Below are 115,343 nucleotides of genomic sequence, written 5' to 3'. Positions count from 1 at the left end.
AGGTGAAACCCAGATTACTGACCAACTGACCGGTTTCGGCCAGTGGGAATACAACGTCCAGGCAAACAACTCCGAAGGTTCTGACGCACAAGACGGCAACAAAACCCGTCTGGGCTTCGCTGGTCTGAAATTCGGCGACTACGGCTCCTTCGACTACGGCCGTAACTATGGCCTGGTGTACGACGCACTGGCCTGGACCGACATGCTGCCGGAATTCGGCGGTGACTCCGGTTACTCCGACGGCTTCCTGAGCGGCCGTTCTACCGGCGTAGCGACCTACCGTAACCACAACTTCTTCGGCCTGGTTGACGGCTGGGACTTCGGCGTACAGTACCAGGGCAAAAACGACCGTGAAGACATCCGTCGTGCTAACGGTGACGGCTGGGCGATCTCTACCTCTTACACCAGCGAAATTGGTGTAGGCATCGTCGGTGCATACGGCGAATCTGACCGTACTGAAAGCCAGAACGCACCGGGCGTGCTGGGTAACGGCGATAAAGCACAGAGCTGGGCAACCGCGCTGAAATATGACGCCAACAACGTCTACCTGGCTGCAATGTACGGTGAAACCCGTAACGCCACCCCGTTCACTCAACAAGTGGCTAACAACACCGGCGGCACCACCGGCGTGACCGGCTTTGCTAACAAAGCTCAGAACTTCGAAATGGTTGCACAGTACCAGTTCGACTTCGGTCTGCGTCCGTCCCTGGCGTACGTGCAGTCCAAAGGTAAAGACATCGAAGGCTTCGGCGACGTTGACCTGATCAAATACTTCGATGTGGGCGCGACCTACTACTTCAACAAAAACATGTCCACCTACGTTGATTACAAAATCAACCAGCTGGATGACGACAATGCACTGGGCATCAACAACGACGACACCGTGGCTGTTGGTCTGGTTTACCAGTTCTAATCGTGCTGCTGCCTGACGTTAGTCAGGCGTGCTGAAGGCAGGGCTCAGGCCCTGCCTTTTCTTTTCCCCTCTCCTGCCTGCTGCGCGCCTCCCCGCCCCTGTTCCCCGGCCTTGCCCTGTTCACAGATCGCGTTCTTTTTGCCGCAAACGGTTGGCAAAGCGGAAACATGGCGTTAACCTGAGGCTTCTGCCCGCTTATCACCAAGCCATGGATATTTCTGACATGTTTGAGAAAATCACCGCTGCCCCGGCCGACCCGATTCTGGGACTGGGCGATCTGTTTCGTGCTGATGACCGTCTGACCAAAATTAACCTGGGGATCGGCGTCTATAAAGATGAAACCGGCCAAACCCCGGTTCTGACCAGTGTGAAAAAAGCCGAGCAATTTCTGCTGGAAAATGAGACGACCAAAAACTACCTGAGCATCGACGGCATCCCGGCGTTCGCCAGCTGCACCCAGGCCCTGCTGTTCGGCAGCGACAGCGCAATTATCGCTGACCGCCGCGCCCGCACCGCCCAGACGCCGGGCGGCACCGGCGCCCTGCGCGTGGCCGCTGACTTCCTGGCGACCCAGACCACGGTCAAACGTGTCTGGATCAGCAACCCGACCTGGCCGAACCATAATAATGTGTTTGGCTCTGCCGGCCTGGAGGTGGTGAATTACGATTACTACGATGCAGAAAACCATACCCTGGACTTCGACGGTATGCTGGCGAGCCTGAATGGCGCGCAAGCCGGTGACGTGGTGCTGTTCCACGGCTGCTGCCACAACCCGACCGGCATCGACCCGACCCCGGCTCAGTGGCAACAGCTGGCGGATCTCTCCCGCAGCAAAGGCTGGCTGCCGCTGTTTGACTTCGCCTATCAGGGCTTTGCCAATGGCCTGGAAGAGGATGCCCAGGGCCTGCGTATTTTTGCCGCTCGGCATGCTGAGCTGATTGTGGCCAGCTCCTACTCCAAAAACTTCGGCCTGTATAACGAGCGTGTCGGTGCCTGTACGCTGGTCGCGGCGGATGCGGAAAACGCCGATCGTGCCTTCAGCCAGATCAAAGCCGCGGTTCGCGCCAACTACTCTAACCCGCCGGCCCACGGCGCGGCGGTGGTCGCGACCATTCTGGGTAATGATGCCCTGCGCGCCCTCTGGGAACAGGAGCTGACTGACATGCGCCAGCGCATTCAGCGGATGCGCCAGCTGTTTGTGAATACCCTGCAGGAGAAAGGGGCGAAGCAGGATTTCAGCTTTATCATCAAACAGAACGGCATGTTTTCGTTCAGCGGCCTGACCAAAGAGCAGGTATTGCGCCTGCGCGATGAGTTTGGCGTGTATGCGGTCAACTCCGGCCGGGTCAACGTCGCCGGTATGACGCCGGATAACATGGCACCGCTGTGTGAGGCGATTGTCGCGGTACTCTGAACCGCAGGCACAAAAAAGCCAGCCGCTGAGGCTGGCTTTTTTTATGGCTGTTTTTTGGGGCTGACAGCCAGCGGGCCTTATGCCCTTACCATACTGCCGGCTCGTCCTGCAGGAAGGGGTTGGTCAGGCGTTCGTGGCCCAGCGTTGAGCATGGCCCATGCCCCGGCCAGAAGGTGACGTCATCCCCCAGCGGCAGCAGCTTGGTACGGATGGCGTTGATCAACGCCTGATGATCGCCGCGCGGGAAATCGGTACGCCCCACCCCGCCTTTGAAGATCACATCGCCGGAGATCAGCGTGTTCGCCGCCCGGTTCACAAACACAATGTGCCCCGGCGTATGCCCCGGGCAGTGCAGCACATCCAGCTGCATCTCACCCACGGTCACGCTTTCCCCCTCTGCCAGCCAGCGATCCGGCGTCAGCGGCGCACACTCCGCCAGCCCGAACATCCGGCTCTGCGCCGGTAACGCATCCAGCCAGAAGCGATCTTCCGGATGCGGCCCCACCAGCGGGACACCATAGTGCTGCGCCAGTTCGGCAGCCGCCCCGACATGATCCAGGTGGCCGTGGGTCAACAGGATCTGGGTCACCCGGACATTTTCTGCCGCTACCGCGGTGATAATCTTGTCAGCATCACCGCCCGGATCGACGATGGCCGCTTCGCGGGTCGCTTCACACCAGATCAGGGAACAGTTTTGCGCAAAGGCGGTGACAGGAATCGTGAGAATATTCATAAGGCTCCATGTCCGGTGCAGAACGCCTTCTGCACCGGTTGAAAGGCATGGCAATACCGGACACCTGCGGTGTTAAGACCAGTTACGCACCGGCCCGGTATCGATATGCACAAAGTTGCTTCGTGGGTAATATCCTACACCACCGGCGCGCATTTTTAATGCCGCCTTACGGATATTACTCAGTTGCACCCCTTCAATATGGAAATCCATGGCACGGCCCAGCGTATGGTAGCTGTGCTTCGCCACCCCGCTGCTGTGCCTGCGTAAATCGTCATTGGTGGCTACAGAGCGGTAGCCGGAGATAAGCTGAACCGGTTTGTTATTTCCCAACAATACCTGAAGGCGATAAAGCTGATCGAACAGTGCGGTATCGATGGTCTTCATTTTATTGGCGCGAAAATCGCGGAATAAATGATTCAGCCTGGACAACTCTTCCGTGTTATAGGTCTTTCCGTCAAAAAACTCGGCTTTGAGCGTTTCCCCGGTATGCAGATTATTCAGCGTTAATACACGGGGACGAGGAGTTGAGAGCGTTGCGAACGCCTGCCCTGGAAGCAGTGCGATCCCCATAGCGGCGCCACCGAGCGCCAGCCACTTTCGGCGTTGTTTATCGATTTGATCCATGAACTGTCTGATTACCCGGCAAGAGAGTCAAAAAATAAGCACTTATCTGTGCTGTCCCGAACCATAACTGCCATTGATGGGTGAGTCAACCCACTCCGGCGCCGGTTTATTAACCACCCCGGCCGGGGTGGTTAATAATTAGCCTTTTCATCAGACCGTTAATTCAGTGGAATTACTAGATTTATTGCAGCAGACGTTCAGCCTGAGGCAATATTTGTGCGCCCGATCGCACGGTATTATCGTAATTGTAAATATCTGTTCGGAATTGCGGTTTGCCGTCATCCGCGACCCAGGCCGTCAGATAATAGAGCTGCACCGGAATATGGTGGCGGATCGGCACATAGGTGGTATTCCCCGCTTCCAGCGTTGAATTAACCCGCGCATCATTCCAGCCCGCATCCTGTAATAACATCCCGGCCAGCACTGAAGCCTTATTCACCCGCACACAGCCGGAGCTGAGGGCGCGGATATCTTTCTGGAACAGCGCATGGTTGGGCGTGTCATGCAGATAGATGGCGTCGGAACTGGGCATATTGAACTTATACCGCCCCAGCGAGTTGGTGGCACCCGGTGCCTGGCGCAGGCGATACGGGAAGTTCTGCGGCGATACCATGCTCCAGTCAATCATCGACGGATCGATCACCTCGGCGTCATTGCTCCAGCCGCTCAACACCGTGTAGCCGTGGGCCTGCAGGTAGCTGGCGTCACGCATCGCCTTGGGAATAATGTCCTGGCGAATCAGGGTGGTCGGCACATTCCACGGCGGGTTCACCACCACATTATTCAGCGCACTGCTCATCAGCGGGGTTTTACGGCTCGGGCGGCCGACAATCACCCGGGATGAAAGCACTTCGCTGCCGTTGCGGTAATAGACCAGCGAATAGTTGGGGATGTTCACCATGATCCCGGTATTCACATTTCCGGGCAGGATACGCAGCCGCTGGATATTCAGCGCCAGCAGCGTCGCCCGCGTATGCGGGGAGACGTTCAGCCATTCGCGGGTACGTTTGCCGATCACGCCGTCATCCGCCAGCCCCTGCCACCGCTGGAAGCGCTTGACGCCTTCAACCAGATCGGCAGTGTACTGGTTATCTTTTACCTCGGTCGCCGGCACCGGGGTGGCGGCATCCGGGCTGTGCGGCGTGGGCGGCACATCCTCTACCGGCGCGGCGGCCGGGCTGACGGCAGCCGGTGGGCCGCTTTCATGCGCGGCGGATTCGTCCACATATAAGTCATCTTCCGCTGTCGGCTTGCTGGCGGCAATCTGGGCGGCCGGGATCGGGTCAGGATCGGCCACCGGCTGGGCACCGGCATCCAGCATCCCGGAGCGGGCGAGGATCTCACGCAACGCCGGAATATCATCGCTCAGCTGGCCGGGGCGCAGGCTGGGGCCATTGACCAGCTGCGGCCAGGGGCGGCCGTCGGCCAGCATATCTTTCAGCGCCTGATGCATACGGGCATATTGCGGGTGCTGCGGAGCCAGTGACGTCAGGTAGTGCTGCAGGCTGGCCGGATGGGCCACGGCCATCTGCCATTGGTTGATTACCGTGGCAGCCGGCAGAGACATTTTGTACGGCACGCTGCCGTAGAGCCAGTTGCTGCCGTTGGCGCTGACCCCGGAGACAAACTGCAGGTAACCGAGCATGGCGTCTGACAGCACAATATCGCGCGCCATGCCGGTTAAATCCGGATTACTCAGCTGGCGCACCCACTGGGTAAACTGCGGCTGCACGCCGGAGATCGCCAGTTCCGCCAGCTGCTGCTGGAACTGCTGCACCGCCTGCGTATCTCCCCACATCGGCTGCATATGGCGGGCCGCATACAGGGAAGAGAGGGTGTTCAGATAAAAAGGCGTTATCTTTTGCGGCAGCGCGGCGCGGATTTGGTTACCGGCATCGCGTACGCTCATGCTGCCCGACGCCTGCGGCATTGCCGGCATGGCTGCCTCAACCCCGTGTAATGACGTTGCGCCCCAGGCCAGTGCACAAGCAATAGCCAGACTCTTGAGTGTAGTAGGACGTGTAAGCATCATCCCTTGCCCCCTGATTAAATACAAATAGATATCAATCATCTACTTGCGCTGAAACATCATATAAGTATAAAGCAGAACTGGCTTTTTGCTCTTTTACCGTCGCAATCAGTCAAACCGGGAAAGCGGCAGCCGGCCGCCTGCTGGTCTAAACAGCGTGGCAGAAAGGCACACAAATGAAAAGCCGCCCGGAGGCGGCTGGAAAGATTTATTTTTCTCAACTATCAGGCGGCAATCAGGCCTCTGCCGTGATGCTGCGGTCCGCTTCCGGTTCAATGGCGGCAAAACCACGCAGCCCCACCACATGCACGTGCTCGTGGTTCTGCACCACTTTACGCACCAGCTTGTAGGTGGTGCCCTTTTCAGGGCTGATGTTTTCCGGCGCGGCGATGATCAGCTGCATCTCCAGGCGGTCGCACAACTCAAACAGCGTGGCGATCGACTTGGCATCCAGACGCGCCGCTTCATCCAGGAACAGCAGGCGGCAAGGGGAGATGTCTTTCCCGCGCAGGCGGCGCGACTCCTCTTCCCAACTCTGCACCACCATCACCAGAATCGACATCCCGGTGCCGATCGCCTCGCCGGTGGAGAGCGCCCCGCTCTCGGCGCGCAGCCAGCCGTCCGAACCGCGATAGACTTCCACTTCCATTTCCAGGTAGTTGCGGTAGTCCAGCAGCTCCTCGCCGATGGTCTGCGGGGTGCGCTGGCCCATGTCGATCTGCGGGTTCAGGCGTTGGTAAAGTTTCGCCAGTGCTTCCGAGAAGGTCAGGCGGTTACTGTTGAACAGATCCTGATGCTGCTCCTGCTGTTCAGAGAGCACATCCAGCAGCGTGGCGTGCGCTTCACGCACATTGACGTTAAGGCGCACGCTTTTCACCTGGCCAAACGCCACCGTCTGCAGCCCCTGGTTCAGCATACGGATGCGGTTCTGCTCGCGCTGAATGGTTTTGCGGATAATGTTCGCCACGCTTTTCGCGCTGATCGCCAGCTTCTGCTCGCGGGCTGTCAGCTCTTCCGTCAGGCGGCCCAGCTCAATCTCCATCTGCTCAATCGCTTCGACCGGGTCATCGGTGCGGATAATATCCTGGCGGATACGCTCACGCAGATGCTGGTAGACCGCGATATAGAACTGGATTTTGCGCTCCGGCCGTTTCGGGTCTTCGGAGAGGCGCAGTACATCGCGCAGGTGCTCGTTATCAGAAACGGCCAGGCGCAGTGCGCCCAGCGCCTTGTCCGACATAGAGCGCAGTTCGTCGGCATTCATATAGGCCAGCTCGCGGCGGTGCAGGCGGCGCTCGACGCCGTTATCCTTCACCAGCCGCATCACGGCGCACCAGCCCGCTTTCGCCGAGACCACCTGCTCACGCAACTGATGGTAATCCCGCTCGACTTTGCGCAGGCGTTTTTGCAGCCCGTCCATCTCCGCTTCGCAGAACGTGAGCTGTTTCTCCAGCTGGTTGCGGCGCGAACGGTTGTGGCTGAGGGCGGCGTGCAGCTCATCCCGGCGCGTGCGGGCGCGGGCTTCGGCGTCCGGATCGGCCTGTACGCCGATGTCCAGTAACTCCTGCCCCAGCTCTTTGAGCATGTCGCGCTTGGCGTCATACGAACTTTTCAGCGAGGCCAGCACCTGGCTGTACTGGGTCAGCTGCGCCTGATGCTGGCGCAGCAGGTCACGGGCGCGGGTGCGCTCCGCCTCGGCATGTTCCAGCTGCTGGCGCAGTTTGTCATTCAGGTCAGCGTTTTCGTTCAGCATCCCGGCGGAGTGGGTATAGCTGAAGTGCGCCCGGCGCTGCACCACTTCCGTCAGGGCAAAGGCCTGCTGCTTGGCGAGGCGCTGAATATGCTGCGCTTCGGCATAGTCCGCTTTCAGTTGCTCATGCTGTTCCGGGTCACTTTGCAGCACCGGCACCAGCGGCTCCAGGCGGGCAAGCGCGGCACCGTGCTGTTGCAGGAAGCGCGCAGCCTCCTGCGCCTCTTCCAGCTCGTCACGGATCTCATCGGCCCGGTCAGCCAGGGTCTCGTCACACAGCAGGGCCACCCGCGGCAACAGGCGGTTCAGCAGCCCGATGGCCTCTTTCGCCTGGTCAAACTGCTGGCGCTGCTGCTGATGCTGCCCCTCATAGGCGGCCAGCGCGTGCTCCAGCTCACCACGGCGGATGGACAGCGCACGGATTTCCGCTTCCGGGTCATCTTCAAAGGCCACGGCCAGATGGGTGCCGATAAAGCGGCTGAAAGCCTGATGCGCCCGCTGGATTTTCTGTACGTCAAACGAGAGCGTGGCGTAGCGTTCTGCCAGCTTTTCACGTTCCTGATTCAGGGTTTCCAGGCGGCTTTCACGCGCCGCGCGGCCAAACAGCGGCACTGACGGGAAGCGGGAGTAGCGCCACTGGCGATCGGCCACTTTGACCAGCACCGCGCGCTCCATCTCTTCCACGCCGAACACGCTGTCATCAAAGGATTGCGGATCGCCCTCGATCAGGTAAAGATCTTCCGGGCAATCTTCCAGGCCGTTGATCTGGTCGCGGATCAGGGCGAGATCCGGCACCACGATGGCATGGCGTGACGGGCCATAAAGCGCAGAGAAGTACGGCGCATCGTCCAGCGTCACATCATCATAGATTTCGGAAAGCAGCACGCCGCCGAACCGCTCGGCCAGCGCCACCAGACGCGGGTCTTCCGCCCCGCCCGGCTGGCTGAGGCGCTCAATCTGCCCCTCAATCCGGCGTTTGCGGGTGGCGACCTCATCACGTTCAACGGTGGTTTCACGCTCGCTCTCCAGCAGTTGCTGCATATATTCGGTGACCTGGGTGCTGCTCTCCAGGGATTCACCGCTCTGTGTTGCGAGCTGGTCCAGCGCCTCCTGCGCCGCCAGCCAGACCGGCGCGCGTGCCGTCAGCGCTTTGATGCGCTGCTGCAGCTGCTCGGACTCCTGGCGCATCTCCATGCGGTGCTCGCCGGCTTCCGCCACCGTGGCGGAGAGCGTTTCAATACGCTCTTCCAGCTCATCCTGCACCCCTTCCAGCTCTTCCGGCTGGTAGTCGCGCCCGGTGCGTTTGCAGAACTCCTGCAACTGGCGCTCCGCATCCTGCTGTTCGCGCAGGCGCTGCTCCAGTTCACTCAGGCGCATCCGCAGGGGTTGTACCCGCTCCGCCTGGTGCTGCTGGTTGTTCCAGTCACGTAACAGCTCGCGGGCCGTTTGCCACGCTTCGCCGCGGCTGACCTCACCGGCGATTTTCACCACCAGCTGGTAGGCCGTTTCGAACTGGCTGTGGGCCGCCTCGGCCACGCTCATTTTCTGCTCAAGCTGCAGCAGGGTGTCGGTGGCCTCCTGCTCTTTGGCGCGGAACGTCTCCAGCCATGTTTCGGCGTTGCCGCTCTCCAGATCCGGCAGTTCGCAGAGTTCGCGCGCACGGGTCAACGCATGTAACGCCTGCTGATACTGGATGGCGCGGGTCTGCTGCACATCCAGCGCCTGCTGGTAATCCGCCAGCTGGCTTTTCAGCTCATCCACTTCCGCTTCGGCGGCTTCGGCGCGCGCCTCATGCTCAGCGTGCAGCTCACCCGCTTCCGCCACGACTTCATTCTGCTCTTCCAGCCGGTAGGTCAGCTCATCGAGATCGCCCTGATAGCGCTCAATTTTTTCCTGCTGGCGCATCGCGGTCTGCACCAGATTAAGGTGATCGCTCGCTGCCTGATAATCGGTTTCGAGATCGGACTCCGCGCCGCCGTGTTCGCTCAGCTCACGGGCCATCTCCACATGGCGGTACTGCTCGTGTGCCAGCTGTTTGCGGCCCGACAGCAGCTCCTGGCGCAGCGCCAGTGCGCTGTCCAGATGCACCCGGCGCTCATTGGCGTGACGCATGTAGTCGGCGGCCACGTAGGAGGTCGCCTCAGTGATCAGGTGCTTGAAGAGATCGCGGTCCGACTGGGTCACGCGGATCGCTTCCAGCGTCATGCGGTTTTCGCGCAACGCTGCTTCCATGTCCTGGAACGCTTTGCGCACCCCGCTGTTCTCCGGCAACAGGTAGTCGCGCAGGGAGCGGGTAATGGTGCTGGAGATGCCGCCGTACAGCGACGCCTCAATCAGCCGGTAGAACTTGCTGCGATCGGACGAGGAGCGCAGGCGGCGCGGGATAATCCCCAGGTCAAACATCAGGGAGTGGTAATCGGTGATGGAGTTGAACTGCTTGAACTGCACCCCTTCGATCGTCTCGACCCGCTCTTTCAGCTCCTGCAAGGAGAGGACGCGCGCCTGGCGCTCGCCCACGGTTTCCGTCAGGATCTGCGTGGGTTGCAGAGACGTCGGCAGCCCCTGGATCGTAAAGGGTTTGATGTCCACTTTGCGATCACGGCCGGCGACCTGTTGCAGGCGCACGCCCACAATGACCCGCTGGTGGCGGGAGTTCACCGTGTCCAGCGCCGAGTAGCAGACCCCGGCACGCAGTTTGCCGTGCAGCCCCTTGTCACGCGAGCCGCTGGTGGCCCCGGCCTCGGTGGTGTTACGGAAGTGCAGCAGCGTCAGGTCCGGGATCAGGGCGGTGACAAAGGCCGCCATGGTGGTGGATTTACCGGCCCCGTTACCGCCTGACAGCGTGGTGACCAGCTCATCAAGATCAAAGGTCCTGGCGAAAAAACCGTTCCAGTTGACCAGTGTCAGTGAGCGAAATTTACCGCGTTCAATCATTCCTGTTCATCCTCTGCACGCACCGGCGCACTGTTGCCGGTCTGTTCGCCTTCGCTGTCGTCGGTATCATCCTGCAGTGACAGGCTGCTCTCCACCGGCATCGCTTCGCCGTCACGGATCATGCGCAGTTGCGCCTCGCGCGGGTCATCGCCGCTGCGCACATCGGCACCAAAGCGGAACACCGCCTCCGTGATACGGAATTTGCTGTTGTCGCCGCCCATGAAATAGACCATGCCGAGGCGGCGCAGGCGGTTCAGCGAGGTGCGGACCTTATCCTGCAGCTTCTGGCGGTCAAGGTCAGAGCCGGTTGAGCGCTGGTTAACAAATTTCAGCAGCTTGTTCTCATCCGCCAGGCTCAGCAGCTCATCATACAGCTCCTGCTGGCTGAAGATGCCCTCATGCGCCAGCCGCTCGGGGCTGAGGTAAAGGTAACAGAGAATTTTGCCGACCATCATGTCCAGCTCGGAAAGTACCGAACGCGGGATCAGGGTGGTAGAGCGCGGGCGCAGGTAGAAGAACCCTTCCGGCGCGCGGATCAGCTCCACGTTATAACGCAGGTAAAACTGCTCAATCTCTTCCTGATAGTCCATCAGGAAAGCATGGTTATCCAGCTCTTCGATGCCGATATGGCGGCCGCTGCGCAGCTGACTGTCGAGCGACGGAAACAGGGGATTTGCCAATGCCTGTGCCAGTTTAACCGGCATAACTGCTTCAATATTTATCGATGACATGGGCCTGCACCTTGGCTCCGTAATCATTGATTGCCTGCCACTCGGCCGGCAATCCGGTGAAATCTGCTTCGGCCACACCAAGGCGCACAGCCTGGTCGACCACGATGCGTGCCACATCAAAATGACGCGCACGCGGGTACTGTGCCAGGTAGTCACGCATGACACTACCCAGGTTAAGCGGGGTATTCTCGTCACGGTAGACTGCCAGCGCCTGCTCAATCATGGCGGCCAGCTGCTCCCGGATCTCATTAAACTCTTCAAATTCCAGGTCCGGCGGCAGTTCGCCGGTGACCTCTTCATTACGCAGCGCCAGCTCTTCATCACGCATGTCGATCAGGCGCTCCGCGTTGGCGTAAGTCAGCGTCCAGGGCTGCTCAAAATAGTGCTGTACCGACTGGCGCAGGCGCTGGGCGAAGACGCGGTTCTTGTCCATATCGATGGCGGTACGGATGAACTTGTGGACATGGCGGTCATAGCCGATCCAGAGATCTATCGCCTGCTGGCCCCAGCTGATAATGCGGTCCAGCTTGTTTTGCAGGTCAAACACCTGCTTGTCGATAAAGCCGAGATCCTGCTCCATCGGCATTGCCGCCTGGATGCGCAGCAGATTGGCCTGCAACTTGTCACCGGCGGCTTCGAGGGTATCCTGCAATTCGCGCAGCGTGCCGGACGTCTCTGACAGCAGCAGTTCACAGCTGGAGATGGCGGCGCGCCAGTCTTTGTTCAGCAGGGCGGCGATGTCCTCTTTCACCCCCTGCTGCTGCTCGTCCATCACCCGCTGGCTGAGATCGATGCTGTCAAACACCTCCGCCACCGAATACTTCAGCGGCGCAAAGACGTCGCGGTGCCAGTGGAGCTCATCGCCGCCCTCTTCCGCGGCATCGGCGGCCCGCTTCAGCTCCTGGGCCACCATCGACAGCTGCATTGAGAGCCGCAGGGTGGAGAACTCGCGCTGGCGGATGTAGTAATCCGTAATGCCGATGCCGAGCGGCGTCAGGCGGTAGATGGCATGGCCGTCCGCCTGTTCACTGGTAAAGCGGTTGATGAGCCGCTGCTTGACCATGTCGTTAATGGCATTGTTGGCACGCACGCTGATGGTTTCACTGGTCTGCTCAAACCCGTCGCTGACGTGGCGAAAGGCATCGACCAGCTCACCTTCACTCATTTCACCATCAAGGCGTTCGCCGTTGAGGGTGGCTATTGCCAGTAAAAAGGCCAGCCGCTCCGTAGGAAGCGAAATAGCGAAGTCATTTTTCCGTGCCCAGGCGACCAGTTCGGGTACAGTCTGGGAAAATTCACTCATGATTCGTCCTTCACAATCGGCTTGTGCGCCATCACATGGATGTAACGCCCCAAACTCACAAAAGGTTCCTGCCGGCAGTAACGCTGCTCCAGCGCCAACAGGTCAGCGAACGCTTCTGTCTGCTGCTGTTTATTTTTCAGGTAGTCATGGAATACCCGGACCCCGGTCTTGCCGCGGATTGTCATGCCCATCTGTTCCAGCCAGCGGTACACATCCGCCGGGATCAGGGGGTAGTCCGGGGCCAGCGAACGCTTGTTTTTTACCGGCATCCCTTCATTTACATACTCAAAATTGCCGACCACCATGTGGCGCATCAGCAGGCCATGATGGTTAAAAAACATCAGCGACAGCGCGCCGCCCGGTGCCAGGCAGGCATGGAGCGCGGCCAGTGCCTCCTGCGGCTGCGCCACCCACTCCAGCACGGCATGAAACAGGATCAAATCCACCGGTTCTGTGAGGTGCTGCGCAATATCCTGCACGGCACTCTGCACAAACTGCATGTTGTGGCTTACCCCTTTTGCCTGCGCGGCTTCTCTGGCGCGCTGGATCATCTCACCGGAGAGATCGCACAACAAGACCTGATGTCCTAAAGCGGCCAGTTCACAGGCCATTTTCCCTTCACCGCCGCCCGCATCCAGGATGCGCAGGGGCCGTGACGGCAGTTCAGCCAGCAGCCCGGTCAGATCCTGCCACAATACCGCCTCGCGGATTTTACCTTTGGTTGTGCCGTAGATATTGCGTGCAAACTTTTCAGCAATATCATCAAAATTGCGGCCGGGTATCGACATGGGGGTGACAGGCTCCATAGCGGCTGGGGGTATTTCGAACCTGCTATTTTGGCACAGGCTGACGTAGAATAAATCTTATTGCCGCGCAAACTTGCCTGGATGTCGTTTTTTCACCCAAAAGGATCGGTTTTTCATGCTTTTTGACCTGAAAAAGTTGCTGGGCGGCCTGATGATGCCGCTCTCTTTTCTGCTGCTGATGATGGGCGTGGCGCTGATTCTGCTGTGGTTTACCCGCTGGCAGCGAAGCGGGAAAGTGCTGTTTTCGCTGGCCTGGCTGGTTTTGCTGCTGCTAAGCCTGCAACCGGTGGCTGACCGGATGCTGCGCCCGCTGGAAAACCGCTACCCAACCTATCAGGGGCAACAGCCGGTTTCCTACATCGTGGTGCTGGGCGGCGGCTACACTTTTGACCCGGCGTGGGCCCCCAGTTCCAACCTGATCGGCAACAGTTTGCCGCGGGTCAACGAAGGGGTGCGCCAGTACCGGCGGCATCCGGGCGCAAAACTGGTGTTTACCGGGGCGGCGGCCCCCACCAACCCGGTAAGCAGCGCCAAAACGGCGGCGCTGGTGGCAGAGAGCCTGGGCGTGCCGCCTGAGGATATTGTGCTGCTGGATACCCCACGGGACACGCAACAGGAAGCAGCACAGGTGGCGCGGCTGGTGGATCATCACCCCTTCCTGCTGGTGACCTCTGCCAACCATCTGCCGCGGGCGCTGGGGTTCTTCCACGCACAGGGACTCACGCCGATTCCGGTGCCGGCTAACCAGCTCGCCATCCGCTCCCCGCTGAACTGGTGGGAACAGGCGATCCCGCAGGCGATGTATTTGTCGCACAGTGAGCGGGTCTGGTATGAGGGGCTGGGCCGGGCGTGGCAGTGGCTGAAACAGTGAAGGCGGCGCGCCGGTCAGGTCAGCCAAGGGAGTAACGCCCGGGCGGCGTGGGAAAACGGGGCGCGATCCAACTGCCCGGTGTGCAGCAGCCGCGCCACCGCCTCCCACAACACATAGAGCCAGCGGCGCGCCACAAAAGCGTCCGAGACCGGTGCCCGTTGCAGGTAGGCAAACAGCAGCTCGCCGGACATGCCCTCTTCACAGAGACGGAACAGGTCATACTCCCGCGGTGCCCAAAGCATGATACCGGGGTTGACCATCGCCAGCAGCTGATCGCTGCGCGGGTCTTTCATCATACTGCGCAACGTCAGGTTGCCGTGGACCAGCACGGCGTTATCATCGAAACCGTGAAACAGCTGCGGCAGGCTGGCGCGCGACCGGTAGAGCAGTTCGCGGTCCTCACGCTCTAATACCGGTGCCTGCACATGGCTAAGGGTCGACCATAACACTTCCACCCGCTGCTGGTACCAGTTACGCCAGCTGTTCTCCTGGGTGCTGTCTACCGTGCCCACGCAGCGGTGGCTGTCCACCCGGTGCCAGGCCAGTATTCCTTCTACAATCTGCTCTTTCAGCGTTTCCCAGCGTTGTGGGTTGCGCGTCGGCACCTCAGCCGGCACGCCACGCAGGCGTTCTATCAGCAACACCTCTTTGTAGGGCGGCATCTGCGTCGGCATCAGCCCATAGACGGTGGGCATCCTGACATCCCCTTCGTGGGTCAGGACAGAGAGCTTATACGCCTCCTGCCGCGCAATTCCGGCAGTCAGAAACCCTTTTGCCAGAAGCGGCACCGCATGGCCCTGCGCATCGTAGAGGCTGAACAGGTGGGCATAAGGCTGCTCACTGATGCGCTCAATACGTGATAACGGTTCGCCCAGCACCATGCTGAGTTCGGTTTTAAGCTGATTCATGGGCAGCGATCTCCATTGGCGGAATCAATCCATGATGGAAGTATCACCAGGCTCATTCTTCAATGTAGATCAATATTAGTGGGATTAACCCTTCTCTGAGCAGAGGCGGGAAAAGGCGGAAAGTTCTGGCTGAAGCCAGGCGCGGCAGACGGCGCTGAGGAGTTGAGAGGCTGAGGGGCTGAGGGGCTGACAACTAAGCGGGCATGTTATCGGCCGGGCAAGGTGCCCGGCCGCATCCCGCCTCAGCCGGTAAAGGCTGCGCGGACCCGCGCCAGATCCTCGGCGGTATCCACGCCCACGGTCGGCACCGCATGGGCTACGTCAACGTGGATCTTCTCGCCGTACCAGAGCACCCGCAGCTGCTCAAGCAGCTCGATATTCTCCAGAGGGCTGGGCGACCAGGTCACATAACGGCGGATAAAGCCGGCGCGATAGGCGTAGATCCCGATATGGCGCAGATAGTGATCGCCTATCTGCTCACGGGATTGTGCAAACCGGTCGCGATCCCATGGGATAGTCGCGCGGGAGAAATAGAGCGCAAAGCCCTGCGCATCCCGTACGACTTTCACTGCATTCGGGTTAAATGCCTCGTCGGCTGACTCCACCGGCACTGCTAGGGTCGCCATACCGGCCGCACATCCGGCCAGGTTTTCCGCCACCTGCCGGATAATCACCGGCGGGATCATCGGCTCATCGCCCTGGACGTTGACGATAATATCGTCGTCTGCAAACCCGTAATGATCCACGACCTCTGCCAGGCGTTCCGTCCCGGACTGGTGATCGGCCCGCGTCAGGCAGACTTCACCGCCTGCGGCTTCCACCGCTGAGACCACGTCCGGGTGATCGGTGGCGACAATGACCCGGTCAGCGCCGGACGCGCGCGCGCGTTCCATCACACGCACCACCATCGGTTTACCGTGAATATCGGCCAGCGGCTTACCGGGCAGGCGGCTGGAACCAAAACGCGCGGGGATAATGGCGATAAAACTCATGGATGCGTCTCATCTGCTGACAGCGCGCGCGCTTCATTTTCCAGCAACACCGGAATGCCGTCCCGCACCGGGTAGGCGAGGCTATCCGCTTTGCATACCAGTTCCTGATTTTCTTTGTTGAAATAGAGTTTGCCGTTGCACACCGGGCACGCCACGATTTCCAGTAAACGATGATCCATAATTCTTCCACGCTGGAGGGGTTAAACACTCAGGAAACAGAGAATAACATAAGCGGCAGAGCGGGTTAATCATCGTCCTGCAAGATTGCGTACTGGGTTCCACATCGCCACCCCTGTTGCCAATGGGGTTGCAACGCCTCCGGCACCTCCCCTATCTGCACCTGTTCTGCCCCATGCCACTGTGCGCAGCGGGTGATCGCCTGGGTAAGATCGCGGATGCGCTGCGGCCCCAGCGTGACACCCGGCTCCAGATAGAACTGTTTGATCTCAAAAATGCGCGTTTTACGGTGCATTTTGGCATCTGTCCGGCCGATCAACTCACCGCGCTGTAAAACCGGCAACACGAAATAGCCATAGCGCCGCTTCTCCTGCGGCGTATAACACTCGATGCGGTAGTCAAACCCGAACAATTCCAGGGCGCGTTTGCGGTGCCAGACCACCGGATCAAAGGGGGAAAGCAGGGTCGTGACAGTGGAACGTAAACGCGTCTGCTGCAGGTGCCGGCAGAGCGGCTGTAAGCTGTGGTGAAGGTAGAACGGCGCGGTAAACCCGGCAACGCTGACCGGCAGGATCTCGCCTTCCGCCAGCAGAGAGTCGATGGTTTCCTTAAGCGGCACCCGTGTTAACCGGTAGTAATCCGGCAGCCAGTCAGCCTTGAAAATACCCAGGCAGCGGGCGCTGCGGCGCAACATTTCCCGGCGGGCCTCCGCTTCACTCAATGTGTCTGTGTCATCACGCCAGCCAGGCATGATCCGGGAAGTGAGATCGTAAACCCGGTGGAAATTACGCCGCTCGGCCACCATCACCTGCCCCAGGGTAAAAAGCGTCTCCAGATGCCGTTTTTCCGGCTTCCAGTCCCACCAGCCACTGCCGCTGCCGGATGGGCGGCTAAAATCCGCAGAGCGCACCGGGCCATGCTGCTCAATATGCTCTAACAGCCGGGCAATCTCCGGCTGGTGTTGCTGATGCCAGGCCGCATTATATTTCCACCCCATCTTTTGCGGGGCAAGCATCCGGTGGCGTAACAGGCGGAAGTCATCGGCAGGAATGAAACAGGCTTCATGGGCCCAGTACTCAAACAGCTCACGCTGTGCCAGCGCCTCATCCAGCCATGAAGGCGGGTAAGCCCCCAGGCGGCTGAACAGCACCAGATACGGGCTGCGCGCCACGACACTGATGGTGTCAATTTGCAAAAGCCCCATCGCCCGGATTATCTCCAGCAGATGGTGGCGTTGCGGCGGTGACGCGAGGGGGCGTAATAACTGTTGCGCAGCGAGGTGAAGGGTGCGGGCCGCGGACAGGGAAAGTGTTGGGCTTGGCATAACGATATCCATTCTTCGTGTAATAACACGGTATTAAGGATATCGATAGCACACTTTATACAGCAGGTAAAATCAACGGAACAGGCCGTCGATCAATGCAGGGCGATAACATCCGCTGCGGATAAACCATGATAAACGCTGTGGTAACAGGTAAATTCAACCTGTTGCCCTTCCAGAAGGGATTTATTTTTAGTATTGGCAATCGACATGCGGCTGACATAAAGATCGCTGCCGCCGTCATTCGGAGAAATAAAGCCGTAGCCTTTAGCTTCGTTGTACCATTTCACACGGCCTATTTTTAACATCATATTTTATTTTCCTTAATTTTTTGAGCATCCTCAGCACACCTTATTGGTACTGGATGCTGTTGCTCAATTGTGTCTTCAATAAACAAAACCTTTTTTGAGCTTTTAAAAAAACCCGCATCGCTGCGGGTCTAGAATTGATCAGTTTATGATTAAGGGGAATCAGCACTAGTCTGAATTTTTTCTGCCGTTAATCATAACTGGCGCTGTTTACTCAGAGAGCAACAACGTTTGCCGCAGCCGGACCGCGCGGGCTGTCCTGAATGGTGTACTCTACACGCTGGCCTTCAGCCAGGGTTTTAAACCCTTCAGAGGCGATAGCGGAGAAGTGAACGAACACGTCTTTGCCGCCATCCTGCTGTTCAATAAAACCAAAACCTTTGCTTTCGTTGAACCACTTAACTTGACCCATTTTCTTGGACATCAGACTTACCTTTTAACTTTAAATAATGTGCCGTACGGCATAACGTGACTGCTGGCAGAAATATTACTGATGGGGATAACAAGAGGGTTCGTCTTTAGAAGCGGAATCAGATGACAACGTTTTGGGAGGAACAGCTGAACTTTAGCTTAACTCTATAGTAGATCACACACTCATAACCAGGTCTGCATTGCAGGCAGGAGGCTATTTACTCATAAAGCCCGACTGATAGCAAGTTTTTCCACACTAACAATCGGGTATTTCTGTAAATACAGGCCGTTATTTTCTTAACTGCTTAGTATTCATCAATAAATTACCGCAGTTATTTTTTACTTTACGGTTTTGCACATAATGCAGTGAGCCGGTTTAACAATGTTTCCGCCTGAGCCGGGTTAATATCAGCATTGACCGGCAGATACCACCAGTTGGCCTGGGCAAATGCCCGGCATTTCACCGCATCTTTCTCCGTCATCAATAGCAGATCATCACCGTTGGTCAGCGAAGTGAGCTGATCACGCTGATAATTTTGGTGATCCGCAAACGCCACACACTGCTGCGGCCGGACGCCCAACGCCTCAAGCGTGGCGAAAAAGCGCGGTGGGTGGCCAATCCCGGCCATGGCAACCACCTGTTGCAGCTGTTCAGGTGCGCAGCGCTCACCGGTCAACAGATTAACGGCCTGGCCCGCCTGCAACCTCATGGCGATTTCGCCCGGCTCCGGCCGGCCGCCATTGGTGATCACCGCATCGACCTGTTTCAGCCGCCCGGCCCGCTCACGCATGGGCCCGGCCGGCAGCCACCAGCCATTCCCAAACCGGCGCACACCATCCACCACGACGATTTCCGCATCACGCTGCAGGGCGTAATGTTGCAGGCCATCATCTGTCACAATGATGTCGACCGGTTCAGCCAGCAGTGCCTGAACCGCCTCACGGCGTACCGGTGCCACCGCAACCGGTGCGCCGGTGCGCTGGAAGATAAGCACCGGCTCATCACCCGCCTGCTGGGTCCCGGTCTCCGCCGTGACCCGCAACGGGTAGTGCGGGGCTTTGCCGCCATACCCGCGTGAGACCACGCCGACCCGCAGGCCGCGCTGCTGAAGCTGCTCGACCAGCCAGATCACCACCGGGGTTTTACCGTTGCCCCCGGCAGTCAGGTTGCCTACCACCACAACCGGCACCGGTGCCCGCCAGCTTTTGCGCCATCCCCACCGATAGCTCAGACGAATCAGTGACGAGACCGCGCCATACAGCCAGGAGAACGGCAATAACAGCAGGTACAGCGGTGAGCGCCCGGCCCAGATCTTCTCTATCATTGGCCGAACTGCATCCGGTAGAGCTGTGCATAAGCCCCTTCCTGCGCTAACAGCGTCGGATGGTTGCCACGTTCAATGATGCGCCCATCCTCAACGACCAGGATTTCATCCGCGCTTTCGATGGTCGACAGCCGGTGGGCAATCACCAGCGAGGTCCGGTTCTTCTGCAACTCATCCAGGGCTTTCTGAATAGCACGCTCAGACTCCGTATCCAGCGCTGACGTCGCCTCATCCAGAATCAGCACCGGCGAATCACGCAGCAGCGCGCGGGCAATGGCGATACGCTGGCGCTGGCCGCCGGACAGCAACACGCCATTTTCACCGATGACGGTATCCAGGCCGTTATCCATTTTCGCGATGAAGTCCATGGCATAAGCCATCCGCGCTGCCTGCTCAATCTGCTCACGGGTGTAGAGATGCTGGCTGGCATACGCAATGTTATTGGCGATGGTGTCATTAAACAGATGAACATTCTGCGACACCAGCGCCACCTGGCGGCGCAACGATGACAGGGTATATTCGCGCAGGTCGTGGCCGTCCATCAGGATCTCGCCCTGCTGAATGTCATAAAAACGGGTCAGCAAGTTGGCAATCGTCGATTTGCCTGAGCCTGACCGCCCCACCAGCGCCACGGTTTTCCCGGCCGGGATATGCAGATTGATATCACGCAGGGCCGGCGTGTCTTTCCCCGGGTAGCTGAAGGTCACATGGCGGAATTCAATCTCGCCAACGGCACGCGTGACTTCGCGGGTACCCTCATCTTTTTCCTGCTCCATATCCAGAATGGAGAACAAGGTCTGGCAGGCGGCCATACCACGCTGGAACTGGGCGTTCACATTCGTCAGCGACTTCAGCGGACGCATCAGGGCAATCATGGAAGAGAAGACGACAGTAATGGTACCGGCGGTCAGGGTTTCCATGACGCTGGGGAAGCTGGCCGCATAGAGAACAAAGGCCAGCGCCAGTGATGCAATCAGCTGAATAATCGGATCGGAAATCGACGAAGCGGAGACCATTTTCATCCCCTGCTGGCGCATACGGTTACTGACCTGATTGAAGCGTTCTGTTTCAACTTGCTGACCGCCAAAGATCAGCACTTCTTTATGGCCTTTCAGCATCTGCTCGGCACTGGTGGTCACCTGCCCCATCGTGTTCTGCATATTTTTGCTGATGTTGCGGAAACGCTTGGAGACCAGGCGGATAGCCACAGAGACTACCGGCGCAATCACAATCAGGATGAGCGACAGCTGCCAGCTGTAATAGAACATCATGATAAACAGGCCGATGATCGACGCACCTTCACGCACCACGGTAATCAGTGCGCTGGATGAAGAGGACGCCACCTGCTCTGAGTCGTAGGTGATACGTGACAGCAGCGTCCCGGTGGATTGCTGATCAAAAAAGGAAACCGGCATCCCCATCATATGGCTGAAAAGGCGGCGGCGCATCTGCATCACCACTTTCCCGGAAACCCATGAAATACAATAGCTTGAGATAAAGCTGGTAATGCCGCGGAGCAGCATCAGCCCAATCACGGCCAGCGGCATCCACACTAAAATTGAGCTGTTTGCTTTGCCGAACCCGTCATCCAACAGGGGTTTCAGCAATGACAGCATAAACGTATCGCTGGCAGCATTAAGAATCAGTGCAATGGCCGCCGCTATCAGGCCTGTTTTAAACGGTGTGATCATCGGCCAGAGGCGACGAAAGGTCTGCCAGGTGGAGAGATCTTTATCATTCATCATGCAATTAACCAGCTTCGTAAGTAATAGCGGCTCATTCTACTCATTATCCCTCTGTACGCCAAACCGCTGGTGATACCATCGGGGCATAATTTGTTCACGGAAGCCCTTTATTTGCCAGCGATCGTGCGAAAAAAGCACGGTGATTTGCCCTGACCACGGCGTTTCCCACCACCTGATATGGTTGTCCTGATAACGTGATCTGACCTTTTTCGCCGGTAAGTGCCAGGCATTAAACCGTGATGCAGAGACCAGGGCAGCTTGTGGGTTAACCGCCCGCAAAAAGGGTGCAATGGAAGAGCTATTACTGCCGTGATGGGGGACCTGAAGCACAGTTGATGCCAGCGCCGCCCGCTGCTCCCTCAGCAGTGCCCGCTCCGCGTCCTGTTCAATATCGCCGGTCAACAGAATCTGGTGGTGACCATCGGTGACGGCAACCACGCAGGATTGATTATTACCGGCCTGCCCGGCCAATGTTTTTGGCCAGAGTGCGCGGAAAGTTAAGCCCCGCCATTGCCATGTCTCCCCTTGCCGGCAAGGCAGCCCCAGCGCCTGCTGGGCGGAGCGGAGGTTGGCCTGCGGAAACGCAGCCTGTAAGGTTTCCAGCCCGCCCTGATGATCCAGATGGCTGTGGCTGATGATGATCTCTTCCAGCTCAACATGTCGCCAGCGTAAAAAGGGCAAAATTGTCCGCTGAGCGCTATCACCCCCCTCCCAGCGGTTGCCGGTATCAAACAGCACGCCTTTCCCTTGCTTTTCAATCAGCACCGCCAGCCCATGCCCAACGTCAATCATGTCCAGCCGCCACGTTTCTGCCGGCCGCGCCCTCATATAGGCCGCTGTCAACAGTATCACCGCCAGGCCCAGAGGCGCATGTTTCCGCACGCTGCCAAGACGCCATGCGATAACCGCCAGCCACCCTGCCCCACTCCAGAACAGGGCGCGCCTGTCCAGAAAGAGCCAGCCGGACTGCAACAAAGGTAGCGGCTTAAGTGCACAGCTAAGCAGGAGGTCTGCCGATTCCCAGAGACAGCCCGCCAGCAAAGGCCAGAATGAAAAAACTAATGAGAGTAACACCAAGGGCACCACCAGACAGGAGACCCAGGGCACCGCCCATAAATTGGCCACCAGTGATGCAGCATTTACCCCGCCGAAGATGCCTGCCTGAAGAGGCACCAGTAAAATAAACATGCTGAATTGCAGGTGAAACCACCGTACCCCCACCCAGCGCCAGCCGGTGGTATAGCGAAACGGCAGAGGGCACCAGTGATACCAGAAGAGCAGCGCGCTGACGGCAAAACATGAGAGCCAGAAGCTGTCGGAAAGAACCATCAGCGGGTCAAAAAACAGCATCAGGGCCATACACCATAACCCGACCTGCCAGCCACTGCATTTGACTGAAAACAGCCGTAACGACAGCCACACCCCCAGCGCTAACCCGCTTCTTACTGCCGGAGGGTTCGCACCGGACAACCCGACATAGGCCAGCGCAACCAAACCGCTCAGCATGAGCGGGAAGCGATGCCCTATCCATGTTACCGGCAGAAAACCCTGTATAGCCCGGGCCAGCCACCAGCCAAACAGAGCCGCGACGGCTATATGCAATCCGGAAATAGCCATGAGATGCGCCACCCCGGTTTGTTGCAGCAATAGCCGGGTATCGTCATCCAGAAAACGGCTTTCCCCGAACGCCAATGCCAGCAGGATGGCCTGGTGGCGCGCCTCCGGCATGGTTTGCTGTATGTAGCTGATAAAGCGCTGACGGTAGCTGCATTTTGTTGAAAGCGGATATGCCTTGAGCACTTTCCCTTCTAAGAGACGGTGATTCGCTACTGCCCAGCGCTGGCCGTCAAACCCGCCTTCATTCAGCTGGCTATGTACAGGCCGTAATGCCGTTTGCAGCTGCCACCGTTGCCCGGCACACCGCATGGGTTCTGCCGGCGGCCAGTAGGCAGAGATCGTTATGGGTGGAAATACCCAGCGGCCATTCACCTTCTGTACCCTGACCGTTACGCGGTCATCTTGCTGACCGGGCATGACGATCGAGGTAACAGCGCCTTCGAGCGCGACATTACGTTGAGATAATGTCTCAATTTGCGTTAATGCGGTGTGTGCATGCATCAACGCCCATACCATCGCCAACAAGAAAATCGCCAGCCATGTTGTTGCCGCTGCTGCCCGGTCGCTGCGTGACAACCCGGCTGCAATAGCGATCAGCAGGCCGCTTACCCAGGTTGCCGGTAATTCCGGCAAAAACATGAGCGGTAAGGTTCCGGCGACCCACGCCGAAGCAAGTTGAGTGAGTGAGAGGTTAATCGTGGCTCCTGCCTTAACAGAGATAATCCGTTCAGGCGAGCAGTGTGCAGCAGAGTAAAAAGGTAAGGCGAACAGAAAAGAACGGTATTACGGCATGGGTGCTGAAGAAAATGAAGGATTACAGTAAACAGGGGAAAAGTGTGGAACCTTTCTCACACGCTTTTTTAATCGGCAGGTTTTTTAAACAAAAAAAGAGGGGATGTGAAGCATAAAAAAACGGTGCCGTCAGGCACCGTTTTATCATCGCTAAGGCAATAACATTACGCCCTAATCAGGCATAGATGTTCGCGCGATCGCGTAGCTCTTTGCCCGGTTTAAAGTGAGGAACATATTTGCCGTCCAACTCAACTTTATCGCCGGTTTTTGGGTTACGCCCAACACGCGGAGCACGGTAGTGAAGTGAAAAACTGCCGAATCCGCGAATTTCAATGCGTTCACCTTCAGCCAGCGTACCGGCCATGTGTTCAAGCATTTCTTTCACCGCATCTTCAACGGCTTTCGCCGGAATATGAGATTGCTGGCCAGCAAGTCTTTCAATGAGTTCAGACTTGGTCATAGTTCCTCCAAGCTTTGCAGCTAAACTACCGTTTCGGGGCGGCAGCGCCGCCCCCCGTCATTACTCGCCTTTAGCCGCTTTGAAAGCTTCAGCCATAGCGTTAGAGAAGTTACCTTCTTCTGGTTTGTTGTTCACAGAAGCGATGGCATCTTTCTCGTCAGCTTCGTCCTTAGCACGAACGGACAGGCTTACAACGCGGTTCTTACGGTCAACACCGGTGAATTTAGCTTCAACGTCGTCGCCAACATTCAGAACCAGGGTCGCATCTTCAACGCGGTCGCGAGAAGCTTCAGATGCACGCAGGTAGCCTTCTACGCCGCCCGCTAATTCAACTGTAGCACCTTTAGCGTCAACTGCAGTGACTTTACCGGTAACAATAGTACCTTTCTTGTTCATAGACAGGTAGTTATTGAACGGGTCTTCAGCCAGCTGTTTCACGCCCAGGGAGATACGCTCGCGCTCTGCGTCAACCTGCAGAACAACAGCAGCGATTTCGTCGCCTTTCTTGTATTCACGTACTGCTTCTTCGCCTGCAACGTTCCAGGAGATGTCAGACAGGTGAACCAGGCCGTCGATGCCGCCGTCCAGGCCGATGAAGATACCGAAGTCAGTGATAGACTTGATTTTACCTTCAACGCGGTCGCCCTTGTTGTGGGTCTCAGCGAACTGCTGCCACGGGTTGGATTTGCACTGCTTCAGGCCCAGGGAGATACGACGACGTTCTTCGTCGATGTCCAGAACCATCACTTCCACTACGTCGCCAACGTTAACAACTTTGGACGGGTGGATGTTTTTGTTAGTCCAATCCATTTCGGAAACGTGTACCAGACCTTCAACGCCTTCTTCGATTTCTACGAAGCAGCCGTAATCAGTCAGGTTGGTCACACGACCGGTCAGCTTGGTGCCTTCCGGATAACGCTTAGCGATAGCAACCCACGGATCTTCGCCCAGTTGCTTCAGGCCCAGGGAAACACGGGTACGCTCGCGGTCGAACTTCAGCACTTTAACAGTGATTTCGTCGCCAACGTTCACGATTTCGCTCGGATGCTTAACGCGTTTCCATGCCATATCAGTGATATGCAGCAGGCCGTCAACGCCACCCAGATCAACGAATGCACCGTAGTCAGTGAGGTTCTTAACGATACCTTTAACTTCCATGCCTTCCTGCAGGTTTTCCAGCAGTTGATCGCGCTCAGCGCTGTTCTCGGATTCGATCACGGCACGACGGGAAACAACAACGTTGTTGCGTTTCTGGTCCAGCTTGATGACTTTGAACTCGAGTTCTTTGCCTTCAAGGTGCAGGGTGTCGCGTACCGGACGCACGTCAACCAGGGAACCTGGCAGGAACGCACGGATGCCGTTCAGCTCAACAGTGAAGCCGCCTTTAACTTTGCCGTTGATAACACCGGTAACAGTTTCAGCATCTTCGTAAGCTTTTTCCAGCGTGATCCAAGCTTCATGACGTTTAGCTTTTTCACGGGACAGCAGGGTTTCACCGAAGCCGTCTTCAACTGCATCCAGAGCAACGTCAACTTCGTCACCCACCTGGATTTCCAGCTCACCCTGGGCGTTCTTGAACTGTTCTGCCGGAATAGCAGACTCAGATTTCAGACCGGCGTCAACCAGTACGATATCTTTGTCAATGGCAACAACAACACCGCGAACGATGGAACCCGGGCGGGTTTCGATTGTTTTTAAGGATTCTTCAAATAGTTGAGCAAAAGATTCTGTCATATTGATAATCTTCAGGATTCTTCAATTTAACGTCCATCTAGCATCCCGCCGGATGGGGTTGTTTCACATGCCCCACCGCCGTACCTGGCAGCAAGGTAAAAAATTCAGCAGACCAATGTCTGTTATTTTTGCGTCAGCGCTAATACATCCCGTGCATGGGACAGGGCTTTCTCAATCACTTCACTGATGGACATGCTCGTTGAATCAAGCAACAGTGCATCAGAAGCGGGTACCAGCGGCGCAATAGCCCGATTACGATCGCGGTCGTCGCGTTCTTTTATCTCGGCTAAAAGACGTTCAAAGTTAACACTAAAGCCCTTTTCCTGCAACTGTAGCATGCGTCTGCGTGCACGTTCTTCTGCGCTGGCATCCAAAAATATTTTTACCGGCGCATCAGGGAAAACCACGGTGCCCATGTCGCGGCCGTCAGCAATCAGGCCAGGCAGGTCACGGAATGCGCGCTGGCGGCGCAACAGCGCCTCACGTACCCGTGGGAATGCCGCCGCCTGCGACGCCGTGTTCCCTACCGTTTCAGTACGGATTTCGTGGCTGACATCCTCGCCTTCGAGGATCACCTCAAGCTGCCCATTGCGGGAGATAAACTGCACGTCGAGGTGCGCGGCCAGCGGAACCAGGGCATCTTCGGACTGGATATCCACCTGATGGTGCAACGCGGCCAGTGCCAGCACGCGGTAAATCGCGCCGGAATCCAGCAGGTGCCAGCCAAACGTCTCTGCCAGCGCCTTGCACAGTGTGCCTTTTCCGGCACCACTCGGGCCGTCAACGGTAATAACCGGGGCTGTGACCGTCATATCTCACTCCTTTAGATCGGGGAAACCCGTTTTATTAACCAGTAGGCTATTTTCAGGTGCGGCATTATACGCTGCCTTGCGCCGAACTGTTACCTTTGCGCAACACCCTGGCTGAAATTAACCTGATAAACCTTCAAAGAGTGTAGAAGATAGCCAAAATCGGGTCACAATAAAAAAAACGGGCAATCTCTGCCCGTTTCGATCCGGCTCAGGCCGGCTGGCTGAGAGAGGCCAGGCGGTCAAAATAGTCCGGGAAGGTTTTGGCGGTGCATTTTGGGTCGAGGATGGTCACCGGTGTCGCGGAGAGGGCCACCAGCGAGAAGCACATCGCCATGCGGTGGTCATCATAGGTGCCGATTTCCGCTTTTTGCAGCGTTTCCGGCGGCGTGACCCGGATGTAATCATGCCCCTCTTCCACCTCTGCGCCTACTTTGCGCAATTCCGTCGCCATCGCGGCCAGGCGGTCAGTCTCTTTTACCCGCCAGTTGTAGATGTTGCGGATTGTGGTCGGCCCCTGCGCAAACAGCGCGGTAGTCGCAATGGTCATCGCGGCATCCGGAATGGCGTTCATGTCCATGTCGATGCCCTGCAACGTTCCGCGTGTGCACTCAATATAGGTGTCACCCCAGGTGATATGGGCGCCCATTTTCTCAAGCACGTCGGCAAAATGAATATCACCCTGCATACTGTGACGGCCAATCCCGGTAACCCGCACCGTGCCGCCTTTGATCGCAGCCGCAGCCAGGAAATAGGAAGCAGAGGAGGCATCACCCTCGACCAGATAGTCACCCGGTGCCTGGTAAGTCTGGTTACCGGCAATATGGAACACCTGATAATTATCATGGCGCACCTGCACTCCGAAGGTCGCCATCATATTCAGCGTAATATCGATGTAAGGCTTGGAGACCAGTTCACCCTTGATACGGATCGCCGTATCCTGCGGGGCCAGCGGTGCGGTCATCAGCAGCGCGGTCAAAAACTGGCTGGAGACTGACCCTTCTACCGAGACATCGCCCCCGGTGAAACCGCCGTGTAAACGCAGAGGAGGATAGTTCTCCTGCTCAAGGTACTCGATCTTCGCTCCCCCCTGCCGCAGGGCATCCACCAGGTGCCCGATAGGGCGCTCTTTCATCCGCGGCTCGCCGGTCAGGGTAATGTCACCTGCCGGCAGGCAGAGCGCTGCCGCCAGCGGCCGCATCGCGGTTCCGGCGTTACCCAGGAAAAGCTCAAGGGCCGCGTCACTGCGCAGGGGGCCGCCCTTGCCTTCCACTTCGCAGCGGGTGCGATCGTCCGAGAGGCGGAACGTGACACCCAGCTTCTCCAGGGCATTCAGCATATGGCGCACATCATCGCTGTCGAGCAGGTTGGTCAGCGTCGTGGTGCCTTTTGCCAGCGCAGCCAGCAGTAACGCCCGGTTAGACACGCTTTTTGAGCCGGGAAGGTTGATGGTGCCGTTGATTTTGGCGATAGGCTGTAGGGTTAACGAGTCCTGCATGTAAAACACTCTCTAAAGTCATAACATAGAAGAACCCCGGTTGCAGACCGGGGTTCCTGTAAAATCATCTGGTTAACAGACTCTTTCTGCCGGTGATGATACGCCGGGCATATCAGCCGTGGCGGCGTTCAAAGTCGGCCATAAAGTCGGTCAGGGCTTTGACGCCTTCAACCGGCATGGCGTTATAAATAGACGCCCGCATTCCGCCTACCACGCGATGGCCTTTCAGCGCATGTAACCCAGCCTTAACAGACTCATCCAGGAAGACCTTGTCCAGCGCGGCATCCGCCAGCTGGAAAGGAATATTCATCCAGGAACGGTTGGCTTCTGCCACTTCATTACGATAGAAGTCACTCTGGTCGATAACACCATACAACAATTCAGCCTTGGCTTTGTTGCGTTTTTCCATCTCAAGCAGCCCGCCCTGCTCTTTCAGCCACTTAAAGACCATGCCGGAGAGATACCAGGCAAAGGTCGGCGGGGTGTTGAACATAGACTCATTTTCAGCCAGCACGGTATAGTCCAGAATCGACGGCAGGGCCTTGTGTGCCTTACCCAGCAGATCGTCGCGTACAATCACCAGCGTCAGGCCGGCAGGGCCGATATTTTTTTGTGCGCCGGCATAGATGACGCCAAAACGGCTGACGTCAATCGGGCGGGAAAGGATAGAGGATGAGTAGTCAGCCACCACCACTTTGTCACCGAAGTCCGGCATCTCGTGGATAGCGACGCCATCAATTGTTTCATTCGGGCAGTAGTGAACATAGGCCGCATCATCGTGCAGAGCCCACTCACTCATCGGTATGACCGCACGGCGGCCGTCCCGCGTGGTGCTGGTATTAATCACATGGGGAGTACAGTACTTTTCGGCTTCGTTAATTGCGCTGTGGGCCCAGTACCCGCCGTCAATATAGTCGGCCGTGGTTTTTGCGCCCAGCAGATTCTGCGGCACGGCAGCAAATTGCGCACGCGCCCCGCCATGACAGAACAGCACTTTGTAGTTGTCAGGGATCTTCAGCAGGTCCCGCAGGTCACGTTCTGACTCTTCCGCCACCTGAATAAACTCTTTGCTGCGATGGCTGATTTCCATGACAGACGTGCCTAAACCATGCCAGTTGCAGAGTTCCTGTTCGGCACGACGCAAAACTTCTACCGGCAGCATGGCCGGACCTGCACTGAAATTGAAAACCTGAGTCATTTCCCCTCACCACTCGCTAAGATAACTGTTATGTATGACCAACCTGTTATCGGTTTTATCACTCGAACCGGCAGCCTGCAACGCTTATTCTGCTGCAGGGCGTTTGCCGGCAGAAACAATAACAAGATCCTATGCTTATACTCTGCCGCTATTCCCCCGGCCCGGCTTTATCTTCGTCGCCGCCGGGGCGATAATTTGGCAGGATGTTCTGAGTTTACATAATCCGGCGGCGCGTCAGGGCCGTAACCCATTTGTCACTGCCGCACTGCGGGCAGCGGTGGGTCTCCCCCTTTTTCAGGGCATGGATAAGGCTGCAGTGGTGGCAGGCATACTCATCATCTTTAGGGACTTTTGTCAGGAAAGTGACATAGTCAGCGGGCATTACCGGCAGGCCGGGTTTCACCTCTTCCGGCTCAAAAAAGAAGACGCTGATAGCCCCGTTAACCTCCAGGATAGCCAGCCTGACCTGGCCCAGATGCTCTACCCCGGCCAGGCGGAACTCCATAAAGAACTCATCATGCGTGATATTGCGTTTTTTCATGGTCTGCCATTCAAACTGACCATTGCGCACAATGACTACCGGTTTGCCCTCCAGCCAGTTCTGAAACATCCGGTGAGAGGACATCAGCCACGTGGCCAGGCGGTAAAAAATCATGATAGAGATAAATACCGCGAAGACCGGCAGCAAGGGGACGTCGTCGTAGAAGGTGACGTCCCCGGCGGCCGAGCCTAAGGTCAGAATGATCAGCACCTCAAACAGCGACATCTGCCTGACCCCACGCCGGCCGCTGACTTTGAGAAAGATAAAAACCAGCAGAAAAGTAAATAAGCTGCGTACTGCCACTTCAGCCAGAAATTCCACCGGAAACTTGTCCAGCAACATCCTCTGAATATCAAATGCTTTCATCACGTCTTCCCTTTCAGCGCAATTTTCAGTGTGTATAACAGGCGAATCAGATGATAAAAAATCCGGATTATCAAACCATAAGAATAATCAGTTTCTCCGGGCACCAAACTCCCTATCAATACATGGAGCTCAGGTTCAAAAGCCCGTATTATGACGGGTTTCGGTATGATAAAAAGTGAACTCCATGACCCAAACCTTTATTCCCGGTAAAGATGCCGCGCTGGAAGACTCCATCGCCCGCTTCCAGCAAAAACTCACCGATCTGGGCTTCCATATTGAGGAAGCGTCCTGGCTTAACCCGGTTCCCCATGTCTGGTCAGTGCACATCCGCGACCGCGACTGCCCGCTCTGCTTCACCAACGGCAAAGGCGCCAGCAAAAAAGCCGCGCTGGCCTCTGCGCTGGGTGAGTACTTTGAACGCCTGTCGACCAACTACTTCTTCGCCGACTTCTACCTGGGCAAAGAGATTGCCGAAGGCGAGTTTGTGCACTACCCGAATGAAAAGTGGTTCCCGGTGCCGGAAGATGGCAGCCTGCCTGAAGGTATCCTGGATGAGCGCCTGCACGCGTTTTACGATCCGGAACAGGAGCTGAGCGGCAGCGATCTTATCGATCTCCAGTCCGGGAATGCGGCGCGCGGCATCTGCGCCCTGCCGTTTACCCGTCAGTCCGATCTTGAGACGGTTTATATCCCGATGAACATCATCGGTAACCTCTATGTTTCTAACGGCATGTCCGCGGGTAACACCGCGAACGAAGCGCGTGTTCAGGGGTTGTCTGAAGTCTTCGAGCGCTATGTCAAAAACCGGATCATTGCCGAATCCATCAGCCTGCCGGAAATCCCGCAGGAGGTGCTGGCGCGCTATCCGGGCGTGGTGGAAGCCATTGCTAAACTGGAAGAGGAAGGTTTCCCGATCCTCTCCTATGATGCCTCTCTGGGCGGCCAGTACCCGGTGATCTGCGTGGTCCTGTTCAACCCGGCTAACGGCACCTGCTTTGCATCATTCGGCGCGCATCCCGACTTCGGCGTGGCGCTGGAGCGTACCGTCACTGAGCTGTTGCAGGGCCGCAGCCTGAAAGATCTCGACGTCTTCACCCCGCCGACCTTTGATGACGAAGAAGTCGCGGAACACGCCAACCTTGAAACCCACTTTATCGACTCCAGCGGCCTGATCTCCTGGGATATGTTCAAACAGGATGCTGATTATGCCTTTGCTGACTGGGATTTCAGCGGCACCACGGAAGAAGAGTTTGCTACCCTGATGGCGATCTTCGGCCAGGAAGAAGCTGACGTTTACATTGCCGACTATGAGCACCTGGGTGTGTATGCCTGCCGTATTCTGGTACCGGGAATGTCAGACATCTACCCGGCGGAAGATCTGCTGCTGGCCAACAACAGTATGGGCGCGCCGCTGCGTGAAAAACTGCTGTCGCTGCCGGCCAGTGACTGGCAACCGGAAGCGTATCTGGCGCTGATTCAGGAGCTGGATGATGAAGGGCTGGATGATTTCACCCGCGTACGCGAGCTGCTGGGGCTGGCAACCGGTAAAGACAACGGCTGGTATACCCTGCGCGTGGGCGAACTGAAATCGATGCTGGCGCTGGCCGGCGGCGATCTAGATCAGGCGCTGATCTGGGCCGAGTGGACGCAGGAGTTCAATGCTTCGGTCTTTACCCCGGAACGCAGCAATTACTATCGCTGCCTGCAGACCCTGCTGCTGCTGGCCCAGGAACCGGAGCGTGAACCGGCGCAATACTACTCTGCGTTTGTGAAGATGTACGGTCAGGATGCTGTGGATCAGGCATCAGCGGCAATCAGTGGCGAGAGCCGTTTCTACGGCTTGTTTGCCATTGATGAGGCACTGAAAGCACTGCCGGCGCATCAGGCACTGCTGGCGGCCTACGAAAAGCTGCAACAGGCTAAACGCCGTTACTGGGCGTAACTCTTGCCGGGTGAATACCTGTAACGCAGCTCACCCGGGCCGTTAATTATCAGCCCACTCTCCAGCCCCGGTAATGAATAATATTGCCGGGGCTATTTTCTTTTTTTAATGCCTGCATGTTTCTGCCCGATTTTACTGGGAAAATCCTTCTGGTATCATTCTGGTTAAACTAAAGTAAATGAAATGCTAAAAATATAATTCATATTATTTTATGAATTAACAATGAAACATAAATAGCAACGTCTTTAGGACCATTAAAAACTGAAATCAAAAATTAATATAAATATTAAAATATTTTTTTATATTTATAATCATACATATAGATAAAAGTTAGCCTGTTTTTCATACAGTGAAAAGCAGCTTACCCGCCGTATTATGATCTAAATCAATTTTTAACCTATACTACTTTGTTAGTATCTCTTTGCACTGTCTTAACCATCAGAGAGAGTTAGTGTGAAAGCTGAAAACCCCTTCGATCTTCTTCTTCCGCCCGCCGCAGCAAAAGTGGCTGAAGATGCAGGCGTATATAAAGCCACTAAACATCCGCTGACAACGTTTTATTTAGCCATTACAGCGGGCGTCTTTATTTCCATCGCCTTCGTTTTTTATATTACCGCAACAACCGGGACGGCCGCCGTGCCCTATGGGTTTGCCAAACTGATTGGCGGGCTCTGTTTCTCCCTGGGGCTGATACTGGTTGTGGTGGGTGGTGCCGATCTTTTTACCTCTACTGTGCTGATTGTGGTCGCAAAAGCCAGCAAGCGCATTACCTGGGGTCAGTTAGCCCGTAACTGGATTAACGTCTATCTGGGTAACCTGGTGGGTGCCCTCTTCTTTGTCGCCCTGATCTGGTATGCCGGTGAACACAAAGTCGCCAACGGCCTGTGGGGGCTGAATGTCCTTCAGACGGCTGACCATAAAATGCACCACAGCTTTATTGAGGCGGTCTGCCTCGGCACGCTGGCGAACCTGATGGTCTGCCTGGCAGTGTGGATGAGTTACTCCGGCCGCAGCCTGATGGACAAAATGTTCGCCATGTTGTTGCCGGTCGGCATGTTTGTCGCCAGTGGTTTCGAGCACAGCATTGCCAATATGTTTTTAATCCCTCTCGGCATTGTCATCAAAACGTTTGCAACACCTGAGTTCTGGCAGTCGGTAGGGGCAACGCCCGATCAATTCTCACATCTGACCGTCAGCCATTTTATTGTCGACAACCTGATTCCCGTCACCATCGGCAACATCATCGGGGGCGGCGTGCTGGTCGGGTTAACGTACTGGGCGATCTATTTGCGTGGTGATGCCCATCATTAGATGAGGCGCATCACTACATCGCTGCTACACCGGATTTACAAAGAAATTCACATCTTAAGGTAGGTGCATAATGTCCGAACTTAATCAAAAACTGGCAACCGCATGGGAAGGCTTCCACAATGGCGACTGGCAAAATGAAGTCAACGTCCGTGACTTTATCCAGAAAAACTACACCCCGTATGAAGGTGATGAGTCATTTCTGACGGGTGCCACGGATGCCACCACTACCCTGTGGGCTGAGGTCATGGAAGGGGTCAAAATCGAAAACCGCACCCATGCGCCGGTCGATTTTGATACTCATGTTGCCTCAACCATTACTTCTCACGATGCCGGGTATATCGACAAAGGGCTGGAGAAAATTGTTGGCCTGCAAACAGAAGCTCCGTTAAAACGTGCGCTGATTCCTTTCGGCGGCATCAAAATGGTAGAGGGTTCCTGCAAGGTTTACGGCCGTGAACTGGACCCGCAACTGAAAAAAGTCTTTACCGATTACCGCAAAACCCACAACCAGGGTGTGTTTGACGTCTATACCCCGGACATCCTGCGCTGCCGTAAATCCGGCGTGCTGACCGGCCTGCCGGATGCCTACGGCCGCGGACGGATCATCGGTGACTACCGTCGCGTTGCGCTGTACGGCATCGACTTCCTGATGGCAGATAAATTCGCCCAGTTCAAATCCCTGCAGGGAAAACTGGAAAACGGCGAAGATCTGGAAATGACCATTCAGCTGCGTGAGGAAATTGCTGAGCAGCATCGCGCGCTGGCCCAAATCAAAGAGATGGCGGCCAAATATGGTTATGACATCTCCGGCCCGGCTCAAAACGCGCAGGAAGCAGTACAGTGGACCTATTTCGGCTACCTGGCGGCCGTGAAGTCGCAGAACGGTGCAGCCATGTCCTTTGGCCGTGTCTCGACATTCCTGGATATTTATATTGAGCGCGACATTCAGGCCGGGAAACTGACCGAGCAACAAGCGCAGGAGCTGATCGACCACCTGGTCATGAAACTGCGGATGGTGCGCTTCCTGCGTACGCCGGAATATGATGAGCTCTTCTCCGGTGACCCGATCTGGGCAACGGAATCCCTGGCAGGGATGGGTGTGGATGGCCGTACGCTGGTCACAAAAAACAGCTTCCGCTTCCTGAATACGCTCTACACCATGGGCCCGTCTCCCGAGCCAAACATGACCATTCTGTGGTCTGAAAAACTGCCGCTTAACTTCAAGAAATTCGCCGCAAAAGTCTCCATCGACACCTCTTCGGTTCAGTATGAGAACGATGACCTGATGCGCCCGGACTTCAACAATGATGACTATGCCATCGCCTGCTGCGTCAGCCCGATGATTGTCGGCAAACAGATGCAGTTCTTCGGTGCGCGCGCCAACCTGGCAAAAACCATGCTTTATGCCATTAACGGCGGCATGGATGAAAAAATGAAGATGCAGGTCGGCCCGAAAGAAGCGCCGATGATGGATGAAGTGCTGGACTATGACAAAGTGATGGATCGTATGGATCACTTTATGGACTGGCTGGCAAAACAGTATGTTACCGCCCTGAACATCATCCACTACATGCATGACAAATACAGCTATGAAGCGGCGCTGATGGCCCTGCACGACCGGGACGTCTATCGCACTATGGCCTGCGGTATCGCCGGGTTGTCAGTGGCTGCGGACTCCCTGTCGGCGATTAAATATGCCAAAGTCTCTACCATTCGTGATGAAGATGGGCTGGCCGTCGACTTCAAAATCGAAGGCGAATACCCGCAGTTCGGTAATAACGATGCGCGTGTAGATGACATTGCCTGCGATCTGGTTGAGCGCTTCATGAAGAAAATTCAGAAGCTGCGTACCTACCGCCATGCGGTGCCGACTCAGTCTGTGCTGACCATCACCTCTAACGTTGTGTATGGTAAGAAAACCGGTAACACCCCGGATGGCCGCCGTGCTGGGGCCCCGTTTGGCCCGGGCGCCAACCCGATGCATGGCCGTGACCAGAAAGGTGCCGTTGCCTCCCTGACCTCTGTGGCTAAACTGCCGTTTGCCTATGCGAAAGATGGTATCTCCTACACCTTCTCTATCGTCCCGAACGCATTGGGTAAAGATGACGATGTCCGCAAGGCTAACCTGGCCGGTCTGATGGATGGTTACTTCCACCATGAAGCCTCTATTGAGGGTGGTCAGCATCTGAACGTGAACGTCATGAACCGTGAAATGCTGCTGGACGCCATGGAGCATCCGGAAAAATATCCGCAGCTGACGATTCGCGTTTCAGGGTATGCGGTGCGGTTTAACTCACTGACGAAAGAGCAGCAACAGGACGTTATCACCCGTACCTTTACCAAATCGCTGTAATTACTCCGGTGATGCCAAGGCCCCTGCCCAGGGGCCTTTCACCCTTCACTTCTCTTTGTACGTTACTGACCACGCTGAGTGTCGGTTTTGCCGGGCATCTATAATACAGGTGGCAGGCAAAACCGTTATTCAACGCCGGGCCGGCATCAGAACATGCCAGGTGCATCGCTGTACTTCCCGCCGTTTATTTAAAAGACTGCTTATGAACAGTCACTACTGGAGAGCCCGCAATGTCAGTAAAAGGTCGTATCCACTCTTTTGAGTCCTGTGGCACCGTTGATGGCCCAGGCATCCGTTTTATCGTTTTTTTCCAGGGTTGCCTGATGCGTTGCCTCTATTGCCATAACCGTGATACCTGGGATACCCACGGCGGCAAAGAGGTAACGGTTGAAGAACTGGTCAATGAAGCGGTGACTTATCGGCACTTTATGAATGCCTCCGGTGGGGGTGTGACGGCCTCCGGCGGCGAAGCTATATTGCAGGCGGAGTTCGTCCGCGACTGGTTCCGGGCCTGTCACAAAGAAGGCATAAACACCTGCCTTGATACCAACGGTTTCGTCCGTCGCTATGATCCGGTGATTGATGAGCTGCTGGATGTTACGGATCTGGTCATGCTCGATCTCAAGCAGCTGAATGACAGCATCCATCAAAATCTGGTGGGGGTATCTAACCACCGTACACTGGATTTTGCCCGTTATCTGGCCAAACGAAATCAACGTACCTGGATCCGTTATGTGGTGGTCCCGGGGTGGTCAGACGATGACAAATCAGCACATATGCTGGGTGAATTCACCAAGGATATGACTAACATCGAAAAAATTGAATTGCTGCCCTATCACGAACTGGGCAAACACAAATGGATTGCGATGGGTGAAGAGTACAAGCTTGATGGCGTGAAGCCACCCAGCAAAGAGATCATGGATCGGGTGAAACATATCCTTGAAGGCTATGGCCACAAGGTGATGTATTGATCTTGAAAAGATGCGCGGATCGATGCTATCCGCGCATCTCTGTCAGGCCGTCGCCAGAGGCGTCGAGGACTGGCCCGCTTTTTTGAACAGCATCACCATGTAAATAAGCGCCACGGCGGCAATCATCACAAACAGCAGCTGATCTGAATAATGCTGCATCAGGATGGCCGTCATGGTCGGGCCGGTCAGGCTGCCAATGGTGTAACTCATCAGCAAGGCCTGATTCATCGCCACCAGCTCATGTGCCGGCACCCGCTCACAGGCCCAGGCCATCGCTACCGGGTAGAGAGTAAACCCTGCGCACCCGAGGATAAACAGCGTAGGTGCCATCGCATAACCACTCAACATCGCCACGCTGCCCAGCATCACGACAAACACCTGAATGCGCAGTACCAGCAAACGCCCATACCGATCGGCCAGTCGCCCTACCGGCCACTGCCCGACAATACCAGCACTGACCAGCAACGCCATCCAGTAGCCTACATTGCCGTCACTCATTCCCTGATGGGAGAGATAAAGCGGCATCAATCCGTAAAGTGAACCCAACACAATCCCGGAGATAATGCAGCCATTGATACCTAGCCGGGCATCACGGCGTTTCAGCATCGGCCATACGGAAGTGTGCGGTTGTGACTCATCCTGATAACCGAACGCTGCAAAGAAGAGCGGTAACATGGCGAAAAGCACCAGCGCGGTTACCCAGGGCAGCACGCTCAGCAGCGCCGTGGGCATAACCCCCAGCAGCAGTTGCCCGCTGACGGTGGCCAGATAATAGGTCATCATATAGGCCGCCAGTAACTGACCGCGATTTTGCACCGTCCCACTGCGTAATAGTGCACTCTCCACCACGACCCAAATCAGCGCGCACCCTATTCCCGCCACATAACGGCAGCTCAGCCAGAGCCAGAAGTTGACGGAATAAGCTAACCCGGCGGTTGCCAGGGCAAATACCAGGCAGGAGAAATAGTAGCTGCGGTTAAACCCGTAGCGTTTTATTACAGCCCCGGCAATAAACGTCCCGACAAGGTTACCGCAAAAATAGGCCGAGCTGACCAGACCAATCTGCCAGGTAGGCAGCGCATCATGGGTCAGCCATAAAGGCACCAGCGTATTCAGAACCGCAATTGAAACGGTCAGCAATAAAAGCCCACAGAGCAGTAACAGCACTGGGCGGGAGTAGGCAGACATAGTCGTGATAATCAGGAGGTGAAGAGTGGGCGCATCATGCCACCCGCCCTTAAAAAGTCAATCCGGTAAAAAAAGCCGTTAGCACAAAGTGTTACTCGTTGATTGAAATCATTTATCAACCCGTGACCCATGCATCACCCGGCCTGAAACCCACCAGACTACTATGCCCATGATAACAAGCAAATTTACAGGCGCTGCCGCCTCAGAAGCGGGACGGCCTCATTACCTGGACATTTTCTTGATTAAAAAATATTGCCGACGCAGAACAGGCAGTTGCACATAGCCGGTAGACAATATCGGGATGGCCCAAACACCCGGCATTAATCACCGGGCGCAGACCGGTTGCTTTCTCTGCGCCGGCAGCCGGATTGCCAGGTTTATCCTGGGCGCTCATCAGCGATATAACGTCCTCGGAGGCACAGTTATTTCCCGCGACGTAGCCCAGCCGGCCAAGGTGATACGTGCCAGCGACGCCGCCGCCTGGTAAAAAGGATGCCCGGAAGCGGATGCCAACAGCGTGAGATAACGCGGTGCCCAGGGCAACAGATGCGCAGAGAGAAAATCATCCACCTCAGCCGGGCGCTGTTCAGCCAGCCAGGCGGCCATCAGCACCATTAAGCCAATATGATCCTCCGGCTCCTGCGGCGGATGGAAAGAGGTGATGCTCCGCGCAGCCAGCCAATGGCGCAGGGCCAGGGTCGAGTCACCAAACACCACACTCTCTTTATCCAGGTATACCGAGCCCCATGGAGGGGCAGCCAGGGCACCGGGGCCGATAAACAGGCGCTGGTAAGCGTCGGCTAATGGTTCACTTGCCTGCTGGGTAAACCCACCCCAAAAGGAAGAAACTTCCGCCGCGGAGCCATAGGGCCAGGCCCTGGCCCATTCCGTTGACATAAACAGTGGCTTCACCGCCTCAAATTCGGGTGCGCCGGGTGGGTAATAGAGCAGCGCACCACACAGGCGGCCGGTCAGGGCAAGGTCTTGCAACATGATGAATTCCTGAAAAAAGGAGCCGGCTCACCCTTGTGATAAGCCGGTTATGATAAGGATTAGCCGCCGTAAGTCAGGCCTGCTGTCATATGCAGCCCATAGAAGATCCCACGGCCGATTAACTCACCGGCAACCACCAGCATCCATGCGCCTGCCAGTGATAGGACGCCGGGCGTTGTTTGTTTTAACAGCGGTATGATCCAACAGCCCAACCCAACCGTGACTAACATTAGCCGCCAGCCCAGTAAGGTGCCCAGTGCCGGAACCAGCGAAGAGGCTGACTGAACTGAGCTCTGGAGGGTGCTCAACCCGGCAGCCTGGCTGAACCAGGCGGCACAGCTGATGAGCAAGGCCAGCAGGCTGACCAGCGGCAGCAGGCGCACAAGGCCGCGGTCAGCAACATTTGCCGAACGCAATAAGAGATAGCCAAGCAACGGACCGCCGATCAGGGCCGTCAGGGCAAAGCTGAGGGAGGTGTATGCCATGTTCCAGGTCGGTACAGTATTGATCTGGTAAACACGCCCCATCATCCCGATAAAACCGATGCCCACCAGGCCGGTGACCAGCAGCCAGGCTTTGCTGAGTGCCTGCGGCAGCTTATTGAGCACGGCGAGTAACCAATAGAGCCCGCCCAGGACAAAAAACAGCGATCCACCGGCAATCTCATTACTAAGAGGTGATGCGCCCAGGCGGTTAAGGGCATTAAACGCCCGCAGTGGTGAACCAAGGTGCATAACAGAGGCCAGAAAAGCCACGCCCATCAGCACCCACAGGAGGATCATCCGTATCTGAAGGGTGCGTTTTACCCCATGCTCCTGCTTCACTCCTGCCAGAACCAGTGCCACCACAATAAAAGCGCCAACCACACACTGCCCCAGCACAGTGAAGATCATCAGCGGCCATTCATGCCATCCCGTTCCCATCTCACACCTCCTTCGGGTTTGCCAGATAACCGGTGGTATCCCCCACCGGCCTGCACTTAGCGTTCGGCTTGATCACAATATTCGGCCGGGTAAAATGTGCGGCGGGCAGCGGCGCGACTTCAGCCAGCTCGCCATAGGTGGCGCGCAGCTCATCTATGGGTGCCATATCCAAGGCGCGTAACGGGCAAGACTCTACACAGATCGGTTTTTTACCTTCAGCGACGCGCGCAAAGCATCCGTCACATTTGGTCATATGCCCTTTGGCAGCATTATATTGCGGTGCCCCATAAGGGCAGGCCATATGGCAGTAGCGGCAGCCGATACAGACCTCTTCATTGACCACCACGAACCCATCTTCCCGTTTATGCATTGCGCCGCTGGGGCAGACTTTGGTGCAGGCCGGGTCTGCACAGTGGTTACAGGCGAGGGAGAGAGAGTAAGCAAAGACATTCTGCTGCCACCCCGCGCCCTCTTTTTGCCAGCTGCCGCCGGCATACTCATACACGCGGCGGAAACTGACATCCGGCGTCAGATCGTTATAATCCTTACAGGCCAGCTCACAGGTCTTACACCCGGTACAGCGGCTGGCATCGATATAAAAGCCATATTGGGTCATCGTGATGTTTCCTTAAGCCTTTACCTTTTCAACCTGCACTAAATTGCTGTGGGAGGGGTTCCCTTTTGCCAGCGGTGAGGGGCGCTGGGAAGTCAGCACGTTGATCGAACCGGCATGGTCAATTTTTTGTGCGTCGGGGGCGTACCAGGCACCCTCACCCAACGCCACCACACCCGGCAAAATACGGGGCGTGACCTTCGCGGTAATACGCACCTCGCCCCGGTCGTTGAAAATGCGGATCAGATCGCCATTGGCGATCTGCCGGTCAGCGGCATCGAGCGGGTTAATCCACATCTCCTGGCGGCAGGCTGCCTGCAGTACCTCGACATTGCCGTAAGTCGAGTGCGTGCGGGCTTTATAGTGAAAACCGGTAAGCTGCAGAGGAAAGCGCCGGTTGAGCGGATCGTCATGACTCTCCGCGCCGGCCGCGTAGATCGGTAACGGATCGATGACATCGCCTTCGGGCAGTTGCCAGATCGCGGCGATCTCCGCCAGCTGGGCGGAATAAATCTCAATCTTGCCGGAGGGTGTAGAGAGCGGGTTAGCAGCAGGGTTCTGCCGGAAATCACGATAGGCAACATGGTGCCCCTGCGGATCGCGTTGCTTGAATATGCCCTGTTGCCGGAACTGTTCGAAATCAGGCAGGCCGGGGATCGCCTCGCGGGATTGCTGGTAGAGATAACGCAGCCACTGCTCCTGATTGCGCCCCTCGGTGAAACGGGCTTCCACCCCCATCCGTTTTGCTATTTCCGTGGTCATTTCATAGATGCTTTTGCACTCAAAGCGCGGCGTGATGGCCTGATCGGCAAAAATGACGTAATCCATGTTGCCGCAGGAGGCATCAAGGCAGAAATCCATCTGTTCAGACGCTGTGCAATCGGGCAGGAGAAGATCGGCATAGTTGGCTGAGGAGGTCATGTGGTTATCAATCACCACAATCATTTCACACCGGGTGTCATCCTGAAGGATCTCATGCGTCCGGTTAATGTCTGAATGCTGGTTAATCAGGCAGTTACCGGCATAGTTCCAGATAAACTTTATCGGCACATCCAGCTTCTCTTTGCCGCGCACGCCATCACGCAGGGCGGTCATTTCCGGCCCGCGGATGATCGCGTCTGTCCACATAAACATGGAGATGCTGGCCCTGACCGGGTTCTCCAGCGTCGGCATCCGCACGAAAGGCAGGCTGTAGGCCCCTTCACGGGCACCTGAATTCCCGCCGGAAATGCCGACGTTGCCGGTCAGGATCGCCAGCATGGCGATAGCGCGGGTGGTAAGCTCGCCATTGGCATGGCGCTGCGGCCCCCAGCCCTGGGAGATAAAGGCGGGTTTACTCTGGCCAATCTCCCGCGCCAGCTGGATAATTTTTGTTTCAGGGACGCCGGTAATCGCGGCCGCCCAGGCAGGGGTTTTCGCTATGGCGTCTTTTCCCTGGCCGAGAATATAGGCTTTGTAGCTCGCTTCCGGCGGCACCCCGGGCGGCAGCGTTTTCTCATCATAGCCTACGCAGTAAGCGTCCAGAAACGCCTGATCCACCAGGTTTTCCGTGATCATGACATAGGCCAGGGCAGAGGCCAGCGCGGCGTCCGTACCCGGCCGCAGCGGTATCCACTCATCCTCACGGCCTGCGGCGGTATCGGTATAACGCGGATCAATGATGATTAGACGGGCGTTGGATTTTTGACGGGCCTGCTCAAGATAGTAGGTCACCCCGCCGCCGCTCATCCGCGTTTCACCGGGGTTGTTGCCGAACAGCACCACCAGTTTACTGTTTTCAATATCGGAAGGGCTGTTTCCGTCTGCCCAGCCGCCATAGGTGTAATTCAGGCCAGCGGCTATCTGGGCCGAGCTGTAATCCCCATAGTGGTTGAGGTAGCCGCCGCAGCAGTTCATCAGCCGGGCAATCAGGGTTTTCCCCGGTGGCCAGGAGCGGGTCATGGTGCCGCCCAGCGTCCCGGTGCCGTAGTTCAGATAGACAGCCTCGTTGCCATACTCCCGGATAACCCGCTTCAGCGTGCCGGCCAGCGTATCAAAGGCTTCATCCCAACTGATGCGCCTGAACGTCCCTTCGCCGCGCTTCCCTACCCGTTTCATCGGGTATTTCAACCGGTCAGGGTGATAAACCCTCCGCCGCATTGAGCGCCCACGCAGGCAGGCGCGCACCTGATGCAGCCCCTCATAGTTATCGTCACCGGTATTGTCGGTCTCTACGTACCGGATCATATTGTCGACAACGTGCATCCGTAACGGGCAGCGGCTGCCGCAGTTTACTGTACACGCGCTCCAGACCACCTTCTCCTGCATCCGGGCCGCGTTTTTCGGCTCCGCGTCTGCGTGGCTCTTTGCAAAAGGTAAGATGATACCGCCGGCCGCCAGCGCCAGGCTGCCGGCACCGCTTTTTACCAGGCCGCGCCGGCTGATGGGGATGTCCAGTAATGGGGTTCTTTCAGAATCGCTCATGTGATTCCCTTTTTGTGACTCACTAATGTGTCGTGACAGACACCCTGTGCGGCAGCATGTTTATTTTCTGAGTGAACGGGGTCGTGATCCTGTGAGCCCCTGGCTGCCCGACGCGTCGGAAAATACGCCGCATGGTCAACAAGCGCTTTGTTTTTTATCAATTAAATGCGAATGGCAGGATGATCGCGCCGGGGGAAAAGTAAAAAATGAGAGTTTGCGCGAAGAAATGGAGGGCGGCGCGGTGGCAGGAGAGCGGGCATAAAAAAAGCGCCCGCAGGCGCTTTTAATCAGAAACGGCATTAACCGATGTGGGTTGCGCCACGCATATAAGGGCGCAGCACGTCCGGGATCTCGATGCGGCCATCTGCCTGCTGGTAGTTTTCCAGCACGGCGACCAGCGTACGGCCCACTGCCAGGCCGGAGCCGTTCAGGGTATGGACCAGACGCGGTTTCTTCTCGGTTTTGCTGCGGCAGCGGGCCTGCATACGGCGCGCCTGGAAATCCCCCATGTTGGAGCAGGAGGAGATTTCACGGTAGGTGTTCTGCGCCGGCAGCCACACTTCCAGGTCGTAAGTTTTGGTGGAACCAAAGCCCATGTCCCCGGTGCAGAGCAGAACCTTGCGGTACGGCAGGTTCAGCAGCTGCAAGACTTTTTCCGCATGGCCGGTCAGCTCTTCCAGCGCCTGCATGGACTCTTCCGGGCGCACAATCTGGACCATTTCGACTTTATCAAACTGGTGCATACGGATCAGGCCGCGGGTATCGCGCCCGTAGGAGCCTGCTTCAGAGCGGAAGCACGGCGTATGCGCCGTCAGCTTCAGCGGCAGGGACTCCTCTTCCAGGATCTCGTCACGCACCAGGTTGGTCAGCGGGACTTCCGCCGTTGGGATCAGCGCATAGTTGCTGCTGGTGGATTCCTCTTCCAACGGTTTGGTATGGAACAGATCCTCGCCGAACTTCGGCAACTGGCCGGTGCCGTACAGCGTGTCATGGTTAACCAGGTAAGGCACATAGGCCTCCTGATAACCATGCTGCTCGGTGTGCAGGTCAATCATGAACTGCGCCAGCGCACGGTGCAGGCGGGCAATTTCACCTTTCATTACCACGAAACGTGAGCCGGTCAGCTTAACGGCAGCGGCGAAATCCAGGCCGCCGGCCATCTCGCCCAGCTCCACATGATCGCGCACCAGGAAATCGTACTGGCGTGGCTCACCCCAGCGGCTGATCTCCTGGTTTTCGCTGTCATCTTTGCCGAGCGGCACGGCATCATCCGGCAGGTTAGGAATGGACAGGGCAATATCGCGGATTTCGCTTTGCAGTGCATCCAGCTGCACTTTCGCGTTGTCCAGTTTCTCGCCCAGTACGTTTACTTCCTGGCGCAGCGGCTCGATATCTTCACCACGGCCTTTGGCGGCACCGATCGATTTCGATCGTGCATTACGCTCAGCCTGAAGATTTTCAGTTTCGACCTGCAACACTTTACGGCGCTCTTCCAGCGCACGTAATTTTTCCACGTCGAGGGTAAAGCCCCGGCGAGCCAGTTTTTCAGCGACTGCGTCCAGCTCAGTACGCAGTAAATTGGGATCGAGCATGCTAATCCTGTGCTTGTAGTTATTGAATGATATGTAACGAAAGATACCGCGAATAATCGCGGTATCCTGGGAGTAATAATGGGATAACCTTACCGCAAGCCACCAGTCAGCGGTAGCGTTTTATCGGGCTATTTTGATCCTGTTCAGACAACCACGCCAGCTTTTCACCAATTTTTCCCTCCAGCCCGCGGCTGGTCGGGAAATAGTACTGGGTAGCGGCCATCTGTGGCGGGAAATAGTTCTCCCCGGCGGCATAGGCGTGGGGTTCATCGTGCGCGTAGCGGTATTCCGCGCCGAGGCCCATCTCTTTCATTAATTTGGTCGGCGCGTTGCGCAGATGCTCCGGCACATCAAAATCGTTTTGCTCACGCGCATCGCGCAGCGCCGCTTTAAAGGCGGTGTAGACGGCATTGCTCTTGGGCGCACAAGCCAGATAGACGATCGCCTGGGCAATCGCCCGCTCCCCTTCCGCCGGGCCGACGCGGGTAAAACAGTCCCAGGCGGCAATGGCCACCTGCATGGCGCGGGGGTCCGCATTGCCGACATCCTCAGAGGCGATAGCCAGCAACCGGCGCGCCACATACAGCGGATCGCCCCCGGCGGTAATAATGCGTGCATACCAGTAGAGCGCCGCATCCGGGGCGGAGCCGCGCACGGACTTATGCAGGGCGGAGATCAGGTCATAATAGCGATCGCCTTTATTATCAAAGCGGGCGCTGCGCTCACCAGAGACCTCCTTCAGCAGTGCCGGCGTCAGGGTGCGTACCCCTTTCTTATCCGCTTCTGCCATATCCGCCATCATCTCCAGGCTGTTCAGCGCCCGGCGCGCATCGCCGTTTACCAGCTCCGCCAGCATACGGCGCGTCTCGTCCGGCACCACAATCTGGCGGCCGCCCAGCCCACGCTGACTGTCGCTCATCGCCTGATCGATCACTTTTTCGATCTCTTCCGGCGTCAGCGCTTTCAGCAGGTAGACCCGCGCACGGGACAGCAGGGCGGAGTTAAGCTCAAACGAGGGGTTCTCAGTGGTCGCGCCAATGAAGGTGATGGTGCCGTCTTCAATGTGCGGCAGAAAGGCGTCCTGCTGGCTTTTGTTGAAACGGTGCACCTCGTCCACAAACAGAATGGTACGCCGCCCGGCATTGCGGTTTTGCCGCGCCCGCTCAATGGCTTCGCGGATCTCTTTAATGCCGGACGTTACCGCCGAGATCCGTTCAACGTCAGCCTGGCCATAGCGGCCAATCAGCTCAGCCAGCGTGGTCTTGCCGGTGCCGGGTGGCCCCCACAGGATCATGGAGTGCAGGTGGCCGGCTTCGATGGCGCGCGGCAGCGGTTTGCCGGGGGCCAGTAAATGCTGCTGGCCGATGTACTCGGCCAGCGTTTCAGGCCGCATCCGGGCGGCCAGGGGTTGGAACTCGTTCTGTGAAAAATCGAGCGATAAATTACTCACGCGCACCTCACTGGCGCTGGTCGTCCAGCGTCACCCCCTTCGGTGGGGTAAATTTGAATTTACCGGCATCAACTGCGCCGTTCTGCTGGGTTTTCAGGTTATAGGCGCTGCGTTGCCCATCCTGCTCAACAGCGGTAAAGCTTTTGATGGTGCCGTCATTGGTGACAGTAATGGCAAACTGCTTCAGGTTGCCGTTGGCGGATTTCGGCGTCAGCTCAAAATCATCACCCTGTTGTTTAACGTCATATTTCGCCCAGTCGCTGCTGTTATTGCGGGTAATCAGCATAAACGGCGTATTGCCGGTGGCGTTTTTCAGCCAGGTCGCCGTGACCTGCTCAACAAAAGGATTATAGAACCACAAGGTTTCGCCGTCAGAGACCAGCACGCTTTCATCGGGTGACGTCATATGCCAGTTGAACAGGTTCGGGCGTTTTACCCACAATTCCCCTTCGCCCTGCTGAACCTCAGACCCATCATCCGCGGTCACTTTCTGGGTGAAGCTGGCGTGGAAACTGTTTACTTTGCCCAGGCGGCTTTTCAGGTCACTGCTGGCGTCCGCCAACACGGAGGCCGAGGTAAATGCCGTCAACAGGCAGCCTACTGCTAATAATTTTTTCATTCTTACCATGACCTCATACTTTCCATGATTACCGGGACACACTAATGATTTCATTAGCTAAGTGATGTCACTCTATCGGATCGTGCGTTGCCGCCGGTAGGTTATTTGTCTCAAAACGTCTGCTTTTACGCTTCTTTGCACAAGGGCCGCAAAGCGGCCCTGTGAGTGGAGAGATTATTCGTGCGGTGGGGGGGCCAGCACATCGCGGTTACCGTTATGACCCGGTTCGCTGACGATGCCCTGCGCTTCCATCTGCTCAATGATACGCGCCGCCCGGTTATAGCCGATGCGGAACTGGCGCTGCACACCGGAAATAGAGGCGCGGCGCTTATCGATCACAAAAGCGACAGCCTGGTCAAACAGCGGGTCCAGCTCCTCTTCACTGTCGAGGCCACCGCCGCCCTCGCCCTCTTCAGCGCCACTGGTGATGCTGTCGATGTAGCGCGGCCGCCCGCGGGCTTTCCAGTCCTGAACCACGGCATGCACTTCCTGATCGCGCACAAAGGCACCATGCACGCGCACCGGAATTGAGGAATTCGGCGCCATGTAGAGCATATCCCCCATACCCAGCAGCGATTCCGCGCCTCCCTGATCGAGAATGGTACGGGAGTCGATTTTACTGGAGACCGTAAACGCGATACGCGTCGGGATGTTGGCTTTAATCAAACCGGTGATCACATCCACCGAAGGCCGCTGGGTCGCCAGCACCAGGTGGATACCGGCCGCACGGGCTTTCTGCGCCAGACGGGCGATCAGCTCCTCGACCTTTTTACCAACGGTCATGATCAGGTCGGCAAACTCATCAACCATCACCACGATATAGGGTTCACGCTCCAGCACCGGCGGCGTGATGTCCATGCTATCGGTCGGCTTCCAGAACGGGTCAGGGATCGGGCGGCCCATCGCTTCAGCCTGATCCACCCGGTCGTTATACCCGGCCAGGTTACGCACGCCCAGCGCGGACATCAGCTTGTAGCGGCGTTCCATCTCGCCTACGCACCAGTTCAGCGCATTGGCTGCCTTCTTCATGTCGGTAACCACTTCTGTCAATAGATGAGGGATACCTTCATAAACCGACAGCTCCAGCATTTTCGGGTCGATCATGATAAAGCGTACATCTTCCGGCTTCGCTTTATACAACATGCTGAGGATCATGGCGTTAACGCCCACAGACTTACCGGAGCCGGTGGTACCGGCCACCAGCAGGTGAGGCATTTTGGCCAGATCGGCCACCACCGGCTGGCCGGAAATATCTTTGCCGAGCACCACTGAAAGCGGCGACGGATTGTCGCGGAAGGCCGGGCAGTCGAGCACTTCACGCAGATAGACGGTTTGCCGTTTGGTGTTCGGCAGCTCCAGCCCCACATAAGGCTTGCCGGGGATTACCTCCACCACACGAACCGCAGACGTCGAGAGCGAACGGGCCAGATCGCGTGAGAGGTTAGAGATGCGCGCCGCTTTAACGCCCGGTGCCAGATCCAGCTCAAACCGCGTAATGACCGGCCCCGGAAGAATATCGACCACATCCGCTTTTACGCGGTAGTCAGCCAGGCTGGCTTCCACCAGCCGCGCTTTCTGCTCAAGGGCAAACATATCTACCGGTGCCACTTCTGTCGGCGCGGCGGTTAACAGATCCAGCGTCGGCAGTGGCGTGGTAGGTTTCTCCAGCGGCTGATCGTGTCGCACCAGGAACGGGTGGAACAGGCTGTCCATGGCCGGCTTGGGCGTATCCTCCACCGGCGGTGAATACGTTGTTTCCGGCTCAGCAGAGACAGGCCCGGAGCGATAAGCCGGCTGCTCTGCCGGGCGCGGCGTTTCCGCACGGTAAGACGGAGCCGCAGGCTCAGACCGGTAAGCTGCTGGCTCGGCCGGGCGCGCCGTTGGCGGCATTTCCGCCCGGTAAGCCGGAGTCTCAGGCTCAGCCCGGTAGGCTGATGGCTCTACCGGACGCGCAGGTGATGGCGTTTCCGCACGGTAAGCCGGAACCACAGGCTCAGCCCGGTAAGCTGATGGCTCTGCCGGACGCGCAGGTGATGGCGTTTCCGCACGATAAGCCGGAGCCACAGGCTCAGCCCGGTAAGCTGACGGCTCTGCAGGACGCGCAGGTGATGGCGTTTCCGCACGGTAAGCCGGAGCCACAGGCTCAGCCCGGTAGGCGGGCTGTTCAGCCGGCCGCGTAGGTGGCTGCTGAACCGGTGCATAAGCCGGTGGCGGCGTGGCCGCTTCCGGTGCCGGCGGCAACGTAAATACCGGCGTATCGTCTGCTGCATCATCAACAGGCGAGAAGGAGAAAGCGCTGCTGCCGGTGACGCTGGCAGCGGCCGTTGCTGCGGCTGATACCGCAGACGCCGCGGCTATACCGCCCATCGGAATCTGGCCCGCCACAGAGGCGCTCCCTGACGGCGCAGCACCGTAACGCGCCTGTTCCCGCGCAGCAAAGGCGTTGCGCAGGCTGTCCTCGTCTTCATGCAGGGGTTCTTCCGCCGCAGATTGCGGCGCTGTATCCGGCGCAGCACTGAAAGGTGTGCTGTAACGCTGTTGCTGCTGTTCAGCGAACGCCCGGCTGAGTGCTGCCTGGTCGGCTGCCTCCTCATCCGGTTCCGCCTGTGCGGCAGCCGCGGTTGCCCCGGCCACAGATGGCGCGTCGCTCTGATACCCGGTACCGTAGCGTTGCTGTTGCTGCTCAGCAAACGCGGCACCCAGCGCTTCCTGATGCGCGGCATCTTCGCCCTCATCCGGCGTGGACGACGCCTCGCGGGCCGCCTGCTCTGCCTGACGCTGGGAAGGCAGTTTAATACCGTAGGAGGCCAGCTCCCGGCGGGTAGGAATGCGTACCGGGTTCGGCCGCGGCAGTTCCGGGCCGATGCCCTGTTTCACCTGCGGATTGGCGTCACTCACGGCACTGAAGGCAGGCATAAAGGTCGCGCCGGCCTCAGCGCTCAGATCAGACTGACGGGACGCCCCGCCCAGCACACTGCCGGACTCCGGCAATTCGTCGCTCTCCTGCTGGGCAGCAGAGAAATCAAACGGTGAGCGGGCAGTCTCCGTCTCCTGCCAGTTGCCGAGGCGCGGGCCATCATCCTCTTCTGCGGCAGGCAGTGCATGGCTGCCGGCGAGCTGCGTCGGGGCCGGGGTGACCGGCGGAGCAGTGTCGGCCTCTTCCGGCAGTTCAAAGCGATAACGCGGTGGAGCCGGCTGTGCGGCCGCGGTGGGCTCTGCCGCCGGTGTGCTGTCACTGGCAGGAGCGACCGGCGCGGTGAGCGGCGCTTGCGCAGCCGGAGCAGCCGGAGCAGCCGGAGCAGCCGGAGCAGCCGGAGCAGCCGGAGCAGCCGGAGCAGCCGGAGCAGCCGGAGCAGCCGCGACCTTAGCCGCAGACGGCGCAGAGAACAAGACATCCTCGTCGTCTGCGGTGGTCAGATGCGGAACCGGGTCGGCCGTCTCCCGGCGCGCGGCCGGGGCGTCCGGGAGGTCATCCTCCTCGTCCTCATACTCATAAGGATCGTCACGGCGCGAGCGGTTGGTCATAAAGGTTGCGGCACCCAGTACCACGCCGCCAATGCGCTCGGCGATGGTCAGCCAGGACCAGCCGGTGAACAGCGTAAACGCCACGGCCCATACGCCCAGCAACGCCAGCGTTGCGCCCATGCTGTTCACCCAGGGCGTCAGGGCATTGCTCAACAGGCTGCCGATCACCCCGCCGGAGGCGAAGTAATAGAGATCGTCAATGTTCAGCGCGGCCAGGCCACAGGAGGTAAGCACCAGAGCCAGCACGCCGATAAGACGCAGAGAGAGGGTAAAGAAATCGATGTATTCGCTGTTGCCGCGCCGGCGGTAAGAGGCCCAGCACATCATCAGCATCAGCGGGGGAATGGCATAGGCAAACACACCAAAGGTGAAGAACAGCGTATCGGCCATCCAGGCACCGACGCCACCGCCCAAATTATGAATAGGCTCATGCCACGCTGTCTGTGACCAACTGGGGTCAGAAGGATTAAAACTGAGCAGCGCTGCCATGAGATAAACCCCGAAAAGCGCGATCAGCACCAGCAAGGCTTCAAGTAACCGCCGGCTGCCACTGGCTTTTTTCAGGCCAAACTCTTTATCTTCTGTGTATTCCTGGCTCAAGAAAGGCTCTCCAGGTTCCTGTGAACTGAAATAGCAACAGCGCCGGGAACCCTTCCCGGCGCGTGGGCTGTATGGATAAACAGGAGTGTAGCGAATATATTCAGGTTTTGCACCTGCAGGTTTTACCGGGTCTTGATGACCAGACGGTTACTCTGTTTCACTTCTTCCATTACCACATAGGTGCGGGTGTCATTGACGCCCGGCAGGCGTAACAGCGTTTCGCCCAACAGCTTGCGGTAAGCGGACATATCCGGCACACGGGTTTTCAACAGGTAGTCGAAATCCCCGGACACCAGATGACACTCCTGGATATCTTCCAGCTTCTGAACTGCAGCATTGAATTGCTCAAAGACATCCGGCGCACCACGGTTGAGGGTGATCTCAACGAACACCAGCAGCGAGGCATCCAGATAATGAGGATTGAGCAATGCGGTATAACCATGAATAAAATTCTGCCGCTCAAGGCGACGGACACGCTCCAAGCACGGCGTAGGGGATAAGCCCACCCGTTTGGAAAGTTCGACGTTTGAGATGCGGCCATCCTTTTGTAATTCATTCAGGATGTTGCGATCTATGCGGTCGAGATCTTTTCCCGGTCGTTTTTTGTTGTCTGCCATTATTATTGTCTCTCTTCTGTTCTTCCCTGTCTTTACACACCCTGCCAACTTCATGTGTTAAGGGTTTGTCCCAAGCGAATACCCAATGTCTGTGCTTACCGCCAGAGATAACACCTCATCCTGTGACGGCGCTTGCCTGTCAACCGGCGTCGTTCAGTGATGAAATCTGGCTAACAGAAGAATTAATCGCTGAATGTTCTGCCAGTGAGGGCTGGCGGAACCCTTTGCGCGGGTTTAATTTCTTCTTGCAGAGATGTTTTCGCAAATGCGCAGCCGATTGTCAAAGTAAAAGAACCAAAATCAGAAGAACGTGCCAGATTAAAAAATAACCATGGGGGGATTTGCAGTGGATTCCCCTGCCCTGCTTATCCTCACATAACCCGGCTTTTCGCCCGCAGGGCTTGAAATTACAGGATTTCTCACCGGCACTTTCCGCAGATGCGTTGGTACGCAGTCGTTTGCTTTTCAAGACTTTTACACTTCTTTCTAATTAAAAATAGGTAAAAACTATCAAACAAATTGATAACAACATCGGCGTCCTCTTTTGTTAGGGCGATTATTTCCCTACAATCGCTTCCATTAGATGATTCCGCAGGCGGAGATAAGAGTTCATGGATACAGTGAAACACAGTAAGTTGTTGATTTTAGGTTCAGGCCCGGCAGGCTATACCGCAGCCGTCTATGCTGCGCGCGCCAATTTACACCCGGTACTGGTGACCGGGATGGAAAAAGGCGGCCAGCTCACCACCACGACTGATGTCGAAAACTGGCCGGGTGATCCGGAAGGGCTGACCGGCCCGCTGCTGATGGAGCGGATGCATGAACATGCGGCTAAATTCAACACTGAAATCCTGTTTGACCATATCCACAGTGTTGATCTGCAAAACCGTCCGTTCCGCCTGACCGGCGACAACGGCGTCTACACCTGTGACGCCCTGATCATCGCCACCGGTGCCTCCGCCCGTTACCTGGGCCTGCCGTCTGAAGAGGCGTTCAAAGGCCGCGGCGTTTCCGCCTGCGCCACCTGCGACGGCTTCTTCTACCGTAACCAGAAGGTCGCGGTAGTCGGCGGCGGCAATACTGCGGTGGAAGAGGCGCTCTACCTCTCCAATATCGCGGCTGAAGTCCATCTGATCCACCGCCGTGACAGCTTCCGCGCGGAGAAGATCCTGATTGACCGCCTGAACGAGAAAGTGGCCAGCGGCAACATCGTGCTGCACACCAACCGCACGCTGGAAGAGGTCGTCGGTGACCAGATGGGCGTGACCGGCGTGCATCTGCGCACTGCCCTTTCGGATGAGATTGAAAAAGTCGAGGTAGCCGGCGTCTTTATCGCCATCGGCCACAGCCCGAATACCGCCATCTTCAACGGGCAGCTGGAACTGGAAAACGGCTACATCAAAGTACAGTCCGGCCTGCACGGCAACGCCACCCAGACCAGCATCCCCGGCGTCTTCGCGGCGGGTGACGTGATGGACCACAGCTACCGCCAGGCGATCACCTCAGCGGGCACCGGCTGTATGGCGGCGCTGGATGCTGAACGTTATCTGGATGGCCTGGCTGCGGCGCAATGCAGCACTGACTAAGCAGCACTGACTGATTTCTTTCAGAAAATAATGCGAAAAAGGCGACCTCCGGGTCGCCTTGTTATTTTCAGCCCGCCATTGACGCGCTACCATGTGCGCGGTCGTGAAAATAGACCTTCAACGATCAGGGATTTGGCACCTGTGCCATCTTTTTCCATGCGCGATTCTCCTTTGGCCCTGCCCGCGGAGACGCATGCCACCGCCATGCAGCCTCTGCATGTTCAGTGCGGACAGTCAGCCTGATGAATAAAACAAGACAACGAGAATTGCTCCACTGGCTCCGGCAGCAGCGCGCGCCCGCGCGCCGCTGGTTACAGGTTTCCATGCTGCTCGGGCTGTTCAGCGGCATCCTGCTGCTGTTACAGGCCGCGCTGATGGCCACCCTGCTCGATGCGCTTATCGTGCATGCTATGCCGCGCGACGCGCTGCTGAAGCTCTTTATCCTGCTGGCCGTCTCCTTTCTGTTCCGGGGTGTGCTGGCGCTGTTGCGTGAACGCGCCGGTTTCCAGTGCGGGCTGCAGGTGCGCCGCCAGATCCGCAAAACGGTGCTTGACCGGCTGGAAGCGCTCGGCCCGGCCTGGATCAGCGGCAAACCGGCCGGCAGCTGGGCGGCGCTGATTCTGGAGCAGATTGACGATATGCAGGACTACTATGCGCGCTACCTGCCGCAGATGTTTCTTGCAGGCATCATCCCGCTGCTGATCCTGCTGGCGGTGTTCCTGGTCAACTGGGCTGCCGGGCTGATCCTGCTGGTCACGGCCCCGCTGATCCCGCTGTTTATGGCGCTGGTCGGCATGGGCGCGGCTGACGCCAACCGGCGCAACTTTGCCGCGCTGGCGCGCCTCAGCGGCAATTTCCTCGACAGCCTGCGCGGCCTGGATACCCTGCGCCTGTTCCATCGCGCGGCTGCCGAGCGCGCGGCCATCCACCACGCGTCCGAGTCCTTCCGTGCCCGCACCATGGAAGTATTGCGGCTGGCGTTTCTCTCCTCGGCGGTGCTGGAGTTTTTTGCCTCTCTTTCCATTGCGCTGGTCGCGGTCTATTTCGGTTTCTCCTATCTCGGTGAGCTGCATTTCGGTAGTTACGGCACCGGCGTAACGCTGTTTGCCGGTTTTCTGGTGCTGATCCTGGCACCGGAATTTTTCCAGCCGCTGCGCGATCTTGGCAGCTTCTACCACGCCAAGGCCCAGGCAACCGGCGCGGCAGATGCGCTGGTTACGTTCCTGACCCGGCATCCCGATCGGGCACCGGGGCAAGGTGATACCCCCTTCAGCGCGACGGCGGCCATCAGCGTGGACGCCGAGGCGCTGGAGATCCTGTCACCGGACGGCAACGTACTGGCCGGGCCGCTGACGTTCCGGGTGGCGGCCGGTCAGCACATCGCCATTGTCGGCCTGAGCGGGGCGGGCAAAAGCTCGTTGCTGAACGCCCTGCTGGGCTTCCTGCCTTACCGCGGTAGTTTGCGGGTCAACCAGCAGGAGCTGCGCACGCTGGCACCGCTGAGCTGGCGCCGGCATCTGGCGTGGGTCGGACAGAACCCGCACCTCCCGGCGGCCACGCTGCGGCAAAATATCCTGCTGGGGAACCCGGAGGCCACCGCCGGCGCGCTGGAAACGGCCATTCAGCGCGCCTATGTCGATGAGTTCCTGCCGTTGCTGCCTGAGGGGCTGGACACCGCCGTCGGCGACCACGCCGCGCGCCTCTCAGTCGGGCAGGCGCAGCGCGTGGCCGTGGCGCGGGCGCTGCTGGCCCCCGGCGGGCTGCTGCTGCTGGATGAACCGGCCGCCAGCCTGGACGCCCACAGCGAACAGCGCGTTATGGCGGCGCTGGCCGGGGCAGCCGCCGGGCAGACCACCCTGCTGGTCACGCACCGTCTGGAGGATACCCGGCAGTGTGATGAGATCTGGGTCATGCAGCAGGGCCGGATTGCCGAACGCGGCCCCTATGACCACTTACGCGCGCAGGGGGGCCTCTTCGCCCGCCTGCTGGCCCAACGCAGCGGAGACCTCTGACCATGCGCCTGCTTCTGCCCTATCTTGCCCTTTACCGCCGCCACAGCGGGCGCATGCTGCTCGGCATCCTGCTGGCGATTGTCACCCTGCTGGCCAGCATCGGTTTGCTGGCGCTCTCCGGCTGGTTCCTGGCGGCCTCTGCCGTGGCCGGGCTGGCGGGGCTTTACAGTTTCAACTACATGCTGCCGGCGGCCGGGGTGCGTGGCGCAGCCATTTTCCGCACTGCCGGGCGTTATGCTGAACGGCTGGTCAGCCATGACGCCACTTTCCGCGTGCTGTCACACCTGCGGGTCGACACCTTCACCCACCTGTTGCCGCTCTCGCCCGGCGGGCTGGCGCGCTTCCGGCAGGCGGATCTGCTTAACCGGCTGGTGGCGGACGTTGACACGCTGGATCATCTCTACCTGAGGGTCATTTCGCCGCTGGTCAGCGCGCTGGTGGTGATTCTGGTGGTCGCCGCCGGGCTGAGCTGGCTGGATGCGACGCTGGCCCTGCTGCTTTCCGGTATTTTGCTGGCGCTGCTGCTGCTTCTGCCGCTGATTTTTTACCAGGCAGGCAAACCGGTCGGCCGGGCGCTGACCGGGCTGCGCAGTGATTACCGCGTCGGCCTCACCGCCTGGCTTCAGGGGCAGGCGGAACTGGTGATCTACGGGGCTGCCGATCGTGCCCGGCAGGCGCTGGAGGCCACCGAGCAGCAGTGGCAGCGCCAGCAGCAACGGCAGGCAACACTGAGCGGCCTGGCACAGGCGATCATGTTCGCGGCCACCGGGCTGACGGCTACCCTGATGCTCTGGCTGGCCGCGGGCAACAGCGCGACCGGGGGGGCGCTGCTGGCGCTGGTGGTATTCACCACCCTGGCCGCGTTTGAGGCGCTGGGGCCGGTGGCCGGCGCTTTCCAGCATCTTGGGCAGGTGATCGCGGCGGCGGAGCGGCTGCAGGCGATCACCCGCCAACCGCCAATGGTCTCTTTCCCGGCACAGGGCACCGCCCTGGCTTCACCGGCGCTTCAGCTCGACCATGTCAGCTTTACCTACCCCGGCCAGCCTTTCCCGGTAGTGAAAGGCGTAACCCTGCGGGTGGCCGCCGGGGAGCATATTGCGCTGCTCGGCCGCACCGGTTGCGGTAAGTCGACCCTGCTGCAGTTGCTGACCCGCGCATGGGATGTGCAGACGGGGAGCCTTCAGCTGGGCGGCCGCCCGATTGCCGGCTATGATGAAGCGACCCTGCGCCGCAGCATGACGCTGGTGCCGCAGCGGGTGCATCTGTTCAATACCACATTGCGCGATAACCTGCGGCTGGCCGCACCGGAGGCGGATGACGCCCGGCTGTGTGAGGTGCTGCATCAGGTCGGGCTGAGCGCGCTGCTGGAGAGCAGCGGCCTGAACAGCTGGCTGGGCGAAGGCGGGCGGCCGCTGTCGGGCGGTGAGCAACGGCGTATCGGCATTGCGCGCGCGCTGCTGCACGATGCCCCGCTGGTGCTGCTGGATGAGCCTACCGAGGGGCTGGATGCCGAAACCGAACAGCAGATCCTCGCCCTGTTACGGCAGCACTGCCGGGGCAAGACGCTGATCATGGTGACGCACCGCCTGCAGGGTTTGCAGCATTTCGACCGGGTTTGCGTCATGGATGGCGGCGAAGTGGTCGAACAGGGGCCGCATCATGCCCTGATGGCGGCGGGTGGCCGGTATGCGCAGTTCCATGCGCGCCTGGCCTGATTGTGATGTGAGAGAGACAATGGATGCTATGCGTGTCGTGCAACTTTCCCCCCATTCGCTGCTGTTCCCTGCGCCGGAAAGCGCGTTGCGTGAGCCAAATGGGCTGCTGGCCGTGGGAGGCGACCTCTCCCCTGCCCGGCTGATGTCCGCTTACCGGTGCGGCATCTTCCCGTGGTTTAACCCCGGTGAGATGATCTTATGGTGGTCGCCCGATCCGCGCGCGGTGCTCTTCCCGCAGGATCTGCACATCAGCCGCAGTATGCGCCGCTTCCTGCGCCGCTGCCCGTTCCGCTTTACCCTGAACCAGGCGTTCGGCCAGGTGGTGGAAGCCTGCGCCGAGGCACGCAGCGACGGCACCTGGATCGGCCCGCAGGTGGCGCGGGCCTATCAGCGGCTTCATGCCCAGGGGGCGGCACACTCTATTGAAGTCTGGCTGGATGGGGCGCTTGTGGGCGGCATGTACGGCGTGGCGCAGGGCGCATTGTTCTGCGGGGAGTCGATGTTCAGCCGCTGCACCAATGCCTCCAAAGCCGCGCTGGTGATGTTCTGCCACCACTTCGTCAGCCACGGCGGCCGGTTGCTGGATTGCCAGGTGCTGAATGAGCATACCGCCTCGCTTGGGGCGACGGAGATTCCGCGCCGCGCGTTTCTGGCGGCATTACGGGAAATGCAGCCGCAGCCCCTGGCAGACGGCTGCTGGCAACCGCAGGAATTACGCCTGCCGGGCACGCTGCCTTTGCCGTAAAAACCCGGTATTCAGGCCTGAAAGGCCGCAAAAAGCCCGGCATTGACTGAAATTAATTCCATGCCGCGGGCGGAAATGTGGTATCATTCCCTTGAACCATGCCCCTGATTTATGTACATTTTTGGCTGCGTCTCCCACCATATCCGGTTTAACAACCACTTAGGGCGGAGCGAATGCCTCCTTTACATAATGTGGGTTTTTCGGCATTATCTTGCCGGTTAAAAACTAAGGTAGTAAAACCTAGAGGATTCGATGGCCAAAGAAGACAATATTGAAATGCAGGGCACCGTGCTTGATACGCTGCCGAACACCATGTTCCGCGTTGAATTGGAAAACGGACACGTGGTTACCGCGCACATCTCCGGTAAAATGCGTAAGAACTACATCCGTATCCTGACGGGCGACAAAGTCACTGTTGAGCTGACCCCGTACGACCTGAGCAAAGGCCGCATTGTCTTCCGTAGCCGTTAATCGGCGCATCTCCCGCTGATCTCTTCCGGCGAACAATCAGGGAATCACTCCCTTGCGCCCTTCCGGTTTCCGGTCAGGGCGTTTTGTTATGGATGCAATATGCGGTTTATGTTCCGGTAATGGCGATCGGCAGGTGAAAAAAAAGAGCGATCTCAGGATCGCTCTTTTTGCATTCCGGCAGCCCGGTTTTCAGGCCGCCGTAAAGATGCCTCACTGACTCAGTGAACCACCCCTTCCTCTTTGCGTTTTTGCGCGCTGTGGAATTCGTAAGTCAGCTTGTCGGCGGCTTTATCCAGTTCAACTTTCACCGAGCCCCCGTCAACCAGGCTGCCGAACAGCAGTTCGTTGGCCAGCGGTTTTTTCAGGTTCTCCTGCATGACACGCGCCATCGGGCGGGCACCCATCGCTTTGTCGTAGCCTTTCACTGACAGCCAGTCACGGGCCTCATCACTGACTTCCAGCGACACCCCTTTCGCATCCAGCTGGGCCTGCAATTCGACGATGAACTTGTCGACCACCTGCTGAATCACCTCGGTTGAGAGATGGTTGAACCAGATAATGTTGTCCAGACGGTTACGGAATTCCGGCGTAAACACTTTCTTGATCTCTTCCATCGCGTCGGTGCTGTTGTCCTGATGAATCAGGCCAATCGACTTACGTTCGGTCTCACGCACCCCGGCGTTGGTGGTCATCACCAGGATCACGTTGCGGAAATCCGCTTTGCGGCCGTTGTTATCGGTCAGCGTACCGTTGTCCATCACCTGCAACAGCAGGTTGAAGACATCCGGGTGCGCTTTCTCAATCTCATCCAGCAGCACCACCGCATGCGGGTGCTTGATCACCGCGTCCGTCAGCAAACCACCCTGGTCAAAGCCGACATAGCCCGGAGGCGCACCGATCAGGCGGCTGACAGTGTGGCGCTCCATATACTCGGACATATCAAAGCGCAGCAGTTCAATGTCCAGCGCTTTGGCGAGCTGCACCGTGACTTCGGTTTTCCCGACCCCGGTCGGCCCGGCGAACAGGAACGAGCCTACCGGCTTGTGATCCTGGCCCAGACCGGCGCGGCTCATCTTGATCGCTTCGGTCAGTGCGCCGATAGCCGGGTCCTGGCCGAACACCAGCATCTTGAGGCGGTCGCCCAGGTTACGCAGCACATCGCGGTCGCTGGCGGAGACGGTTTTCTCCGGGATACGTGCAATACGCGCCACCACCGATTCGATATCGCCGACGTTAACGGTCTTTTTGCGCTTGCTCACCGGCATTAACCGGCTGCGGGCGCCCGCTTCGTCGATGACGTCGATCGCTTTGTCCGGCAAATGGCGGTCATTAATGTATTTCACTGACAGCTCAACCGCCGCGCGCACCGCTTTCGCGGTATAGCGCACATCGTGGTGGGCTTCATATTTGGTCTTCAGCCCGTTGATGATCTGCACCGTCTCTTCCACGGAAGGTTCCGTGATGTCGATTTTCTGGAAACGGCGTGCCAGCGCACGGTCTTTTTCGAAAATGTTGCTGAATTCCTGATACGTGGTCGAGCCAATCACCCGGATCTTCCCGCTGGAGAGCAGCGGTTTGATCAGGTTGGCCGCATCGACCTGGCCGCCGGAGGCTGCCCCTGCACCGATGATGGTGTGGATCTCATCGATAAACAGGATGCTGTTCTTGTCCTGCTCCAGCTGTTTCAGCAACGCCTTAAAGCGTTTTTCGAAATCACCGCGGTATTTGGTGCCGGCCAGCAGCGAGCCGATGTCCAGCGAATAGAGGGTGCAGTCCGCCATGACTTCCGGTACGTCACCCTGCACAATGCGCCAGGCCAGGCCTTCTGCGATGGCGGTTTTCCCCACGCCGGACTCACCCACCAGCAGCGGGTTGTTTTTACGGCGGCGGCACAATACCTGAATAGCGCGCTCAAGCTCTTTGTCGCGGCCGATCAGAGGGTCAATGCCCCCGACGCGCGCCAGTTGATTCAAATTGGTGGTGAAGTTTTCCATACGGTCTTCCCCTGCCGGCTGCTCTTCGTTGACCGGGTTTTCCGCGTTGGGAGCCTGGCCCGGTTCGTCTTTGCGCGTGCCGTGGGAAATGAAGTTCACCACGTCAAGGCGGCTTACGTCATGCTTGCGCAGCAGATAAGCTGCCTGCGACTCCTGTTCGCTGAAGATAGCGACCAGCACATTCGCGCCGGACACCTCGTTCCGCCCGGAGGACTGAACATGGAACACGGCGCGCTGCAGCACGCGCTGGAAGCTGAGCGTGGGTTGCGTGTCGCGCTCCTCTTCGCTGGCGGGCAGGGTCGGCGTGGTCTGTTCGATGAACGCCTCCAGCTCCTGGCGCAACGCGACCAGATCGACGGTACAGGCCTCCAGGGCCTCCCGCGCCGCAGGGTTGCTCAGTAACGCAAGCAACAGGTGCTCCACGGTCATAAACTCATGTCGGTGCTCGCGCGCCCTGGCGAAAGCCATGTTGAGACTGAGTTCCAGTTCTTGATTGAGCATAAGCACCTCCCCAATAGATTGCCTTTTCAGGCTTTTTCCAGCGTACAAAGCAACGGATGCTCGTTCTCCCTCGCGTAGCGGTTCACGTGCGCGACCTTGGTCTCAGCTACCTCGGCGGTGAAGACGCCGCAGATGGCTTTTCCTTTATAGTGCACCGTGAGCATCAGTTGCGTTGCACGTTCAATATCATAAGAAAAGAACTTTTGAAGAACGTCAATCACAAATTCCATTGGTGTGTAATCGTCGTTGTTAAGTATAACTTTATACATAGATGGCGGTTTTACCGCATCCAACTGCTGATCCTGGATTAAGTGTTCAAAATTTAGCCAATCCTGATTATTGCCCATTGCTTGCCCGTCTTCAATTGTCTGGTCTGAATGCCCGTCCCAACGCGGGCGCTCTCTGTACAGCGTACACGCTTTAACCCCTATTTTACCATCTCCGGCCGCCGGGTGCCGCCCTGTGAAAGGGGCCGGGCCGCTGCCGGCGCGTATAAATTTTAGCCGTGCAAAGCGAATAGCGTTACCTGCTTCAAACTTTAAACAACTGGTCAGGCTGAGCAAAAGCCGTTCCCTTGACGTGCCTCGCGATTCCTCTAGAGTGTAAAATCGTGAGCTGATGGAGTTTTAATCAATCAGCCTTCACTCGCAAAAAAATCTTACCTCACCTACCTACAGAATAAACACGCGAGGGATGTAGAAGCATGGAGACGGGTACAGTCAAATGGTTCAATAATGCCAAGGGCTTCGGTTTTATCTGCCCGCAAAATGGCGGCGAAGATATCTTTGCTCACTATTCCACTATCCAGATGGAGGGTTATCGAACGCTGAAGGCGGGTCAACAGGTCAGTTTCGATGTCCATCAGGGGCCGAAAGGTAACCATGCGAGCCTCATCATACCCCAGGTCAGCGAAGCGCTTGCCTGAGCACCTGCAAGGTTTGAATCCTTCAAATGCCAGTCACCCCCGACTGGCATTTTTATAGATGGGGCCGCCCGCTCCGCTTTCAAGGTCACTTCTTAACCTTTTTATTTCCGCTTAATAACCTGTCTGTTACCGCTAATCAGCATGGCCGCGCGCCAGCCATACCACGCGGGCGAACATCTGCCGCAACAGCGGCGGCATCGCCTCCGGCCCGCGCTGCCCGGCGGCCAGCGCCACCTCGATCGCCAGATCGGGCTTGGAGCTGCGCTGAATCGCCTTATGAATGATGCGCCGCACCGGCATCGGCACCTTGTCCGGCAGCCCCGCCACCCGGTGGTAGACGTCGCTGAACCCTTCGCGGTAGAGAAAATGCTCCATGTCCGGTGCGGGCAAGGCGGTGAGCCGGTCATGCTCACGGTCACCGGCGCGCGCGGCCATGTCGCGGGCGGTGGCCGCATATTTTTTCCCCGCCTCATCGCCGTCAACCATGCCGTGCCACTCAATGCCCATCTGCCGGGCGAACTTCAGCAACGGGCGCAGGCCGCACTGGGCAAACTCAATCACCTTGATCCCTTCCGCCTCAAAATTGAACCCGCACTGGCGCGCCAGCTGGTTCAGGATCCAGACCTCGGTCTCCCCTTCCACCAGCAGCCAGCAGCGGGCGAACAGCGCCGAAGGCCGATTATAGCGGACATGGAACGCGATCTTGCGGCTGTCTGCCGGGTTCAGCCCGGCCGGGCCGAGCCGGTAAGCCGCCACACGCCCCGGCTCGCGCACCAGCCGCGTGACCTCTTCCATCGGCGTCAGTGAGATCAGCTCGCCGGAGTTGGTGGTGGTCAGGCGCTGCAATTGCAATTGGTTCAGCAACTGCCACGCTACCGACAGCATAATCGGGTGCAGCCGGGTTTCCGGGTCTTCAATCAGCAGCAGCGGCCGCGCACCCGGGGCCAGCCGCACCGCCCCGCGCGCCTGCAACAAGGCGGAGAACATGCCGAGCAGAATCAGCCGGATGCTGCGCCCGCCCGGCCCCTTGCCTGCCCGGTTCAGAATATCCAGCGCGTGCCACGCCTGTTTCGGTTCGGTCTGCGGCACGCCGCCCCGGGTCGCCAGGGCACCGGCCGCCCGGTGCTGCTCAGTAAAATAGTGCTCCAGTAATTGGCGCATCGCCGCCACGCCCTGCTCCAGCGCCTGATTGCTCAGGGTGTGCGGGCTGCGCCCCAGTTGCCGCGTCAGGGCCTCCAGCTGGCGGGCAGCCACCTGTTGCGATGCGGAAGGCGGTGCATCCGGCAGCAGCGGTTTGCCGCGCAGACGGCCGATAAAGCGCGCGTCCCGCAGGCGCAGCACCGGGTGCAGGCGTGCCAGCGTCAGGGCCAGCGCGTCGATGTCATGCAGCGCCAGCGGGTCGCCCTGTGCATCAAGGAAGGTGCGCCAGGTCAGCACCGTGCCGTCATCCGTGAGCTCCCCCTCCAGCCGGTAGGTGATGCGGCTGCGGCCCCCTTCGCCCGGCACAGCGGCAACGGCCAGCGCCCGGTAACGCGGCTGGCGTAAGTGCCCGGCCACCGGCTCTGCAAAGCGCAGCACCACCTGCAGGGTACGTTCACGGGCATCCTGCTCTCCGGCCGGGAAATGGAAATCCCCGGCGGTGAAGTGATAAAGCTGCGGCTCCGGTGACAGCAGCAGCGTCAGCGCATCCAGCAGGCTGGACTTGCCCCAGGCATTCTCCCCAATCAGCAGCGTACTGCCCGGCAACGCGCCGCCGGTCAGCGGCAGTGACAGCCGGTTAATGCCGCGGAAACCGGTGATCTCAATCTGCTCCAGAATCATGGTACGCCTCCTGTGCGTCTCCTTTGCTCTGAGCATGACCAAAAAAGCCGCAGCCGGTCAAGCGGATACCGCCCGGCGTGTGGCCGGGATTGCTGCTTTACTCCCCCGCGTTTATTGGGTAGCGTGTGGCGCCCCCGTTTCTCTCATGGACGCATTATGTACTCAGGACTGCTCATTATTCTGGTGCCGCTGATTGCCGGTTACCTGATCCCCCTGCGCGCCCGTCCGCTGCTGCACGCCGTTAACCGGCTGCTCGGCGGGATGGTCTATATCATCCTTTTCCTGATGGGCATCAGCCTGGCATTTATGGATAACCTCAGCACTAATCTGCGGCTGATTTTCCAGTATGCCGGGGTGATGTTCCTCTGCATTCTGCTGCTCAACCTGCTGGCGCTGGCCCTGCTGGAACGGCGGCTGCCCTGGGCGAGCCACCACCGGCAGGAGGCGCTGCCGTCGCGGCTGCGCATGGCGCTGGAGTCGCTGACGCTGTGCGGCGTGGTGTTGCTCGGCTTCCTGCTGGGGCTGAGCGGCTGGCCGTGGCTGACCTATGCAACGCAGGGCAGCGAATATGCGCTGATCCTGCTGCTGGCGCTGGTCGGCACCCAGCTGCGCAACAGCGGCATGACGCTGCGCCAGATTGTGCTGAACCGGCGCGGGACGCTGGTAGCGGCGCTGGTGGCCGTCAGCTCTCTGGTGGGCGGCGTGGCCGCCGCCTGGCTGCTGGGGCTGCCGCTGAATACCGGGCTGGCGATGGCCTCAGGCTACGGCTGGTACTCCCTTTCCGGCATCGTGATGACAGACGCCTTCGGGCCGGTGATCGGCAGCGCCGCGTTCTTTAACGATCTGGCGCGCGAGCTGTGCGCCATTATGCTGATCCCGACGCTGGTGCGCCGCAGCCGCTCCTCAGCACTCGGCCTCTGCGGGGCGACCTCGATGGACTTCACCCTGCCGGTGCTGCAACGCAGCGGCGGGCTGGACATGGTGCCGCCGGCAATTGTGCACGGCTTCCTGCTGAGCCTGATCGCCCCGGTGCTGATGGCTTTCTTCTCCCACTAGCGATTCCTCTGTTTTGCGGCAGGCACCCGCCTGCCGCGCGTCCCTCCCCCGGCACGTTGCTGCCCATCGACTATGCTTAGCTGTGCAGAAAAAACGTGAAAGGGATCTCATTTAGCAGATCCACGCCATCATCTTGGACATTGGGGGAAAGCGATGAAACAGACTGTGGCCGGTTTACTGGCAAAAACACTGGAAAAAGCGGGCGTAAAACGTATCTGGGGCGTGACCGGCGACTCCCTGAACGGGCTGAACGACAGCCTTAACCGCATGGAAACCATCGAGTGGATCGGCACCCGCCATGAAGAGGTGGCCGCCTTTGCTGCCGGGGCGGAGGCGCAGCTTACCGGCGAGCTGGCGGTGTGTGCCGGCTCCTGCGGGCCTGGCAACCTTCACCTGATCAACGGCTTGTATGACTGCCAGCGCAGCCACGCGCCGGTGCTGGCGATTGCCGCGCATATCCCCTCCAGCGAGATCGGCAGCGGCTATTTCCAGGAGACCCACCCCACCGAGCTGTTCCGCGAATGCAGCCATTACTGCGAGCTGGTCAGCAACCCGGAGCAGTTGCCGCAGGTGCTGGAGATCGCGATGCGCAAGGCGATCCTCAACCGCGGCGTGTCGGTGATTGTGTTGCCGGGCGACGTGGCGCTGAAACCGGCCCCGGAAGAGGCGCGCATGGCATGGAATGCCCCGCAGGTGCCGCTGATGCTGCCGAACATTACCGAGCTGGAAACGCTGGCGGAAGTGCTGAACCGCTCGAAAAATATTACCCTGATGTGCGGCAGCGGCTGTGCCGGGGCCCATGACGAGGTGGTGCAGCTGGCAGAAACCCTGAAAGCGCCGATTGTCCACGCCATGCGCGGCAAAGAGCACCTGGAGTGGGACAACCCCTACGACGTCGGCATGACCGGGCTTATCGGCTTCTCGTCCGGCTATCAGGCGATGATGAACGCCGACACCGTGGTGCTGCTCGGCACCCAGTTCCCCTACCGCGCCTTCTACCCCACCGACGCCACCATTATCCAGATCGACATCAACCCCGGCAGCATCGGGGCGCATTGCAGCGTTGACCTGGCGCTGATGGGCGACATCCACACCACCCTGACCGCGCTGCTGCCGAAGCTGACGGTGAAAGAGGATCGCCGCTTCCTCGACAAGGCGCTGGCGCACTACCGGAGCGCGCGCAAAGATCTGGATGCGCTGGCGGTGCCGACCCCCGGCAAGCCGATCCACCCGCAATACCTGACCCAGCAGCTCAGCCGCCACGCCACGGAAGACGCCATTTTCACCTGCGACGTCGGCACCCCGACGGTGTGGGCAGCGCGCTATTTGCAGATGAACGGCAAACGCCGCCTGCTCGGCTCGTTTAACCACGGCTCCATGGCCAACGCCATGCCGCAGGCGATCGGCGCGCAGGCCACCGCCCCGGAGAAGCAGGTGATCGCGCTGTGCGGTGACGGCGGTTTCGCCATGCTGATGGGCGATTTCCTGACGCTGGCGCAGAAGAAGTTGCCGGTGAAAGTGGTAGTGTTCAATAACAGCTCGCTGGGCTTTGTGGCGATGGAGATGAAGGCCGGCGGCTACCTTACGGACGGCACCGAGCTGGAGAACCCGGATTTCGCCGGCATCGCGCAGGCGTGCGGGGTGAAGGGCATCCGCGTCACGGACGCCACGAAACTCGACGCCGCCATTGAAGAGGCGCTGGCCCACCCCGGCCCGGTGCTGCTCGACGTCATCACCGCCACGCAGGAGCTGGCGATGCCGCCGGCGATCAAGTTTGAGCAGGCCAAAGGCTTCAGCCTCTACATGCTGCGGGCGATCATCAACGGCCGCGGTGATGAGGTGATGGAACTGGCGAAAGAGAACCTGCTCCGCTGAGTCTTTCCGGACAGGGCGCGCGGCCCTGTCCTTTTCTTCCCGGTTTTTTCCTCGGTGTTGCTGCGCCATTCTGGTTATGATGGGGGCTTCCGCACGCCCGTGCCTTCAGGCCGGGCGCGTCCGTTTGCCCTCCTTTAAGAAGGAAAGTGAGTGTGATTGATCTGCGCAGCGATACCGTAACCCGCCCCACTGCCGCCATGCGGCACGTCATGGCCCAGGCTGACGTCGGTGATGACGTTTATGGTGATGATCCCTCCGTCAATGCGCTGGAAGCGCAGGTGGCTGAACGCGCCGGTAAAGCGGCGGCGCTGTTCCTGCCCACCGGCACCCAGGCCAACCTGGTGGCACTGCTCAGCCACTGCCAGCGCGGCGAGGAGTACATTGTGGGCCAGAAGGCGCACAACTACCTCTATGAGGCGGGCGGCGCGGCGGTGCTCGGCAGCATCCAGCCGCAGCCGATCGACGCCGCCGATGACGGCACCCTGCCGCTCGACAAGGTGATCGCCGCAATCAAGCCGGATGACATCCACTTCGCCCCGACCCGGCTGCTGAGCCTGGAAAACACCCACAACGGCAAGGTGCTGCCGCTGGACTATCTGCAACAGGCGTGGCAACTGACGCGGGAACGCGGGCTGGCGCTGCACATCGACGGCGCACGCATCATGAACGCCGCGGTGGCGCTGGGCGTGGAGCTGGAGGCGATCACCCGCTACTGCGACAGCTTTACCCTTTGCCTGTCGAAAGGGCTGGGCGCGCCGATGGGCTCCCTGCTCTGCGGCCCGGCGGAGTACATCGCCCGCGCCCGCCGCTGGCGCAAAATGACCGGCGGCGGGATGCGCCAGGTCGGCATCATGGCGGCGGCAGGCAGCTACGCGATGGAACACCACGTGGCGCGGTTGCAGGAAGACCACGACAACGCGCGCTGGCTTGAGCAGCAGCTGCGCGATCTGGGGGTGGAGATTGTCGCACCGGGCGCGCAGACCAACATTCTGTTTATCCAGCTGAACGCCGCCCGCGCCGCCGCACTCGGCCCCTGGATGCGCGGGCGCGGGGTGCTGCTCAACGCCGGGCCGGTGACGCGGCTGATCACCCACCTGGATGTTACGCGCGAACAGCTTGCGCAGGTCGTGGCCTTCTTTAAAACCTTCCTGGCAGAACACGCCTGACCGGTTGCCGCTGCCCCCGGCGGCGGCTTTTCCCCCTTTTGCTATACTCACCTCCCATAACAGGCAGGGTCTTTCCCTTTTTTCGCTGATAACAGGGGATGGCGCGGCTTACTTTTCAGCCGGTTGCGCGCCTTTCATCACGGCGCCCCGCTATTGGGATTGCCTGCCGCACATTTTCCAGAAAGAATGGCACCCTCTTTGCTGTGAGGACAGGCGTCCCGCGCATAACGGGTTTGGTGGGATGTTTATTTATGACGTTTTTGGTAACCGGGGCGACCAGCGGTCTGGGCAGAAATGCGGTGGAGTTCCTGTTGCGGCAGGGGCTTCCGGTGCGGGCGGCGGGCAGCCATGCGGCGATTGGTGCCCTGCTGGCAAAACGCGGCGCGCAATTTATTCCGGCAGACATGAACAACCTGGTCTCTTCCCAGGCACGGGCGATGCTGACCGAGGTCGACACGCTGTGGCACTGCTCCGGCTTCTCCGCCCCCTGGGGGGCGGAAGAGGCGTTTGAGCTGGCGAATGTGCGGGCGACCCGCCGCCTGGGCGAGTGGGCCGCGGCCTATGGCGTGCGTAACTTCGTGCACATCTCCACGCCGGCGATCTATTTTGATTTCCATCACCACCGCGACATTGGGGAGGATTTCCGCCCGCAGCGCTTTGCCAATGCCTTTGCGCGCAGCAAGGCGGCCGCCGAAGAGGTGATCCAGCATCTGGCGCAGGCCAACCCGCAGACCCATTTCACCATCCTGCGGCCGCAGGGGATGTTCGGCGCGCACGACAACGTGCTGCTGCCGCGCCTGTTGCAGATGATCCGCCACGGCTCGCTGCTGCTGCCGCGCGGCGGCGATGCGCTGGTGGACATGACCTACGTGGAGAATGTGGTGCATGCGATGTGGCTGGCCACGGAAAACAGCAGCACGCTGTCCGGCCGCGCCTACAACATCACCAACCAGCAGCCGCGCCCGCTGCGTACCATCGTGCAGCACCTGATGGGCTGCCTGGGGATGCCGTGCAAAATCCGTTCGGTGCCCTACACCCTGCTGGATATGTTGGCGCGCGGCATGGAGCGGCTGAGCGCCGGTAACCATAAAGAGCCGGCGCTGACCCACTACAGCGTCGCCAAGCTCAACTTTGACCTGACGCTGGACACCCGCCGCGCCCAGGAGGAGCTGGGCTACCGCCCGCTGGTGTCGCTGGATGAGGGCATCCTGCGCACCGCCAACTGGCTGCGCGAGCACGGCAAACTCTGCGGCCTGCAGGCCTCCGGCAAATAGCGCTGATTATCGCCCGGGCGGGTACTGCGCCAGCAGCGCCCGGGCAATCGCCTCACTCTCCGCATCCGGCAGCCCGCGATAGTCAGCCGGGCGGAAATGCATCTGGAACGCGGCAATCACCCGCCGCTGCGCCTCGCTGTCCATCCCTTCCGTCACCGGGTAACCGTACGCCGCCAGCAACGCCAGCAGGCGCGCTGTGGGCACCGGCTGCTGCGGCGGCCGCCCCTGTAAAAAAGCGGCCACGCGCGCCGCTTCCGGCCAGGCACCGATGCCCTCAGCCGCCAGCGCCTGCCAGGGGAACAGGGGGCCGGGGTCCTGTTTGCGCTGCGGCGCGATGTCCGCATGGCCCACCACATTCTGCGGGGCGATCCCGTAGCGCTGCACAATCTGCCCCGCCAGCACCGACAGCGCCGCAATCTGCGCAGGCGGAAAGCGGAACCAGCGCTGCCCCAGCAGCCGCGGCTCGAAGCCGGGGTTCTCCAGCTCAATGCCGATGGAGGTGTCATTCAGGTTGGTACGGTCGCCCCAGCCACTGGCCCCGGCGTGCCAGGCACGCGCCTGTTCCGGCACCAGCTGCCAGACCACCGGCTTGCCGCCACGCTGCGGCGGCGAGGCCGGGATCAGGTAGTGGGCGCTGACGTGCTCCTCGGTCAGGGTCGCCAGCGCGGTGGGGAAATCCCCGGCGGTGTAGTGGATCACCAGAAACCGGACGCGCTGATCCGCCCCGCGCGCCGGGGCGGAGCGCTCCAGCCACAGCGCGCCGTCAGCGGCCGGGCCGGGCGGCACCGGCTGTTGGCAGGCGGCCAGCCAGAGCAGCGGCAGCAGACACAGCCAGCGCCGCATCACGCGCCGCGCGCCACCTTCACCGCCGTGCCGGTCACGCTCACCATTAACATGCTGCTGTCTTTGCCCACGGTTTCGTAGTCGATGTCGATGCCGACCACGGCATTGGCCCCCAGCTCTTTCGCCTGCTGCTCCAGCTCACGGAAGGCGATCTGGCGTGCCTTGCGCAGCTCTTTCTCGTATGCACCGGAGCGGCCGCCCACGATGTCCCGCACACCGGCAAAAAAATCCCGGAAGATATTGGCGCCCAGAATCGCCTCGCCGGTCACGACGCCGCTGTATTCAGTGATGGTAAAGCCTTCAAGCGAGGGGGTGGTTGAGAATTGCATCATGCACTCCTTAAGCAGGGGAAGCGGCAGGTGCCCGGCACGACGGCCAGAAACCATGCAGCGGTGAAAATCCTATTTATACTAAGCTAAAGAGTTCATGGCAGAAACGTTCAATAAGGTAATGAGATGAAAAATAACGTAATCGCAGCAGTGTTGCCGCTGGCCCTGTTACTGAGCGCCTGCACCACCCCGGTTGAACCCGCTTTCGCGCCGCAGGACAACGGCAGCCACGCCACCGCCTGCGTGGAAGGCGGCCCGGACACGGTGGCCCAGAAATTCTATGAAACCCGCATTCAGCAGCGCAGCAACGGCATCCCGGCGGCCTCCACGCTGGCAACTTACCGCCCCTACCTGAGCGATGCGCTCTACACCGCGCTGCGGGAGGCCGGCCAGGGCAAACGAGTGGATGTGGCCGCCACGCCGAATGAAAACACCGGCTACGCCGACGGCGATCTCTTCTCCAGCCTGTTTGACGGCCCGACCAATGCCGCTGTCGCGACCGCCTCCACCATCCCGAACCGCGATGCCCGCAACATCCCGCTGCGCGTTAACCTGATTAACCAGAAACCGGGCAGCGACACCGCGACTCAGTGGCAGGATGAGATCCTGATGGTGCGCGAGGGGCAGTGCTGGGTGGTGGATGACATCCGCTACCTGGGGCCGTGGGAATTTGCCTCCAGCGGCACCCTGCGCCAGGTGCTGGAGAACCGCTGAAGCCTGCGCCCTGCCTGCTTTGCGGGTAATTGGTTGATTTTGCGCGGCATCGCCAAATGGCGCTCACATTTCGCACAAAACAAGCAATTTCTCTATCCCGCATGGTCGCAGGGCGACAAATGCCCCCGGGTCTCAGACAAGGCCGCATCTTGTGCTGCCTCTCCCCGGCTTCCGGGGTGATAAATAAATTTTAACGCACAATGATTGCATAACTATTCTGCGGAAGTTAACATTTGCGGCATCAATTGCTATTCAGATTCAGCGCATGAGTATTCAACTTAACGGCATTAACTGCTTTTACGGCGCGCATCAGGCGCTGTTCGACATCACGCTCTCGTGCCCGGCCGGGGAGACGCTGGTGCTGCTCGGGCCGAGCGGTGCCGGGAAGAGTTCGCTGCTGCGGGTGCTTAACCTGCTGGAGATGCCGCGCAACGGCCAGCTCCAGATCGCCGGCAACCAGTTTGATTTCGCCCGTGCGCCGGGCGAAAAGGCGATCCGCGATCTGCGCCAGAACGTCGGCATGGTGTTCCAGCAATATAATCTCTGGCCGCACCTGACGGTGGTCCAGAACCTGATTGAAGCGCCCTGCCGGGTGCTGGGGCTGAGCAAAGCGGACGCCCTGGCGCGCGCGCAGAAGCTGCTCGACCGCCTGCGGCTGACGGAGTTCGCCGACCGCTTCCCGCTGCACCTCTCCGGCGGCCAGCAGCAGCGCGTGGCGATCGCCCGGGCGCTGATGATGGAGCCGCAGGTGCTGCTGTTTGACGAGCCGACCGCGGCCCTTGACCCGGCGATCACCGCGCAGGTCGTCAATATCATCCGCGAGCTGGCCGGTACCGGCATCACGCAGGTGATCGTTACCCACGAGGTGGAAGTGGCACGCAAGACCGCCAGCCGCGTGGTGTATATGGAAAATGGCCGCATCGTGGAACAGGGTGATGCCAGCCGCTTTACACAGCCGCAAACCAGCGCGTTTGCCAGTTATCTTTCCCATTAGGATTGTCCGGAGTTTGCCATGAAAAACGTCTTATTTGCCGCGGTCCTCGCGGGCCTCAGCTTCTCGGCTGCCGCCGCAGACAACATCCGCTTCGCCACGGAAGCCTCCTACCCGCCGTTTGAGTTCATGGATGCCAACAACACCATGCAGGGGTTTGATATCGATCTGGCGAAAGCGCTCTGTCAGGAGATGCAGGCAAACTGCACTTTCACCAACCAGGCGTTTGACAGCCTGATCCCAAGCCTGAAATTCCGCCGGTTTGACGCGGTGATCTCCGGCATGGACATCACGCCCGAGCGGCTGAAGCAGGTGGCATTCACCAAGCCTTACTATGACAACTCTGCATTATTCATCGCCCAGAAGGGCAAGTTTACCGACCTCGCCTCCCTGAAAGGGAAACGCGTAGGTATGCAGAACGGCTCCACCCACCAGAAATACCTGACCGAGAAACACCCGGAGATCACCCCGGTGCCGTATGACAGCTACCAGAACGCGGTGCTGGACCTGAAAAACGGCCGCCTGGACGCGGTATTCGGTGACACGGCGGTGGTGAACGAGTGGCTGAAGCAGAGCCCGGCCCTCAGCGCTGTCGGTGACAAGGTCACGGATGCGGCCTACTTCGGCACCGGGCTGGGCATCGCCGTGCGCCAGCAGAACAGCGAGTTGCTGACCAAACTGGATGCCGCCCTGGCGAAAGTGAAACAGGACGGCACCTACCAGACCCTCTACCAGAAATGGTTCAAGCAGTAATCTGCCGCGATGACTGAACTCCAACCGTTACTCAGTGCCGCCGGGATGACCGTCGGCCTGGCACTTTGCGCACTGCTGCTCGGGCTGGCGCTGGCGATGCTGTTCGCCGTGTGGGAATCGGCCCGCTGGCGTGCGGTCAGCTGGCTCGGCACCGGGCTGGTGACGCTGCTGCGCGGTCTGCCGGAGATCCTGGTGGTGCTGTTTATCTACTTCGGCTCCTCCCAGCTGCTGCTGATGCTCTCCGACGGCTTCACGCTCAATTTCCTGCTGTTCCGGCTGCCGGTACAGCTGCCGATTGAGAACTTCGAGGTCAGCCCGTTCCTGTGCGGCGTGGTGGCGCTGGCGCTGCTCTATGCCGCCTACGCCTCGCAGACGCTGCGCGGCGCGCTGAAGGCAGTGCCGCACGGCCAGCGGGAGTCGGGCCAGGCGCTCGGCATGAGCAAGTCCGCCATCTTCTTCCGGCTGGTGATGCCGCAGATGTGGCGGCACGCGCTGCCCGGCCTCGGCAACCAGTGGCTGGTGCTGCTTAAGGATACGGCGCTGGTGTCGCTGATCAGCGTCAATGACCTGATGTTGCAGACCAAAAGCATCGCCACCCGTACCCAGGAGCCGTTTAACTGGTACCTGATCGCCGCGGCGATCTATCTGATTGTGACCCTGTTCAGCCAGTTTATCCTGCGGCGCATTGAACAACGCACCACCCGTTTTGAGCAGAGGCCGCAATAATGCTGGAGTATTTACCTGAGATCCTGAAGGGCCTGCACACCAGCCTGACGCTCACGGTGGCATCCCTGATCGCCGCGCTGGTGCTCTCGTTGCTGTTTACCCTGGTGCTCTCCCTGAAAACCACGGTGCTCAGCCCGCTGGTGCGGGTCTACATCACGCTGTTCACCGGCACGCCGCTGCTGGTGCAGATTTTCCTGATCTACTACGGGCCGGGGCAGTTCCCGGCCATCCAGCACTATCCGTGGCTCTGGAACCTGCTCTCCCAGCCGTGGCTCTGCGCGGTGCTGGCGCTGTCGCTGAACAGCGCCGCCTACACCACCCAGCTGTTTTACGGCGCGGTGCGGGCGATTGGGCCGGGGCAGTGGCAATCCTGCGAGGCGCTGGGCATGTCGAAGATGCAGTCACTGCGGGTGCTGCTGCCGTTCGCCTTTAAACGCGCCCTCTCCTCCTACTCCAACGAGGTGGTGCTGGTATTCAAGAGCACCTCGCTGGCCTACACCATCACGCTGATGGAGGTGATGGGCCACAGCCAGCTGCTCTACGGCCGCACCTATGATGTGATGGTGTTCGGCGCGGCGGGGATCGTTTACCTCTGCGTCAACGGCCTGTTGACGCTGCTGATGCGGCTGATAGAACGCCGCGCGCTGCGGTTCGAACAGCGAGGCTGATGACTGAGGGGCGACGGGTTCGCCCCTTTTTCTTTTCCTTTCCCCGCTTCCCTGTGCTGGCCGCTGCACAAAACCCCGCCAGTCGATTACTTTTTTAAGCAAATTTATTGCATAAAAATTCATTTGATGTCAGCGTAAGTGCTCTCCCGGCAGGGGTGGCCCGGCGCGTTCCGCCTCTCCCCAGGTGCAGGGACCCCAATACACAACAATAAGGAGTGCCACCATGAAAAAACTGCTGCTTGCTGCTCTGCTCTCCGGCGTGGCGTTTACCGCCGGCGCGGCGGACACCATCCGTTTTGCTGCCTCTGCGACCTACCCGCCTTTCGAATCCATGGATGCCAACAACCAGATTGTCGGCTTTGACATCGACCTGGCGAATGCGCTGTGCAAACAGCTTCAGGCCACCTGTACCTTCACCAACCAGGCGTTTGACAGCCTGATCCCGGCGCTGAAATTCAAGCGTTTTGACGCGGTGATCTCCGGCATGGACATCACCCCCGAGCGCCAGAAGCAGGTGGCGTTCACCCAGCCTTACTACGCCAACTCCGCGGTGGTGATTGCGCCGAAGGGCAAATATGCGTCAATGGCCGATCTCAAAGGCAAACGCATCGGCATGGAGAACGGCACCACGCACCAGAAATACCTGCAGGAGAAGCACCCGGAGATCACCACCGTGGCCTATGACAGCTACCAGAATGCGATCCTTGACCTGAAAAACGGCCGCCTGGACGGGGTCTTCGGTGACACGGCAGTGGTGAATGAGTGGCTGAAGAGCAACCCGAACCTGGCGGCAGTGGGTGAGCACGTCACTGACCCGCAATACTTCGGCATCGGCCTCGGCATTGCGGTGCGCCCGGACAACACCGCCCTGCTGGAAAAACTGAACGGCGCGCTGGCCGCCATCAAAGCAGACGGCACCTACAAAACCATCAACGACAAGTGGTTCCCGCAGTGATGCCCGCTCCCCCGCCCCGGCGGGGGAACATCCTTCTGACTCCCCTCCTCCTGATGCCGCCCCCTTGTACGGGCTGAAGTTGCGTCACATCTCTCATTTTCATGTTTTGATTACATGAATTTCACCAACAATGTGACATTCATCACATTGCAATCCTTTGCGGCTCCCTATATTGGTCAACCGAACTTTGTCATGAGATGGACTGACTATGCACGCACGATTTCATACCGCCTTTTCTGCGCTCTCCATAGAGCTTGCCACGGCCCTTGAGCCGCTGCTGCGCCATGATGATTTCCCGGCGTTCCTGACCGCCGCCGAGGTGGCCAAACTGGAACAGGAGAGCGGTATGGAGGCGGACGCGCTGGCCTTTGCGCTGTTGCCGCTGGCCGCTGCCTGCGCGCTGACGCCGGTGTCCCACTTTCTGGTCGGGGCGATTGCCCGCGGCATCAGCGGCAACTGGTACTTCGGGGCCAATATGGAGTTCGCCGGGGTGCCGTTACAGCAGACGGTGCACGCCGAGCAGTCGGCGGTTTCCCATGCCTGGCTGCGCGGTGAGCGGCGGCTGACCGCCATCACCGTGAACTACACGCCGTGCGGCCACTGCCGCCAGTTTATGAACGAGCTGAACAGCGGCACCGATCTGACCATCCATCTGCCCGGCCGTGCCGCGGCCCGGCTCGGCCACTACCTGCCGGATGCCTTCGGCCCGCAGGATCTGGAGATCACCACCCTGCTGATGGATCAGGTGGACCACGGTTACGAAGCGGACGGCGACGTGCTGGTGAAATATGCGCTGACGGCCATCAACCAGAGCCACGCGCCTTACAGCCAGTCCCACAGCGGCATTGCGCTGGAGGGCAGCGACGGGCGCATCTTCCCCGGCCGCTATGCGGAGAATGCCGCCTTCAACCCGAGCCTGCCGCCGTTGCAGGCTGCGCTGAACCTGATGAACCTGTCCGGCGGTGACTGCAACGCCATCAGCCGCGCGGTGCTGATTGAGCGCCGCGACGCGCTGCTGACCCAGGCAGACGCCACCCGCGCCACCCTGGCCGCACTCGGCTGCACCGATCTCACCGTGCTCACGGTGTGAGGCCCTGCCCGGCCGTTTGCGGCCGGGCGTGTCCCTTTTTCTGCCTGCCCTTTCCTGCCTGCCCGTTTCCCGCCCGCCCCGGTTTTTCCCCTGCCCGGCTGCATTTTTTCGTTAAGATCTCTTTCGTTATGTAAGTTAGCGCGCGCTTTACCGGCTTTTTGTCATAGGCCGATAACAATTGCTGTACATATCAGCATTATCTTTTAGGATCAGCGCTGAAAATTCCTTACCTCAGACCGTGAAGAGTAGATCAATGGAACTTGAATACGAGAGCAAACGCCCCCTTTACATCCCTTATGCCGGCCCGATTCTGCTTGAATTCCCGCTGCTGAACAAAGGCAGTGCCTTTACCGAGGACGAGCGCACCCATTTCAACCTGCATGGTCTGTTGCCGGAAGCGGTAGAAACCATTGAGGAGCAGGCGGAGCGCGCCTGGCGTCAGTTCCAGGATTTCAAGACCGATATTGATAAGCACATCTACCTGCGCAATATCCAGGACACCAACGAAACCCTGTTCTACCGCCTGCTGGATGCCCACCTCAGCGAGATGATGCCGATCATCTACACCCCGACCGTGGGCCAGGCCTGTGAGCACTTCTCCGACATCTACCGCCGGGCGCGCGGGATCTTCCTCTCCTACCCGAACCGCGACCACATCGACGACATGCTGCAAAACGCCACCAAGCAGAATGTGAAGGTGATCGTGGTCACCGACGGCGAACGCATCCTCGGCCTGGGCGACCAGGGCATCGGCGGCATGGGCATCCCGATCGGTAAGCTCTCCCTCTACACCGCCTGCGGCGGCATCAGCCCGGCCTACACCCTGCCGGTGGTGCTGGATGTCGGCACCAACAACCCGCAGCGCCTGAATGACCCGCTCTACATGGGCTGGCGTCACCCGCGCATCACTGGTGAAGAGTACAGCGAGTTTGTGGACATGTTCATCCAGGCGGTGAAACGCCGCTGGCCGAATGTGCTGTTGCAGTTTGAGGACTTCGCGCAGGCCAACGCCACCCCGCTGCTCAACCGCTACCGCGATGAGATCTGCTGCTTCAATGATGACATCCAGGGCACCGCCGCCGTGACCCTCGGCTCCCTGATCGCCGCCAGCCGCGCCGCCGGTTGCCGCCTGCGTGACCAGACCGTGGCCTTCCTCGGTGCCGGGTCGGCCGGGTGCGGCATCGCCGAGCAGATCATCGCCCAGATGAAATCGGAAGGGCTGAGTGAAGAGGAGGCGCGCGCCAAAGTCTTTATGATCGACCGCTTCGGCCTGTTGACCGACAAGCTGCCGAACCTGCTGGAGTTCCAGGCCAGACTGATCCAGAAGAGCGACGACCTGGCCGCGTGGGACGTTAACAGCGATGCCATCTCCCTGCTGGATGTAGTGCGCAACGCCAAACCGACCATCCTGATTGGCGTCTCCGGCCAGCCGGGGCTGTTCACGGAAGAGATCATCCGCGAGATGCACCGCCACTGCGCGCGCCCGATCGTGATGCCGCTCTCCAACCCGACCTCCCGCGTGGAAGCGCGCCCGGAAGATATCCTGAAATGGACGGACGGCGCGGCGCTGGTTGCCACCGGCAGCCCGTTTGCGCCGGTGCACTACAAAGATCAGGTCTACCCGATCGCCCAGTGCAACAACTCCTACATCTTCCCCGGCATCGGGCTGGGCGTGCTCGCCTCCGGTGCCACCCGCGTCACGGACAGCATGCTGATGGCCGCCAGCCGGGCGCTGGCAGACTGCTCGCCGCTGGCGACAGAAGGGGAAGGCTCGCTGCTGCCGGACGTCAATGACATCCAGGGCGTCTCCAAAGTGATCGCGATGGAAGTGGGCAAGGCGGCGCAGCTGCACGGCGTGGCGATTGTCACCTCCGAGGATGCGCTGTCGAAAGCGATTGAGCACAACTTCTGGCAACCGCAGTACCGCAGCTACAAACGCACCTCGTTCTAAGCGCATTTCCGGAAAGTACAGCACACCGGGCAAGGGTTTCCCCCTTGCCTTTTTTATGCCCGTTCCCTGCCCAAGCTGATGAAAAACCCAGCGAAACATGCCCGGAAACGGGACATGCCTTGCGTCAGGCAAACAGGTAAAGTAGCCTTGGAACCCCTACCCTTCCTCATCCCTGAAAGGCAAAACCATGTGGAAACGCCTGATAGCCAGCTTTTTACTCATCGTGACGGCGATGGGCGCGGCGGCTATTGCGCTGGATCGCTGGGTGAGCTGGAAAACCGCAGACTTCATCTATGAAGATGTGCAGGCGCTGCCGCACCGGCAGGTCGGCGTGGTGCTGGGTACTGCCAAGTACTACCGCACCGGCGTGATTAACCAGTACTACCTCTACCGCATCCAGGGCGCAATCAACGCCTATAACAGCGGCAAAGTGAAATACCTGCTGCTGAGCGGTGACAATGCCCTGCAAAGCTACAACGAACCGATGACCATGCGCCGCGACCTGATGGCCGCCGGCATCCCCGCCAGCGACATCGTGCTCGACTACGCCGGGTTCCGCACGCTGGACTCGATTGTCCGCACCCGCAAGGTGTTCGACACCAACGACTTTATTGTGATTACCCAGCGCTTCCACTGTGAGCGCGCACTGTTTATCGCGCTGCATATGGGGATTCAGGCGCAGTGCTACGCGGTGCCGTCGCCGAAAAACATGCTCACGGTGCGGGTGCGCGAGATTTTCGCCCGCCTCGGCGCCCTTAGCGATCTCTACCTGCTCAAGCGCGAGCCGCGTTTCCTTGGCCCGCTGATCCCGATCCCGGCGGTGCACGCCATCCCGGACGATGCACAGGGCTACCCGGCCGTCACGCCGGAACAGTTGCTGGCGCTGCAACAGCGGCTGGCGCGGGAGCGCCAACAGGAGCAGGAGAAGCAGCAGGCGCTGGAACAGGCGAAACAGCAGCGTGAGGCGGAGCAGAAGCAGGCTGAGGAGAAAGCGGCGCAAGAGAAAGCCGCCCAGGAGAAAGCGGAACAGGAGAAGGCCGCCCAGGCCGCTGACGCCCCGCCGCCGCACCCCGGCCACCTGTTGCCGCCGCCGGATGTCGTGCCGCCGGGGCCATGACGCGCGGGCGGTGCCGGGCAGCCATAAAAAAGGGCGACATCTCTGTCGCCCTTTTTGCATGTGTGTGTCTTTGCCGGTTGGCTATTTTTTCTTGGCGTATTTCAGCGAGTCCAGGGCCACGGCGAAGATGATGATGCCGCCCTTGATAATGTACTGCCAGTAGGGGTTCACGCCGATGTAAGTCAGGCCGTAGTTGATGACGGTGAAGATGATCACCCCGGTCACCACCCCGGCCACTGTGCCCACACCCCCGGCGAACGACACGCCGCCCACCACGCAGGCTGCAATCGCATCCAGCTCATACATAAAGCCGAGGTTGTTGGTGGCGCTGCCGATACGGCCCGCTTCCAGCAGCCCGCCGAAGGCGTAGAACACGCCGGAGAGGGCGTAGATCATGATCAGGTTAAGCGGCACGTTCACGCCGGAGACTTTGGCCGCTTCCGGGTTACCGCCGATGGCGAAGATGTTTTTGCCGAAGCGGGTTTTGTTCCACAGCACCCAGACAAAGGCGATGGCGATCACCGCATAGAAGGTGATGTAGGAGAGCTTGAAGCCGCCGAGGCGGATAAAGCCCTGCGCAAAGGTCGAGAACCCGGCATCGAAACCGGCAATCGGCGAGGCCCCCACGAAGTCGTAATAGAGGGAGTTGATGCCGTAAACGATGATCATGGTGCCGAGGGTGGTAATAAACGGCGTCACGTTGAGGTAGGCGATGATGATGCCGTTAAGCAGGCCAATCAGCGCGCCCACCACACACACCGTCAGGATCACCAGCGGAATTGGGATGGTGTCGATGTTCGGGAACACCTTGTTGACGTTGTCCATCGCCTGCAACATGGTGGCGGCCACCACCGCCGCCAGACCCACCTGGCGACCGGCCGAGAGGTCGGTGCCCTGGGTCACAATCAGCCCCGCGACGCCCAGCGCGATAATAATACGCACTGACGACTGGGTCAGGATGTTACTCAGGTTCATCAGGCTTAAAAAGGTCGGGTCCTGGAAGATAATAATTGCCAGCAGCACCAGCAATACCACATAAATCCCGCCCTCTTTAAGATAAGTGAGCATACTTTTCTTATTTAACGCATTCATAATAAGAACCTTCAAAAAGATTAGAGGTGCAAGGAGGCAAGACGTAATATTTCGTTCTGCGAGGTTTCTTTGGTATTCACAATGCCCGCCACCTGGCCATTGCTCATGACCAGAATCCGGTCGGTGATGCCCAGCAATTCCGGCATTTCAGAAGAGATAATAATGATGCCCTTCTCTTTTTTCGCCAGTTCGGTAATTAGCTGGTAAATTTCAAATTTCGCCCCGACGTCAATACCGCGCGTCGGTTCGTCCAGCATCAATATTTCCGGCTGGGTCAATAACCAGCGGCCGATAATCACTTTCTGCTGGTTACCGCCGGAGAGCGAACCAATACTGGTGTGGTGGCCGGGGGTTTTTACCCGCATGGAATCAATGACCCATTGGGTATCACTCTTCATCCGGCTGTTATCCAGCAGCCCGAACTTATTTTTATAATTACGGATATTGGAGATCAGCGAGTTAAAGCCGATATCCAGATAGGCGTAAATCCCGGTGGAGCGGCGCTCTTCGGTCACCAGCGCAAAGCCGTGGTTAATCGCTTCGTTGGCGGTGTGGTTATTGATCGCTTTGCCGTGCAGCTTGATGGTGCCGCTTACCTTCTCGCGGATGCCGAACAGCGTCTCCACGATGTCGGTGCGCTTGGCCCCCACCAGCCCGGCAATGCCGAGGATCTCCCCTTTGTGCAGGTCAAACGAGACATCCCGGATCGACGGCTGGCGCAGGGAAGTCAGGTTTTTGACCTCAAGAATCACCTCGCCCGGTGTATTCATGCGGTCAGGGAAACGCTGGCTCAGGGAGCGCCCTACCATCATCGAGATGATCTGGTCCATATTCATGCCTTCCAGCGGCTGGGTCGCAATCCACTGGCCGTCACGCAGAATGGTGATCTCATCGCAAAGCTGGAAAATCTCTTCCATTTTATGGGAGATATAGACGATGCCGCAGCCGCGCTCTTTCAGCTTGCGGATGATGGTGAACAGGTGGTTCACCTCTTTTTCCGTCAGCGAGGAGGTCGGCTCATCCATAATCACGATTTTGGCATCGTAGGAGAAGGCCTTGGCAATTTCGATCATCTGCATCTGGGACACCGAAAGCCGGGCGACTTTATCGCGCGGGTCGATATCAATATCCAGTTCATCGAAAATCGCTTTGGTATCTTTGTACATTTTGTCCTGGTCGACAAACATGCCTTTGGTGGGATAGCGGCCGAGCCACATGTTATCCATCACCGTGCGTTGCAGAACCAGGTTTAATTCCTGATGCACCATCGACACGCCCTGTTCCAGCGCCTCTTTGGAGCTTTTAAAGTCGACCTCTTTTCCCTGAAAAAGAATACTGCCGGCATCTTTGCTGTATATGCCAAACAGGCATTTTAATAACGTCGATTTGCCTGCGCCATTCTCGCCCATTAATGCATGAATGGAGTGGGGGCGGACTTTTAAATTCACGTTATCCAATGCTTTTACGCCTGGAAATGACTTCGAGATATTGGTCATCTCCAACAACCACTCGCGCGGTTGTCCCATCGTATTATCGGCCATAATTACACCTGGCTAGAATAAGGAGTCTGCTGTTCGGGGCACCGGCCGCCCGGCCGCCGGAGAAGTCCGGCCGCCCGGCCTGCGGGTATCCTGATAGGACGGACGCTGCCGGCCATCCTGACCGGCAACGGGTATTACCTGTTGGTTACCGTTACACTAAACGGGCACTGCGTATTACTTACCGATAAATTGCGCCAGGTTATCCTGGTCTACGCCGACGTAAGGAATACGCACGACTTTATTATCGATCTTCCAGTTGGTGCCCTCGGCTGCCGGTTTCCCTTCAGCCAGATTCTTCGCAAGTTGGAAGGTTGCTTTCGCCTGGTTGTTGGCATCGTTCAATACTGTCCCGGCCATTGCACCGGATTTCACCATCGCCAGCGCTTCCGGCAGGGCGTCAACGCCGAATACCGGGAGCTTGGACTTGTTATGCGCCTTCAGCGCTTCCACGGCACCCATCGCCATGGCGTCGTTGTTGGCAATCACCACTTCGATCTTGTCGGCGTTCGGGCCGGAGAGCCAGGCGTCCATCTTGTCTTTCGCCTGGGCGGTGTCCCACATGGCGGTATCAAGCTGCAGCTGCTGGGTCTTGATGCCGTCTTTGCCGTTCAGGGTGTCGACCACATATTTGGTACGCGCTTCGGCGTCCGGGTGGCCCGGCTCCCCTTTCAGCAGCACAAACTGGATGGTGCCGTCTTTGTTCAGGTCCCATTCCGGATGCGCTTTCCAGTGTTTGGCGATCAGCTCGCCCTGGATAATGCCGGACTCTTTGGAGTCAGTGCCGACGTAATACACCTTGTCGTAGCTGTCGAGCGCTTTGCGGCTCGGCTCTTTGTTGTAGAACACCACCGGCACATCGTTGCCGCGCGCCTTGTCGATGACCACCGGCGCAGCAGCCGGGTCAACCAGGTTGATCGCCAGGGCTTTCACGCCTTTGGCCAGCAGCACGTCGATCTGGTCATTCTGTTTGGACTGGTCGTTCTGCGAGTCATTCATCAGCAGTTCGATATCCGAGGAGGATTTGGCTTCTTTCTCAATCGCCTTACGCACCACGGACATGAAGTTGTCATCGTATTTGTAAATGGTCACGCCGATACGGGTATCCGCGTGGGCCGCAGTACCGAACAACATGGCAGCAGCCAGTGTGGCCAGGGTAAACACCTTCTTATTCATTGTTAGTCTCTCCGGTTTATGTAGGGTACTACCAGATATTGCCGTCCTGCCGGTATGCGGCGGGGGAATCACCACCCTCCCTGGCCCTGCGCGCTCCTGCGTATGCTGTGCGGTCTTTGCGCCCGGCAGACGCGGCAGGAAAGCTGTCAGGCGTTGCAGAACATCACGTCTTGACACATCCTGACAGAAAACGCTCGCATCATAATCGCTGGCTTGTTAATAATCTGTGAAAGCGTTCACAGTTTGAAAACGGTTACACAACTGAAACATCACAGTCCGTGACCACCCCCGCATTTCAGCCGGCGGCGACCGAGTGGCGGCGCACCAGCGTCGGCATAAAACAGTGGCTTACACCACTTTCCAGCGTGTTGGCCGCGCCTTTCAGCGCCAGTTCCGTGGCCAGCGTCGCCATCGAAATAATCGGGTAACGCACCGTGGTCAGCTTGGGGCTGGTGTAACGGGCGATCGGAATATCATCAAACCCCACCAGCGAACAGTGCTGCGGCACGGTGATACCGTTTTCTTTCAGCACCGCCAGCGCCCCGGCGGCCATCGCATCGTTGTAGGCAAAAATTGCCGTCAGGTGCTGGTTACGCCCGAGCAGCTCCACCATTGCCGACTCCCCGCCCTGCAGATCCGGCGAGGCGGCCGCGTACCAGGCCTCCGGCACCGGCAGCCCCGCTTCGGTCATCGCCTGGCGGTAGCCCTGGCGGCGCTGCAACTCATCCTCAATCGGGTGGCTGGAGCCGACGTAGCCGATGCGCTGGTGGCCGTTGCTCAGCAGCAGCCGGGTCGCCATGTGCGCCCCGCTGACGTTATCCAGCCCCACGCAGCGGTGTTCAAACCCGGCAATTATGCGGTTAATCAGAACCATACCGGGGATCTGGTTGAGAAAGTCAATCAGCTCCGCGTCACTCAGCGCTTTGGCGTGCACAATCAGCGCGTTACAGCGCTGGCGGATCAACACCTCAATGGCGTGGCGCTCTTTTTCCGCCTGATGGTAGCTGTTGCCGATCAGCACATATTTGTGGTTCTGCTGCGCCACCGTGTCTACCGCTTTCACCAGCGCGCCGAAAAAGGGGTCGGAGACGTCCATCACCACCACGCCGATGGTGTCACTGGTCTGGGTGGCGAGCGCCTGGGCGTTGGCATTGGGCCGGTAGCCCAGTTCCGCCACGGCAGTCAGCACCAGTTCGCGCGTCTCTTTGCTGGCGATGGCGGAGTTATTCAGCACACGGGAGACGGTCGCCACCGAGACCCCGGCGCGCTTCGCCACATCACGGATGGTGATCATAGGCGGCTCCAGGCAGAGGGGCGCGGCAGGCGCAGGCACATCCTGGTCTGGTTAAAAACAGAGGTAAAAAGGCAAAAGGAGCAACCATGTGAAGTCCTGTTATCAGGGTTATTAAGCGGCATTCACTGCACGCCGCTATCCTAACGGGTTTGCTCCAGGGCCTGCGTGAAATACGTCACAGGAAAGAAAACGTTTTCACACAAAAGCCCTGTTTTTTTACACCATTGTAACGTTTATAGGGAAAAATGCGGCCGGATGGCCGGAAGAGGCAGGAATCTGCTGCGGTGCGCGCCGGGCGGCGCGCTTCCTCAGGGGTGGGTAACGTCGGCCGGGCGGCCGGCGGCCAGCGCTGTCAGGCGCCGCCAGAGCCACTCCATCGGCCCCTGCGCAAAGTAACGCAGCCAGAGCAGGGAAAACAGCAGGTTAACCAGCCACACTGCGGGCACGAACGCCAGCAGTTGCAGGCGGCTGAACTGGTCATAAAGGCCAATGACGTAAAACAGCGTGGTACAGATCAGGGTTTGCAGCAGGTAGTTGCTCAGGGCCATGCGGCCAATCTGCGCCAGCCAGCCGGTGATGCGCCAGCGTGACAGCACCGGCCAGAAGCCGTATAGCAGCGCCAGGTAGCCGACCGATTGCAGCGCCGCGCCCACTTCACGCGGTGCCTGGAGCAGGAAGCCGCTCCAGCGGTAGTCCCAACCAAGGTGCCATTGCATGGCGACAGAGGGGATCTGAATCAGCCATGAAAGCGTTATCAGCCACAGCGCAAGCCGGCGGTAGTGGCCCGGGCTGAACTCACCGCGCAGCCAGCCGCTGCGCATCAGCCCGGCACCGAACAGCATCGCGCCTGCCAGCTCCCAGCCATACTGCGCGCCCACCGAGAGCAGCGTCGAAGAGAGCATATCCAGCCGGTTCTGCCACGCCTCCTGCCCGCCCTGCAACTTCCAGAACGCCTCATACTGCAACGACGCCGCGCCGGGCTGCCAGAAATCACCAGGGTTCGGGTTGGTCATAAACGCAAACATCACCAGAATCCCCACCCCTAAGAAAAATAGTAGCGCCCCGGTCAGCAGCAGCGTACGGCTGCCGGTCGCCTCGCGGATCAGCCGCCAGCAGACCAGCCCGATCAGCCCATAGGAGAGCAGGATGTCGCCGTCCCAGAGGAAAATGGCGTGCAGCAGCCCGAACAGCAGCAGCCAGGAGAGCCGCGCCTGGATCCAGCGTTTGCCGCGCGGCAGCAGCAGTTGCAGCCCCGCGCCGAACAGCAGCGCAAACATGGTGAGGAATTTGGCCTGCGCCAGCACATCCATCACTGCCCAGGTCCAGGCGTCGGCCGTGGTGGGCAGGCCGTGGTAGGCCGGGTTGAGGTAGGCGGCTTTCGGCAGGCCGAACGCGTTAATGTTAAGCAGCAGAATGCCGAGGATGGCTATCCCGCGGGCGCAATCCAGCGTAGCAATGCGTTGGCGCATAAATCACAACATCCTGCGAGTCGGGCAGCACCGGGCGGTGCTGCCAATAACGGGAGCGGATCAGACGTGGCGGACGGCGCGCAGGAACTCCTGGCGGGTGTTCTGGCTGGACTTGAACAGACCGCCCAGCGAGGTGGTGGTGGTGGCGCTGGTCGCATCACGGATGCCGCGTGCTTTCACGCAATAATGTACTGCATCAATGGATACCGCAACATTATTGGTGCCGAGCAGGGTTTGCAGCGCCACCAGGATCTGCTGGGTCAGCCGCTCCTGTACCTGCGGCCGCTGGGCAAAGAACTGCACAATGCGGTTGATTTTCGACAGGCCGATCACCCCATCTTTTGGGATATAGGCCACGGTCGCTTTGCCGTCGATGGTGACGAAGTGGTGCTCACAGGTGCTGGTCAGGGTGATGTCACGTACCGTGACCATCTCATCAACCTTCATCTTGTTCTCGATGATGGTGATCTTGGGGAAATTGTTGTAATCCAGCCCGGAGAAGATCTCATCAACGTACATCTTCGCGATGCGCAGCGGCGTTTCCGCCAGGCTGTCGTCGGTGAGGTCGAGGTTCAGCAACTGCATGATGCTGGTCATATGATCCTGGATGTGACGGGTCCGCGTCTCTTTATCGAGCATCGGTTCCGGTCGTAACGGGGTTTCCAGGCCGCGCGCCACCAGCGCTTCATGAACCAGTGCGGCTTCTTTACTTAGCGTTGCCATTTCTCTTCTCCTGCGGGTATTGCCATCTCGTGCCATTCTGACGCCGATTCACGCCAAAATTGGGTGCCTCACTGTAGTGGAGAGCGCCGCGATTATCCAGCATTTACGCTTTGTGATTGATGAAATAGCTGCAAGTTATTGACTGCGGCAATACCTCCCGCCCCGCCCTGCTCACGGCCGCACCGCCTCAGGCTGGGCGCGGCCCGGCAGCACCAGCCCACCGGCGACCAGCAGCGCCAGCACGGCGACATAGAGCGCCGGTTCCAGCCGGTGGGTCAGCGCGGTGGAGAGCGCCGAGAGCACCGGCCCCACCAGTTGGCCGACGGCGTACCCGGTGGTCAGCAGCCCGGCCAGGTAGCGCGCATGGTGCGGGGCCAGCTCCCGGCCATACTGCAGCGAGAGCTGCACCACACAGAGGAAGCCGCCGCCGGTGAGCAGCGCGCCCACCGCCAGCCCGGCCAGCCCCGGCAGAAATTCCGCCCCCAGCACCCCCAGCGCCTGCACCCAGAGCACGATCGCCAGCCGGGTGCGGGTCGTCAGCCAGCCGCGCGTCAGGATGCCGATCGCAATTCCCACCACCGCCGCGCCGCCGAACACCGGCCAGAGCCACTGCGCCGCCAGGCTGTCAGGGAAGCGGCTGTGCGCCATCTGGGAGAAGAAGGTGGCGGGCAGAATATAGCCAAACCCCGCCAGGCTGTAACTCCACACCAGCCGTTTCAGCGCCGGGGTCAGCGGCAACGGGGCCGGGGCGGTCGCCGGGCGGTGCAGATCGCCCTTGCGCGGCAGGTTCACGCTGATGGCCGCCGTCAGCAGCAGCGCAAGCCCGCCGTACAGCAGCCAGCCCTGGGCGGAAGAGAGATGGTACGCATCGATCAGCAGCGCCAGCAGCCCGCTTATCAGAATCCCCATGCCCGGCCCGGCAAACACCGCCGCACTCAGCCCGGGGCGGCCGTGGTGCGCCAGCTGCTCATTGCACCAGGCGGCCACCAGCACCAGCGCCCAGCCGCTCGCCATGCCGATCAAAAAGCGCACCATGCAGTGCAGCACTTCGCCGCCCACCGCCGCTGAGAGCAGCGTCAGCAGCACCGCGCCCCAGATGCCCGCCCACAGCCGCCGCTCCACGTGGCGGGTGGCGCGCATCGCGTCGAACGCCCCGGCGAGGTAGCCGAGGTAGTTAAAGGCTGCCACCAGCCCCGCGCCGGTCAGGCTGAACTGATGTTCAGCGATCATCAGCGGCACCTGCGGGGTAAAGGCGAAACGCCCGATCCCCATCGCCACCACCAGCGCCAGAAATCCACTCACTGCAATGCGTACAGCCATCGGCATACTCCTTCAGATCGCCCCGGTCCAGCGCAGACGTTATCAAACGGTTAAAGGTTACCCAAGCGTTAACTGTTTGTGCCTGCGGATTGCCCTGTGGGTTAATTAACGGTTGCCACCAGTCTGCCTGAGGCCTACACTCACGGAAACTGAATAATTCAGATGAAGTTACTCACAAAAAGAGAACAGTTATGGATCTCACCCAGCTCAGGATGTTCTGTTGTGTGGCAGAAACCGGTTCGCTTGCCAAGGCGGCTGAACAGCTGCACCGCGTGCCTTCCAACCTCACCACCCGCCTGCGCCAGCTGGAACAGGAGCTGGGCACCGATCTGTTTATTCGTGAGAAGCAGCGGCTGCGGCTCTCTGCAATGGGCCATAACTTTCTCGGCTACGCGGAGCGCATCCTGGCGTTGAGCGACGAGGCGATGAGCCTTACCCACGCCGGAGAACCCGCCGGGCAGTTTGCCCTCGGCTCGATGGAGAGCACCGCCGCTACCCGGCTGCCTGCGCTGCTGGCGGCTTATCACCAGCAGCACCCGGCGGTGGCGCTCTCCCTGGTGACCGGCACCTCCGGCCACCTGATTGACGGCGTGCGCGGCGGCCGGCTTGCGGCGGCGCTGGTGGACGGCCCGATAAACCACGACGACCTCAACGCCTGCATCGCCTTCCGCGAGCGGCTGGTGGTGATCTCCCCGGCTGACCGCCCGCTGGCGGCACACCCCGTAGAGACGCCGCTCACGGTATTCGCCTTCGGCACCACCTGCTCTTACCGCCACAAGCTGCACGCCTGGCTGGGCCAGGCCGGCTGGGTCACCGGCACTACGCTGGAGATCCACTCCTACCACGCGATGCTGGCCTGCGTCGCCAGCGGCGCGGGCATCGCGGTGCTGCCGCAGTCGGTGCTGGCGCAGCTGCCCGGCCATGAGCGCGTCACCGCCAACCCGCTGCCGGATGAGGTGGCCGACACCGCCACCTGGCTCATCTGGCGGCGCGAGGCGTTCAGCCCCAATGTGCGCGCGCTGAAAGAGATCATTATCGAGCATAACCACGGCGTCATTCCGGTACTGAAACACCCGATTCCCGGTGAGTGAGATACACTTAACCAACGATTAATTATTAATCACCCATCCCGCATTAACCCGTAAAGGAGCAACACCATGGAGATGATCAAAACCCGCGCTGCGGTCGCCTGGGGGCCAGGCCAGCCACTGAAAATTGAAGAAGTGGACCTGATGCCGCCGCAGAAAGGCGAAGTGCTGGTGCGCATCGTCGCGACCGGCGTCTGCCACACTGACGCCTACACCCTGTCGGGCAAAGACCCGGAGGGCGTGTTCCCGGCGATCCTCGGCCACGAGGGCGGCGGCGTGGTGGAAGCGGTGGGCGAAGGCGTTACCAGCGTGGCGGTGGGCGACCACGTGATCCCGCTCTACACCCCGGAGTGCGGCGAGTGCAAATTCTGCCGCTCCGGCAAAACCAACCTCTGCCAGGCGATCCGCGCCACCCAGGGCAAAGGGCTGATGCCGGACGGCACCACCCGCTTCTTCAAAGACGGCAAGCCGATCTTCCACTACATGGGCACCTCCACCTTCTCGGAGTACACCGTGGTGCCGGAGATCTCGCTGGCAAAAATCAATAAAGAGGCCCCGCTGGAAGAGGTTTGCCTGCTGGGTTGCGGCGTGACCACCGGCATGGGCGCAGTGATGAACACCGCCAAAGTGCAGAAAGGCGACACCGTGGCGATCTTCGGCCTCGGCGGCATCGGCCTGTCGGCCATCATCGGCGCGCAGATGGCCGGGGCCGGGCGCATCATCGGCATCGACATCAACACCAGCAAGTTCGATCTGGCGCGCAAACTGGGTGCCACCGACCTGATCAACCCGAAAGATTACGACAAGCCGATCCAGGAAGTGATTGTGGAAATGACCGACGGCGGCGTCGACTTCTCCTTCGAGTGCATCGGCAACGTGAACGTGATGCGTTCCGCGCTGGAGTGCTGCCATAAAGGCTGGGGCGAGTCCGTGATCATCGGCGTGGCCGGGGCCGGGGAAGAGATCTCCACCCGCCCGTTCCAGCTGGTCACCGGCCGCGTCTGGCGCGGTTCTGCCTTCGGCGGTGTGAAGGGGCGCAGCCAGCTGCCGGGCATCGTGCAGGATTACCTCGACGGCAAATTCCAGCTGAACGATTTCATCACCCATACCATGGGGCTGGAGGCGATTAACGAGGCGTTTGACCTGATGCACGAAGGCAAGTCGATCCGCTCCGTGATCCATTTCAATAAATAAACGAGGCGCCGCGCTGCGATGAGCATTGAACTTCTTGAAGAACACCGGATGTTTGGCGGCTGGCAACAGCGTTACCGCCACTACAGCCGCAGCCTGAACTGCACCATGACCTTCAGCCTCTACCTGCCGCCGCCGCGTGACGACACGCCGCCGCCGGTGCTGTACTGGCTGTCCGGGCTGACCTGCAATGATGAAAACTTCACGCAGAAGGCCGGTGCGCAACGGGTGGCGGCTGAACTCGGGCTGGTGCTGGTGATGCCGGACACCAGCCCGCGCGGTGAGGGCGTGGCCGACGATCCGGGCTACGATCTCGGCCAGGGCGCGGGCTTCTACCTCAACGCCACACAGGCCCCGTGGGACGCCCACTACCGCATGTATGACTACCTCAATGACGAGCTGCCCGCGCTGGTGCGCCAGCAGGTCAGCGTCAGCGACCGGCAGTCGATCTGCGGGCATTCGATGGGCGGCCACGGCGCGCTGATGCTGGCGTTGCGTAACCCGCAGCGTTACTGCTCGGTGTCGGCGTTCGCGCCGATCGTCAACCCAAGCCAGGTGCCGTGGGGCCGCAAGGCGTTCGCGGCGTACCTTGGCAGTGATGAGAGCCAATGGCTGGCCTATGACAGCTGCCACCTGCTGACCGCCACCCCGGCCACCGCGCTGCCGATGCTGGTGGATCAGGGCGACAGCGACCAGTTCCTGCCGGACCAGTTGCAGCCGTCAAAACTTGAGGAGCTGGCTGAGCAGTATGGCTGGTCGCTGACCCTGCGCACCCAGCCGGGGTATGACCACAGCTACTTCTTCATCGCCAGCTTTATTGAGGATCACCTGCGGTTCCACGCCGCGCATCTGTTTGCCTGATACCCGGCGGCCCCCCGCCGCCCCACCGCGGGCGGGCCGCCGTTCCCTGTCTGCTGGCTGGCAGATTCAGCCGATCCAACTACACTTTATGGTTCGTACAGATTTTTGCGTGCGCAAAGCGAACGCTTTACGCGCCTCCTGTTGTTTCATGTGAATGGAGAAAAACAATGTCGAAACCAGACCAATATACCCGCCAGAATCCACTCACCCAGTACAAGCATGACCGTTATCCAAAGCAGACTCAGCCCGCTCCCGGGCTGGCGATGAATATGCAGCCTGCTCCGGATCACGGTGAAGAGAGCTACCGCGGCAGTGAACGCCTGAAAGGGCGCAAGGCGCTGGTCACCGGCGGTGACTCCGGCATCGGGCGCGCGGCGGCGATCGCCTATGCCCGCGAAGGGGCGGACGTCGCCCTCTCCTACCTGCCTTCTGAACAGCGCGATGCCGAAGAGGTGGCGGAGCTGATCCGTGAAGCCGGGCGTGAAGTGGTGCTGCTGCCGGGCGACATCAGTGATGAAACCTTCTGCCAGAAACTGGTGGCCGATGCCCACGCCAAACTGGGCGGGCTGGATATCCTGGCGCTGGTAGCCGGGAAACAGGTGGCGATTCAGAACGTCAGCGACCTGACCACCGAGCAGTTCCGCAAGACCTTTGAAACCAACGTCTTCTCCCTGTTCTGGATCACCAAGGCGGCGCTGCCGCACCTGCCGGAGGGGAGTTCAATCATTACCACCTCGTCGATCCAGGCTTACCAGCCGAGCGAGTTCCTGCTGGATTACGCCTCTACCAAGAGCGCGATCATCGCCTACAGCCGTGCGCTGGCAAAACAGGTGGCAAGCAAAGGGATCCGCGTCAACATCGTGGCCCCCGGCCCGATCTGGACGCCGTTGCAAGTCAGCGGCGGCCAGTTGCAGGAGAACATCCCGGACTTTGGTGCCGCCACGCCGCTGAAACGTGCCGGTCAACCGGCCGAGCTGGCCCCGATCTACGTCTTCCTCGCCTCGCAGGAGTCGAGCTACGTCACTGCCGAAGTGTTCGGCGTGACCGGCGGGAACCACACGGCCTGACCGTTTCCCCATAAAAAAAGCCGGGCAGATGCCCGGCTTTTTCTTGCCTGCCGATCTCTCAGCGGTCTTTGCGGTGCTCCACGGTTTCGCGGTATTCGTCCAGGAACGGCTGCTCTGCCGGGTCGATGCGGTCCATGCCTGAGGTGAAGCGGTGCCAGTAGGGGTAGCGCGGTGCCGGGCGGGTAACCCGCTCGATCTGCTGCAACTCCTCTTCCGTCAAGGCCAGCTCTGCCGAGGCCAGGCTGTCTTTCAGCTGCGCCTCGTTGCGCGCGCCCACAATCAGGCTGCTGATGCCGGGGCGGCTGTTGAGCCAGGCCAGGCAGACACGCGCCGGGGAGGCGTCATGCTTCTCACCGACTTCCGCCAGCACATCAATCACGTTGTAGGCGTGTTCCATGTCATGCACATAGGGTTCCGGCCAGCCGTTGCCCTGGCGCGAGCTTTCCGGCGTTTTCTTGCCGCGGCGTACGGTGCCGGTCAGCAGCCCTTCGCCCATCGGCCCCCAGATCAGCGTGCCGATGCTCTGGTCTAGCGCCAGCGGCAACAGCTCAAACTCCGCCTCGCGGGACTCCGGCGTGTAGTTAATCTGCTGGCTCACCGGTTTATGCACGCCCAGCAGCTCAGCTTTGCCCAGGGTCTTCATCATCTGCCAGCCGGTGTAGTTGGAGGTGCCGAAGTAGCGGATTTTGCCGCTCTGCACCAGGGATTCCAGCGCATAGAGCGTCTCTTCTACCGGGGTGACGCCGTCCCAGTTGTGGATCTGGTAGAGGTCGATATGGTCGGTTTTCAGGCGACGCAGGCTGTTTTCACAGGATTTGATCAGGTGGTAGCGCGTGGCCCCGCTGTCGTTCGGGTCATCACTCATCGGGCTGCGGGCTTTGGTGGCGAGGATAATCCGCTGGCGGTCACGGCCGAGCGCCTCACCCACCACGCTCTCCGCACCGCCTTTGGAGTAGAGGTCAGCGGTGTCGACGGTGTTGACGCCCTGCTCAAAGGCGATGTCCATAAAGCGGCGGGCAGTTCTGGCATCCACATTGCCGGTTTTTTCGAATCCGTCGCTGCCGGAAAAAGTGAGCGTCCCCAGGGTCAGTTCCGAGACAAACAGGCCGGAGTGGCCAAGCTGGCGGTATTTCATGATCGACTCCTTGTAGGTTGAATAGCGCGGAGGAACTTATAGGTATAGCCAAAAATTCCTCACGCATCATTCAATTAGGATTCGTCCTGCTCTCTGCCCTGCCGCCCGGCCCGTTGCCCGGTTCAGCATTACCGTCTGGCGCGCACCACCTGATAACGGCGGGTCAGGTACTCCACCGGCGCACTCCAGACGTGCACCAGCCGGGTGAAGGGGAAGACCAGAAAAATGGTCATGCCCAGGATCAGGTGCACGCGATAGATCCACTCCACGCCATCCAGCCACTGGGAGGCGTTGCCCTGGAGCGTCACCACCGCCTGCGCCCAGCCCACCAGCTTCATCATGCCGAGGCCGTCCAGGTGTTGCAGCGAGAACCAGATCGAGGTCAGCCCCAGCGTCACCTGCACAATCAGAATCCCCAGGATCACGATGTCTGCCCGGGTGGAGGTGGCGCGTATCCGCGGGTTGAATAACCGGCGCTTCAGCAGCAACAGCCCGCCCGCCAGCGTCATCAGCCCGAACACCCCACCGGCTACCATCGCCAGTTTCTGTTTGGTGGCGATGGCGAGGAACGGCTCATAGACCCAGTGCGGCGTCAGCAACCCGAACAGGTGCCCGAATAAAATGCCGAGAATACCGATGTGGAACAGGTTGGAGCCGAGCCGCATCCCCTTTTTATCCAGCATCTGGCTGGAGGCGGCCCGCCAGGTGTACTGCCCGTAGTCGTAACGCAGCCAGCTGCCGATCAGGAACACGGTGCCGCAAATATAGGGGTAAATATCAAAAAACAGGATATTGAGATAATGCATTAGTTCGCTCCTCCGGCAGAGAGATCCAGATACTGCGGCAGCACGTTCTGGCTGCCCCGGCGCGGGTGCGGTGCCGGGGCATCACAGCCTTGCCCACCGATAAACTTCACCTGCTCCTCTTCCCAGACCGCGTCCATCGCGGCCGGGGTGTCGTCGCGCGCTTCCCCGGCAACCTGCGCGGCCAGCGTGTCACTGCGCAGCGGGCTTTGCGCCACGTCCAGCAGCGCATCAAACAGCGCGCTGAACGCGCTGCCGCGCTCTTTCAGCCGCCCGCCCAGCAGCGCGAGGATCGGGGCGACATCCTGCAACCCCTGTCGGGCGGCGGCCGCATCCTGCCTGCTCAGGTACTCGAGGTAGAGCGGCAGGTAGTCCGGCAGTTCGCGGCAGTTGAGCGCCAGCCCTGCCGCCTCATACTGGTTCAGCAGATCCACCATCGCCTGGCCGCGCTCGCGGGATTCCGCATGCACATGCTCAAACAGCAGCAGCGAGGTGGCGCGCCCGCGCTCAAACAGGGCGCACCATTCGGCCTGCTTATCCAGCACCGGGGCGGCGAGGTAATCCTGCACAAAGGGCAGTAGGCCGGGCTGTGTTTGCCCGGTCGCCGCCAGCAGCTCTTCCCGGTGCTGCCAGAGCGCCTCATCCGGGTACTCCAGCAGCAGTGAGATCACGTTTAACAGCGGCATTATTCACCCCCCGCGTTGTCGCCGATATTGATGGCATCAATCCGGCGGCTGTTGAACAGGTTGAATTTGGTGTCACTGCCGTGGCAGCCGTCACCAAAGCTGAAGCCGCAACCGTTGCGTTCCGGGAAGGCGTCACGCGCCAGCTCGCGGTGGCTGGTCGGGATGACAAAGCGATCCTCATAGTTGGCGATGGCGAGATAGCGGTACATCTCCTCGACCTGCGCCACGCTCAGCCCCATCTCCTCGATCGCCCGGGTATCCGTGACGCCCTCGACGCTCTGCGCCCGCTTATAGTGGCGCATCGCCATCATCCGCTTCAGCGCCCGCAGCACCGGGGCGGTGTCCCCGGCGCTTAACAGGTTCGCCAGGTACTGCACCGGGATGCGCAGCCGCTCCACCTCCGGCAACACGCTGCCCGCCTGCGCCAGTGCGCCCGACTCCGCCACCGCCTGCACCGGTGACAGCGGCGGCACATACCAGACCATCGGCAGCGTGCGGTATTCCGGGTGCAGCGGCAGCGCCAGTTTCCAGTCCATCGCCAGTTTCCACACCGGCGAGGCCTGCGCGGCGTCGATCACGTTCTGGGTGATACCCTGTTTCAGCGCCTCGGCGACCACCGCCGGATCGTGCGGATCGAGGAAGATGCCGCACTGGCGTTCATACAGGTCGTGTTGGTTTTCGGTGCCGGCGGCGTCAGCGATGCGGTCAGCATCGTAGAGCAGCACGCCGAGGTAACGGATGCGCCCGACGCAGGTTTCCGAGCAGACCGTCGGCATCCCGGACTCAATGCGCGGGTAGCAGAAAATGCACTTCTCCGATTTCCCGCTCTTCCAGTTGAAGTAGATCTTTTTGTAGGGGCAGCCGCTGATGCAGAGCCGCCAGCCGCGGCATTTGTCCTGATCGATCAGCACAATGCCGTCTTCCTCACGCTTGTAGATCGCGCCGCTTGGGCAGGTCGCCACACAGCTCGGGTTCAGGCAGTGCTCACACAGGCGCGGCAGGTACATCATGAAGGTGTGTTCGAACTGGCCGTACATCTCTTTCTGGATGGCGTCGAAGTTCTTATCGGCGGCACGTTTGCTGAACTCGCCGCCCAGCAGCTCCTCCCAGTTGGGGCCGCCCTCGATCTTGTCCAGCCGCTCGCCGCTGATCAGCGAGCGCGGCCGCGCCGTGGGCTGGCTTTTGCCCTGTTGGGCGGTGTGCAGGTGCTGGTAGTCATAGGTGAACGGCTCGTAGTAGTCGTCGATGCCGGGGATCTGCGGGTTGGCGAAGATTTTGGACAATACCCCTGCCCGGCTGCCGAGGCGCGGCTCGAGCTTGCCGTTGATTTTACGGATCCAACCGCCGCGCCACTTGCTCTGGTCTTCCCACGCCTGCGGGTAGCCCACGCCCGGCTTGGTCTCCACGTTATTGAACCAGGCATACTCCATGCCTTCGCGCCCGGTCCAGACGTTTTTGCAGGTCACGGAACAGGTATGGCAGCCGATGCACTTATCAAGGTTCAGCACCATGCCGACCTGAGAACGGATTTTCATTTTGACGCCTCCTGAACCTGATCGCGGCCTTCGTCGTCCAGCCAGTTAATGTGTTTCATTTTGCGCACCATGATGAATTCATCGCGGTTTGAACCCACGGTGCCGTAGTAGTTGAAGCCATAGGCCAGCTGGGCGTAGCCGCCGATCATATGGGTCGGTTTCGGGCTGACGCGGGTCACGGAGTTGTGGATGCCGCCGCGCATCCCGGTGATCTCCGAGCCGGGGATATTCAGCAGCCGCTCCTGCGCGTGGTACATCATCGTCATCCCGGCCGGGACGCGCTGGCTGACCACCGCGCGGGCGGTCAGGGTGCCGTGGGCGTTGAACACCTCGATCCAGTCGTTGTCGGCGATGCCCAGCTCCGCGGCATCCGCCTCACTCATCCAGACAATCGGGCCGCCGCGTGACAGCGTCAGCATCAGCAGGTTGTCGCTGTAGGTGGAGTGGATGCCCCATTTCTGGTGCGGCGTCAGGAAGTTCAGCGCTTTCTCCGGGAAGCCGTTGGACGGAATATGCGACAGCGCCTCCAGGCTGCGGGTGTCCACCGGCGGGCGGTAGACCACCAGGCTTTCGCCGAAGGCGCGCATCCACGGGTGGTCCTGATAGATCTGCTGGCGGCCCGACAGGGTGCGCCACGGGATCAGCTCATGGACGTTGGTGTAGTTGGCGTTATAGGAGACGTGTTCATCCTCCAGCCCCGACCAGGTCGGGCTGGAGATGATTTTGCGCGGCTGCGCCTGAATATCCCGGAAGCGGATCTTCTCCTCCTGCTTGGGCCGCGCCAGGTGGGTATGGTCGCGGCCGGTGGCGGCGCTCAATGCCTCCCACGCTTTCACCGCCACCTGGCCGTTGGTTTCCGGCGCGAGGGTCAGGATCACTTCGGCGGCGTCGATCGCGCTGTTGATCTGCGGCTGGCCGGCAGCCGGGCCGCCGGCTTTGGTGTAGTTGAGTTTACGCAGCAGTTCGATTTCGCTGTCGGTGTTCCAGCTGATGCCCTTGCCGCCGTTGCCGAGTTTCTCCATCAGCGGGCCGACGGAGGTGAAGCGCTCATAGGTGGCCGGGTAATCGCGCGTCACGGTGACAATGTGCGGCGCGGTTTTGCCGGGGATCAGGTCACATTCGCCCTTTTTCCACTCCTGAATGTCATAGGGCTGCGCCAGCTCCGCCGGGGAGTCGTGCTGGATCGGTTGCAGCACCACATCGGTTTCCTGGCCGAGGTGGCCGGGGCAGAGTTCAGAGAAGGTCTTCGCAATGCCTTTGTAGATCTCCCAGTCGCTTTTCGACTCCCACGCCGGGTCCACCGCCGCCGACAGCGGGTGGATGAAGGGGTGCATGTCCGAAGTGTTCATGTCATCTTTTTCGTACCAGGTGGCGGTCGGCAGCACGATGTCGGAGAAGAGACAGGTGCTGGACATGCGGAAATCGAGCGTCACCACCAGGTCGAGCTTGCCTTCGATCGCCTGTTTGCGCCACTCCACCTCTTCCGGCATCACGCGTTCATCGCTCAGCGCATCGCCCTGGATGCCGCTCTCGGTGCCCAGCAGGTAACGCAGCATGTACTCATGGCCTTTGCCCGATGAGCCGAGCAGGTTAGAGCGCCAGATAAACATATTGCGCGGGTGGTTGTTGCCGCCGTCAGGCTGTTCGCTGGCAAAGCGCAGCGCGCCCGACTTCAGCGCCTGCACGGTGTATTCCTGCGGCGAGAGGCCCGACTGCGCGGCGCTGGCGGCAATCTCCAACGGGTTGGTGTTGAACTGCGGCGACGACGGCAACCAGCCCATACGTTCGGCCCGCACGTTGAAATCGATCAGCTGGCCGGGGAAGGCGTCCGGGTCCGCCAGCGGCGAGAGCAGCGACGCGACGCTGAGTTTTTCATAGCGCCACTGGCTGGAGTGGTTATAGAAGAACGAGGTGCTGTTCATCTGGCGCGGCGGGCGGTTCCAGTCCAGCGCAAAGGCCAGCGGCGTCCAGCCGGTCTGCGGGCGCAGTTTCTCCTGCCCGACATAGTGCGCCCAGCCGCCGCCGCTCTGGCCCACGCAACCGCAGAAGATCAGCATATTGATCAGGCCGCGGTAGTTCATGTCCATGTGGTACCAGTGGTTCATCCCCGCCCCGACAATGATCATCGACCGGCCGTGGGTTTTGTGGGCGGTGTCGGCGAATTCACGGGCGATCGTGATGATGGCGGCGCGCGGCACCCCGCAGATCTGCTCCGCCCAGGCCGGGGAGTAGGCGCGGACGTCGTCGTAATTGACCGGGCAGGCGGCGTCACCCAGGCCGCGGTCCAGGCCGTAGTTCGCCAGCGTCAGGTCATACACCGTGACCACGCGCGCTTCCCGGCCGTCGGCCAGCGTCAGCCGTTTCACCGGCAGTGTGTGCCGCAGGATCGGATCCTGTTTCACATGGCGGAAGTGCGCATTCTCGATGCCGCCGAAATAGGGGAAGCCGACCTCAGCCACCTCGTCGCGGTTTTCCAGCAGGCTGAGGCTGAGCTGTGTGGGTTGCCCGGCGGCTACCGGCTCCAGGTTCCACTTGCCCTTCTCGCCCCAGCGGAACCCGATGGAGCCATTCGGTACCACCAGCTCCCCGGCCTCGTTCAGCGCCACGGTTTTCCAGTCCGGGTTGTTCGCTTCACCCAGGTTGTCGACCAGATCGGCGGCGCGCAGCATCCGGCCGGGGGCAAAAGTGCCGTCCTCACGCGGCTCCAGCAGCACCAGCATCGGCATGTCAGTGTAACGGCGGGCATAGTTCAGGAAGTAGTCACTGGGCTTGTCGAGGTGGAACTCTTTGAGGATCACATGCCCCATCGCCAGTGCCAGCGCGCTGTCGGTGCCCTGCTTCGGCGCCAGCCACTGGTCGCTGAGCTTGGCGACTTCCGAGTAGTCTGGGGTGATCGCCACGGTTTTGGTGCCTTTGTAGCGTACTTCGGTGAAGAAGTGGGCGTCCGGCGTGCGGGTCTGCGGCACGTTCGAGCCCCAGGCGATGATGTAACCGGCGTTGTACCAGTCGGCGGATTCCGGCACGTCGGTCTGTTCGCCCCAGGTCATGGGCGAGGCGGGCGGCAGGTCGCAGTACCAGTCGTAGAAGCTGAGGCAGGTGCCGCCAATCAGCGAAAGGTAACGGGTGCCGGCGGCGTAGGAGACCATCGACATCGCCGGGATCGGGGAGAAACCGGCGATGCGGTCCGGCCCGCAGTGTTTGACTGTCCAGACGTTGGCGGCGGCGACAAGCTGGTTCAGCTCCTGCCAGGTGGAACGCACAAAGCCGCCGCGGCCGCGCGCCTGTTTGTAGCTCTGCGCTTTTTCGCTGTCGGTGACGATGGCATTCCACGCCGCCACCGGGTCAGGGTGTTGCGCCAGCGCCGCGCGCCAGAGTTCGATCAGCCGTTGGCGCACCAGCGGGTATTTCAGCCGGTTGGCGCTGTAGAGGTACCAGGAGTAGCTGGCCCCGCGCGGGCAGCCGCGCGGCTCGTGGTTGGGCAGGTCCGGCCGGGTACGCGGGTAGTCGGTCTGCTGGGTTTCCCAGGTCACCAGGCCGTTTTTCACATAAATTTTCCAGCTGCAGGAGCCGGTGCAGTTCACGCCGTGGGTGGAGCGCACCACCTTGTCGAACTGCCAGCGCTGGCGGTAGCTGTCTTCCCAGTCGCGGTTGGTGGCGTAGGTCTGCCCATGCCCGGCGGCGAAGCTGTCACCCTTCTGTTTAAAATAACGAAAACGATCCAATAACTTGCTCATGATTGTTCTCCTGTCAGGGCGGTTGCCCTGACGTTTTTTTTAATCATTGCTCAGTGCCCCGGGGGGCAACATAAAGGCCGGTGGGTGTCAGGCTGACGGTGACGTGCGGCGGCGGCCATAGACCAGCCAGGTCACCAGGAAACAGACCGCGTAGAAAATCAGGAAAATTTTCATCGCCCCGACCGGTGACCCGGTAAGGCTCAGTGACGTCCCGAAGGCTTTGGGGATAAAGAAGCCGCCAATCGCGCCGATGGCGGAGATAAAGCCCAGCGCGGCGGCGGTATCGGTCACGGCGGTGTGGTGCGCCTGCTCCTGGGTGCCGCCCTTTTTCAGCACTGCGGTCATCGCCAGCTGGCGGAAAATCACGGCGATCATCTGGAAGGTGGAGCCGCTGCCCAGCCCGGCGGTGAGGAACAGCCCCATAAACACCAGATAGAAAGCGATAAAGCTGCCGTCGCTGCGGCTGCCCGGCAGGGTGAAGAACAGCGCCAAGGTGAACAGGGTCATCATCAGGTAGTTGATAATGGTGACGCGGATGCCGCCGAATTTGTCAGAGAGCATCCCGCCGCCGGATCGGGCGAGCGCGCCCAGCAGCGGCCCGAAGAAGGCGAGTTTAATGATGTCGACCTCCGGGAACTGCGTTTTTGCCAGCATGGCAAACCCGGCGGAAAAGCCGATAAAGGAGCCGAAGGTCGCGAGGTAGAGCATCCCGAGCAGCCAGAGGTGGCCGCTTTTCAGCACCGGCAGTTGCTGCCTGAACGAGGCTTTCAGCCCGGCCAGATCGTTCATGCCGAACCAGGCCGCCAGCGTGGTGACCGCCAGCAGCGGCACCCAGACCCACGCCGCATTGGCCAGCCAGAGGGTGTTGCCGGCGGGCTGCGCCACCCCCTCCACGCCCAGCGCGGCAAAGAGCGGCACTGCCACGATAAACGGCGACACCAGCTGCATCACGCTGACGCCCATGTTGCCCAGCCCGCCGTTAATGCCGAGTGCGCTGCCCTGCTGCTTTTTGGGGTAGAACAGGCTGATGTTGCCCATGCTGGAGGCGAAGTTGGCCCCGGCGAAGCCGCACAGCAGCGCAATGATCACAAAGACCCAGAACGGCGTCTGCGTATCCTGGATGGCATATCCCAGCCAGACGCAGGGCACGATCATGATGGCGGTGCTGATCACCGTCCATAAGCGCCCGCCGAGGATCGGCACCGCAAAGGAGTAAGGCACGCGCAGCAGCGCGCCGGAGAGGGAGGGTAACGCCGTCAGCCAGAAGAGCTGGTCGGTGGTGAAGGCGAAGCCCACCCGGTTGAGGTAGACCGCCACGGTGCTGAACAGCATCCAGACGCAAAAAGCCAGGAGCAGGGCCGCGACGGAGATCACCAGATTGCGGCGGGCAATAAATTTCCCGGTAGTTTCCCAGAATTGGGGGTTTTCAGGCGCCCAACCGGAAATAAGGTGCCCTTTGTTATGTTCGCCTGCTGCGGCCCGGTTATTTTCTGTGGCCCGGCGGTTGGCTATGACTCGGTTATCATCCACGGATACGCCCTCTTAAAGAGATCGGTTGCCTGTTATCGGTATGCCGGGGTTATTTTAGGGAGGCCGGTTATCCGGTTACTGAGGCATATCAAAGAAAGGTGGAATAAGGGCAGCACGGCCATAAATAAAACCGGCAATAAACGCCGCATGGGGTGTCCGGCGGCGGGAAACCTGCCGTGGGAAACGGGCGAAATGCGCACTGCCCGCGCCGGAACACCAGAACAAAACGTTATTAATCAATGAGTTTTAATTTATTGAGAACATTCCTAGGTGATATAAATAACCGCCCCGCTGCACAATTACCTATTTATGGGTAGAAAGAAAAACGGCGCACGCCTGTTTATTAAGCAGAATGGCTTTTCTTGCATAAATATGAACACCCGGCCAGCGATTAAAAATCCGCGCCTGATCAGGCAGGCCGCCGTGATAAAGAAAATAAAATTAACCCGAAAGGGGTAATTGGCTTCCCCTGCCGGGGAAATAAAAGCGTGCTAACACCGTGTGGGGCGGGAAATAAAACGGATAAAGGCGACAGCAAGGCCATACGGCGGGGAAATAACCTGCCATCTGCCCGTTATGACAATGAAAAACGCCGCGGAGCCGGGTATTACGGCTGCGCGGCGCATGCGATGTGGCGTTACGATTTCAGTTTCGGGTCGAGGGCATCCCGCAGGCCGTCGCCCAGCAGGTTAAACGCCAGCACCGTGAGGAAAATCGCCAGGCTGGGGAAGATCGCCACGTGCGGGGCCATCACCATATCGGCGCGCGCTTCGTTGAGCATCGCGCCCCACTCCGGCGTCGGCGGCTGTGCGCCCAGCCCGAGGAACGAGAGGCTGGCGGCGGTGATGATGGAGGTGCCGATGCGCATGGTGAAGTAGACCACAATTGACGAAAGCGTCCCCGGCAGCACATGGCGCAGCAGGATGGTGCGGTCCGGCGCGCCGATGCTGCGCGCGGACTCAATAAACGTCTGGTGCTTCAGCACCAGCGTGTTGCCGCGCACCAGGCGGGCAAACGCCGGGATGCTGAAGATCGCCACCGCCACAATCACGTTGGCCATGCCGCTGCCCATGATCGCCACCACCCCGATCGCCAGCAGGATGCCGGGGAAAGCAAACAGCACATCGCAGATGCGCATGGTGATGCGGTCCCACCAGCCTTCGTAATAGCCGGCCAGCAGGCCGAAAAAGGTGCCGACCGCCGCGCCGAGCGCCACAGAGCCGACCCCGGCCGCCAGTGAAATGCGGGTGCCCATCAGAATGCGGCTGAAAATGTCCCGCCCGAGGGAGTCCACCCCCAGCCAGTGCACCGCGGACGGCCCTTCATTCAGCCGGTCATAGTCGAAGTAGTTTTCGGCATCATAGGGCACCAGCCAGGGGGCCAGCAGCGCCACGGCGATCAGCAGCAGCACAAACAGCCCCGCCACCAGCGCCACCGGCTGGCGGGTGAAACGTTGCCGGAAGGCGCGCCACGGCGTGCGCGTCGCGCCCAGCCCCGCCACCCGGATTACCGGCATCCCCGCCAGCGTGGCGTCACGTCTCCAGAATTTCATGCGGCCTCACTTATAGCGGATGGAAGGGTTAATGGCGGCGTAGAGGATGTCTACCACCAGGTTAATCAGGATGAACTCCAGGGAGAACAGCAGCACCTCGGCCTGGATCACCGGGTAGTCGCGCATCTCCACCGAATCCACCAGCAGCCGCCCCAGCCCCGGCCAGTTGAAGACTTTCTCCACCACAATCGAGCCGCCGAGCAGGAAACCAAACTGCAGGCCCATCATGGTCACCACCGGGATCATCGCATTGCGCAGGCCATGCTTGACCACCACCAGGCTTTCGCGCACCCCTTTGGCGCGCGCGGTGCGCATGTAGTCCTCCTGCATCACCTCCACAAAGGAGGCGCGGGTAAAGCGCGCCATCACCGCGGCCACCGCCGCGCCCAGGGTGATCGAGGGCAGAATATAGTGCTGCCAGCTGTCCGCCCCCACGGTGGGCAGCCAGCCGAGGTTCACGGAGAAGACCTGCATCAGCAGCATCCCCAGCGCAAAGGCCGGGAACGAGATGCCGGAGACCGCCAGCGTCATGCCGAGGCGGTCCGGCCAGCGGTTGCGCCACACGGCGGAGACTACGCCTATCACCATGCCGAACAGCACCGCCCAGGCCATGCTGGCGAGGGTCAGCCACAGCGTCGGCATAAAGCGCTGGGCGATCTCTTCTGCCACCGGCCGTTTGGAGACGATCGAGGTGCCGAAATTGCCCTGCACCACGTTGGTAAAGAAGTGGAAAAACTGCACCGGCAGCGGTTTGTCGAGACCGAGGTCCTGGCGCACCAGCGCCACCACGCTCTCATCCGCGTCCTGCCCGGCGGCCAGCCGCGCCGGGTCACCCGGCAACAGGTGGACAAACAAAAACACCAGCACCGCCACAATCAGCAGTGTCGGGATCAACCCTAAAACACGTTTCAGAAAATAGTTCAGCATCGGTCCAAAAGCCCCTGGCTGCCGGTAGCCGGCGGGCACCCGTGGTGGCTGCCCGCCGCCGCCTTATTGGATGTCGGCGTCATCAAAGCTGAACAGGGTATCCGGCATCATATAGAACCCTGTCAGGCGTTTGTTATGCGCGGAGACCAGCCGTTCCGTGGCCAGGAAGGCCCACGGCGCATCGGCCCAGATCGTATCCTGCGCATCTTTGTAGAGCCGCGCTTTTTCGGCGCGATCGGTGGTGGCCAGCGCATCGCTCAGGTCTTTATCCACTTTCGGGTTGCTGTAGAAGGCGGTATTGAACTGTTTCGGCGGCGCGGACTGGCTGGCAAACAGCGGCGTCAGCGCCCAGTCTGCCTCACCGGTCGAGGCGGACCAGCCGGTGTAGAACATCCGCACCCCGGCCTCTTTCTGGCCCACCGCCTCCACCTGCGCGGCACGCTGGCCGGCATCCATCGCCGTCACCGTGACCTTGATGCCGACCTGCGCCAGCTGCTGCTGGGTGAACTGCAACACCTTCTGCGCGGTGCTGTGGTTATGGGAAGACCAGAGCGTGGTGGTAAAGCCGTTCGGGTAGCCCGCCTCTTTCAGCAGCTCGCGCGCTTTGGCCGGGTCGTAGGGCCACGGCTTATACTGCGCGGCGTAGTCGATGCCCGGCGGCACCGGCCCTTCAGCCGGGACGGCATAGCCGGAGAAGGCGACCTTGATCAGCGCCTCTTTATTGATGGCGTAGTTGATCGCCTGGCGCACTTTCAGGTTGTCGAACGGCTTCTGCGTGACGTTGAAGCTGATGTAGCGCTGCAGAATCGACGGCGTGGTGACCAGGTCGAGTTTGGCATTTTTCTTCAGGATCGCCGCCTGCTCGTAAGGGATCGGGTAGGCGAAATCGGCCTCACCGGTCTGGAGCATCGCCGCGCGGGTGTTGTTGTCCACCACCGGCCGCCAGGTGATGCTGTCGAGCTTCGGCAGGCCCGGCTTCCAGTAGCCGTCAAATTTCTTCACTTTGACGTAGTCGGTCTGGTTCCAGGCAACAAACTGGTACGGCCCGGTGCCGACCGGGTGGAAGCCGATCTCCTTGCCATATTTCGCCAGCGCCGCCGGGGAGATCATCACCGCCGACGGGTGCGCCAGGTTGTTGATGAAGGCGGAGAACGGCGCTTTCAGGGTGATCTTCACCGTCGCCGGGTCCACCACCTCGGTGGAGGCGATCATCTTGAACAGGTTATAGCGCTTGAGGTGGCTCTCCGGGTTGCTGGCGCGGTCGAGGTTAACCTTCACCGCCTGCGCGTTAAAGTCTGTGCCGTCCTGGAACTTCACCCCCGGGTGCAGCTTCAGGGTATAGGTCAGGCCGTCATTGCTGACCTGGTAGCTGTCGGCCAGCACGTTGACCAGTTTCATATCCTTATCAAAGCCGAACAGCCCCTGATAGAAGGATTTCGCCACCGCCTGCGACAGCGAGTCATTGGCGTCATACGGGTCGAGCGAGGTGAAATTGGAGCCTACGGCAATGGTGGCCTCTTTCGCGGCCCAGGCGGGCGCGGCAGCCAGCACGGCCAGTACGGCACCGGCTACCCGCACACGGCGGGACGTCTTCTGCTGAGTCATCTCTTTTCTCCTGGGGTTATTCCCTGTCAGTAAGCACCTGCAATCGGATGTCGAGCCACAAAGTGCCCCTCCCCTACCTGCACCAGCGGCGCAACCAGGGGTTCGTCACCTACTGCCCGGATCGGGCTTGGGATCTCATCCACCAAAAGGGCCTGCTCCGGCCGGCGGTGCGCCGGATCGGCCACGGGTACGGCAGCCATCAGTTTGCGCGTATAGGGGTGTTGCGGATTTTCAAACACGGCGCGGCGCGGGCCGATCTCCACAATCTGGCCGAGGAACATCACCGCCACCCGGTGACTGATGCGTTCAACAACCGCCATATCGTGGGAAATAAACAGAAAGGCGATGCCGAATTCGCGCTGGAGGTCCATCAGCAGGTTCACAATCTGCGCCTGGATGGAGACGTCGAGCGCCGAGACGGACTCGTCGGCGATCACCACTTTCGGGTTCAGCGCCAGCGCGCGCGCAATGCAGATGCGCTGGCGCTGGCCGCCGGAAAATTCGTGCGGGTAGCGGGCGGCGTGTTCCGGTTGCAGCCCGACCCGCTCCAGCAGCCAGGCGACGCGCGCCTGCGCCGCTTTGCCGCGCGCCACGCCATGCACCAGCAGCGGCTCCATAATGGAGTAGCCGACGGTGAGGCGCGGGTCGAGGGAGGCGTACGGGTCCTGGAAGATGAACTGGATGTCGCGCCGCAGGTGTTGCAGCGCCGCGCCCGACAGGTGGGTAATCGGTTGGCCGTTAAAGGTCAGGCTGCCGCCCTGGCTCTCCACCAGCCGCAGCAGCGACCGCCCGGTAGTGGATTTGCCGCAGCCGGACTCCCCCACCAGCGCCAGCGTCTCGCCGGGGTAGAGATCGAAACTGACCTTCTCCACCGCGTGCACCTGGCGGGTCACGCGGTTGAACAACCCGCTGCGGATGTCAAAGCGCGTCACCAGATCGCGCACCTCGAGGATCGGGGCCGCGCCGGGCGGGATGGTGTCCTGCGGCGGCGGTTCGCCCGGTTCCCCGGCATGCACCAGGTCAAAACGCGCCGGGAAGGTTTTTCCGCGCATGGCGCCCAGCTTCGGCACCGCCGCCAGCAGGGCGCGGGTATAAGGGTGTTGGGGCGCGGCAAACACCTCTTTCACGCCGCCGACCTCCACGCTCTCGCCGCGGTACATCACCAGCACCCGGTCGGCCACTTCTGCCACCACGCCCATATCATGGGTGATGAAAATCACCCCCATGTGCATCTCCTGTTGCAGCACACGGATCAGTTGCAGGATCTGCGCCTGGATGGTGACATCCAGCGCGGTGGTGGGTTCGTCGGCGATCAGCAGCGCCGGTTTGCAGGAGAGCGCCATCGCGATCATCACCCGCTGGCGCATCCCGCCGGAGAGCTGGTGCGGGTAGCGGTCGAGGATGTTGCGCGCCTCAGGGATGCGCACCAGATCGAGCATCCTTAAGGCTTCCTGCCGGGCGCTGCGGTGGTCCATGCCCTGATGCAGGCGGATTGACTCAGCGATCTGCTCGCCGACCGGGAACACCGGGTTCAGGGAGGTCATCGGCTCTTGGAAGATCATCGCCATATCCGCGCCGCGCAGGGTACGCAGGGTGGATTGCCGGGCGGTCGCCAGATCGAGCACCGCGCCGCGCCGCCGCCGGAACAGCATCTGCCCCTGTTCGATCACGCCGCCGCCCTGCTCCACCAGCCGCATCAGCGCCAGGGAGGTCACCGATTTGCCGGAGCCGGACTCGCCGACAATCGCCAGGGTTTCGCCGCGCCGCACCTCAAAGCTGAGCTGCTTCACCGCCTGGATGTGCTGCTTTTCTGAGGTGAACCCGACGCTGAGGCCGCTGACCGCCAGCACCTGATCGTCCGGCAGCAGGCCGGTTGCCGCCGCAGGCAATACCGGCGGGGAGAGCGCCCGCACCTTTGCGCCCCCGCTCACCGCGCCCGCCCGGCATGGCGGCACAGCGCAGCCCACCCGCGCGCGCGAAAGGCGGTAACGGCCACGGCAAGGCCGGACGCTGCTTGCGCACCGCCGTGAACGGTTATCATTGATTTACTCATGAGGCACTGCACCCTGTCTGGTCAACTGTCCGTAAAAACGCGCGCGTCCCGGCGCGTTGTGGCGTCACGCTGTGGTGGTTTCCCGGCAAACCAATGACCGGATGAATAAACCACCGTTTTTTAGTGTGGCACTGAATGGCCGGACGCGCTTTTTTTTGACTATATTTAGCCGCCGCCTGTAAGTAAAGCGGAAACTGCGCCCGGCTTAGACGGTAATTTACTGAGTATATTCAAAGTAATATAAAGCAGTGGGCTAACAGGGGCAGGAACAGCGGCGGCCGGGGGTGACCGGTTTACCCTCCCACCGCTGTGTGATTAAACCAGAATAAATAATCACTTCAGGAAATGCATTACGCCGGCCACAGTGTCAGGGGGCCGGGTCAGGCGCAGCTCACCGCCTGCGGCAGGTTCAGCTCACGGTTGCTGATGATGATGTCCACCTCCTGTAACAGGCAGATGCGCGCCACGCCCTGCCGCCACAGTTTGCTTTTGTCCATCAGCAGCAGGGACTGAGCGGAGCGCTTCACCAGAATCGCTTTGTACTCCGCATTATGGTCGTTGGAGTCCCAGAGCAGGCCCTGTTTGTCCAGCCCTTCGCAGGAAAACATAAAGAGATCGATATCATAATGTTTGATCAGCGAGAAGAAGGCCGGGTTACGGTAGACCTCCTCTTTGCGCAGCAGCTCGCCGCCGGTTGAGATGACGCGGATATGCTGGCGGCGCTCCAGCTCACGCACGATGCGGGCGCTGTTGGTCAGCACCGTCAGCGGCAGGTCCGGCAATTTGCGCGCCAGATACCAGCAGGTAGAGCTGGCATCCAGCGCCAGCAACATGCCCGGTTCGATATAGGCCAGTGCCTGGCGGGTGATGTCATCCTTATCACTGAAATGGCTTTTGGCGCGGTGGGTAAAAGGCTCGCCGATATCATCCTGCTGGATAATCCGTTTCGCCTTGCCGTGCCGCCGCAGGATCAGCCCCTGCTCCTGAAGTTCGCTCAGGTCACGGCGGATGGTCTCCCGGCAGACATTCAGCTGCTGGGACAACTGGTTAACGCTCATCACATCCTGTTCAGCAATAAGCTTCAGTAACGCTTCATGGCGGCTGTTTTTCATACTGCGGTTACGCTCCCTCTGCCCATCAACGGTGCCAGCATACCGTGCGGGGCGTGACACTTTTGGGATCGGCCGCTATTTATTGCAAAGGGTATCACGGTTTTTTGTTTTTAAATTTTTCAGGGGGGATCACATGGGCATGTGGGGGCGTTTTCTTAGATCGGCGGCGGTTGCGTTGGCAAACGCCCGGTGTCTTTCTGCGGCTCCGCTGCCGCCACCGCGCAAGGGGCGCGTAGGCGCCCACCCCTTGCATCCCCGCGCCTTGGGTGATCCGGCAGAATTATTGGCCGCTCCCGCGGCTCCCCTCCAGCGTCCTCCGGGCTTTTCGGGCCGGTACAGACACGCTCCCAGCGTGGCTGTCCCTCTCGCACACATCCCTGTGTGCTCGCCCGGCCCTGCGTCCTCGTCGGCAATAATTTAATGCCCCCACCACTTCTGCAAATCCTTGGCTATGTAAGGAAAGAGTCGATAAGGTCTTTTTAGGTTTTAAAGCAGGCACGAAAATCGCTGCCACATGAAAATGCAGAGCGGAAAAAGCACACATCACGCTTAAAAACCTCCCCCTACTATTTCCTCACATACTTGCTGGTTTGCAGAGGTGGTGGGGGCGTAAAAATCATTGCCGAATGGAGCCGTAGGGCCGGGCGAACGGGCAGGGATGCCCGTGAGAGTCGCAGCCACGCCGGGAGCGTGTCTGCGACGGCGCGGAAAGCCCGGAGGCGAAATGAGGGGACACGCGAGAGCGTGCAATGATTCAGCCGGATCACCGAAAGTGCGCGGGTGCAGGGCGAGCGCACTGGCGCGCCCTGCTCGGTTGAGGCTTGGTGGCTCAGGTAGACAACGACACATGAGCAACCGAAACATGCCACCTACCCCATGATATCGGTAGCGTATCCGCTTTAAAAGGGCGGCTTATCTGCCGCCCACAGATTACTCACGCCTCTGGATGCGCCTTCAGCGCCCTCCCCGCAAACTCCCGCAGGTTAAACAGCGTCTCGGCGCTGCGCTGGTCGCGGTTATCCGGCATCCCCAGCTTTTTACGCAGGGCGATGAAATCATTCATCGACGCGGCGTTGACCTGCTGGATCGGGATATTGAGCTGCGTGGCCAGCAGCAGGATGCGGCAGTAGGAGTCGACGTTCTCCAGCTTCCAGTAGGCATCCTCCACATGGTTGCCCCAGACAATCACGCCGTGGTTCTCCATGAAAATACACTGGTGGTCCGGCGAGACGGAGCCGACGTTCTCGGCATTCTCCGGCGTGCCGGGGGTGGCGTATTTCGCCTGCACCACTTCCCCGAAGAAAATGTCCGGCTCCGGCATAATCCCGGTCGGCGGCACGGTGCCGGTGATCACAAAGGCGTTGGCATGCACCGGGTGGGCGTGCACGCAGGATTTGGCCGCCGGCACGCGGCTCATGATGCCGAGGTGCGTTTTGATCTCGCTGGTCGATGGCCGTTTCCCCGCCTTCTGGCGGCCCTGCATATCCACCAGGCACATATCATCCGGTGTCATAAACCCTTTGCTGATCAGCGTCGGCGTGCAGAGCACCAGGTTGTCACCCACCCGCACCGAGATGTTGCCGCCGTTGCCGTCGACGTAGTCCTTCTGCCACATCCGCTGGCCGATGGCGACGATCCGCTGCTTGATGACCTGCAACGCATCACTGTAGAAAAACTGATTCACCTCCTGCGGGGTCTGCGGGTCTTTGCCCTCTTCCCAGTGGAATTCCAGTTTCGGTAACGGCGGGGAAATTGACCAATCAGATTGACTCATCGCTCTGCTCTCTATGCTGTGTGGCGGGGGGCCGCGGCCTGCGCGGCTGTTAACACCATGCTAAGCAGAACGCGCAGCCGGGCCACCTTCCCCGTGGAAAACCCACGGTTTCACCGCCATGATGTGAGCTGAATCACAGTAAATTGTCCGTTTTCGGCATGCTGCCCGGCCGCCGCCCTGCCCGCTTTTTCTGCCGCCCCGGCAAAACGGGGAAGCACCGCACGGCCGGGCCGATTGGTCAGCCCGGCGTTCTCTGCCATAATGGGCAGGTCCCCGATTTTGCCCCGGCCTGCCGATGGCGGGCCGCGCTGCCGTACAACGGAGTAATTCATGGCCTCAGAACACCCGCAACACCCCCCTGTTTCCGACCTGCTCTCACTGGACGATGCCCTGGAGAAGATGCTCTCCCAGGTGGCAACCCAGTGCATCGCCACCCGCGTGCCGCTGACCGCCGCCGCCGGACGCATCACCGCCGTGGATGTCACCTCGCCGGTGCAGGTGCCGCCGTTTGATAACTCCGCCATGGACGGCTACGCCGTGCGCCTGGCTGACCTGGCTGCGGGTGAGCCGCTGCCGGTGGCCGGCAAGGCGTTTGCCGGTAACCCCTTCACCGGCGAGTGGCCGGCCAACAGCTGCCTGCGCATCATGACCGGCGCGCCGGTGCCGCCGGGCACCGAGGCGGTGGTGATGCAGGAGCAGGCTGAGGTGTCAGAACAGGGCGTGCGCTTTACCGCCCCGGTGAAAGCCGGGCAGAACATCCGCCGTGCGGGCGAAGACGTTGAACAGGGTGGCGTGGTGCTGCGCGCCGGGGTGCGGCTGGGCGCGGCAGAGCTGCCGCTGCTGGCCTCGCTGGGCGTCACCGATGTGGCGGTCTATGCGCCGCTGACGGTGGCGGTGTTCTCCACCGGCGATGAGCTGCAACCGGTGGGCACCCCGCTGCAACCGGGCCAGATCTACGACACCAACCGCTTCGGTGTGCGGCTGATGCTGGAACAGCTCGGCTGCACGGTGGTGGATCTGGGCATCATCCCGGATGACCCGCAGGCGCTGCGCAAGGCCTTCCGGCAGGCGGACGCGGCGGCCGATCTGGTGATCAGCAGCGGCGGCGTCTCGGTGGGCGAGGCGGACTACACCAAAACCATGCTGGAGGAGCTGGGGCAGATCGGCTTCTGGAAGCTGGCGATCAAACCGGGCAAACCCTTTGCCTTCGGCCGCCTGGCGAATGCCTGGTTCTGCGGCCTGCCGGGCAACCCGGTCTCCGCCGCCCTGACTTTCTACCAGCTGGTGCAGCCGCTGATCGCCCGCCTCACCGGCCACACCGACTGGAAACTGCCGCCGAGCCTGAAGGCGCGCGCCGCCACCCCGCTGAAAAAGCAGCCGGGTCGGCTCGACTTCCAGCGCGGCATCGCCTTCACTGACGAGCAGGGCAACCTGGCGGTGCGCACCACCGGCCACCAGGGGTCGCACATCTTCAGCTCCTTCGCCCAGGCCAACTGCTTTATCGTGCTGGAGCGCGAACGCGGGTCGGTGGCGGAAGGGGAAGCGGTGACGATCCAGCCGTTTAACCACCTGCTGGGGGCGTAACGATGCTGCCGGAACTGAGTGACGAAGAGACGCTGCGCTATAACCGCCAGATTGTGCTGCGCGGTTTCGATTTTGACGGCCAGGAGAGGCTGAAAGCTAGCCATGCGCTGGTGATCGGCCTCGGCGGGCTGGGCTGTGCCGCGGCGCAATATCTGGCGGCGGCCGGCACCGGCACGCTGACGCTGGTGGATTTCGACAGCGTGGCGCTCTCCAACCTGCAACGCCAGACGCTGCACAGCGACGCGCGCATCGGCATGGCGAAGGTGGACTCCGCCGCGCAGGCGCTGGCGGCGATCAACCCGCACGTCCGGCTGCACCCGCTTAACCAGCAGCCGGATGACGCCGCGCTGGCGGCCCTGGTGGCACAGGCGGATGTGGTGCTGGATTGCAGCGACAACGTCGCCACCCGCGACCAGCTCAACCGCGTCTGTTTCGCGGCGCGCACCCCGCTGGTCTCCGGCGCGGCGATCCGCATGGAGGGGCAGTTAAGCGTCTTCACCTACCAGCCGGATGAGCCGTGCTACCGCTGCCTGAGCCGCCTGTTCGGGGAGAACGCCCTGACCTGCGTCGAGGCGGGCGTGATGGCACCGCTGGTCGGTACAATCGGCAGTTTACAGGCGATGGAAGCGATCAAACTGCTGACCGCCTACGGCACCCCGGCCACCCACCGGGTGGTGATGTTCGACGCCATGACCTGCCAGTTCCGACCCCTGAAACTGCCGAAAAACCCACAGTGCGAGGTGTGCGGCCGCAAAAACTGAGATCTTTTTCAGCTAAAAAAGTACAAAAATCAGCCTCATCAGTTCATTTTTCATCCCACCTCCTCTATGCTGGAGCGCAATGAATATTTCGCAGCACAAATATTGGTGCTGCGAATATATCGTGACATAACCAAGTAAAACGTCCGATTTCTTGTGCACTTACTTCAGGCCAGAGGAATTCCGTTGAAACTGATTATCCAGATCCCCTGTTATAACGAGGCAGGCACGCTTGCATTAGCGCTTTCCCATCTGCCCCGGCAGGTACCCGGTTTTGATAGCGTGGAGTGGCTGATTATTGATGACGGCAGCGAGGATGAAACCTGCCGCGTCGCGCAGGAAAATGGGGTGGACCATATCATCCGCCATACCGGCAATCAGGGGCTGGCCCGCGCCTTTATGACCGGCCTGGACGCCTGCCTGGCACGGGGAGCGGATGTGATTGTCAACACGGATGCCGATAACCAGTACGAAGCACAGGATATCCCGTTGTTGACCGCCCCGGTTCTGGCGCATCAGGCTGAGATGGTGATCGGCGCGCGCCCCATCGCCACCATTGAGCACTTCTCACTGTGTAAAAAATGGCTGCAAAAACTCGGCAGCTGGGTGGTGCGGCTCGCCAGCAAAACCGACATCCCGGATGCGCCCAGCGGTTTTCGCGCCATCAGCCGTGCGGCAGCGCAACGTCTGATTGTGTTCAATGATTACACCTACACGCTGGAAACCATTATCCAGGCCGGGCAGAAGAACATGGCCATTATGTCAGTGCCGATCCGGGTAAATGAAGATTTGCGTCCCTCCCGGCTGGTAAAAAGCATGGCCTCCTACATTAAGCGCAGCATCATTACCATTGTCCGTATTTTCATTATCTATCGCCCCTTCCGGTTTTTCAGCGTCATCGGCATGGTGCTGTTTGGTATCGGCTTTTTAATCGGCCTGCGTTTTTTGTGGCACTTCGTACAAGGGGAGGGCCAGGGTTATGTCCAATCGCTGATTCTGGCCGCCACCCTGCTTGGCATGGGCTTCCAGACGCTGTTGATCGCCTTCGTGGCTGACTTACTGGCGGCTAACCGCAAGCTGCTGGAAGATATCCGCTACAAAACCCAGTTACATCTTCAGGATGACGCCCCCTCAGCGCACCCGGCGAAGGTGCAGGAGGAGGCGCTGGATACGCCTTTTCCGGTCACTCCGGCAACAGGCCATGACAACAGGAACCACTATGGGCATTAAAATCGCCGGCGGCAGCCAGGAAAACGGCATCATTATTGGCAATACCTTTGATAAATATGGATCGTCCAACCCGGTGGTGAAGTGGATGATGGCCGGCTTTGAGCGCTCACTGACTGAACTGGTGCACCGCGCCGCGCCGCACTCCATCCATGAAGTTGGCTGTGGTGAAGGTTATTGGGTGTTGCGCTGGCAGCATCAGGGCATTGATGCCCGGGGATGCGATTTTTCCACTCAGGTGATTACTCTGGCGCAACAGAATGCCGCTGAGCAGGGGCACGCAGCTTCTTTGTTCACAGCACGCAGCATTTATGATGTGCAGGCCCCGCAGGACAGCGCAGATTTGATTGTCTGTTGCGAAGTTCTGGAGCACCTGGAAGATCCGGAAGCCGGGTTGCAGGCATTGCAACGTATTGTGACCCGCCACCTGATTATCAGTGTGCCGCGCGAACCTTTATGGCGCGTCCTGAATATGGCCCGCGGCAAATACCTTGGGCAGTTCGGTAATACGCCCGGCCATCTGCAAAACTGGTCACAGCGGGATTTTATCCGCTTAGTCTCGCGCTATTTTGACGTCGAAGACGTCAAACGCCCGCTGCCCTGGACCATGTTGCTCTGTACACCACGCCGATGAACGCCGCCGTAAAACGTACCCTGAACTGGGCAGGTACGCTGCTCGCGCTGCTTGGTATCCTGTTTGTCGCCCAGCGCTTGTGGCACTACGGCAGCCACCTGGATCTGGCACGGTTCGGCCCGGCGGCCTGGCTGGGTATGGCCGCCGCCGCCCTGGCCTATGGCGCTGCCAACCTGCTACTGGCCTTCGGCTGGGCGCAGCTGTTGGCCTGTTTTCATCAGCCCTGCCGCCTACGCTGGGTAGTGGGCATCTATGGCGTGACGCAACTCGCCAAATACCTGCCGGGCAATATCTTCCATTTTGCCGGTCGGCAGGCGCTGGGCATGGCCGCCGGGCTGCCCGGCGGGGCGCTGGCTAAATCGACAGTGTGGGAACTGGCTCTGCTCTGTGCAGGAGGCGGGCTGTGCGGGTTGTTGGCACTGCCGCTGCTGTTGCCGTGGCTGCCCCCTGTTGCGGCCGCCCTGCTGGCCCTGGCTGTCTGGCTTGTGGCCTCTTTGTTGCTGCGGCGTATCAGCCCCCCTGAGCGCGCCCCGTTCCTGCGCACCGCCCTGCTCTGCTACAGCCTGTTTTTGCTGATCGCCGGGTTGCTGTTTTGCGCCGTTCTGGTGGGCATCATTGTGCCTGCGTCCGCGCCGTTACTGCCTGTCATACCGGCATTGTGCGGGGCTTATGTGCTCGCCTGGCTGGCTGGCCTGGTCACGCCCGGCGCCCCGGCTGGGGTGGGGATCCGTGAAATGGTGCTGATGTTCCTGTTAAAAGGCATTGTCGCCGACCCGGATGTGGTGATGGCCGTGCTGGCCGGACGCCTGATTACCGTGGCCGGCGATGTGCTGTTTTTCGTGGTTACTGGTCTCTGTTGCTCACCTCAAAGGATACGCCCCGCATGACCCACGCTGTTACATTGCGCCCTGCCCTGTTGCCCGAGCGTTGGATGGCGTTCGGTGTCACCTTTATTACGTTGCCTTTTATCCTCTGGACCGTGGCGCTGCATGCCGCCACCTTCGGCGGGCTGCCCTGGCAATCACTGAGCCGGGGTTTTCTCTATGCGCTGCCCCTGACGCTGGCGCTGTCAGCCTGGGCCGCCTGCGTGTTCAGCGCCTTTTACCTGCGTGCGCGCCCGGCACTGC

Annotated in this window: 92 protein-coding genes and 2 pseudogenes (2 of these 94 only partly in view); 37 read left to right on the top strand and 57 right to left on the bottom strand. The window is 59.8% G+C overall.

The window, feature by feature from the left end:
* Together ompF and CYR32_RS00700 are read left to right on the top strand one after the other, a co-directional pair.
* On the top strand, positions 1-913 hold the 3' portion of the coding sequence (gene ompF, locus CYR32_RS00705) for a porin OmpF (protein ID WP_101821558.1). It extends 188 nt beyond the left edge of the window; 913 of the gene's 1,101 nt are visible here — the last part of the coding sequence; its start codon lies off the left edge, out of view; it ends in the stop codon at positions 911-913.
* A gap of 223 nt (positions 914-1,136) precedes the next feature.
* Entirely contained in the window at positions 1,137-2,327 is a 1,191-nt protein-coding gene (locus CYR32_RS00700) for an amino acid aminotransferase (protein ID WP_101822133.1), read from the top strand.
* 85 nt (positions 2,328-2,412) lie between these two features.
* Here the strand turns inward: CYR32_RS00700 and CYR32_RS00695 are convergent, their stop codons facing one another.
* The 7 genes from CYR32_RS00695 to cmoM form a co-directional block, all read right to left on the bottom strand.
* Positions 2,413-3,060 (bottom strand): MBL fold metallo-hydrolase, encoded by a 648-nt coding sequence (locus tag CYR32_RS00695; RefSeq protein WP_101821556.1) that lies wholly within the window; start codon positions 3,058-3,060, stop codon positions 2,413-2,415.
* Between the two features lie 72 nt (positions 3,061-3,132).
* Complete coding sequence (mepK, locus tag CYR32_RS00690; protein WP_101821554.1) at positions 3,133-3,684, bottom strand: peptidoglycan L,D-endopeptidase MepK; 552 nt, start codon at positions 3,682-3,684, stop codon at positions 3,133-3,135.
* A 181-nt stretch (positions 3,685-3,865) separates the two neighbouring features.
* On the bottom strand, positions 3,866-5,716 hold the full coding sequence (gene ldtD, locus CYR32_RS00685) for a L,D-transpeptidase (protein WP_101821552.1): 1,851 nt from the start codon (positions 5,714-5,716) through the stop codon (positions 3,866-3,868).
* Between the two features lie 232 nt (positions 5,717-5,948).
* On the bottom strand, positions 5,949-10,397 hold the full coding sequence (gene mukB, locus CYR32_RS00680) for a chromosome partition protein MukB (RefSeq protein ID WP_101821550.1): 4,449 nt from the start codon (positions 10,395-10,397) through the stop codon (positions 5,949-5,951).
* Entirely contained in the window at positions 10,394-11,128 is a 735-nt protein-coding gene (gene mukE, locus CYR32_RS00675; RefSeq protein WP_072925744.1) for a chromosome partition protein MukE, read from the bottom strand. Before mukE ends, mukB begins: the two co-directional genes overlap by 4 nt.
* Positions 11,109-12,431, bottom strand: coding sequence for a chromosome partition protein MukF (gene mukF, locus CYR32_RS00670; protein ID WP_101821547.1), 1,323 nt, complete (start codon positions 12,429-12,431; stop codon positions 11,109-11,111). Before mukF ends, mukE begins: the two co-directional genes overlap by 20 nt.
* Positions 12,428-13,219 carry a tRNA uridine 5-oxyacetic acid(34) methyltransferase CmoM gene (gene cmoM / locus CYR32_RS00665; RefSeq protein WP_420912811.1) on the bottom strand — a complete coding sequence of 264 codons (792 nt, stop codon included), beginning with the start codon at positions 13,217-13,219 and terminating at the stop codon, positions 12,428-12,430. Before cmoM ends, mukF begins: the two co-directional genes overlap by 4 nt.
* A gap of 133 nt (positions 13,220-13,352) precedes the next feature.
* On the opposite strand from cmoM, the gene elyC reads away from it, so the two are divergent.
* Complete coding sequence (gene elyC / locus CYR32_RS00660) at positions 13,353-14,108, top strand: envelope biogenesis factor ElyC (RefSeq protein WP_101821544.1); 756 nt, start codon at positions 13,353-13,355, stop codon at positions 14,106-14,108.
* 14 nt (positions 14,109-14,122) lie between these two features.
* On the opposite strand, the gene CYR32_RS00655 is transcribed toward elyC, so the two are convergent.
* The 15 genes from CYR32_RS00655 to CYR32_RS00585 all read right to left on the bottom strand — a co-directional run bounded on the left by CYR32_RS00655 (position 14,123) and on the right by CYR32_RS00585 (position 30,310).
* Positions 14,123-15,016 carry a YcbJ family phosphotransferase gene (locus CYR32_RS00655; RefSeq protein WP_101821542.1) on the bottom strand — a complete coding sequence of 298 codons (894 nt, stop codon included), beginning with the start codon at positions 15,014-15,016 and terminating at the stop codon, positions 14,123-14,125.
* Positions 15,017-15,258: 242 nt separating this feature from the next.
* Positions 15,259-16,008, bottom strand: coding sequence for a 3-deoxy-manno-octulosonate cytidylyltransferase (kdsB, locus tag CYR32_RS00650; protein WP_101821540.1), 750 nt, complete (start codon positions 16,006-16,008; stop codon positions 15,259-15,261).
* Positions 16,005-16,187, bottom strand: coding sequence for a Trm112 family protein (locus CYR32_RS00645; RefSeq protein WP_101821538.1), 183 nt, complete (start codon positions 16,185-16,187; stop codon positions 16,005-16,007). Before CYR32_RS00645 ends, kdsB begins: the two co-directional genes overlap by 4 nt.
* Before the next feature lie 65 nt (positions 16,188-16,252).
* Positions 16,253-17,509 (bottom strand): winged helix-turn-helix domain-containing protein, encoded by a 1,257-nt coding sequence (locus CYR32_RS00640; protein WP_101821536.1) that lies wholly within the window; start codon positions 17,507-17,509, stop codon positions 16,253-16,255.
* 92 nt (positions 17,510-17,601) lie between these two features.
* Positions 17,602-17,817, bottom strand: coding sequence for a cold-shock protein (locus CYR32_RS00635; RefSeq protein WP_101821534.1), 216 nt, complete (start codon positions 17,815-17,817; stop codon positions 17,602-17,604).
* 211 nt (positions 17,818-18,028) lie between these two features.
* Entirely contained in the window at positions 18,029-18,238 is a 210-nt protein-coding gene (cspE, locus tag CYR32_RS00630; RefSeq protein ID WP_101814197.1) for a transcription antiterminator/RNA stability regulator CspE, read from the bottom strand.
* A 331-nt stretch (positions 18,239-18,569) separates the two neighbouring features.
* Complete coding sequence (gene lpxK / locus CYR32_RS00625) at positions 18,570-19,550, bottom strand: tetraacyldisaccharide 4'-kinase (protein ID WP_101821532.1); 981 nt, start codon at positions 19,548-19,550, stop codon at positions 18,570-18,572.
* The gene (gene msbA, locus CYR32_RS00620) at positions 19,547-21,295 is read right to left on the bottom strand and encodes a lipid A ABC transporter ATP-binding protein/permease MsbA (RefSeq protein ID WP_101821530.1); all 1,749 of its coding nucleotides are present in this window, start codon (positions 21,293-21,295) and stop codon (positions 19,547-19,549) included. Before msbA ends, lpxK begins: the two co-directional genes overlap by 4 nt.
* A 36-nt stretch (positions 21,296-21,331) precedes the next feature.
* Positions 21,332-23,608 carry a ComEC family protein gene (locus tag CYR32_RS00615; RefSeq protein ID WP_101821528.1) on the bottom strand — a complete coding sequence of 759 codons (2,277 nt, stop codon included), beginning with the start codon at positions 23,606-23,608 and terminating at the stop codon, positions 21,332-21,334.
* A gap of 271 nt (positions 23,609-23,879) precedes the next feature.
* Positions 23,880-24,164 carry an integration host factor subunit beta gene (gene ihfB, locus CYR32_RS00610; protein ID WP_072925795.1) on the bottom strand — a complete coding sequence of 95 codons (285 nt, stop codon included), beginning with the start codon at positions 24,162-24,164 and terminating at the stop codon, positions 23,880-23,882.
* Between the two features lie 60 nt (positions 24,165-24,224).
* Entirely contained in the window at positions 24,225-25,898 is a 1,674-nt protein-coding gene (gene rpsA / locus CYR32_RS00605) for a 30S ribosomal protein S1 (RefSeq protein ID WP_072925799.1), read from the bottom strand.
* A 122-nt stretch (positions 25,899-26,020) separates the two neighbouring features.
* Positions 26,021-26,710: a (d)CMP kinase gene (gene cmk, locus CYR32_RS00600; protein WP_101821526.1), complete on the bottom strand. Its 690-nt coding sequence runs from the start codon at positions 26,708-26,710 to the stop codon at positions 26,021-26,023.
* Positions 26,711-26,918: 208 nt separating this feature from the next.
* Positions 26,919-28,205: a 3-phosphoshikimate 1-carboxyvinyltransferase gene (gene aroA / locus CYR32_RS00595; RefSeq protein WP_101821524.1), complete on the bottom strand. Its 1,287-nt coding sequence runs from the start codon at positions 28,203-28,205 to the stop codon at positions 26,919-26,921.
* Positions 28,206-28,317: 112 nt separating this feature from the next.
* Positions 28,318-29,403, bottom strand: a complete 1,086-nt coding sequence (gene serC / locus CYR32_RS00590; RefSeq protein ID WP_101821522.1) for a 3-phosphoserine/phosphohydroxythreonine transaminase — start codon at positions 29,401-29,403, stop codon at positions 28,318-28,320.
* 214 nt (positions 29,404-29,617) lie between these two features.
* The gene (locus tag CYR32_RS00585) at positions 29,618-30,310 is read right to left on the bottom strand and encodes a DUF421 domain-containing protein (RefSeq protein ID WP_101821520.1); all 693 of its coding nucleotides are present in this window, start codon (positions 30,308-30,310) and stop codon (positions 29,618-29,620) included.
* A 184-nt stretch (positions 30,311-30,494) separates the two neighbouring features.
* Here CYR32_RS00585 and ycaO point away from each other — a divergent pair, with 184 nt between their 5' ends.
* The 4 genes from ycaO (at position 30,495) to pflA (ending at position 36,887) form a co-directional block, all read left to right on the top strand.
* Positions 30,495-32,252, top strand: a complete 1,758-nt coding sequence (gene ycaO, locus CYR32_RS00580; RefSeq protein ID WP_101821518.1) for a 30S ribosomal protein S12 methylthiotransferase accessory factor YcaO — start codon at positions 30,495-30,497, stop codon at positions 32,250-32,252.
* Between the two features lie 453 nt (positions 32,253-32,705).
* Positions 32,706-33,563 carry a formate transporter FocA gene (gene focA, locus CYR32_RS00575; protein ID WP_101821516.1) on the top strand — a complete coding sequence of 286 codons (858 nt, stop codon included), beginning with the start codon at positions 32,706-32,708 and terminating at the stop codon, positions 33,561-33,563.
* 70 nt (positions 33,564-33,633) lie between these two features.
* A complete protein-coding gene (gene pflB / locus CYR32_RS00570) occupies positions 33,634-35,916 on the top strand; it encodes a formate C-acetyltransferase (protein ID WP_101821514.1) in 2,283 nt (760 codons plus the stop codon).
* Between the two features lie 230 nt (positions 35,917-36,146).
* Entirely contained in the window at positions 36,147-36,887 is a 741-nt protein-coding gene (gene pflA, locus CYR32_RS00565) for a pyruvate formate lyase 1-activating protein (protein WP_101814186.1), read from the top strand.
* A 42-nt stretch (positions 36,888-36,929) separates the two neighbouring features.
* On the opposite strand, the gene CYR32_RS00560 is transcribed toward pflA, so the two are convergent.
* From CYR32_RS00560 to dmsA, 5 genes are all read right to left on the bottom strand, one after another.
* Positions 36,930-38,075 carry an MFS transporter gene (locus tag CYR32_RS00560; RefSeq protein ID WP_101821512.1) on the bottom strand — a complete coding sequence of 382 codons (1,146 nt, stop codon included), beginning with the start codon at positions 38,073-38,075 and terminating at the stop codon, positions 36,930-36,932.
* Between the two features lie 393 nt (positions 38,076-38,468).
* A complete protein-coding gene (gene dmsD / locus CYR32_RS00555) occupies positions 38,469-39,068 on the bottom strand; it encodes a Tat proofreading chaperone DmsD (RefSeq protein WP_101821509.1) in 600 nt (199 codons plus the stop codon).
* A gap of 59 nt (positions 39,069-39,127) precedes the next feature.
* Positions 39,128-39,991, bottom strand: coding sequence for a DmsC/YnfH family molybdoenzyme membrane anchor subunit (locus tag CYR32_RS00550; protein WP_101821507.1), 864 nt, complete (start codon positions 39,989-39,991; stop codon positions 39,128-39,130).
* Between the two features lies 1 nt (position 39,992).
* Positions 39,993-40,607, bottom strand: a complete 615-nt coding sequence (locus CYR32_RS00545) for a DMSO/selenate family reductase complex B subunit (RefSeq protein WP_101821505.1) — start codon at positions 40,605-40,607, stop codon at positions 39,993-39,995.
* A 12-nt stretch (positions 40,608-40,619) separates the two neighbouring features.
* A complete protein-coding gene (gene dmsA, locus CYR32_RS00540) occupies positions 40,620-43,067 on the bottom strand; it encodes a dimethylsulfoxide reductase subunit A (RefSeq protein ID WP_101821503.1) in 2,448 nt (815 codons plus the stop codon).
* A gap of 91 nt (positions 43,068-43,158) precedes the next feature.
* On the opposite strand from dmsA, the gene CYR32_RS21595 reads away from it, so the two are divergent.
* On the top strand, positions 43,159-43,329 hold the full coding sequence (locus CYR32_RS21595) for a hypothetical protein (protein ID WP_165698157.1): 171 nt from the start codon (positions 43,159-43,161) through the stop codon (positions 43,327-43,329).
* A 37-nt stretch (positions 43,330-43,366) separates the two neighbouring features.
* On the opposite strand, the gene serS is transcribed toward CYR32_RS21595, so the two are convergent.
* The 6 genes and pseudogenes from serS to lrp form a co-directional block, all read right to left on the bottom strand.
* Complete coding sequence (gene serS, locus CYR32_RS00535) at positions 43,367-44,659, bottom strand: serine--tRNA ligase (protein WP_101821500.1); 1,293 nt, start codon at positions 44,657-44,659, stop codon at positions 43,367-43,369.
* A 106-nt stretch (positions 44,660-44,765) separates the two neighbouring features.
* Positions 44,766-46,109, bottom strand: a complete 1,344-nt coding sequence (locus tag CYR32_RS00530; RefSeq protein WP_101822128.1) for a replication-associated recombination protein A — start codon at positions 46,107-46,109, stop codon at positions 44,766-44,768.
* Between the two features lie 7 nt (positions 46,110-46,116).
* The gene (gene lolA / locus CYR32_RS00525; RefSeq protein ID WP_101821498.1) at positions 46,117-46,728 is read right to left on the bottom strand and encodes an outer membrane lipoprotein periplasmic chaperone LolA; all 612 of its coding nucleotides are present in this window, start codon (positions 46,726-46,728) and stop codon (positions 46,117-46,119) included.
* Between the two features lie 174 nt (positions 46,729-46,902).
* Positions 46,903-48,648, bottom strand: a pseudogene (locus tag CYR32_RS22065) (DNA translocase FtsK); the annotation flags it as partial.
* A gap of 1,644 nt (positions 48,649-50,292) precedes the next feature.
* Positions 50,293-50,853 (bottom strand): annotated as a pseudogene (locus CYR32_RS22060) (DNA translocase FtsK 4TM domain-containing protein); the annotation flags it as partial.
* 122 nt (positions 50,854-50,975) lie between these two features.
* Positions 50,976-51,470 carry a leucine-responsive transcriptional regulator Lrp gene (gene lrp, locus CYR32_RS00515; protein ID WP_072925842.1) on the bottom strand — a complete coding sequence of 165 codons (495 nt, stop codon included), beginning with the start codon at positions 51,468-51,470 and terminating at the stop codon, positions 50,976-50,978.
* A gap of 611 nt (positions 51,471-52,081) precedes the next feature.
* On the opposite strand from lrp, the gene trxB reads away from it, so the two are divergent.
* The 5 genes from trxB (at position 52,082) to infA (ending at position 57,999) form a co-directional block, all read left to right on the top strand.
* Entirely contained in the window at positions 52,082-53,056 is a 975-nt protein-coding gene (gene trxB / locus CYR32_RS00510; protein WP_101821494.1) for a thioredoxin-disulfide reductase, read from the top strand.
* A gap of 242 nt (positions 53,057-53,298) precedes the next feature.
* Positions 53,299-55,068, top strand: a complete 1,770-nt coding sequence (cydD, locus tag CYR32_RS00505) for a heme ABC transporter permease/ATP-binding protein CydD (protein WP_101821493.1) — start codon at positions 53,299-53,301, stop codon at positions 55,066-55,068.
* A 2-nt stretch (positions 55,069-55,070) separates the two neighbouring features.
* Positions 55,071-56,783, top strand: a complete 1,713-nt coding sequence (gene cydC, locus CYR32_RS00500) for a heme ABC transporter ATP-binding protein/permease CydC (protein ID WP_101821491.1) — start codon at positions 55,071-55,073, stop codon at positions 56,781-56,783.
* A gap of 28 nt (positions 56,784-56,811) precedes the next feature.
* Entirely contained in the window at positions 56,812-57,528 is a 717-nt protein-coding gene (aat, locus tag CYR32_RS00495) for a leucyl/phenylalanyl-tRNA--protein transferase (protein ID WP_101821489.1), read from the top strand.
* A 252-nt stretch (positions 57,529-57,780) separates the two neighbouring features.
* Entirely contained in the window at positions 57,781-57,999 is a 219-nt protein-coding gene (gene infA / locus CYR32_RS00490) for a translation initiation factor IF-1 (protein WP_002211347.1), read from the top strand.
* A 218-nt stretch (positions 58,000-58,217) separates the two neighbouring features.
* Here infA and clpA read toward each other — a convergent pair whose 3' ends face one another.
* Positions 58,218-60,494 carry an ATP-dependent Clp protease ATP-binding subunit ClpA gene (gene clpA / locus CYR32_RS00485; protein ID WP_101821487.1) on the bottom strand — a complete coding sequence of 759 codons (2,277 nt, stop codon included), beginning with the start codon at positions 60,492-60,494 and terminating at the stop codon, positions 58,218-58,220.
* A 26-nt stretch (positions 60,495-60,520) separates the two neighbouring features.
* Positions 60,521-60,841 carry an ATP-dependent Clp protease adapter ClpS gene (clpS, locus tag CYR32_RS00480; protein ID WP_072925860.1) on the bottom strand — a complete coding sequence of 107 codons (321 nt, stop codon included), beginning with the start codon at positions 60,839-60,841 and terminating at the stop codon, positions 60,521-60,523.
* A gap of 356 nt (positions 60,842-61,197) precedes the next feature.
* Between clpS and cspD the strand changes: the two genes are divergently transcribed.
* Positions 61,198-61,419, top strand: a complete 222-nt coding sequence (cspD, locus tag CYR32_RS00475) for a cold shock-like protein CspD (RefSeq protein WP_101821485.1) — start codon at positions 61,198-61,200, stop codon at positions 61,417-61,419.
* A 132-nt stretch (positions 61,420-61,551) separates the two neighbouring features.
* Here cspD and CYR32_RS00470 read toward each other — a convergent pair whose 3' ends face one another.
* Positions 61,552-63,240, bottom strand: a complete 1,689-nt coding sequence (locus CYR32_RS00470; RefSeq protein WP_101821482.1) for an ATP-dependent nuclease — start codon at positions 63,238-63,240, stop codon at positions 61,552-61,554.
* 156 nt (positions 63,241-63,396) lie between these two features.
* On the opposite strand from CYR32_RS00470, the gene CYR32_RS00465 reads away from it, so the two are divergent.
* The 4 genes from CYR32_RS00465 (at position 63,397) to CYR32_RS00450 (ending at position 68,611) form a co-directional block, all read left to right on the top strand.
* A complete protein-coding gene (locus tag CYR32_RS00465; RefSeq protein ID WP_101821480.1) occupies positions 63,397-64,296 on the top strand; it encodes a LysO family transporter in 900 nt (299 codons plus the stop codon).
* Between the two features lie 153 nt (positions 64,297-64,449).
* Positions 64,450-66,171, top strand: coding sequence for a ubiquinone-dependent pyruvate dehydrogenase (gene poxB / locus CYR32_RS00460; RefSeq protein WP_101821478.1), 1,722 nt, complete (start codon positions 64,450-64,452; stop codon positions 66,169-66,171).
* Between the two features lie 152 nt (positions 66,172-66,323).
* Entirely contained in the window at positions 66,324-67,337 is a 1,014-nt protein-coding gene (gene ltaE / locus CYR32_RS00455) for a low-specificity L-threonine aldolase (protein WP_101821476.1), read from the top strand.
* A 251-nt stretch (positions 67,338-67,588) separates the two neighbouring features.
* Entirely contained in the window at positions 67,589-68,611 is a 1,023-nt protein-coding gene (locus tag CYR32_RS00450; RefSeq protein WP_101821474.1) for an NAD-dependent epimerase/dehydratase family protein, read from the top strand.
* A gap of 6 nt (positions 68,612-68,617) precedes the next feature.
* Here the strand turns inward: CYR32_RS00450 and CYR32_RS00445 are convergent, their stop codons facing one another.
* Positions 68,618-69,454, bottom strand: a complete 837-nt coding sequence (locus CYR32_RS00445; RefSeq protein ID WP_101821472.1) for an N-acetylmuramoyl-L-alanine amidase — start codon at positions 69,452-69,454, stop codon at positions 68,618-68,620.
* Positions 69,454-69,783: a heavy metal-binding domain-containing protein gene (locus CYR32_RS00440; protein ID WP_072925881.1), complete on the bottom strand. Its 330-nt coding sequence runs from the start codon at positions 69,781-69,783 to the stop codon at positions 69,454-69,456. Before CYR32_RS00440 ends, CYR32_RS00445 begins: the two co-directional genes overlap by 1 nt.
* A gap of 126 nt (positions 69,784-69,909) precedes the next feature.
* Between CYR32_RS00440 and CYR32_RS00435 the strand changes: the two genes are divergently transcribed.
* The 9 genes from CYR32_RS00435 (at position 69,910) to sanA (ending at position 78,748) form a co-directional block, all read left to right on the top strand.
* Positions 69,910-70,497 carry a lipoprotein gene (locus CYR32_RS00435; RefSeq protein WP_101821470.1) on the top strand — a complete coding sequence of 196 codons (588 nt, stop codon included), beginning with the start codon at positions 69,910-69,912 and terminating at the stop codon, positions 70,495-70,497.
* 265 nt (positions 70,498-70,762) lie between these two features.
* Positions 70,763-71,491, top strand: a complete 729-nt coding sequence (gene artP / locus CYR32_RS00430; protein ID WP_101821468.1) for an arginine ABC transporter ATP-binding protein ArtP — start codon at positions 70,763-70,765, stop codon at positions 71,489-71,491.
* A gap of 18 nt (positions 71,492-71,509) precedes the next feature.
* A complete protein-coding gene (gene artJ / locus CYR32_RS00425; RefSeq protein ID WP_101821466.1) occupies positions 71,510-72,241 on the top strand; it encodes an arginine ABC transporter substrate-binding protein in 732 nt (243 codons plus the stop codon).
* A 9-nt stretch (positions 72,242-72,250) separates the two neighbouring features.
* Complete coding sequence (gene artQ, locus CYR32_RS00420) at positions 72,251-72,967, top strand: arginine ABC transporter permease ArtQ (protein WP_101821464.1); 717 nt, start codon at positions 72,251-72,253, stop codon at positions 72,965-72,967.
* Positions 72,967-73,635 (top strand): arginine ABC transporter permease ArtM, encoded by a 669-nt coding sequence (gene artM / locus CYR32_RS00415; RefSeq protein ID WP_101821462.1) that lies wholly within the window; start codon positions 72,967-72,969, stop codon positions 73,633-73,635. The genes artQ and artM overlap by 1 nt, the downstream gene beginning before the upstream one ends.
* Positions 73,636-73,858: 223 nt before the next feature.
* The gene (locus CYR32_RS00410; RefSeq protein WP_101821460.1) at positions 73,859-74,590 is read left to right on the top strand and encodes an arginine ABC transporter substrate-binding protein; all 732 of its coding nucleotides are present in this window, start codon (positions 73,859-73,861) and stop codon (positions 74,588-74,590) included.
* Positions 74,591-74,798: 208 nt separating this feature from the next.
* Positions 74,799-75,680 carry a cytidine deaminase gene (gene cdd / locus CYR32_RS00405; protein ID WP_101821457.1) on the top strand — a complete coding sequence of 294 codons (882 nt, stop codon included), beginning with the start codon at positions 74,799-74,801 and terminating at the stop codon, positions 75,678-75,680.
* A gap of 253 nt (positions 75,681-75,933) precedes the next feature.
* Positions 75,934-77,631 carry an NAD-dependent malic enzyme gene (locus CYR32_RS00400; protein ID WP_101821455.1) on the top strand — a complete coding sequence of 566 codons (1,698 nt, stop codon included), beginning with the start codon at positions 75,934-75,936 and terminating at the stop codon, positions 77,629-77,631.
* A gap of 187 nt (positions 77,632-77,818) precedes the next feature.
* Positions 77,819-78,748 (top strand): outer membrane permeability protein SanA, encoded by a 930-nt coding sequence (sanA, locus tag CYR32_RS00395; RefSeq protein ID WP_101821452.1) that lies wholly within the window; start codon positions 77,819-77,821, stop codon positions 78,746-78,748.
* Between the two features lie 81 nt (positions 78,749-78,829).
* Here the strand turns inward: sanA and mglC are convergent, their stop codons facing one another.
* From mglC to CYR32_RS00360, 7 genes are all read right to left on the bottom strand, one after another.
* The gene (gene mglC, locus CYR32_RS00390; protein WP_101821450.1) at positions 78,830-79,840 is read right to left on the bottom strand and encodes a galactose/methyl galactoside ABC transporter permease MglC; all 1,011 of its coding nucleotides are present in this window, start codon (positions 79,838-79,840) and stop codon (positions 78,830-78,832) included.
* A gap of 20 nt (positions 79,841-79,860) precedes the next feature.
* Positions 79,861-81,381 carry a galactose/methyl galactoside ABC transporter ATP-binding protein MglA gene (gene mglA / locus CYR32_RS00385; protein ID WP_101821448.1) on the bottom strand — a complete coding sequence of 507 codons (1,521 nt, stop codon included), beginning with the start codon at positions 81,379-81,381 and terminating at the stop codon, positions 79,861-79,863.
* Positions 81,382-81,555: 174 nt separating this feature from the next.
* Complete coding sequence (gene mglB, locus CYR32_RS00380) at positions 81,556-82,554, bottom strand: galactose/glucose ABC transporter substrate-binding protein MglB (RefSeq protein WP_101814158.1); 999 nt, start codon at positions 82,552-82,554, stop codon at positions 81,556-81,558.
* 295 nt (positions 82,555-82,849) lie between these two features.
* Positions 82,850-83,848 (bottom strand): HTH-type transcriptional regulator GalS, encoded by a 999-nt coding sequence (galS, locus tag CYR32_RS00375; RefSeq protein ID WP_101821446.1) that lies wholly within the window; start codon positions 83,846-83,848, stop codon positions 82,850-82,852.
* A 308-nt stretch (positions 83,849-84,156) separates the two neighbouring features.
* On the bottom strand, positions 84,157-85,317 hold the full coding sequence (gene yeiB, locus CYR32_RS00370) for a DUF418 domain-containing protein YeiB (RefSeq protein WP_101821444.1): 1,161 nt from the start codon (positions 85,315-85,317) through the stop codon (positions 84,157-84,159).
* Between the two features lie 60 nt (positions 85,318-85,377).
* The gene (gene folE, locus CYR32_RS00365) at positions 85,378-86,040 is read right to left on the bottom strand and encodes a GTP cyclohydrolase I FolE (RefSeq protein WP_101821442.1); all 663 of its coding nucleotides are present in this window, start codon (positions 86,038-86,040) and stop codon (positions 85,378-85,380) included.
* 171 nt (positions 86,041-86,211) lie between these two features.
* The gene (locus CYR32_RS00360) at positions 86,212-87,360 is read right to left on the bottom strand and encodes a YbfB/YjiJ family MFS transporter (protein WP_101821440.1); all 1,149 of its coding nucleotides are present in this window, start codon (positions 87,358-87,360) and stop codon (positions 86,212-86,214) included.
* A gap of 191 nt (positions 87,361-87,551) precedes the next feature.
* On the opposite strand from CYR32_RS00360, the gene ptrR reads away from it, so the two are divergent.
* From ptrR to CYR32_RS00340, 4 genes are all read left to right on the top strand, one after another.
* A complete protein-coding gene (gene ptrR / locus CYR32_RS00355) occupies positions 87,552-88,451 on the top strand; it encodes a putrescine utilization regulator PtrR (RefSeq protein WP_101821438.1) in 900 nt (299 codons plus the stop codon).
* A 66-nt stretch (positions 88,452-88,517) separates the two neighbouring features.
* Positions 88,518-89,642 carry an S-(hydroxymethyl)glutathione dehydrogenase/class III alcohol dehydrogenase gene (locus CYR32_RS00350; RefSeq protein WP_101821436.1) on the top strand — a complete coding sequence of 375 codons (1,125 nt, stop codon included), beginning with the start codon at positions 88,518-88,520 and terminating at the stop codon, positions 89,640-89,642.
* 18 nt (positions 89,643-89,660) lie between these two features.
* The gene (gene fghA, locus CYR32_RS00345; protein ID WP_101821434.1) at positions 89,661-90,500 is read left to right on the top strand and encodes an S-formylglutathione hydrolase; all 840 of its coding nucleotides are present in this window, start codon (positions 89,661-89,663) and stop codon (positions 90,498-90,500) included.
* Positions 90,501-90,667: 167 nt separating this feature from the next.
* Positions 90,668-91,567: an SDR family oxidoreductase gene (locus CYR32_RS00340; protein WP_101821432.1), complete on the top strand. Its 900-nt coding sequence runs from the start codon at positions 90,668-90,670 to the stop codon at positions 91,565-91,567.
* 58 nt (positions 91,568-91,625) lie between these two features.
* Here the strand turns inward: CYR32_RS00340 and CYR32_RS00335 are convergent, their stop codons facing one another.
* The 12 genes from CYR32_RS00335 to CYR32_RS00280 all read right to left on the bottom strand — a co-directional run bounded on the left by CYR32_RS00335 (position 91,626) and on the right by CYR32_RS00280 (position 110,013).
* Positions 91,626-92,702: an aldo/keto reductase gene (locus CYR32_RS00335; RefSeq protein ID WP_101821430.1), complete on the bottom strand. Its 1,077-nt coding sequence runs from the start codon at positions 92,700-92,702 to the stop codon at positions 91,626-91,628.
* Positions 92,703-92,830: 128 nt separating this feature from the next.
* On the bottom strand, positions 92,831-93,508 hold the full coding sequence (gene narI, locus CYR32_RS00330; RefSeq protein WP_101821428.1) for a respiratory nitrate reductase subunit gamma: 678 nt from the start codon (positions 93,506-93,508) through the stop codon (positions 92,831-92,833).
* Positions 93,508-94,191 (bottom strand): nitrate reductase molybdenum cofactor assembly chaperone, encoded by a 684-nt coding sequence (narJ, locus tag CYR32_RS00325; RefSeq protein WP_101821427.1) that lies wholly within the window; start codon positions 94,189-94,191, stop codon positions 93,508-93,510. The genes narI and narJ overlap by 1 nt, the downstream gene beginning before the upstream one ends.
* Complete coding sequence (gene narH / locus CYR32_RS00320) at positions 94,191-95,726, bottom strand: nitrate reductase subunit beta (protein WP_101821425.1); 1,536 nt, start codon at positions 95,724-95,726, stop codon at positions 94,191-94,193. The genes narJ and narH overlap by 1 nt, the downstream gene beginning before the upstream one ends.
* Positions 95,723-99,460: a nitrate reductase subunit alpha gene (locus CYR32_RS00315; RefSeq protein ID WP_101821423.1), complete on the bottom strand. Its 3,738-nt coding sequence runs from the start codon at positions 99,458-99,460 to the stop codon at positions 95,723-95,725. The genes narH and CYR32_RS00315 overlap by 4 nt, the downstream gene beginning before the upstream one ends.
* 87 nt (positions 99,461-99,547) lie before the next feature.
* Complete coding sequence (locus tag CYR32_RS00310; protein WP_420912815.1) at positions 99,548-100,906, bottom strand: NarK family nitrate/nitrite MFS transporter; 1,359 nt, start codon at positions 100,904-100,906, stop codon at positions 99,548-99,550.
* A 721-nt stretch (positions 100,907-101,627) separates the two neighbouring features.
* On the bottom strand, positions 101,628-102,542 hold the full coding sequence (gene gsiD / locus CYR32_RS00305) for a glutathione ABC transporter permease GsiD (RefSeq protein WP_101821421.1): 915 nt from the start codon (positions 102,540-102,542) through the stop codon (positions 101,628-101,630).
* A 6-nt stretch (positions 102,543-102,548) separates the two neighbouring features.
* Positions 102,549-103,469 (bottom strand): glutathione ABC transporter permease GsiC, encoded by a 921-nt coding sequence (gene gsiC, locus CYR32_RS00300; protein ID WP_101821419.1) that lies wholly within the window; start codon positions 103,467-103,469, stop codon positions 102,549-102,551.
* A gap of 63 nt (positions 103,470-103,532) precedes the next feature.
* A complete protein-coding gene (gsiB, locus tag CYR32_RS00295; protein WP_101821418.1) occupies positions 103,533-105,074 on the bottom strand; it encodes a glutathione ABC transporter substrate-binding protein GsiB in 1,542 nt (513 codons plus the stop codon).
* A 26-nt stretch (positions 105,075-105,100) separates the two neighbouring features.
* Positions 105,101-106,963 (bottom strand): glutathione ABC transporter ATP-binding protein GsiA, encoded by a 1,863-nt coding sequence (gsiA, locus tag CYR32_RS00290; RefSeq protein WP_101822124.1) that lies wholly within the window; start codon positions 106,961-106,963, stop codon positions 105,101-105,103.
* 544 nt (positions 106,964-107,507) lie between these two features.
* Positions 107,508-108,239, bottom strand: a complete 732-nt coding sequence (gene fucR, locus CYR32_RS00285) for an L-fucose operon activator (RefSeq protein WP_101821416.1) — start codon at positions 108,237-108,239, stop codon at positions 107,508-107,510.
* Between the two features lie 934 nt (positions 108,240-109,173).
* Entirely contained in the window at positions 109,174-110,013 is an 840-nt protein-coding gene (locus tag CYR32_RS00280; protein ID WP_101821414.1) for a class II aldolase/adducin family protein, read from the bottom strand.
* A 330-nt stretch (positions 110,014-110,343) separates the two neighbouring features.
* Between CYR32_RS00280 and moeA the strand changes: the two genes are divergently transcribed.
* The 6 genes from moeA to CYR32_RS00245 form a co-directional block, all read left to right on the top strand.
* Positions 110,344-111,597, top strand: coding sequence for a molybdopterin molybdotransferase MoeA (moeA, locus tag CYR32_RS00270; protein ID WP_101821410.1), 1,254 nt, complete (start codon positions 110,344-110,346; stop codon positions 111,595-111,597).
* 2 nt (positions 111,598-111,599) lie between these two features.
* Positions 111,600-112,358: a molybdopterin-synthase adenylyltransferase MoeB gene (gene moeB / locus CYR32_RS00265; protein WP_101821408.1), complete on the top strand. Its 759-nt coding sequence runs from the start codon at positions 111,600-111,602 to the stop codon at positions 112,356-112,358.
* A gap of 183 nt (positions 112,359-112,541) precedes the next feature.
* A complete protein-coding gene (locus CYR32_RS00260) occupies positions 112,542-113,585 on the top strand; it encodes a glycosyltransferase family 2 protein (RefSeq protein ID WP_101821406.1) in 1,044 nt (347 codons plus the stop codon).
* Positions 113,575-114,216, top strand: a complete 642-nt coding sequence (locus tag CYR32_RS00255; protein WP_241523716.1) for a class I SAM-dependent methyltransferase — start codon at positions 113,575-113,577, stop codon at positions 114,214-114,216. Before CYR32_RS00260 ends, CYR32_RS00255 begins: the two co-directional genes overlap by 11 nt.
* Positions 114,213-115,103: a hypothetical protein gene (locus tag CYR32_RS00250; RefSeq protein WP_101821404.1), complete on the top strand. Its 891-nt coding sequence runs from the start codon at positions 114,213-114,215 to the stop codon at positions 115,101-115,103. The genes CYR32_RS00255 and CYR32_RS00250 overlap by 4 nt, the downstream gene beginning before the upstream one ends.
* On the top strand, positions 115,100-115,343 hold the beginning of the coding sequence (locus CYR32_RS00245) for a hypothetical protein (protein WP_146000649.1). Its footprint extends 1,748 nt past the window's final position; the window shows 244 of its 1,992 coding nt (coding positions 1-244); its start codon is at positions 115,100-115,102; its stop codon lies off the right edge, out of view. The genes CYR32_RS00250 and CYR32_RS00245 overlap by 4 nt, the downstream gene beginning before the upstream one ends.

The organism is Chimaeribacter coloradensis, assembly GCF_002858715.1.
Classification (GTDB): domain Bacteria; phylum Pseudomonadota; class Gammaproteobacteria; order Enterobacterales; family Enterobacteriaceae; genus Chimaeribacter; species Chimaeribacter coloradensis.
This window is presented reverse-complemented; position numbering and strand designations above follow the sequence as displayed.

Excerpts from the sequence above, each read along its gene's own strand:
- ldtD (WP_101821552.1), bottom strand. The coding sequence starts at position 5,716 with ATGATGCTTACACGTCCTACTACACTCAAGAGTCTGGCTATTGCTTGT.
- mukF (WP_101821547.1), bottom strand. The coding sequence starts at position 12,431 with ATGAGTGAATTTTCCCAGACTGTACCCGAACTGGTCGCCTGGGCACGG.
- mglB (WP_101814158.1), bottom strand. The coding sequence starts at position 82,554 with ATGAATAAGAAGGTGTTTACCCTGGCCACACTGGCTGCTGCCATGTTG.
- CYR32_RS00470 (WP_101821482.1), bottom strand. The coding sequence starts at position 63,240 with ATGATTCTGGAGCAGATTGAGATCACCGGTTTCCGCGGCATTAACCGG.
- CYR32_RS00255 (WP_241523716.1), top strand. The coding sequence starts at position 113,575 with ATGGGCATTAAAATCGCCGGCGGCAGCCAGGAAAACGGCATCATTATT.
- cydD (WP_101821493.1), top strand. The coding sequence starts at position 53,299 with ATGAATAAAACAAGACAACGAGAATTGCTCCACTGGCTCCGGCAGCAG.
- ihfB (WP_072925795.1), bottom strand. The coding sequence starts at position 24,164 with ATGACCAAGTCTGAACTCATTGAAAGACTTGCTGGCCAGCAATCTCAT.
- msbA (WP_101821530.1), bottom strand. The coding sequence starts at position 21,295 with ATGATGAATGATAAAGATCTCTCCACCTGGCAGACCTTTCGTCGCCTC.
- artM (WP_101821462.1), top strand. The coding sequence starts at position 72,967 with ATGCTGGAGTATTTACCTGAGATCCTGAAGGGCCTGCACACCAGCCTG.
- cdd (WP_101821457.1), top strand. The coding sequence starts at position 74,799 with ATGCACGCACGATTTCATACCGCCTTTTCTGCGCTCTCCATAGAGCTT.
- gsiB (WP_101821418.1), bottom strand. The coding sequence starts at position 105,074 with ATGACTCAGCAGAAGACGTCCCGCCGTGTGCGGGTAGCCGGTGCCGTA.
- CYR32_RS00635 (WP_101821534.1), bottom strand. The coding sequence starts at position 17,817 with ATGATGTTAAAAATAGGCCGTGTGAAATGGTACAACGAAGCTAAAGGC.
- mepK (WP_101821554.1), bottom strand. The coding sequence starts at position 3,684 with ATGGATCAAATCGATAAACAACGCCGAAAGTGGCTGGCGCTCGGTGGC.
- cmoM (WP_420912811.1), bottom strand. The coding sequence starts at position 13,219 with ATGTCGATACCCGGCCGCAATTTTGATGATATTGCTGAAAAGTTTGCA.
- narI (WP_101821428.1), bottom strand. The coding sequence starts at position 93,508 with ATGCATTATCTCAATATCCTGTTTTTTGATATTTACCCCTATATTTGC.
- trxB (WP_101821494.1), top strand. The coding sequence starts at position 52,082 with ATGGATACAGTGAAACACAGTAAGTTGTTGATTTTAGGTTCAGGCCCG.
- narH (WP_101821425.1), bottom strand. The coding sequence starts at position 95,726 with ATGAAAATCCGTTCTCAGGTCGGCATGGTGCTGAACCTTGATAAGTGC.
- mukE (WP_072925744.1), bottom strand. The coding sequence starts at position 11,128 with ATGTCATCGATAAATATTGAAGCAGTTATGCCGGTTAAACTGGCACAG.
- cmk (WP_101821526.1), bottom strand. The coding sequence starts at position 26,710 with ATGACGGTCACAGCCCCGGTTATTACCGTTGACGGCCCGAGTGGTGCC.
- aroA (WP_101821524.1), bottom strand. The coding sequence starts at position 28,205 with ATGCAGGACTCGTTAACCCTACAGCCTATCGCCAAAATCAACGGCACC.
- cspE (WP_101814197.1), bottom strand. The coding sequence starts at position 18,238 with ATGTCCAAGAAAATGGGTCAAGTTAAGTGGTTCAACGAAAGCAAAGGT.
- lrp (WP_072925842.1), bottom strand. The coding sequence starts at position 51,470 with ATGGCAGACAACAAAAAACGACCGGGAAAAGATCTCGACCGCATAGAT.
- CYR32_RS00280 (WP_101821414.1), bottom strand. The coding sequence starts at position 110,013 with ATGAGTCAATCTGATTGGTCAATTTCCCCGCCGTTACCGAAACTGGAA.
- poxB (WP_101821478.1), top strand. The coding sequence starts at position 64,450 with ATGAAACAGACTGTGGCCGGTTTACTGGCAAAAACACTGGAAAAAGCG.
- CYR32_RS00450 (WP_101821474.1), top strand. The coding sequence starts at position 67,589 with ATGACGTTTTTGGTAACCGGGGCGACCAGCGGTCTGGGCAGAAATGCG.
- lolA (WP_101821498.1), bottom strand. The coding sequence starts at position 46,728 with ATGAAAAAATTATTAGCAGTAGGCTGCCTGTTGACGGCATTTACCTCG.
- artP (WP_101821468.1), top strand. The coding sequence starts at position 70,763 with ATGAGTATTCAACTTAACGGCATTAACTGCTTTTACGGCGCGCATCAG.
- CYR32_RS00250 (WP_101821404.1), top strand. The coding sequence starts at position 114,213 with ATGAACGCCGCCGTAAAACGTACCCTGAACTGGGCAGGTACGCTGCTC.
- CYR32_RS00700 (WP_101822133.1), top strand. The coding sequence starts at position 1,137 with ATGTTTGAGAAAATCACCGCTGCCCCGGCCGACCCGATTCTGGGACTG.
- CYR32_RS00435 (WP_101821470.1), top strand. The coding sequence starts at position 69,910 with ATGAAAAATAACGTAATCGCAGCAGTGTTGCCGCTGGCCCTGTTACTG.
- CYR32_RS00335 (WP_101821430.1), bottom strand. The coding sequence starts at position 92,702 with ATGAAATACCGCCAGCTTGGCCACTCCGGCCTGTTTGTCTCGGAACTG.
- rpsA (WP_072925799.1), bottom strand. The coding sequence starts at position 25,898 with ATGACAGAATCTTTTGCTCAACTATTTGAAGAATCCTTAAAAACAATC.
- CYR32_RS00640 (WP_101821536.1), bottom strand. The coding sequence starts at position 17,509 with ATGCCAAGCCCAACACTTTCCCTGTCCGCGGCCCGCACCCTTCACCTC.
- CYR32_RS00655 (WP_101821542.1), bottom strand. The coding sequence starts at position 15,016 with ATGAATCAGCTTAAAACCGAACTCAGCATGGTGCTGGGCGAACCGTTA.
- CYR32_RS00410 (WP_101821460.1), top strand. The coding sequence starts at position 73,859 with ATGAAAAAACTGCTGCTTGCTGCTCTGCTCTCCGGCGTGGCGTTTACC.
- ptrR (WP_101821438.1), top strand. The coding sequence starts at position 87,552 with ATGGATCTCACCCAGCTCAGGATGTTCTGTTGTGTGGCAGAAACCGGT.
- CYR32_RS00360 (WP_101821440.1), bottom strand. The coding sequence starts at position 87,360 with ATGGCTGTACGCATTGCAGTGAGTGGATTTCTGGCGCTGGTGGTGGCG.
- lpxK (WP_101821532.1), bottom strand. The coding sequence starts at position 19,550 with ATGATAGAGAAGATCTGGGCCGGGCGCTCACCGCTGTACCTGCTGTTA.
- CYR32_RS00315 (WP_101821423.1), bottom strand. The coding sequence starts at position 99,460 with ATGAGCAAGTTATTGGATCGTTTTCGTTATTTTAAACAGAAGGGTGAC.
- artQ (WP_101821464.1), top strand. The coding sequence starts at position 72,251 with ATGACTGAACTCCAACCGTTACTCAGTGCCGCCGGGATGACCGTCGGC.
- CYR32_RS00645 (WP_101821538.1), bottom strand. The coding sequence starts at position 16,187 with ATGGATCATCGTTTACTGGAAATCGTGGCGTGCCCGGTGTGCAACGGC.
- pflA (WP_101814186.1), top strand. The coding sequence starts at position 36,147 with ATGTCAGTAAAAGGTCGTATCCACTCTTTTGAGTCCTGTGGCACCGTT.
- clpS (WP_072925860.1), bottom strand. The coding sequence starts at position 60,841 with ATGGGCAATAATCAGGATTGGCTAAATTTTGAACACTTAATCCAGGAT.
- CYR32_RS00695 (WP_101821556.1), bottom strand. The coding sequence starts at position 3,060 with ATGAATATTCTCACGATTCCTGTCACCGCCTTTGCGCAAAACTGTTCC.
- CYR32_RS00585 (WP_101821520.1), bottom strand. The coding sequence starts at position 30,310 with ATGAAAGCATTTGATATTCAGAGGATGTTGCTGGACAAGTTTCCGGTG.
- pflB (WP_101821514.1), top strand. The coding sequence starts at position 33,634 with ATGTCCGAACTTAATCAAAAACTGGCAACCGCATGGGAAGGCTTCCAC.
- CYR32_RS00465 (WP_101821480.1), top strand. The coding sequence starts at position 63,397 with ATGTACTCAGGACTGCTCATTATTCTGGTGCCGCTGATTGCCGGTTAC.
- cspD (WP_101821485.1), top strand. The coding sequence starts at position 61,198 with ATGGAGACGGGTACAGTCAAATGGTTCAATAATGCCAAGGGCTTCGGT.
- clpA (WP_101821487.1), bottom strand. The coding sequence starts at position 60,494 with ATGCTCAATCAAGAACTGGAACTCAGTCTCAACATGGCTTTCGCCAGG.
- elyC (WP_101821544.1), top strand. The coding sequence starts at position 13,353 with ATGCTTTTTGACCTGAAAAAGTTGCTGGGCGGCCTGATGATGCCGCTC.
- gsiC (WP_101821419.1), bottom strand. The coding sequence starts at position 103,469 with ATGCTGAACTATTTTCTGAAACGTGTTTTAGGGTTGATCCCGACACTG.
- mukB (WP_101821550.1), bottom strand. The coding sequence starts at position 10,397 with ATGATTGAACGCGGTAAATTTCGCTCACTGACACTGGTCAACTGGAAC.
- serC (WP_101821522.1), bottom strand. The coding sequence starts at position 29,403 with ATGACTCAGGTTTTCAATTTCAGTGCAGGTCCGGCCATGCTGCCGGTA.
- ycaO (WP_101821518.1), top strand. The coding sequence starts at position 30,495 with ATGACCCAAACCTTTATTCCCGGTAAAGATGCCGCGCTGGAAGACTCC.
- gsiD (WP_101821421.1), bottom strand. The coding sequence starts at position 102,542 with ATGAAATTCTGGAGACGTGACGCCACGCTGGCGGGGATGCCGGTAATC.
- aat (WP_101821489.1), top strand. The coding sequence starts at position 56,812 with ATGCGTGTCGTGCAACTTTCCCCCCATTCGCTGCTGTTCCCTGCGCCG.
- CYR32_RS00445 (WP_101821472.1), bottom strand. The coding sequence starts at position 69,454 with ATGCGGCGCTGGCTGTGTCTGCTGCCGCTGCTCTGGCTGGCCGCCTGC.
- CYR32_RS00545 (WP_101821505.1), bottom strand. The coding sequence starts at position 40,607 with ATGACCCAATATGGCTTTTATATCGATGCCAGCCGCTGTACCGGGTGT.
- mglA (WP_101821448.1), bottom strand. The coding sequence starts at position 81,381 with ATGGCCGATAATACGATGGGACAACCGCGCGAGTGGTTGTTGGAGATG.
- fghA (WP_101821434.1), top strand. The coding sequence starts at position 89,661 with ATGAGCATTGAACTTCTTGAAGAACACCGGATGTTTGGCGGCTGGCAA.
- CYR32_RS00560 (WP_101821512.1), bottom strand. The coding sequence starts at position 38,075 with ATGTCTGCCTACTCCCGCCCAGTGCTGTTACTGCTCTGTGGGCTTTTA.
- dmsD (WP_101821509.1), bottom strand. The coding sequence starts at position 39,068 with ATGTTGCAAGACCTTGCCCTGACCGGCCGCCTGTGTGGTGCGCTGCTC.
- CYR32_RS00400 (WP_101821455.1), top strand. The coding sequence starts at position 75,934 with ATGGAACTTGAATACGAGAGCAAACGCCCCCTTTACATCCCTTATGCC.
- dmsA (WP_101821503.1), bottom strand. The coding sequence starts at position 43,067 with ATGAGCGATTCTGAAAGAACCCCATTACTGGACATCCCCATCAGCCGG.
- artJ (WP_101821466.1), top strand. The coding sequence starts at position 71,510 with ATGAAAAACGTCTTATTTGCCGCGGTCCTCGCGGGCCTCAGCTTCTCG.
- CYR32_RS00550 (WP_101821507.1), bottom strand. The coding sequence starts at position 39,991 with ATGGGAACGGGATGGCATGAATGGCCGCTGATGATCTTCACTGTGCTG.
- folE (WP_101821442.1), bottom strand. The coding sequence starts at position 86,040 with ATGGCAACGCTAAGTAAAGAAGCCGCACTGGTTCATGAAGCGCTGGTG.
- CYR32_RS00340 (WP_101821432.1), top strand. The coding sequence starts at position 90,668 with ATGTCGAAACCAGACCAATATACCCGCCAGAATCCACTCACCCAGTAC.
- galS (WP_101821446.1), bottom strand. The coding sequence starts at position 83,848 with ATGATCACCATCCGTGATGTGGCGAAGCGCGCCGGGGTCTCGGTGGCG.
- serS (WP_101821500.1), bottom strand. The coding sequence starts at position 44,659 with ATGCTCGATCCCAATTTACTGCGTACTGAGCTGGACGCAGTCGCTGAA.
- kdsB (WP_101821540.1), bottom strand. The coding sequence starts at position 16,008 with ATGAGTTTTATCGCCATTATCCCCGCGCGTTTTGGTTCCAGCCGCCTG.
- infA (WP_002211347.1), top strand. The coding sequence starts at position 57,781 with ATGGCCAAAGAAGACAATATTGAAATGCAGGGCACCGTGCTTGATACG.
- mglC (WP_101821450.1), bottom strand. The coding sequence starts at position 79,840 with ATGAATGCGTTAAATAAGAAAAGTATGCTCACTTATCTTAAAGAGGGC.
- yeiB (WP_101821444.1), bottom strand. The coding sequence starts at position 85,317 with ATGCGCCAACGCATTGCTACGCTGGATTGCGCCCGCGGGATAGCCATC.
- cydC (WP_101821491.1), top strand. The coding sequence starts at position 55,071 with ATGCGCCTGCTTCTGCCCTATCTTGCCCTTTACCGCCGCCACAGCGGG.
- fucR (WP_101821416.1), bottom strand. The coding sequence starts at position 108,239 with ATGAAAAACAGCCGCCATGAAGCGTTACTGAAGCTTATTGCTGAACAG.
- moeB (WP_101821408.1), top strand. The coding sequence starts at position 111,600 with ATGCTGCCGGAACTGAGTGACGAAGAGACGCTGCGCTATAACCGCCAG.
- CYR32_RS00440 (WP_072925881.1), bottom strand. The coding sequence starts at position 69,783 with ATGCAATTCTCAACCACCCCCTCGCTTGAAGGCTTTACCATCACTGAA.
- sanA (WP_101821452.1), top strand. The coding sequence starts at position 77,819 with ATGTGGAAACGCCTGATAGCCAGCTTTTTACTCATCGTGACGGCGATG.
- narJ (WP_101821427.1), bottom strand. The coding sequence starts at position 94,191 with ATGCCGCTGTTAAACGTGATCTCACTGCTGCTGGAGTACCCGGATGAG.
- CYR32_RS00350 (WP_101821436.1), top strand. The coding sequence starts at position 88,518 with ATGGAGATGATCAAAACCCGCGCTGCGGTCGCCTGGGGGCCAGGCCAG.
- moeA (WP_101821410.1), top strand. The coding sequence starts at position 110,344 with ATGGCCTCAGAACACCCGCAACACCCCCCTGTTTCCGACCTGCTCTCA.